The sequence below is a fragment of the Lentisalinibacter sediminis genome (assembly GCF_040706615.1).
Lineage (GTDB): Bacteria > Pseudomonadota > Gammaproteobacteria > Steroidobacterales > Woeseiaceae > Lentisalinibacter > Lentisalinibacter sediminis.
Window position 1 is genome coordinate 1 of record NZ_JAPDRF010000006.1, and the last position, 115343, is coordinate 115343.

96 protein-coding genes (1 of these 96 running past the window's edge) are annotated in these 115343 nt (G+C 64.4%); 37 read left to right on the top strand and 59 right to left on the bottom strand.

Annotated elements, in window-relative coordinates; all coding sequences use genetic code 11:
- Positions 1-141: 141 nt before the first annotated feature.
- The 5 genes from ACJMKX_RS14050 to ACJMKX_RS14070 form a co-directional block, all read right to left on the bottom strand.
- The gene (locus ACJMKX_RS14050; RefSeq protein ID WP_405226667.1) at positions 142-351 is read right to left on the bottom strand and encodes a dodecin; all 210 of its coding nucleotides are present in this window, start codon (positions 349-351) and stop codon (positions 142-144) included.
- Positions 352-397: 46 nt separating this feature from the next.
- Positions 398-2827 (bottom strand): aminotransferase class III-fold pyridoxal phosphate-dependent enzyme, encoded by a 2430-nt coding sequence (locus ACJMKX_RS14055; protein WP_405226670.1) that lies wholly within the window; start codon positions 2825-2827, stop codon positions 398-400.
- 7 nt (positions 2828-2834) lie between these two features.
- Entirely contained in the window at positions 2835-4238 is a 1404-nt protein-coding gene (locus ACJMKX_RS14060; protein WP_405226673.1) for a M20/M25/M40 family metallo-hydrolase, read from the bottom strand.
- A gap of 85 nt (positions 4239-4323) precedes the next feature.
- Positions 4324-4779: a DUF1499 domain-containing protein gene (locus ACJMKX_RS14065; RefSeq protein ID WP_405226676.1), complete on the bottom strand. Its 456-nt coding sequence runs from the start codon at positions 4777-4779 to the stop codon at positions 4324-4326.
- A gap of 122 nt (positions 4780-4901) precedes the next feature.
- Positions 4902-5507 carry a PIN domain-containing protein gene (locus ACJMKX_RS14070; RefSeq protein WP_405226679.1) on the bottom strand — a complete coding sequence of 202 codons (606 nt, stop codon included), beginning with the start codon at positions 5505-5507 and terminating at the stop codon, positions 4902-4904.
- Positions 5508-5619: 112 nt separating this feature from the next.
- Between ACJMKX_RS14070 and ACJMKX_RS14075 the strand changes: the two genes are divergently transcribed.
- Positions 5620-6936 (top strand): MFS transporter, encoded by a 1317-nt coding sequence (locus tag ACJMKX_RS14075; RefSeq protein ID WP_405226681.1) that lies wholly within the window; start codon positions 5620-5622, stop codon positions 6934-6936.
- A 74-nt stretch (positions 6937-7010) separates the two neighbouring features.
- Here the strand turns inward: ACJMKX_RS14075 and ACJMKX_RS14080 are convergent, their stop codons facing one another.
- The gene (locus tag ACJMKX_RS14080) at positions 7011-7958 is read right to left on the bottom strand and encodes a metallophosphoesterase (protein WP_405226684.1); all 948 of its coding nucleotides are present in this window, start codon (positions 7956-7958) and stop codon (positions 7011-7013) included.
- 279 nt (positions 7959-8237) lie between these two features.
- Entirely contained in the window at positions 8238-8696 is a 459-nt protein-coding gene (locus ACJMKX_RS14085) for a YaiI/YqxD family protein (protein ID WP_405226687.1), read from the bottom strand.
- Positions 8697-8734: 38 nt separating this feature from the next.
- Between ACJMKX_RS14085 and ACJMKX_RS14090 the strand changes: the two genes are divergently transcribed.
- Positions 8735-9952, top strand: a complete 1218-nt coding sequence (locus ACJMKX_RS14090) for an MFS transporter (protein ID WP_405226689.1) — start codon at positions 8735-8737, stop codon at positions 9950-9952.
- 35 nt (positions 9953-9987) lie between these two features.
- Here the strand turns inward: ACJMKX_RS14090 and ACJMKX_RS14095 are convergent, their stop codons facing one another.
- The gene (locus ACJMKX_RS14095) at positions 9988-11217 is read right to left on the bottom strand and encodes an MFS transporter (protein WP_405226692.1); all 1230 of its coding nucleotides are present in this window, start codon (positions 11215-11217) and stop codon (positions 9988-9990) included.
- A gap of 63 nt (positions 11218-11280) precedes the next feature.
- Positions 11281-13692, bottom strand: a complete 2412-nt coding sequence (locus ACJMKX_RS14100) for a TonB-dependent receptor (protein ID WP_405226696.1) — start codon at positions 13690-13692, stop codon at positions 11281-11283.
- A 250-nt stretch (positions 13693-13942) separates the two neighbouring features.
- Here ACJMKX_RS14100 and ACJMKX_RS14105 point away from each other — a divergent pair, with 250 nt between their 5' ends.
- Positions 13943-15040, top strand: coding sequence for a hypothetical protein (locus ACJMKX_RS14105; protein ID WP_405226699.1), 1098 nt, complete (start codon positions 13943-13945; stop codon positions 15038-15040).
- 269 nt (positions 15041-15309) lie between these two features.
- Complete coding sequence (locus ACJMKX_RS14110; RefSeq protein WP_405226702.1) at positions 15310-16551, top strand: DEAD/DEAH box helicase; 1242 nt, start codon at positions 15310-15312, stop codon at positions 16549-16551.
- 30 nt (positions 16552-16581) lie between these two features.
- On the opposite strand, the gene ACJMKX_RS14115 is transcribed toward ACJMKX_RS14110, so the two are convergent.
- The 3 genes from ACJMKX_RS14115 to ACJMKX_RS14125 form a co-directional block, all read right to left on the bottom strand.
- Complete coding sequence (locus ACJMKX_RS14115; RefSeq protein ID WP_405226705.1) at positions 16582-17550, bottom strand: hypothetical protein; 969 nt, start codon at positions 17548-17550, stop codon at positions 16582-16584.
- Between the two features lie 14 nt (positions 17551-17564).
- Positions 17565-18038, bottom strand: coding sequence for a hypothetical protein (locus ACJMKX_RS14120; protein ID WP_405226708.1), 474 nt, complete (start codon positions 18036-18038; stop codon positions 17565-17567).
- Between the two features lie 121 nt (positions 18039-18159).
- The gene (locus ACJMKX_RS14125) at positions 18160-20334 is read right to left on the bottom strand and encodes a tetratricopeptide repeat protein (RefSeq protein WP_405226711.1); all 2175 of its coding nucleotides are present in this window, start codon (positions 20332-20334) and stop codon (positions 18160-18162) included.
- A 217-nt stretch (positions 20335-20551) separates the two neighbouring features.
- Here ACJMKX_RS14125 and ACJMKX_RS14130 point away from each other — a divergent pair, with 217 nt between their 5' ends.
- From ACJMKX_RS14130 to ureG, 10 genes are all read left to right on the top strand, one after another.
- Positions 20552-21229, top strand: a complete 678-nt coding sequence (locus tag ACJMKX_RS14130; RefSeq protein ID WP_405226713.1) for a hypothetical protein — start codon at positions 20552-20554, stop codon at positions 21227-21229.
- Positions 21230-21328: 99 nt separating this feature from the next.
- A complete protein-coding gene (locus ACJMKX_RS14135) occupies positions 21329-22645 on the top strand; it encodes a cytochrome-c peroxidase (protein WP_405226716.1) in 1317 nt (438 codons plus the stop codon).
- A 95-nt stretch (positions 22646-22740) separates the two neighbouring features.
- Positions 22741-24618, top strand: coding sequence for a DNA helicase RecQ (gene recQ / locus ACJMKX_RS14140; protein WP_405226719.1), 1878 nt, complete (start codon positions 22741-22743; stop codon positions 24616-24618).
- Positions 24615-25484, top strand: a complete 870-nt coding sequence (locus ACJMKX_RS14145; RefSeq protein WP_405226722.1) for an urease accessory protein UreD — start codon at positions 24615-24617, stop codon at positions 25482-25484. The genes recQ and ACJMKX_RS14145 overlap by 4 nt, the downstream gene beginning before the upstream one ends.
- Before the next feature lie 14 nt (positions 25485-25498).
- The gene (locus tag ACJMKX_RS14150; RefSeq protein WP_405226725.1) at positions 25499-25801 is read left to right on the top strand and encodes an urease subunit gamma; all 303 of its coding nucleotides are present in this window, start codon (positions 25499-25501) and stop codon (positions 25799-25801) included.
- Between the two features lie 20 nt (positions 25802-25821).
- Positions 25822-26127, top strand: coding sequence for an urease subunit beta (locus tag ACJMKX_RS14155; protein ID WP_405226728.1), 306 nt, complete (start codon positions 25822-25824; stop codon positions 26125-26127).
- Positions 26124-27836, top strand: coding sequence for an urease subunit alpha (gene ureC, locus ACJMKX_RS14160; RefSeq protein WP_405227222.1), 1713 nt, complete (start codon positions 26124-26126; stop codon positions 27834-27836). Before ACJMKX_RS14155 ends, ureC begins: the two co-directional genes overlap by 4 nt.
- 14 nt (positions 27837-27850) lie before the next feature.
- Positions 27851-28294 (top strand): urease accessory protein UreE, encoded by a 444-nt coding sequence (locus ACJMKX_RS14165; protein ID WP_405226731.1) that lies wholly within the window; start codon positions 27851-27853, stop codon positions 28292-28294.
- Positions 28287-28970, top strand: a complete 684-nt coding sequence (locus tag ACJMKX_RS14170; RefSeq protein ID WP_405226734.1) for an urease accessory protein UreF — start codon at positions 28287-28289, stop codon at positions 28968-28970. The genes ACJMKX_RS14165 and ACJMKX_RS14170 overlap by 8 nt, the downstream gene beginning before the upstream one ends.
- A gap of 11 nt (positions 28971-28981) precedes the next feature.
- Positions 28982-29599 (top strand): urease accessory protein UreG, encoded by a 618-nt coding sequence (ureG, locus tag ACJMKX_RS14175; RefSeq protein ID WP_405226737.1) that lies wholly within the window; start codon positions 28982-28984, stop codon positions 29597-29599.
- Positions 29600-29601: 2 nt separating this feature from the next.
- On the opposite strand, the gene ACJMKX_RS14180 is transcribed toward ureG, so the two are convergent.
- Together ACJMKX_RS14180 and ACJMKX_RS14185 are read right to left on the bottom strand one after the other, a co-directional pair.
- A complete protein-coding gene (locus ACJMKX_RS14180; protein WP_405226739.1) occupies positions 29602-30267 on the bottom strand; it encodes a hypothetical protein in 666 nt (221 codons plus the stop codon).
- Between the two features lie 96 nt (positions 30268-30363).
- The gene (locus ACJMKX_RS14185; RefSeq protein WP_405226742.1) at positions 30364-30528 is read right to left on the bottom strand and encodes a hypothetical protein; all 165 of its coding nucleotides are present in this window, start codon (positions 30526-30528) and stop codon (positions 30364-30366) included.
- A gap of 118 nt (positions 30529-30646) precedes the next feature.
- Between ACJMKX_RS14185 and ACJMKX_RS14190 the strand changes: the two genes are divergently transcribed.
- On the top strand, positions 30647-31486 hold the full coding sequence (locus ACJMKX_RS14190) for a CmcJ/NvfI family oxidoreductase (RefSeq protein ID WP_405226745.1): 840 nt from the start codon (positions 30647-30649) through the stop codon (positions 31484-31486).
- Positions 31487-31589: 103 nt separating this feature from the next.
- On the opposite strand, the gene ACJMKX_RS14195 is transcribed toward ACJMKX_RS14190, so the two are convergent.
- From ACJMKX_RS14195 to ACJMKX_RS14215, 5 genes are all read right to left on the bottom strand, one after another.
- Positions 31590-32414 carry an alpha/beta hydrolase gene (locus ACJMKX_RS14195; RefSeq protein WP_405226748.1) on the bottom strand — a complete coding sequence of 275 codons (825 nt, stop codon included), beginning with the start codon at positions 32412-32414 and terminating at the stop codon, positions 31590-31592.
- Positions 32408-32797, bottom strand: a complete 390-nt coding sequence (locus tag ACJMKX_RS14200) for a type II toxin-antitoxin system death-on-curing family toxin (protein WP_405226751.1) — start codon at positions 32795-32797, stop codon at positions 32408-32410. Before ACJMKX_RS14200 ends, ACJMKX_RS14195 begins: the two co-directional genes overlap by 7 nt.
- A complete protein-coding gene (locus ACJMKX_RS14205) occupies positions 32787-32999 on the bottom strand; it encodes a hypothetical protein (protein WP_405226754.1) in 213 nt (70 codons plus the stop codon). Before ACJMKX_RS14205 ends, ACJMKX_RS14200 begins: the two co-directional genes overlap by 11 nt.
- 99 nt (positions 33000-33098) lie before the next feature.
- On the bottom strand, positions 33099-33920 hold the full coding sequence (locus tag ACJMKX_RS14210; RefSeq protein WP_405226757.1) for a VOC family protein: 822 nt from the start codon (positions 33918-33920) through the stop codon (positions 33099-33101).
- A 413-nt stretch (positions 33921-34333) separates the two neighbouring features.
- Positions 34334-36718 (bottom strand): DUF305 domain-containing protein, encoded by a 2385-nt coding sequence (locus ACJMKX_RS14215; protein ID WP_405227225.1) that lies wholly within the window; start codon positions 36716-36718, stop codon positions 34334-34336.
- Positions 36719-36912: 194 nt separating this feature from the next.
- On the opposite strand from ACJMKX_RS14215, the gene ACJMKX_RS14220 reads away from it, so the two are divergent.
- The gene (locus tag ACJMKX_RS14220) at positions 36913-37383 is read left to right on the top strand and encodes a (2Fe-2S)-binding protein (protein WP_405226760.1); all 471 of its coding nucleotides are present in this window, start codon (positions 36913-36915) and stop codon (positions 37381-37383) included.
- Between the two features lie 2 nt (positions 37384-37385).
- A complete protein-coding gene (locus ACJMKX_RS14225) occupies positions 37386-39605 on the top strand; it encodes a xanthine dehydrogenase family protein molybdopterin-binding subunit (protein ID WP_405226763.1) in 2220 nt (739 codons plus the stop codon).
- 5 nt (positions 39606-39610) lie between these two features.
- On the opposite strand, the gene ACJMKX_RS14230 is transcribed toward ACJMKX_RS14225, so the two are convergent.
- Complete coding sequence (locus ACJMKX_RS14230) at positions 39611-39826, bottom strand: BrnA antitoxin family protein (RefSeq protein WP_405226766.1); 216 nt, start codon at positions 39824-39826, stop codon at positions 39611-39613.
- Between the two features lie 123 nt (positions 39827-39949).
- Positions 39950-41485, bottom strand: a complete 1536-nt coding sequence (locus tag ACJMKX_RS14235; RefSeq protein ID WP_405226769.1) for an HNH endonuclease signature motif containing protein — start codon at positions 41483-41485, stop codon at positions 39950-39952.
- A 140-nt stretch (positions 41486-41625) separates the two neighbouring features.
- Here ACJMKX_RS14235 and ACJMKX_RS14240 point away from each other — a divergent pair, with 140 nt between their 5' ends.
- Positions 41626-42471 (top strand): arylamine N-acetyltransferase family protein, encoded by an 846-nt coding sequence (locus ACJMKX_RS14240; RefSeq protein WP_405226772.1) that lies wholly within the window; start codon positions 41626-41628, stop codon positions 42469-42471.
- 192 nt (positions 42472-42663) lie between these two features.
- Positions 42664-43902, top strand: a complete 1239-nt coding sequence (locus ACJMKX_RS14245; protein WP_405226775.1) for a Fic family protein — start codon at positions 42664-42666, stop codon at positions 43900-43902.
- A 16-nt stretch (positions 43903-43918) separates the two neighbouring features.
- On the opposite strand, the gene ACJMKX_RS14250 is transcribed toward ACJMKX_RS14245, so the two are convergent.
- Both ACJMKX_RS14250 and ACJMKX_RS14255 read right to left on the bottom strand, forming a co-directional pair.
- Entirely contained in the window at positions 43919-45262 is a 1344-nt protein-coding gene (locus ACJMKX_RS14250; protein ID WP_405226778.1) for a type II toxin-antitoxin system HipA family toxin, read from the bottom strand.
- Positions 45262-45513: a helix-turn-helix domain-containing protein gene (locus ACJMKX_RS14255; RefSeq protein WP_405226780.1), complete on the bottom strand. Its 252-nt coding sequence runs from the start codon at positions 45511-45513 to the stop codon at positions 45262-45264. Before ACJMKX_RS14255 ends, ACJMKX_RS14250 begins: the two co-directional genes overlap by 1 nt.
- A 208-nt stretch (positions 45514-45721) precedes the next feature.
- Between ACJMKX_RS14255 and ACJMKX_RS14260 the strand changes: the two genes are divergently transcribed.
- Complete coding sequence (locus ACJMKX_RS14260; RefSeq protein ID WP_405226783.1) at positions 45722-46204, top strand: mobile mystery protein A; 483 nt, start codon at positions 45722-45724, stop codon at positions 46202-46204.
- Here ACJMKX_RS14260 and ACJMKX_RS14265 read toward each other — a convergent pair.
- Together ACJMKX_RS14265 and ACJMKX_RS14270 are read right to left on the bottom strand one after the other, a co-directional pair.
- On the bottom strand, positions 46201-46503 hold the full coding sequence (locus ACJMKX_RS14265; protein WP_405226786.1) for a type II toxin-antitoxin system RelE/ParE family toxin: 303 nt from the start codon (positions 46501-46503) through the stop codon (positions 46201-46203). The genes ACJMKX_RS14260 and ACJMKX_RS14265 overlap by 4 nt on opposite strands.
- A complete protein-coding gene (locus ACJMKX_RS14270; protein WP_405226789.1) occupies positions 46500-46721 on the bottom strand; it encodes an addiction module protein in 222 nt (73 codons plus the stop codon). The genes ACJMKX_RS14265 and ACJMKX_RS14270 overlap by 4 nt, the downstream gene beginning before the upstream one ends.
- Before the next feature lie 179 nt (positions 46722-46900).
- Here ACJMKX_RS14270 and ACJMKX_RS14275 point away from each other — a divergent pair, with 179 nt between their 5' ends.
- From ACJMKX_RS14275 to ACJMKX_RS14290, 4 genes are all read left to right on the top strand, one after another.
- Positions 46901-47719, top strand: a complete 819-nt coding sequence (locus tag ACJMKX_RS14275; protein ID WP_405226792.1) for a penicillin-binding transpeptidase domain-containing protein — start codon at positions 46901-46903, stop codon at positions 47717-47719.
- Between the two features lie 99 nt (positions 47720-47818).
- Positions 47819-48586 (top strand): nuclease-related domain-containing protein, encoded by a 768-nt coding sequence (locus ACJMKX_RS14280; RefSeq protein WP_405226794.1) that lies wholly within the window; start codon positions 47819-47821, stop codon positions 48584-48586.
- A 112-nt stretch (positions 48587-48698) separates the two neighbouring features.
- Positions 48699-49259, top strand: a complete 561-nt coding sequence (locus ACJMKX_RS14285; protein WP_405226797.1) for a hypothetical protein — start codon at positions 48699-48701, stop codon at positions 49257-49259.
- A gap of 71 nt (positions 49260-49330) precedes the next feature.
- Entirely contained in the window at positions 49331-49537 is a 207-nt protein-coding gene (locus ACJMKX_RS14290) for a hypothetical protein (RefSeq protein ID WP_405226800.1), read from the top strand.
- On the opposite strand, the gene ACJMKX_RS14295 is transcribed toward ACJMKX_RS14290, so the two are convergent.
- Both ACJMKX_RS14295 and ACJMKX_RS14300 read right to left on the bottom strand, forming a co-directional pair.
- A complete protein-coding gene (locus ACJMKX_RS14295; RefSeq protein WP_405226803.1) occupies positions 49527-50387 on the bottom strand; it encodes a nucleotidyl transferase AbiEii/AbiGii toxin family protein in 861 nt (286 codons plus the stop codon). The genes ACJMKX_RS14290 and ACJMKX_RS14295 overlap by 11 nt on opposite strands.
- On the bottom strand, positions 50380-50994 hold the full coding sequence (locus tag ACJMKX_RS14300) for a type IV toxin-antitoxin system AbiEi family antitoxin domain-containing protein (protein ID WP_405226805.1): 615 nt from the start codon (positions 50992-50994) through the stop codon (positions 50380-50382). The genes ACJMKX_RS14295 and ACJMKX_RS14300 overlap by 8 nt, the downstream gene beginning before the upstream one ends.
- 215 nt (positions 50995-51209) lie before the next feature.
- Here ACJMKX_RS14300 and ACJMKX_RS14305 point away from each other — a divergent pair, with 215 nt between their 5' ends.
- Positions 51210-54485, top strand: coding sequence for an SNF2-related protein (locus ACJMKX_RS14305; protein WP_405226808.1), 3276 nt, complete (start codon positions 51210-51212; stop codon positions 54483-54485).
- Between the two features lie 50 nt (positions 54486-54535).
- Here the strand turns inward: ACJMKX_RS14305 and ACJMKX_RS14310 are convergent, their stop codons facing one another.
- From ACJMKX_RS14310 to ACJMKX_RS14345, 8 genes are all read right to left on the bottom strand, one after another.
- On the bottom strand, positions 54536-55609 hold the full coding sequence (locus tag ACJMKX_RS14310) for a hypothetical protein (RefSeq protein ID WP_405226811.1): 1074 nt from the start codon (positions 55607-55609) through the stop codon (positions 54536-54538).
- A gap of 131 nt (positions 55610-55740) precedes the next feature.
- On the bottom strand, positions 55741-56610 hold the full coding sequence (locus ACJMKX_RS14315) for a nucleotidyl transferase AbiEii/AbiGii toxin family protein (protein WP_405226814.1): 870 nt from the start codon (positions 56608-56610) through the stop codon (positions 55741-55743).
- Positions 56610-57434 (bottom strand): type IV toxin-antitoxin system AbiEi family antitoxin domain-containing protein, encoded by an 825-nt coding sequence (locus ACJMKX_RS14320; RefSeq protein WP_405226817.1) that lies wholly within the window; start codon positions 57432-57434, stop codon positions 56610-56612. Before ACJMKX_RS14320 ends, ACJMKX_RS14315 begins: the two co-directional genes overlap by 1 nt.
- Positions 57435-57733: 299 nt before the next feature.
- The gene (locus ACJMKX_RS14325) at positions 57734-59887 is read right to left on the bottom strand and encodes a TonB-dependent receptor (protein ID WP_405226820.1); all 2154 of its coding nucleotides are present in this window, start codon (positions 59885-59887) and stop codon (positions 57734-57736) included.
- 34 nt (positions 59888-59921) lie between these two features.
- Positions 59922-60689 (bottom strand): aspartate/glutamate racemase family protein, encoded by a 768-nt coding sequence (locus tag ACJMKX_RS14330; protein ID WP_405226822.1) that lies wholly within the window; start codon positions 60687-60689, stop codon positions 59922-59924.
- A gap of 25 nt (positions 60690-60714) precedes the next feature.
- Positions 60715-61806: a DUF917 domain-containing protein gene (locus tag ACJMKX_RS14335; RefSeq protein ID WP_405226824.1), complete on the bottom strand. Its 1092-nt coding sequence runs from the start codon at positions 61804-61806 to the stop codon at positions 60715-60717.
- Between the two features lie 5 nt (positions 61807-61811).
- Entirely contained in the window at positions 61812-63380 is a 1569-nt protein-coding gene (locus tag ACJMKX_RS14340) for a hydantoinase/oxoprolinase N-terminal domain-containing protein (protein WP_405227228.1), read from the bottom strand.
- A gap of 125 nt (positions 63381-63505) precedes the next feature.
- A complete protein-coding gene (locus ACJMKX_RS14345) occupies positions 63506-66190 on the bottom strand; it encodes a helix-turn-helix transcriptional regulator (protein ID WP_405226827.1) in 2685 nt (894 codons plus the stop codon).
- A 291-nt stretch (positions 66191-66481) separates the two neighbouring features.
- On the opposite strand from ACJMKX_RS14345, the gene ACJMKX_RS14350 reads away from it, so the two are divergent.
- The gene (locus ACJMKX_RS14350; protein ID WP_405226830.1) at positions 66482-67249 is read left to right on the top strand and encodes a nuclease-related domain-containing protein; all 768 of its coding nucleotides are present in this window, start codon (positions 66482-66484) and stop codon (positions 67247-67249) included.
- Positions 67250-67441: 192 nt separating this feature from the next.
- On the top strand, positions 67442-67654 hold the full coding sequence (locus ACJMKX_RS14355) for a hypothetical protein (RefSeq protein WP_405226832.1): 213 nt from the start codon (positions 67442-67444) through the stop codon (positions 67652-67654).
- Positions 67655-67671: 17 nt separating this feature from the next.
- Here the strand turns inward: ACJMKX_RS14355 and ACJMKX_RS14360 are convergent, their stop codons facing one another.
- From ACJMKX_RS14360 to ACJMKX_RS14375, 4 genes are read right to left on the bottom strand one after another with little or no spacing between them, the layout of a single operon-like run.
- Entirely contained in the window at positions 67672-68451 is a 780-nt protein-coding gene (locus ACJMKX_RS14360) for a DUF6946 family protein (protein ID WP_405226835.1), read from the bottom strand.
- 5 nt (positions 68452-68456) lie between these two features.
- On the bottom strand, positions 68457-69476 hold the full coding sequence (locus tag ACJMKX_RS14365; protein ID WP_405226838.1) for a hypothetical protein: 1020 nt from the start codon (positions 69474-69476) through the stop codon (positions 68457-68459).
- A 35-nt stretch (positions 69477-69511) separates the two neighbouring features.
- Complete coding sequence (locus tag ACJMKX_RS14370; RefSeq protein ID WP_405227231.1) at positions 69512-70828, bottom strand: McrC family protein; 1317 nt, start codon at positions 70826-70828, stop codon at positions 69512-69514.
- Between the two features lie 4 nt (positions 70829-70832).
- On the bottom strand, positions 70833-73688 hold the full coding sequence (locus ACJMKX_RS14375; protein ID WP_405226841.1) for an AAA family ATPase: 2856 nt from the start codon (positions 73686-73688) through the stop codon (positions 70833-70835).
- Between the two features lie 109 nt (positions 73689-73797).
- Between ACJMKX_RS14375 and ACJMKX_RS14380 the strand changes: the two genes are divergently transcribed.
- Positions 73798-74703 (top strand): HNH endonuclease, encoded by a 906-nt coding sequence (locus tag ACJMKX_RS14380; protein ID WP_405226844.1) that lies wholly within the window; start codon positions 73798-73800, stop codon positions 74701-74703.
- A 311-nt stretch (positions 74704-75014) separates the two neighbouring features.
- Entirely contained in the window at positions 75015-76742 is a 1728-nt protein-coding gene (locus ACJMKX_RS14385) for a retron Ec67 family RNA-directed DNA polymerase/endonuclease (protein ID WP_405226846.1), read from the top strand.
- A 153-nt stretch (positions 76743-76895) separates the two neighbouring features.
- Here the strand turns inward: ACJMKX_RS14385 and ACJMKX_RS14390 are convergent, their stop codons facing one another.
- The 6 genes from ACJMKX_RS14390 to ACJMKX_RS14415 form a co-directional block, all read right to left on the bottom strand.
- On the bottom strand, positions 76896-80117 hold the full coding sequence (locus ACJMKX_RS14390) for a type I restriction endonuclease subunit R (RefSeq protein WP_405226849.1): 3222 nt from the start codon (positions 80115-80117) through the stop codon (positions 76896-76898).
- Positions 80114-81433, bottom strand: a complete 1320-nt coding sequence (locus tag ACJMKX_RS14395) for a restriction endonuclease subunit S (protein ID WP_405226852.1) — start codon at positions 81431-81433, stop codon at positions 80114-80116. Before ACJMKX_RS14395 ends, ACJMKX_RS14390 begins: the two co-directional genes overlap by 4 nt.
- Positions 81430-83172, bottom strand: a complete 1743-nt coding sequence (locus tag ACJMKX_RS14400; protein ID WP_405226855.1) for a type I restriction-modification system subunit M — start codon at positions 83170-83172, stop codon at positions 81430-81432. The genes ACJMKX_RS14395 and ACJMKX_RS14400 overlap by 4 nt, the downstream gene beginning before the upstream one ends.
- A 387-nt stretch (positions 83173-83559) precedes the next feature.
- The gene (locus ACJMKX_RS14405) at positions 83560-84162 is read right to left on the bottom strand and encodes a 2'-5' RNA ligase family protein (protein ID WP_405226858.1); all 603 of its coding nucleotides are present in this window, start codon (positions 84160-84162) and stop codon (positions 83560-83562) included.
- Complete coding sequence (locus ACJMKX_RS14410) at positions 84159-85151, bottom strand: hypothetical protein (RefSeq protein ID WP_405226861.1); 993 nt, start codon at positions 85149-85151, stop codon at positions 84159-84161. The genes ACJMKX_RS14405 and ACJMKX_RS14410 overlap by 4 nt, the downstream gene beginning before the upstream one ends.
- Before the next feature lie 218 nt (positions 85152-85369).
- Complete coding sequence (locus ACJMKX_RS14415; protein WP_405226863.1) at positions 85370-86911, bottom strand: FAD-dependent oxidoreductase; 1542 nt, start codon at positions 86909-86911, stop codon at positions 85370-85372.
- Positions 86912-87128: 217 nt separating this feature from the next.
- On the opposite strand from ACJMKX_RS14415, the gene ACJMKX_RS14420 reads away from it, so the two are divergent.
- Positions 87129-87419 carry a BrnT family toxin gene (locus ACJMKX_RS14420; protein ID WP_405226866.1) on the top strand — a complete coding sequence of 97 codons (291 nt, stop codon included), beginning with the start codon at positions 87129-87131 and terminating at the stop codon, positions 87417-87419.
- Positions 87420-87710: 291 nt separating this feature from the next.
- Here ACJMKX_RS14420 and ACJMKX_RS14425 read toward each other — a convergent pair whose 3' ends face one another.
- Complete coding sequence (locus ACJMKX_RS14425) at positions 87711-87923, bottom strand: type II toxin-antitoxin system HicB family antitoxin (protein ID WP_405226869.1); 213 nt, start codon at positions 87921-87923, stop codon at positions 87711-87713.
- Positions 87924-87930: 7 nt separating this feature from the next.
- Positions 87931-88119 (bottom strand): type II toxin-antitoxin system HicA family toxin, encoded by a 189-nt coding sequence (locus ACJMKX_RS14430; protein ID WP_405226871.1) that lies wholly within the window; start codon positions 88117-88119, stop codon positions 87931-87933.
- Positions 88120-88305: 186 nt separating this feature from the next.
- Between ACJMKX_RS14430 and ACJMKX_RS14435 the strand changes: the two genes are divergently transcribed.
- On the top strand, positions 88306-89595 hold the full coding sequence (locus ACJMKX_RS14435; RefSeq protein WP_405226874.1) for a pectin acetylesterase-family hydrolase: 1290 nt from the start codon (positions 88306-88308) through the stop codon (positions 89593-89595).
- A 405-nt stretch (positions 89596-90000) separates the two neighbouring features.
- Here the strand turns inward: ACJMKX_RS14435 and ACJMKX_RS14440 are convergent, their stop codons facing one another.
- Together ACJMKX_RS14440 and ACJMKX_RS14445 are read right to left on the bottom strand one after the other, a co-directional pair.
- Positions 90001-90240, bottom strand: coding sequence for an addiction module protein (locus ACJMKX_RS14440; RefSeq protein WP_405226879.1), 240 nt, complete (start codon positions 90238-90240; stop codon positions 90001-90003).
- 103 nt (positions 90241-90343) lie between these two features.
- Positions 90344-91495, bottom strand: coding sequence for a Fic family protein (locus ACJMKX_RS14445; protein ID WP_405226881.1), 1152 nt, complete (start codon positions 91493-91495; stop codon positions 90344-90346).
- Positions 91496-91664: 169 nt separating this feature from the next.
- Here ACJMKX_RS14445 and ACJMKX_RS14450 point away from each other — a divergent pair, with 169 nt between their 5' ends.
- Positions 91665-91931: a hypothetical protein gene (locus ACJMKX_RS14450; protein WP_405226884.1), complete on the top strand. Its 267-nt coding sequence runs from the start codon at positions 91665-91667 to the stop codon at positions 91929-91931.
- Positions 91924-92460 (top strand): GNAT family N-acetyltransferase, encoded by a 537-nt coding sequence (locus ACJMKX_RS14455; RefSeq protein ID WP_405226887.1) that lies wholly within the window; start codon positions 91924-91926, stop codon positions 92458-92460. The genes ACJMKX_RS14450 and ACJMKX_RS14455 overlap by 8 nt, the downstream gene beginning before the upstream one ends.
- Before the next feature lie 36 nt (positions 92461-92496).
- Here ACJMKX_RS14455 and ACJMKX_RS14460 read toward each other — a convergent pair whose 3' ends face one another.
- A complete protein-coding gene (locus ACJMKX_RS14460; protein ID WP_405226890.1) occupies positions 92497-94683 on the bottom strand; it encodes a PQQ-dependent dehydrogenase, methanol/ethanol family in 2187 nt (728 codons plus the stop codon).
- A gap of 153 nt (positions 94684-94836) precedes the next feature.
- Between ACJMKX_RS14460 and ACJMKX_RS14465 the strand changes: the two genes are divergently transcribed.
- The 3 genes from ACJMKX_RS14465 (at position 94837) to ACJMKX_RS14475 (ending at position 103815) form a co-directional block, all read left to right on the top strand.
- Complete coding sequence (locus ACJMKX_RS14465) at positions 94837-100680, top strand: RHS repeat-associated core domain-containing protein (protein ID WP_405226893.1); 5844 nt, start codon at positions 94837-94839, stop codon at positions 100678-100680.
- A 110-nt stretch (positions 100681-100790) separates the two neighbouring features.
- Complete coding sequence (locus ACJMKX_RS14470) at positions 100791-101363, top strand: ECF-type sigma factor (protein ID WP_405226896.1); 573 nt, start codon at positions 100791-100793, stop codon at positions 101361-101363.
- Positions 101356-103815, top strand: coding sequence for a tetratricopeptide repeat protein (locus tag ACJMKX_RS14475; protein WP_405226899.1), 2460 nt, complete (start codon positions 101356-101358; stop codon positions 103813-103815). The genes ACJMKX_RS14470 and ACJMKX_RS14475 overlap by 8 nt, the downstream gene beginning before the upstream one ends.
- A 28-nt stretch (positions 103816-103843) precedes the next feature.
- Here the strand turns inward: ACJMKX_RS14475 and ACJMKX_RS14480 are convergent, their stop codons facing one another.
- Positions 103844-105340: a hypothetical protein gene (locus tag ACJMKX_RS14480; RefSeq protein ID WP_405226901.1), complete on the bottom strand. Its 1497-nt coding sequence runs from the start codon at positions 105338-105340 to the stop codon at positions 103844-103846.
- 229 nt (positions 105341-105569) lie between these two features.
- Here ACJMKX_RS14480 and ACJMKX_RS14485 point away from each other — a divergent pair, with 229 nt between their 5' ends.
- Entirely contained in the window at positions 105570-106295 is a 726-nt protein-coding gene (locus tag ACJMKX_RS14485; RefSeq protein ID WP_405226903.1) for a hypothetical protein, read from the top strand.
- Positions 106296-106340: 45 nt separating this feature from the next.
- Here the strand turns inward: ACJMKX_RS14485 and ACJMKX_RS14490 are convergent, their stop codons facing one another.
- From ACJMKX_RS14490 to ACJMKX_RS14525, 8 genes are all read right to left on the bottom strand, one after another.
- Complete coding sequence (locus tag ACJMKX_RS14490; RefSeq protein WP_405226906.1) at positions 106341-108002, bottom strand: carbohydrate binding domain-containing protein; 1662 nt, start codon at positions 108000-108002, stop codon at positions 106341-106343.
- 91 nt (positions 108003-108093) lie between these two features.
- On the bottom strand, positions 108094-109938 hold the full coding sequence (locus tag ACJMKX_RS14495; protein WP_405226909.1) for a glycoside hydrolase family 3 protein: 1845 nt from the start codon (positions 109936-109938) through the stop codon (positions 108094-108096).
- Between the two features lie 78 nt (positions 109939-110016).
- The gene (locus ACJMKX_RS14500) at positions 110017-112677 is read right to left on the bottom strand and encodes an AAA family ATPase (protein WP_405226912.1); all 2661 of its coding nucleotides are present in this window, start codon (positions 112675-112677) and stop codon (positions 110017-110019) included.
- 196 nt (positions 112678-112873) lie between these two features.
- Complete coding sequence (locus ACJMKX_RS14505) at positions 112874-113143, bottom strand: type II toxin-antitoxin system VapB family antitoxin (RefSeq protein ID WP_405226915.1); 270 nt, start codon at positions 113141-113143, stop codon at positions 112874-112876.
- A 238-nt stretch (positions 113144-113381) separates the two neighbouring features.
- Positions 113382-113657 (bottom strand): antitoxin, encoded by a 276-nt coding sequence (locus ACJMKX_RS14510; protein WP_405226918.1) that lies wholly within the window; start codon positions 113655-113657, stop codon positions 113382-113384.
- Positions 113658-113930, bottom strand: a complete 273-nt coding sequence (locus ACJMKX_RS14515) for a BrnT family toxin (RefSeq protein WP_405226920.1) — start codon at positions 113928-113930, stop codon at positions 113658-113660.
- 133 nt (positions 113931-114063) lie between these two features.
- Positions 114064-114942: a DMT family transporter gene (locus ACJMKX_RS14520; protein WP_405226923.1), complete on the bottom strand. Its 879-nt coding sequence runs from the start codon at positions 114940-114942 to the stop codon at positions 114064-114066.
- A gap of 93 nt (positions 114943-115035) precedes the next feature.
- Positions 115036-115343, bottom strand: partial view of a type II toxin-antitoxin system PemK/MazF family toxin gene (locus ACJMKX_RS14525; protein ID WP_405226925.1) — the 3' portion only. Its footprint extends 43 nt past the window's final position; only the last 308 of its 351 coding nucleotides appear in the window; the start codon falls outside the window, past its right edge; the stop codon is at positions 115036-115038.

Below are 115343 nucleotides of genomic sequence, written 5' to 3' on the forward strand. Positions count from 1 at the left end.
CTTGCTCATCACGACCCGACTATCCACCCGGCCGGGCCAATCTATCGTCTCGAACGCCCGATCTCCGCAATCACAGCAACCGACGAATCCGAAACGGGGTTAATAGAGGTTCCTTAAAGCCCCTCCTACAGCACACCGCATTCAATCCTCGATCCGGAAACCGATCTTCACGGTCACCTGCCAGTATTTGACCGCATCGCCTTCGATGTAGCCGCGGGTCTCGGTGACCTGGAACCAGTCCATATGTTTCACGGACTCGCCGGCCTTTTTGATCGCCTTGGCGATGGCGTCGTCGGTGCCGACCGTCGATGAACCGGTGACGTCGATCTGCTTGTAGACATGGTCTTCCATGCAGAAACCTCCTGTTTCTTCAACGAACTCGCGACCAGTGTACCGGCTATCCGGCCGCCGTCTCGACCCGGATCCCGACGAGCACCCTGTCCATCACCTCGACGAGGCGGTCCGCGTGCTGCCGGGAGAAGACCAGCGGCGGGCGTATTTTCAGCACGTTGTCGGCGATGCCGGTGCGGCCGACCAGCACGCCCTCGCGGCGCATGCCGTTCATGACGGCGCGAGCGACTGCCGGCGCCGGCTCCCGCGTCTCCCGGTCGCGCACCAGCTCCACACCGGCGAACAGCCCCGCCCCGCGCACGTCGCCGATGGCCTCGTGCCGCGACTGCAGCCCGCGCAGCGCCTCACGCAGATAGTCGCCGGTCACCCGGGCATTCTCCTGCAGCGCCTCGTGCTCGATCACGTGCAGTACCGCGAGCCCTGCCGCACACGACACCGGGTTGCCGCCGAAGGTATTGAAGTACTCGGAGTCGCGGGCGAAGCGGCCGGCGATCTCGGGCGTGGTGATCACCGCCGCCAGCGGATGACCATTCCCCATGGGTTTACCCAGCGTCACGATATCCGGCACCACGCCCTGCAGCTCGAAGCCCCAGAAGTGATCGCCGGTGCGGGCGAAGCCGGCCTGCACCTCGTCGGCCACGCAGATGCCGCCCGCAGCGCGCACCCTTTGCCAGGCATCCGCAAGATAGCCCGCCGGCGCCGCGTAGATGCCGTCGCTTGACCAGATCGTGTCGACGAAGAATGCGGCCGGCCGGTGACCCCGGTCGGCCAGTGAGGCGATCGCCTCGTCCAGGGTGGCGGCGTAACGCGCGGACGCAGCCTCGCCGCGGAACGGCCCGTTGTAGACGTCCGGCGCCGGCACCGTCACCACCCAGTCGGGCGTGCGGCGGTCCGGCAGCTCTTCCGGCGAGAACGCCGCCACCGCCGTGGTGTTGCCGTGGTAGGCATTGCGGCTGACGATCGCGCCGTCCCCGCCGGTGACCGCCCGCGCCATCTGCCAGGCCAGATCGTTGGCCTCGCTGCCGGTGCAGACGAAGAAGCAGACCGAGAGCTGCCCGGGCAGTCGCGCCGCGAGACGCTCGGCGTAATCCAGGATGTGCTCGTGCAGGTAGCGGGTATTGGTGTTCAGCGTGCGTGACTGTCGCGCGATCGCCTCCGTCACCACCGGATGGCAATGGCCGACGCAGGCGACGTTGTTGTAGGCATCGAGATGCGCGCGGCCCGATGCATCGTACAGCCAGACGCCTTCGCCGCGGACGATGTGCAACGGCTCGTCGTAGGTGAGCGAGAGCCCGGGGCCGAGCAGTGCGCGGCGTCGCTCGCGCAGGGCGGCATCGCTGCCGTCACTGCCGTCGTGACTGCCGGCGTCATTGCCATTGTTATTGCCGCCGTTACTGACACCGCGCAGCTCGCCGGCAGCTGCCAGCCCGAGTTCGTGCCGCAGTACCCGCATCGCTTCCCGTTCGTCGATGGCCTCCAGCCGCTCCATCGTGCGCAGGGAGGCCTCGTGGCCGCCGAGGATATAGTCGACGTTGTCCGGGTGCTCCCCCGCCCGCCAGGCGCAGATCGCGACCGAGGCCGCGAGCCGCAGCTGCACGAGATGGAACAGGATGTCGACCTCGGGCGGCTCCAGCGGCCTCACCGCGTGGAAGGCGGCGGCGATCTCGGCGAGGACGGCGAGCTCGTCTTCGTGGCCGATGACCTGGTAGGCCGCAAGCACGGCGAGATCGTTCACCAGCGGGGCGTGCACCATGTCGCCGAAATCGATGATCCCGCTCACTCGTTCGGGATCCTCGACGCTCACCAGCACGTTGTCCGGATTGAAGTCGTTGTGGATCACCTGGGCGCGCAGAGCCGCCAGCGTCTCCTCGCCCCGCGCCGCATGCCGGGCGAAGACCCGCTCCGCCAGCTCGCGGCCGCGGCGCTCGCCAATGTGTACGGCGAGTTCGCGCACCGCCTGGGTCTGACTGACGTCCCACAGCAGGGGATGGCGCGCGGCGGGATGGAAGAAGCCCTGCAGGGCACGGCCGAGCGCCGCCAGCGTGGCACCGAGATGTCGCCTCAGTGCGGGCGTGGAAGAGACATCGCCCACCGGCACGCCGGGCAGATAACTCACCAGGCGCACCAGACTGCGTCCGCCGGGCAGTTCCACCGCCTGCAGCAATTCGCCGTCCGGTCCCGGCTCGATGCGCGGCACCGGCAGCTCCGGCGCGGTACGAGAGATGTGGTCCAGCGCCCGCGCCTGGAAGTCGAGCACGGCCGGCGACTCCGCTGCATTGGAGATCTTCAGCACGAACTCGCGGCCGTCTTCCGCCGTGTAGCGGAAATTCCGATCCCGTTCGCTGTCGAGCGGTGCGGCGCTGCCCGGCAGGGCGTAGCGCTCGCGCACCAGATCCGCAGCCTGCTCCGGTGTCAGGTCCGGAGCCGGCGTGGTCATCAACCGCAGCGGGTCCGTGGTCACCGGGTCCGTGGTCACAAGGCAGTCACTCGGCGGCGCCGATCTCCATGACGATCTCCCACAGGAAGCGCACCATCTCCTGCAGGGATTCCTCGGAGACGCGTTCGTTGTCGCTGTGGGCGCCGTAGCGGCTGTTGATCTCGGCCAGGGTGCGGGCCGGGCCGATGCCGTAGGCCTGCACGCCCTTCGCGCGCAGCTGGGACATATCGGTGGCGCCGGTCGCCATCACCGGCAGCGTAGTCGATCCCGGATAGAGCCGCTGGGCCACGCCCTCGATCACCTGGAACATCTCGTTGTCGATGCCGGAGGGCGGCGCCTCCGGGCGGTAGATCTCCTCGGGCACGATCTCGATCGCCGGGTTGTCGATGAGCGCAGCCAGTTTGCCGTAGAAGCCGTCCACGTCCTCGCCGGGCAGCATGCGGATGTCGAGCATGGCCTCCGCCTCGGACGGGATCACGTTGCGGCGGAAGCCGCCGTCGACGATGGTCGGCACGACCGACGTCCGCAGTGCCGAGTAGTGGTAGGGGTCGTTCTGCCGGAACCAGGCGTCGATCTCGGCCTGGTACTCCGGGTTCTCGACGTTGGCGTAGCGCCAGGAGGTCTCGCCGTCGGTCAGCTCCGCCATGCGGCGGAAATACGCACGCGTGGTCTCGTTCAGCCGGATCGGCGTCTCCCAGTTGCCGGCCTTCGCCACCGCCTCGGCCAGCATGGTGATGGCGTTGTCCACGCGCGGCCTCGAGCCGTGACCGGCCGTGCCGCGCGCGATGAGCTTCGCCCGCCGTGGCATCTTCTCGGTGGTCTGGATGCCCACCACCTTCACCTGCCCGTCCTCCAGCCGATTGGTGCCACCCTCGGCGATGGCGTACTCCGCCGAGATCTTGTCCCAGTGGTTCTCGATCATGTAGGTGATGCCCCACTGCGGCGTGCCCTCCTCGCCGGCCTCGGCCAGGAAGATGATGTCCCGATCCATCTCGACGCCGAGGCGATTCAGCAGCAGGATGACCATCAGCCCGGCCGTGACGTTGTCCTTGTCGTCGAGCGTGCCGCGGCCCCAGATGTAGCCGTCCTTGCGCAAACCACTGAACGGCGGCTGCGCCCACTTCTCCGGCTGCACGCCCACCACGTCCGTGTGGCCCATGATGAGGATCGGCGCTTTCGTACCGTTACCCTTGTAGCGGGTCACGAGGTTGGCGCGGTCGGGATCGAGCGCGTACGTCTCGTACTCGATACCCTCGGCCTCCAGCACCTCGCCAAGGTACTCCGCCACCTCGGTCTCGTTGCCGGGCGGATTGACCGACTCGATCTGCACCATATCCACCAGGTAGCCGATGGATTCCTCGCCGACGGCGTCCCAGTCGACGAAGTAGCCGCTCTGGGCGGCGGCGGTGAGGGGCAGGAGTGCGAGGAAGCAGGTGAGGCGTTTCAACATGACGGACTCTTTGTGATGCAATGGATGGGCATGCAGGAGGGCCTTCAGGCCCGATTCCTTACCCCAATCGGGCCTGAAGGCCCTCCTACGTGGAGTTCAGGGCTTGACGTACGGCTTCCAGCCGCTTTCGGTTCTTGCCGAGATCCGAGTAGCCGAGCCGCGACGACGAGCGCATGGCGATCACTCCCTCCTCCGGCCGCAGGTGGAAGATGACGTCGTCGACGAAGCGCAGGATCTTCGTGCGGGCCTCGGCGCGCAGATAGTTCTCGCGCTGCTCCACGATGGTGTAAGAGGAGTCGCTCTCCACGTAGCCGATCAGCCGCTGCCAGGCGGCCTGCGCATCGCCGTCGATCTTCAGCGCCTCGATATAATGTGTGCCGTCGGAGGGGTCGGCATCGCTGGAGACGCAGTTCGGCGTGGACGGGCACGGCGGCAGCCGGCCTTCGTCGGTGAGATCGAGTTCGGATCCGGTCATGGTGGCGCAGCCTGTCAGCAGGAGGATGGCGCCGGCGAGAGCCGGCAGGTGCAGCGTCTTGTTCATGGCGGCATGATAGCCCAGGCGCGCATCGCTGTAGGAGGGGCTTCAGCCCCGATTCCTTGACCAATCGGGCCTGAGGGCGTTCGGGCCTGCAAGCGTTCGGGCCTGAAGGCCCTCCTACATGGTTAACGTCGCGTAATCGGTCTTGCGTAATGCACCGTCTCCCCTTCGAAGCGCACGCAGCCCTGCTCCACCAGCGCGTCCACCAGCGCCTGCACCTCGGCGAAGTCGAGTTCGCGGCCGAAATGGGAATGGACCAGGCGCATGAGGGTGCGGCGCCGGCGGGGCCGCGCCAGGCCGCGGGAATGGAGGTTGCGGATCACCTCCGCCACGCGCTCCTCCCGGGAACTCGCCGTCGCGGCTCCGAGGAACGGCAGCTCTGCCAGGCTCCGCTCCCTTCGCACGGACATGCCCTCCGCTCGCAGTTGCGCTATGAAGGCATCGAAGCCTTCGTCGGGCGAGACAACGTGCAGCTCTGAGTCCGGGTGCCGTTCGGCGAGGCGGCCGAGATAGCAGGCGATGTGGAGTTCGAGCGCGCGACGCCCGTCCCCGGAGACCGGCACGTAGGTCGCCCGCTCACCCAGGACCTGGACGGAAGAAACCAGGTCGAACGGCAGACTCGCCTCCGGATCGCCGACGAAGAGATAGACCCGCACGGGCTGCCCGTGCAGCGGCGCCAGATCGTCCGGCTGCACGTTCTCGTAATCGATGAGGATGCAGTGTTGCCCCATTCCGCCCCCTCGAGGCCGCCCTGCGAAGGAGCTTAGCATCGCAGCGGCTTTCCGGCATTTCCCGGCCGCAAAAAGACGCTAAACTGCCCGCGTGTCCAGGCGGGGAAACCTCTTGTCGAAGAAGAATATGCTCGATACCCGGAGGGGTCGCCTGACCACCTTCGGCATTCTCTACATCTGCGAGGGCATCCCGCTCGGGTTTGCCGCCGTGGCCATCGCCACCTACATGCGCCGGGCCGGCGTGGACGTGGCCCAGGTCGGCGCCTTCGTTGCCTCATTCTACCTGCCCTGGGCGTTCAAGTGGGCCTGGGCACCCGTGGTGGACCTGGTCACGCTGAACCGCTTCGGCGGGCGCAAGGCGTGGATCGTGCTGTGCCAGGTGCTGATGATCGTCACGCTGTATTTCGTCGCACAGCTCGACTACACGCAGCACTTCGACCTGCTCATCACCATGGTAATCGTGCACAACGTGTTTGCCGCCACCTGCGACGTGGCCATCGATTCGCTGGCGGTGAGCAGCCTGCGCGAGGACGAACGCGCCCAGGGCAACGGCTTCATGTTCGCCGGCGCCTACATCGGTCAGGGTCTCGGCGGTGGCGGCGCCATGTTCGTCGCCGGCCTGTATGGCTTCGACGTCTCCTTTCTCTATGTCGCCCTGCTGCTCTGCCTGGTGCTCACCTTCGTGGTCTTCTTCGTCCGGGATCCGGCGGCCGGCGCAGCCGTGGCCGCACGGTTACACGGCGTGTGGCAGGCGTTCCGCGATTCTGTCGGCGGATTCGCGCGGGAGCTCGGCATCGGTCTGTTCCGCTCCGGCAAGGGTCCGCTGATCGGCGTGATCTTCGCGCTGACGCCGATCGGCGCCATGGCCCTCTCCGGCGCGGTGGCCACCGCGCTGCAGGTCGACCTCGGCATGAGCGACAGCCAGATCGGGACGCTGAACATCTACGCCATGATCACCTCGGGCGCCGGCTGCGTGGCCGGCGGCTGGCTCGCCGACCGGCTGGGCAAACGCAAGATGCTGGCGCTGTTCTATGCCCTGACCACGCTGCCCACGCTCTGGCTCGCCGTGGCGCTCGGCGGCGGCACGGGCGTCGAAGGCGTCACCATCAACCAGTACTTCGCCGTCGCCATCGCGTTCTATCTCTGCATGGGTCTGCACTACGGCGTGGGCGCGGCCATCTTCATGGGGCTCACCAACCCGGCGGTGGCCGCCACCCAGTTCACGGGCTTCATGGCGCTGCAGAATCTGACCATCTCCTACTCCAACGCCTGGCAGGGCGTCGCCGTGGATGCGTGGGGTTACAGCGCGATGTTCTACCTGGACGCGGCGCTGGTCGCGGTGCCGATCCTGCTGATCCCGTTCCTCACCGACCGGCAGCCGCAGGAGGCGCCACCATCGCCGGCAAGGCCACTCCCGGAGGCCAGCTGATAATGTAGGAGGGCCTTCAGCCCCGATTCATCAATAATCGGGCCTGAAGGCCCTCCTGCATGCCCACCGAGGCATCAGCGCGGGACGGACACGAACCGCTCGCGGCTGAGCTCCACGTCCCCGTCGTCCCAGCGGTAGGCCACCAGCTTGCCGCCTTCCTTCGCCACGCTGTAGTCGAGGCAGGCGATGTTTGGTGCCAGCGGTGCGGGCTCGCCTTCCAGCCAGTAGTGGCCCACGAAGCAGGGCGGGTCGTCGTGGGAGTACTCGACGAGGTGATCGCCCTCGATGGGGTCGTCCGGGATATGGGTCTCGACGGATTCCGGCCCGAAGTGCGCCTCCCGGTACGTCGTGGCGTGCGAATCCCACCAGCGCACGCGGATGCGGTGGCGGTGATTGCCGCCCTTGTCACGCACGGACTTGCCGTCCGGCAGGTCGACCTCCTTGCCCTTCAGCAGCGAATCGATGGCCTCGTGCTGCCAGGTGCCGGGCTCGTGGCCGGCGACCAGCAGGTCGTCGGTGAGATGCTGCCCGTCCACCTCCGCGCGCACCTCGGACAGGAGATGCGGGTCCCAGCAGGCGTGGATCACGCGGAGCGCGCCAAGGTCCAGCCACAGGGGCAGCGTGCGGAACCAGCCGAGCGTCGCGCGCATCTCGTCCTCGCGGCCCTCGTAGGCCCTGATGAAGGCGTCATGCTGGTCCCGGTTCTTCTTCGACCAGGGCCTGAGCGGCTCGCCGGTGTCCGGATGGGGCGTGTGGAAACCCAGCGCGTTGAACTCGTGATTGCCCATGACCGCCAGGGCCGCGCCCGCCTCGACCATGGGCCGGGCTGTCTCGATGACCTCCCGCTGATGCGGCCCGCGGTCGATGAAGTCGCCGAGGAAGATGACCTCGCGGCTCTCGTGCCGCCAGACGCCGCGGTGCTCACGGTAGCCGAGCTCCACGAGCAGGCGCACCAACGGGTCGGCGTATCCGTGGATATCGCCGATGAGGTCGTAGCCCCGGGGCGTATGGCGCTTCGTCATGATTACAGTGTAGCGGCCCTGACGCCCGGAAATCTCTCCGGCGCCCGATCGCGGCGCTGACCCCTTCCCGGCTTTGAATTCGCCGCGCGTTGGCGCAATACTCAGGCGCTGGCCTTCGTGCCGGGCGACATCGGCGAGATGATGGACGGGGCAACGGAATTCATGGGCATCGGCACCCTCGAGAGCGAGGTGGTGAAGAGCGGTGGCCCACAACTACGCCACCTATAGGGAATACGAAGAAAGTCTGCGATCCTTCATCGCTCGCTGAACGGATTCCCCTCAGCCGGTTCTCCCATGCTCCGTCAGCCAGCGATCCAGATGATTGGCGAACGCCTGCTTGTCGCGCTGGCTGAAGGCGGCCGGGCCGCCGCCCATCTCCACGCCGCTGGAGCGCATGGTGTCCAGGAAGTCGCGCATGTTCAGCCGCGCGCGGATGTTCTCGGTGGTGTGCAGCTCGCCGCGGGGGCTGAGGGCCTGGGCACCCTTCGCGATGACCTCCGCCGCCAGCGGGATGTCGCTGGTGATCACCAGGTCGCCGGCGTCGGCACGCTTCACGATCTCGTCGTCGGCGACGTCGAAGCCGTGGGATACCTGCAGGGCATTGACGTTAGCCAGCTTCGGCGTCGCCACCGGCTGGTTCGCCACCAGCGTCACCTCGACACCGGTGCGCTTCGCAGCGCGGAACAGGATTTCCCGCACCACCACGGGACAGGCATCGGCGTCTACCCAGATCTTCATCCCGCCATTATGCCCGCAGGGAGTATCATCGCGCTTCCATGCTCGCGTTCCTGAAACAGAACTTCCGCTGGATCGCGGGCGGTTTCCTGCTCACCTACTTCTCCAGCTTCGGTCAGACCTTTTTCATCTCGGCTTCCATCTCCGAGTGGCGGGCCGCCTTCGGTCTCAGCCATGGCGAGATCGGGCGGCTGTACATGCTGGCGACGCTGGGGAGTGCGCTGTGCCTGCCGTGGGTCGGACGCCTGGTCGACGTTCTGCCAGAACGGCGGGTCATCCTGATCGTCGTGCCGGTGCTCGCCTCCGCCACCCTCATCGCCGCCTACGCGCCGTCGGTGGCCGTGCTCGTGCTCGCCATCTTCCTGCTGCGCCTGTTCGGCCAGGGCATGATGACCCACACCGCGCTGACGGCGACCGGGCGCTCGTTCGCCGCCCAGCGCGGCCGCGCCGTCTCACTGGTCGTGCTCGGCCATCAGGGCGGCGAGGCCACCCTGCCGCTGGCCTTCGCGGCCCTCGCCATCGCCTTCGGCTACCAGGCGGGCTGGGTGGCCGGCGCCATCGTCCTGCTCGCCGTCGGCATGCCCTTGGCCTGGTGGGCCTACCGCGTGCCGAGGACTCCGCAGCACGAGCCTGCCGGCGCCGAGGGCGGCCCGTTCCCCGTCCGCCACTGGACACGGCGCGAGGTGCTGGCGGATCCCCTGTTCTGGGTACTGCTCACCGGCGTCCTGGGCCCGCCGTTCATCGGAACCACGATCTTCTATCACCAGGACTACCTCACGGAACTGCGCGGCTGGCCGCCGCAGTTCTACGCGATGTCGCTCTCGGTCGCTGCGATCACCACCGTAGTCTTCGCGCTGATCTGCGGCGCACTCATCGACCGCTTCCGGGCCCCCGCCATCCTGCCGTTCTTCCTGCTGCCGCTGGCGGGCTCCTGCTTCGTGCTCGGCATCGACGGCCCGGCCTGGCTGCTGTTCGTCGTCATGCTTCTGCTCGGCATGGCCTACGGGCTGTCCTCCACCCTGTTCGGATCGCTGTGGCCCGAGGTCTACGGCACCCTGCACCTCGGCGCCATCCGTTCGGTCACCGTCTCGGTGATGGTCTTCGCCACCGCCGCCGGACCGGGCGTCACCGCCACCCTCATCGACCGGGGTATCACCGTGCCGGAACAGATGATCTGGATCGGGTTCTATTGCCTCGCGGCGGCCGGCGCGATGACGCTGGCCACGGCAACGCTGCGACGACGCCAACCGCAGGGGTAGGAGGGCCTTCAGGCCCGACCGTCCCGTCCCTGGTCTCAGGCCGTCGCCAGCCCGGAGCGATCCTCGTCCTGCGCCCGACTCAGCCAGGCGAGAGCCACGGTCATCAGCAGTCCGGCCAGCGCGGCACCGGCGAGCACGGCGAAGTAGGAGCGGTAACCGGTGGATGCACCGAAGCTGTCGACGAACCAGCCCGCCAGCGGATAGGCGAAGACATCGGGGGTATAGCCCACCATCGAGACCAGACCCACGGCCGTCCCGGTGACCACCACCGGCACGCGACTCTCTTCCAGCAGCGCGTAGTAGATGCCGCGCAGTGCGAACACGGCGATGGCCACGGCCGCCACCTGTATCCAGAGCAGCCACAGCCAGTCGGCCTCCCCCGGCATCGTGGCGAGCGCGAGGTAGCCACCGCCAGCAATGAGGAATGCGAGACCCACGGCACGGGTGGGCCTTATCCGGTCTGCCAGAAACCCGGCGGCGATCGCCGACAACGGGCGCAGCCACTCGCGGAAGGCGCCCAGCTGTGCGCCGAAGACCTTGTCCTGTGCGAAGGCCTTCTCGCCGAAGGTGGCGAACTCGAAGGTGCCGACATACAACCAGTAGGCGACGAGGATAATCAGGGCCTGCAGCCACACGGCCGGCATCGCCATGACCAGCTTCAGCTGACCGGCCGGCAGCCGGTCGTTACCGGTACCGGTGAGTGATCCGTGGGCGCTGTCCGCCGGTACGAAGGCCAGCACGAAGAAGCCCGCGACCACCGATGCCGTCGAATACAGCACAATGACCGCAATCAGTCCGTCGGCGACCAGTGCATAACGGGAGAACACCCACGCGGCCAGCGACAGCATGACGGCGCCGACCAGACCGCGGCCGCCGTCGAGGATGCCGAAGGTCTTGCCCTGGTCGTCGCGCCCGCCCCAGAGCCGTGCGGCCTTTATGAGCGCCGCCCAGAAGGTCAGGATGGAGGTTACGCCCCAGAAGGCGTGCAGCGCGAGCAACATCGGATACGGGGGGATGGTGGCCATGTAATAGCCGCCCAGCCCGGTCGCAAACAGGGACACGGAGAGCAGCGTCCGGGTGGCGACCCGGTCCGACAGCCAACCGCCGGCGAAGTAGGCCCCGAACGCCAGAGCGCCGAACATGGCATTCATCACGCCCAGCTGCGTGAAGGTCACATCGAAGACCTCCGCCATGCTGGTCTGGAAGCTCTTCCGCATGTAGGGCAGCAGGTAGATACTGTCCCCGGCCAGGATCAGGCTGGCCATGTAGAGCCATTTCCGACGGCCGCCCGCTGCCATCAGGATCGACCCGCGATCCCGGCGGGCCTGCTAGTCGCCCGCAAAGTTGTAGGTAAACTGGACGCCCGCATTCCTCGGCCGGCCGACCGTCAACTGCGCCGGCCGCTGCCGGTCGGTATCCGCCCCCATCACGATCCGCTCGTCGGTGAGGTTGCGGACGAAGACGCCGAACTCCCAGTTGTCCCGCATCATCCCGGTGTAGAGATTCAGCACCGTGCTGCTGGGCAACTCGATGCGCTCCAGCTGCTCGGTACCCAACTCGTTGAACTGACTGCTCACATAGGAGACGTCGCCGCGCAGATACCAGTCGAGGCCCCTGAGAGCGTTCGCGATCTCGTAACGGAAACCGGCATTGACCGCCCATTCGGGCGCGAACGGTGCCTCGTCGCCGTCCGACGCGATGGGTGGTGCCGACGGGTCGAGATCGCCGTCCACCTCGGACTGGTTGTAGGCGGCAGCGAATGAAAGCCCGAGCCGGTCCGTCGGCTGGGAGACGATCTCGAGCTCCACCCCGCGGCTGACGATATCGACGATGCTGAATTCAACGATCCAGCCGCAGGCGAGGAAGGTCTGCGTCCGGGCATCCTCCCAGTCCATCTGGTAGACGCTGATATTGGCGGTGGTCGTGCCGCCGAACAGGGTGGTCTTCGCGCCCGCCTCGTAATTCCACAGCGAATCGCCGTCGATCGTGGTCGGCACGCCGTCGAAGCCGAGATCGGCGAGTTCGTCGGCACAGAAGACCGGATTGATGAACTGCTGCACGCTGCCGACGCGGAAGCCCTTGGCGGCCTTGGCATACAGCGTCATGTCGTCGGAGGGTCGGTAGGCGAGTTCCACCATCGGGTTGAAGCCGGACTCGGAGGTCTTCTCGTCCAGGCGGTCATTGCTGAACTCTACCCAGCCCTGCCAGCGGATGAACGCCTCCTGCTCGTAGTCGAAGAAACGGCCGCCGGCGGTCAGCTCGTAATCGCCGAACTCGTAGCTGGCCTCGGCGAATGCGGCGAACTGGGTCGTGTCGACGTCGAAGGTGCCGTCGAAATAGGCATTCTCCAGCGGCGAACCGAAGGTGCTGCCGAGGGCGAAGCCGTCGAGTCCGGCGGGCGATGCGATCCAGGCATCCAGGCCGTCCAGGTCGTTGACCTGGTCGAGCTGACGGGAATCGTCCTCGAAGTAGAGGCCGGCCACAAAGTTGAAGGGCCCGGAGAATCGGCTGTTGACGCGCAGCTCCTGGGTGAACTTCTCGTTCCGGGTCTTGTTCTCCAGATCCACCTGCTCGAGGAAGATGGCACCGTCCAGTGTCACCGGGTCGTAGTCGCCCAGCGCGAAAACCGGCTGCCCGGCGGCGCCGAGAGCATTGGCGAGGCCGAGAAGGTTCCTCGTGCGCCGCGTATCGTCCAGCGTGTTGTCCATCTCCCGGTCGAAATACGAGGTGATGGAGGTGAACGAGTAGCGGTCCACCTCCAGGTCGAGCTGCAGCGAGGCCAGCACGAACTCGTCCTCGAACTCGTTGTCCACGAACTTCACGTTCTGGCGCTCGTCCGTGATGATGAGCTGATCGAGGCTCTCGCCCGGCAATGCCAGGTCGTAACCGAAGCCGGTCGTGGTCTCCGCAGGATCGTTGCGGCGCTGCTCCTGGGGCCGGCCGTCGGCGTCCAGGTTCTGGTACATCACCATGGCCTTCGCACTCAGCGAATTCGTGACGTCCCAGAGCCCCGTCAGGCGGCCGCCGAGGATGTTCTCGTCGTTGTAGTCCTCTTCGCCCGTGTAGATATTGTCGATATAGCCGCCATTCGAGACGTTGTAGGCGACGCCGCGCAGCGCAAAGCGGTCATTCACGGGCAGGTTCAGAATCCCGTGTCCGCTGTAGCTGCCGCTGCCGTCCTCGGTGCCGAAACCCGTGACGCTGGCGGTGGCCCGCAGTTCGTCCATCACCGGGTCGTTCGGTATCAGCCGGATCGCGCCCGACATCGAACTCGCGCCGAACAGCGTGCCCTGAGGACCGCGCAGTACCTCGACACGATTCAGGTCGAACAGCGCAGAATCCGGGTTGAAGCCGGAGGTACTGATGGGCGTCTCGTCGAAATACAGAGACACCGTCGAGGGAATATTCGGGTTGGCGTGGTTCAGACGCGCCGCCGAGATCCCGCGCATGGACAGCTGTGCCTGGCCGGTTCCGGAGCTGTTCGCCGAGAGACCGGGCACCTCGCGCATGTAATCGGCAAAGCCGATCGAGACCGTCTCGGCGAGGGCATCGCCGTCGAGCACCTGGATGCTGCCGCCGATGTCCTGGATGGATTCCGTCCCGCGTTTCCTGGCAGTGACGACGATCTCCTCCATGACGACGTCCGCGCCCTGCGCATGAGTGGTGGTGGCGATACCGCAGTTGAGAGAGGCGAGGGACAAGAGGAGACACGCCCCTCTTCGGTGCAGCTTAAGCGTCATTTTTTCTTCCTTGGAGACCCCGGCCGCTGCCGGATCAGGCACTCATGATACGCAAAGCCGTCACGCATATCCCTTAAGGGCGGTCGAGATAGCGGTTTCGGCGGTAATCGATTCGGACATCTTCTGGACAAGACATCATCACTCGACCGGTGAACGCGTGGACCGCCAGTCACCCCGGATGGGGGGCCGATTTGACACGCAGCCCCGGCCGGCGGATAAAGGACGCTCACCCGCCGGACAGGTGATCGCCTTGAACGGTATCTCGGCGCGGCATCGCAGGGCTCCGGGGCCTGCGCCACTCGCAGCGGCAGCATTGCTGCTGGCGACGATGCTCGGGTCCGGCACCGCAGCCCACGCCGAATCGATCCAGCCCGGCTTCTTCTACCATGACCCCTCGGGAATCCGGCTGACCGCGGCCCGCTCGGGCGCCTCCTGTATCGAAGACGGGAATCCGACCGGCGTCTGTGAAAAGGCGCACCGGATCCTGATCACGGGTGAGGAGACCTGCGACTACCCGCCGGACAAGCGCTATCCGTGCACGTGGTTCGGCTATGAGTTCGATTTTCAGGGTGCCACGCCCGGCACGAGCATCGAATGCACGGTCAGTCGCAGCGATCCTCGCGGCCGGCGCACCACCGACGAATACAGCCATCGTCTGGACAAAGCCAGCGGTCACATCTTCAAGGCGGGCTTCCGCACCTATGCGCCGGTCGAGGAACGGGTGATTCTTGCGGAGGTGCACCAGTGCGCTTATCAGGGCGAACTCGTCTCGACCGTCGAATTCCTGATCTACTACGAGCCGGGCACCGGCATCGCCGCCGGCGATGCACCCGGAGATGCCGACCCGTACTTCCCCGAAACCCCGAATGCCTGCTCCGATCCCTACCTCACGGAGCGCACGGCCGAGGGCCTGCTGAATGCCCCGTCCGTGCGCAAGCATGCAGCCTCCGAGCACATCCCGGCTTTCTGGAGCCAGTGCCTGTACGGGGCCACCGGCGGCGGGCGCGGCAGCGTGGGCTTCGTGTTCAAGTTCATGCTGTCGGACATGTTCGACGTCGACAAGCTCGACCGCCGGCAGATCATCTTCCATGCCACCTTCGCACAGGGCAATGCGCCGCTGAAGGAGGTACGCGAGGATCTCGGCGATCTCGCCTTCGTCTTCGAGCAAGGCAACCGCACCACGCTGTTCGTGATCACCGGCATCAAGGGTCCGAAGGACGGCGCCAACCGTTCCACCGAGTTCACGGCGAACTACCATATCGAGCATCCCGATATCGGCCACGAAGACCGCCTGGCCGCGCTGGTCGAGCAGGCGAAGCGGCACCTGCGGGAGTGGGGGGTGGAGTGATTGTCGGGGTCCGGCCGGGCGGGTCGGGGCTGACGGCGGAATCGGCCTGAGGGCGGAGTCGGGCCTGAAGGCCCTCCTACATGATTGATTTAGCGCTTTCTTTTCGCGCAGCTTCTGTTACAGTGCGTCCAGCCTGGCGCACATCGGTCTGCGCCAATCACTCCGCAGCGCACCCCGCGCTCCCGGAGCCACACCCAAAGAATCCAGTCTGGGCCGAACCGTGCACGACTCCGTCGCGCTGCGGGTCAGACGAATCGGAGTAACTATCCATGCTTTTTTCTGAACTCGGCCTTTCGGCCGAATTGCTGAGTGCTGTCGAAAAACAGGGCTACAGCGAGGCGACCCCCATCCAGCGCGAGGCCATACCGCCCATCCTCGCTGGCCAGGACATCCTGGCGAGCGCCCAGACGGGCACCGGCAAGACCGCCGGTTTCACGCTGCCGCTGCTGCAGCGGCTCATGGCATCGCGGCCCGACGGCAAGCGCCGCATCCGTGCCCTGATACTCGTGCCCACCCGGGAACTCGCCGCCCAGGTCAGCGAGAGCGTCAGAAACTATGGCTGCCACCTGCCCACGCGCTCGCTGCAGATCTTCGGCGGCGTCAGCATCCGCCCCCAGATCAAGCGCCTGCGGGACGGCGTGGACATCGTCGTCGCCACGCCCGGCCGGCTGCTCGATCACGTACAGCAGCGCACCATCGACCTCTCGGCCGTCGAGATCCTCGTCCTCGACGAGGCGGACCGCATGCTCGACATGGGATTCATCCGCGACATCCGCAAGATCCTGAAGCTGCTGCCGACGCAGCGGCAGAACCTGCTGTTCTCCGCCACCTTCTCTCCGGAGATCCGCAGTCTCGCCGCGGACTTCCTGAGCTCGCCGGTGGAGATCGCCGTGGCGCCGCGCAATACGACGGCGGACCGGGTCATCCAGCTCGTGCACCCCGTGGACAAGGCGCGCAAACGCGAGCTGCTGTCTCACCGCATCGGCGCGGAGAACTGGCGCCAGGTGCTGGTGTTCACCCGCACCAAACACGGCGCCGACCGGCTGTCGAAGCAGCTGTCGGCCGACGGCCTGGACGCGGCTGCCATCCACGGCAACAAGTCCCAGAATGCGCGCACCAGGGCGCTCGCAGACTTCAAGTCCGGCAGGATCCGGGTGCTGGTGGCCACCGACATCGCGGCCCGCGGCCTCGACATCGACAGCCTGCCCCACGTGGTGAATTACGAGCTGCCCCACGTGCCGGAGGATTACGTGCACCGCATCGGCCGCACGGCCCGCGCCGGCCTGGACGGCCACGCCGTCTCACTCGTCTGCGTGGACGAGGACAGGCTGCTGCGCGACATCGAGCGGCTGCTGAACGTGCGCATCGACAAGGAAGTGATCCCGGGCTACGAGCCGGATCCGCGTATCCGCCCCGAGCCGCTGCAAACGGCGCGCAAGCCGCGACCGCAGCCGCGGCGCAACGGGCCGCGTCGGCAGAACAATCAGTCGCGGGGACGCAAGCGGGCCTAGTAAAGCGCGGGGGCTGATACGCTCCTGCGTCTACTCCCCGGCGAACCCAACCGTAACGGCGAAAGTCACGGCGTAGTCGATCTCGTTGCTCTGGTCCGCGTCCACCGTCCGGAATGTCTGTCCCGCGATCTGGAGCCTCGGCGAGACGACGTAGTCGATGCCGATCCCGACGTTGGTGAAGCTGTGCGCGAGCACGCGGTCGTGCTGCCACCACAGTTCCGTGTCGAAGTCGCTCGGGTCCTGGTAAGTCGGACTGTCGGTGAAGTCACCGGGCAGCCTGAGTCCGTGCGGCGAGTCCTTGCGGACGACGAAGACCCGTCCGAGCAATCGCTGGCCGAAGAAATACCCTGCCGAGCCCGACAGCAGCCAGTGATCGACGTTCACGCCGAGCGGCTCTTCACTGAACACGTGGGCAACGCTGCCGCCGAAGTACCAGTCCGAGAAGTAGGGCTGGTACTCGAGCTGTGCTCCTGCGGTGACTTGCCAGAGGTTCTTGCCGATGATCGCCTTGCCGTAGAAAGGATACTCGTGGGTGGGGACACCGTAGGAGAGGAACGGCGACACGATGGCCGGCCCGATAGCGAACCGGTACTCGACGCCGAGTGTGAAGTCCTGGAAACCGCCGTGGAAGTCGCCGTCGTCCACGAGGGAGCGGTCGGGCGGATCGAAGGTCACGAATTCCGTGAAATCGTGCGGTCTCGTCCCCTGATGGCGTTTGCGAATGTAGGGCACGCTCGCGAACACCGACCAGCGCTCGTTCAGGGCGTAGTCGAGCGAGAACAGCAGTGCGTGGGTATCGGTCTCTCCGACGTCGCCACCGGAGACGAAAAAGGGAGAGTCGTCGTAGAAGTCGCCGGTGCGGATGTACTGGTACTCGACGCGGAAGCTCGCGTCACCATGCTCCTGCTCGCCGGCGCACGCCAGGCCGGCAAGGAGCAGCGCCGCCAGCATGCCGCCCAGAGGCAGCGCGGCGCGTCTTCCGGCACTGTCGGGCAGCATGGGACCGTGCCGGGTTAGCCCCGGTTCCGCTTCACGACCCGATGGATCGCCTTCAGGAAGTCTCTCGTGTCGTCGCGGTCGGCGATCATTACCTTCTCGTAGCCGCTACTCGCACGCGCCGCCTCGTCTTTCGTCATCGCGACGGGGAGAAAGGTCGTACGTGAGAAGGTCGTGCCGATTTCGACGGCTCTGTGCTCGCTGAGCGGCGCGATGACGACGTCGTACTCGTAGGCCTGGAGCTCGGTATCCAGCGCAATCGCGTCGTCGATGAACCGAACCTCGTGACCGGATGCCGCGAGTTGCTCTGCGAGTTGCCGGGCCTGCGGTTGGTTGCCGTAGATGAGGACGCTGCCCGGCAGTGGCGCAGTATAACCACGATAAGCGACACCTTTACCCACCCGGTGCAGGCTGTCGCCGCAGGCCGAAACCGGAGGCGAGGCCACGATGGCGAATAAAGTGATCAGCACCGTCGACAGGATGACTTTCATCGGTATCCCTCCCCGCAGCGGGATCTTCGTCCGATCAGATATAGCAGAGCGATCGGCGGGGGGCAATTCCGGGCGACGGTAACTCATTGAATTATGGTCGGTAGCGTTGAGAAACCATCACTCAGAGTTCAACTCCCAGCTCGTCGAGGGCATGGTTCACCCGCCGGCGTGCGGCAGCCAGTCGCGCATCCACCTCGCCGAGCACGGCCTGGTAGCGCGGTTCGTCCCGGTAGCGCCTGAAACAGGGCGAGTCGCGCAGGAGATAGAGCCAGGGCAAATTCGTGCTCCCGGCGACCCTCTCCAGCCGTTCCAGTGCCTCGGCCTCACGATCGAGTATCGTGAGCATGCACGCCTGGTAGAGATGACCCCACCAGATGTCGCTGTCGAGGTGTGCCTCGCCCAGCCACCAGTTTGCGATCTCGCGTGCCCGATTGACGCGCCCCGTCTCGTACAAAGCCTGGGCGAGCGTCACCCAGGCCTCGATATCGATGAACTGTCGGGGTGGACGCGAAATCGGACTCTCCAGTCCGAGGCTGTCGAATATCCGCAGGGCATCCGTCGCCCGGCCGGTCGCGGTGTAGGCAAAAGCCAGCAGATATCGGAGATAGACATCGTCCGGTTCGTCGATCATGAGGAACTCGGCCTCGTCGATGAACTCCTCGTAACGACGCATCTTCACGAGCAGGCCGATACTCGGCTCCGGCTCCAGTCGGAGCGCGGTCTCATGGTCCCCGATATCCACGAACACTTCGGCGAGCGCCGCCGTATGCAGACCGTCGTCGGGCTCCTTGTCCCGCGCTCGCAATATCCACACGACACTCTCTTCCGGCTGGCCCAGCAGGTCGTACAACCGGGCTATCACGCGAAAGGACCCGGCGCTGTCGAACAGCTCCCGGATGCGTTCGATGAGGTCTTCGGTCTCCGACGTGCGGGAAACCACGGCAAGGAAGAAACCCAGGTCCGCGTAACGTGACAGGTTCAGCGGATCGAGCTGCAGTGCCCGACGCAGGAAATGCAACGGCTCCGCGCTGTCGATGCGAATCCAGTGCCAGTAGGCATAGGAGCTCAGTGCATCGACGTTGTTCGGGTTCAGTTCGATCGCACGCTTCCAGGCCGCGCCGGCGCCCGGCATGTTGCGGGCCCAGTAATAACGTCCGAGGGTCTCCTGTACCTCCGAGCGGTTCGGCGCAAGCGCCAGTGCGCGGAACACCGAGGGTTCGGCGCCGTCGATATCCCCGCCGTAGAGCCGGGCGCGCGCGAGACGACTGTGGGCGATGGCCGAGTCCGGATCCGCTTCCACCGCCTGCCGGTACAGCTCGATCGCCTGCTGCAGCCGGTAACGATCGACCTCCGGCGACTCCCGCACCTCGCGCTCGTAGTGCCGCGCCAGCAACAGCAGCTCGCTGACCGATACGTCGCGCTCCGGCGGGGAAATCGATGCAGGCTGCAGATCGGGCACCATGACCTGTGCCACCGCGTGGGAGATGACCTGCTGCGCCATGGCGAGCTCCTGCAGGTCCAGGTCGTAGCGCTCCGACCAGACCTGTGTCGCATCCGAGGTATCCACCAGCTGGACCGCGATCCGCAAGCGGCCACTGCTGCGTCTGACGCTCCCCTCGAGCACGTAGGCGACGCCGAGCGAATCGCGCACCATACGGATGTCCGCAGACCGCTCGGCCATGGCAAAAGAGGACGTCCGCGCGATGACGCGAATATCCGGATAACGGGCCAGCGCATTCAGGATGTCTTCCGACAGGCCCTCTCCGAGATAGCCTTGATCGCCGGCGGCACTGCGATCGACGAACGGCAGCACGGCGATGGAGTTCTCCATCAACTCCGCCTCGCGACCGCCCTCATTGGTCAGCCACCAATAGAACAGTGGCCCGGCAAGTACCACGGCCAATGCCAACAACCCGGCCCGTCGGCCGGATGATCGGGCAGCGGCGGCGTCCCGATCTACGACCTCGTCCTGCTCCGCCAGCTTCGCAGTGAAGCGGTAGCCGCGGCGGGGTGCGGTGCGAACAATCCTGCGATCGGCGTCGCCCAGCGCCTTGCGGATGTCGATCACGCACTGAGCGAGGGAGTCGTCGGTGACCGCCCGCTCTCCCCAGACCTGCTCGTAGAGTTCCCGCTTCGTGACCACGCGATGCCGGTTCGCGACCAACAGGACCAGCACCTCGAACGATTGCGGACGCAGCGGGATCACTCCCGATTCATCGGACAGCTCGCCCCGCTCCGTATCCAGCGTATAGCGGCCGAAGCGGTACACGCCCTGCGCCAGTTCGGTCTTCGGCATCGCACCCCCCGTCTGGTCCCCATCCTAACCGCTCCGTCCGCCGCGGCGGGAGCGGTCTGACCGCCAGGCGCACCGGCTCCACCGTGCGCGATCCATAATCTGACATTTTGTCCGGAACTCGACCTATTTTCGTGAAATTTAGTGGATCTTTCGTGATTACCGGCCGCGCGACGACTAGCTTTCCATAGTTCGTAGCAACGCGAATGGAGGATTCGTCATGACTCGGAATTCACTGTCCATACTCACCCTTGCAGCGGTCCTGACGCTCGGTTTCGGCCAGGTCGCCAGCGCCGATGCCGGGCGGTCGTCTTCGCCCGTGTTCTGGATGTGGGAGTTCCCGCCGGCCGCGACGGCCGTGGGAACGAGTTCACTCTTGCGTACACGGAACGGTCTGAACGCCCGATTCCAGACCACGGGGCTGCCCGCCGGCCATGCGGTCACCCTCTGGATCATGTTCTTCAACAATCCGCGCGCCTGCCGGCCGGCCGGTGCGCCGTGCGCGGCGAACCCCGACAACATCAATCCATCCACCGGCTTTGATTTCCACTACGTGGGCGGCCATATCGTGAATGCCAACAAGACCACCATCGCCGGTCATCTGTCTGTGGGTGAGCTGAGCACCTCCGGCTGGGCGGAACTCGCCGGGACCGGTGCGCTGACGCCGCTGCCGACGCCGCTTACGAACCCACTGGGCGCCGAGGTCATACTCGCCATCCACAGCCATGGTCCGGCCGCAACCGGTCAGCTGCTGAAGGAGCAGACCAGTTCCTACCTCGGTGGCTGCATCCTGCCCTTCCTGGGCGATCCCATGTCGGGCTTCGCGCTCGGTCCCGGCGACGTCCCGGCCATTTCCGGCGAATGCTCGACGATTCAGCAGTCGCTGCACCTGCCCTGAGGGAGGCAATCTGAGCGCCACGTCAGCCACCCCTGCGGAAGGACAAGGACGTCCTGCCGAGCGCTGGCTCCCCGGAGGCCGCGACAAGGAGGCCAGGCAATGTCTCATCGAAAAGCCATCAGTTCAGTCGTCATCCCGCTGCTCCTGCTGGTCCCCCACTGGGCCGGCGCACTCGAGTTCGTCGATCAGCGTCACCCCGACCCGGCAAAAGTCGAACTCGGCCGCCAGCTGTTCTTCGACAAGATCCTTAGCGGCAACCGCAACATCTCCTGCGCGACCTGCCACCACCCTCTGGCCGACACCGGTGACGGGCTGTCGCTGCCGATCGGCGAAGGCGGCACAGGTCTCGGCGTAACCCGCAATGCAGGCCTCGGCGCGGATGCTGTGCACGAGCGCGTGCCGCGGAACGCCCCGCCGGTCTTCGCGCTCGGCAGCACGGCCGTGACGAGGATATTCCACGACGGGCGCATCGAGGTGAATGCCGACTTCCCGAGCGGCTTTTTCACGCCGGCGGGCTTCGATCTGCCGCCGACACTCGATAACATCCTTGCCGCCCAGGCCATGTTCCCGGTGACCAGCGCCGACGAGATGGCAGGCCAGCCCGGGGAGAATGCGATCGCCGATCTCGCCGCGACCGGAGACCTGCGCGGCATCTGGCGACGGCTCGCAGGACGCCTGGCGGACGTCCCCGGTTACGCCCGGCAGTTCGGCAATGTCTACGGTATCGCCCCCGCCGAAATCACGTTCGCCCATGCGGCGAACGCTATCGCGGCGTTCGAGATCGACGCCTGGCGTGCCGACGATACCGCCTACGACCGTTACCTCGCCGGCAACAGCCAGGCGCTGAACAAAGCGCAGAGGCGCGGCATGAAACTGTTCTTCGGCAAGGCCGGCTGCTCGGGGTGCCACAGTGGGGAACTCTTCAGCGACATGGGATTCCATGCCATCGCCATGCCGCAGATCGGTCCAGGCAAGGGCGACGGCCCGGGCGGTTACGAGGACTGGGGCCGCTACCGGGTGACGGGACGGATGGAGGACAAGTTTCGCTTTCGCACTCCGCCACTGCGCAACGTGGCGCTGACGGCACCCTATGGTCACGCCGGCGCCTACGACACGCTGGAGGCCGTAATACGCCACCATCTCGATCCGCTGACATCCCTCGATGCTTACGACTGCCGGTCGGAGCCGACGCTGCCGGAGCGGCCGGACCTCTCGGCGACCGACTGTCTCGCGCTGGAGGATCCGGCGGCGCGGCGTGCCATCGCCGGCGCCAACGAACTACAGCCGATATCACTGGACGGTCAGGATGTGGCCGAGCTCGCCGCCTTCCTGCACGCTCTGACCGACGCCGGCTCCCTGGATCTGCGCCGCGACGCTCCGATGCGAGTGCCGAGCGGTCTGCCGCTCGCCGAATAACCGGACCGTAGGAGGGCCTTCAGGCCCGATTCTCTGATGTATCGGGGCTAAACCCCTTCTACAATTCTGCTGGCGCTGTGCGATCATTCTCGCCCATGTCCAACCTCGCCCTGCAGACACTCCGCGACGTCTTCGGCTACCAGCAATTCCGCGGCGATCAGGCCGCGGTCATCGAGGCGGCGCTGGCCGGCCGCGATGCACTGGTGCTCATGCCCACCGGCGGCGGCAAGTCGCTCTGCTATCAGATCCCGGCGCTGGTGCGCGGCGGCGTCGGCCTCGTCGTCTCGCCGCTGATCGCGCTCATGCAGGACCAGGTGCGGGCGCTGCACGAGCTCGGCATCGAGGCGGCGTTCCTGAACTCGAGCCTGAGCCGGGAGGAGCAGAGCGACGTCATCGCCCGCCTGAAAGCCGGCGAGATCCAGCTGCTCTACGTCGCGCCCGAGCGTCTGGTGCAGTCCCACACCCGGGCGCTGCTCGCCGAAGTGCCGCTGTCGGTCATCGCCATCGACGAGGCCCATTGCGTCTCCCAGTGGGGCCATGACTTCCGCTCCGACTACCTGGCGCTGGATACCCTCGGCGAACTCTTCCCGGGCGTGCCGCGGCTGGCGCTCACCGCCACGGCCACGCCGATCGTGCGCGAGGAGATCGTCGAGCGCCTCGCACTGAACGAGCCCGCCATCTTCGTCAGCCCGTTCGACCGCCCGAACATCCGCTACCTGGTGCAGCCGAAGTCGGACACCCGCCGCCAGCTCACCCAGTTCCTGCAGGGCCACGCCGGCGAGGCAGGCATCGTCTACTGCCTGTCGCGGAAGAAGACGGAGAGCATTGCGGAGGCGCTGCAGCGCGAGGGCCACAACGCCCTGCCCTACCATGCCGGCCTGTCCGCCGAGATGCGCGCGGACCACCAGCACCGCTTCCTTACCGAGGAGTCCGTGATCGTCGTAGCGACCATCGCCTTCGGCATGGGCATCGACCGGCCGGACGTGCGCTTCGTCGCGCACCTCGATCTGCCGAAGAGCATCGAGTCCTACTACCAGGAGACCGGCCGTGCCGGGCGCGACGGCGAGCCGGCCGACGCCTGGATGATCTACGGCCTGCAGGACGTCGTGCGCCTGCGTCAGATGGTGGACGACTCGGAGGCGGACGAGGAGCGCAAGCGCCACGACCGGCAGAAGCTGGACGCGCTGCTCGGCTGGTGCGAGGTCACCGAGTGCCGGCGCCGGCCGCTGCTGGCCTACTTCGGCGACGAGCTGACGGAAGACTGCGGCAACTGCGACAACTGCCTGAACCCGCCGGCCACCTGGGACGGCACCGAGGCGGCGCAGAAGCTGCTCTCCGCCGTCTACCGCACCGGCCAGCGCTTCGGCGCCGCCCACGTGGTGGACGTGCTGCTCGGCAAGACCACCGACAAAACCACCCAGCATCGCCACGACCGGCTCTCCGTCTACGGCATCGGCACGGAGCTGGCCGGCCCTGCCTGGCGCTCGGTGGTGCGCCAGCTCATCGTGCAGGGCTACCTGAAATCCGACCAGAGCCGCTACGGCGCGCTGGTGCTCACCGACCGGAGCCGGCCGCTGCTGCGCGGCGAGATCGAGCTCCGGCTGCGCGAGGACCGTAAGCTCAAGACGGAGAAGAAGCCGCGCCGGGATGCCGCCGCCGACCTGGCACCGGCGGACCAGTCGCTGTTCGAGGCGCTCAGGAAGCGCCGCAAGGCACTGGCGGATCAGCTCGACCTGCCGCCCTACGTCATCTTCCATGACGCCACGCTGCAGCAGATGGCCGAACACCGGCCGAAATCGGAAGCCGAACTGCTCAGCATCAACGGCGTGGGCGAGGCGAAGCTGGAGCGCTACGGCGAGGCATTCCTGGAGATCATTGCCGCGGAAGGGGCGGCGGAAGGAGCCGCGGACAAGGGGTCGGACGAGACTGCGGACCCGGCTGCCCGCATCTCCGCGGGCGCCGGGACGCGGTGACCGCCGACGCCGCTTCCACGCTGCAGCGCTCCTCCGGCGCCGCGCGGGTCTCGTTCAGATGCCGTGCCTCCGGCACCTGTCTCGACGAGCTCTACCAGCAGGGATGCTCGAAAGTCCGCTTCCCCAGCAAGCACGACGGCAGCCCCGAAGCCGTGCTGCTGAACACCGCGGGCGGTCTCGCCGACGGCGACGTCCTGAACACCGACATCCACTGGCGCGACGGCGCGCGGGCGACGGTGACCAGCCAGGCGGCGGAGCGCGTCTATCGCGCGGCGGGCGAAGGCTCGGCCCGGGTGACGACCCGGCTCCGCGTCGAGGCGCAGGCGGTCGCCTGCTGGCTGCCCCAGGAGACGATTGTTTTCGACGGCGCCCGGCTCGCCCGTTCGCTCGAGATCGAGTTGGCGCCGGATGCCCGCCTGCTGGCGCTCGAGAGCACCGTGTTCGGCCGCCGCGCCATGGGCGAGACCGTGAGCCGCGGCCGGGTCTCGGACCGCTGGCGCGTGCGGATCGGCGGCCGCCTGGCCTTCGCCGATCATTTCCTGCTGGATGACACGCTCACCGGCCCCATCGACGCGAGTCTCGGCCAGGGGCCGGTGGCCAATGGCGCGCACTGTCTCGCGACGCTGGTGGCGGTCGCGCCGGACTGTGACCGCATCGTTCCGGCGGCCCGGGAAACGCAGTTCGAGTCGTCATCCGAATCACCGGTGAAAAAACGTGCCGATGTCGGCGCAACGCTCCTCGACGGGCTCGCGGTCCTCCGCGTCGTGGCCGCGGACGGCGCCGCGATGCGCGCCGTCCTCACCCGCCTCGTCACGCTGGCCGGCGAGACCTCTGGTATAACATTGCCACGCGTGTGGCACTGCTGAGCACAGGGACCGGTATGCATCTCACCCCCAGGGAAAAAGACAAGCTGCTGATATCGCTGGCCGCGATGGTCGCGCGCAACCGCCTGGAACGGGGCGTGAAGCTGAATCACCCGGAGGCCGTCGCCCTCATCTCCGACTTCGTCGTCGAGGGAGCCCGGGAGGGCAAGTCCGTGGCCATGCTGATGGCCGAAGGCGCGAAGGTGCTGACCCGCGAGCAGGTCATGGAGGGCATCCCGGAGATGATCCACGACGTGCAGGTGGAGGCCACCTTCCCGGACGGCACGAAGCTGGTCACGGTCCACGAACCCATCCGCTAACCCCGAGCAAGGAGGCCACAATGATCCCCGGCGAAGTCTTCCCCGCCGACGGCGAGATCGAGATCAACGCGGGCGCCGAGACGGTCACCGTCACCGTGGCCAACACCGGCGACCGGCCCATCCAGGTGGGCTCGCACTATCACTTTTTCGAGACCAACGGCGCGCTCGACTTCGACCGCGAGGCGGCCCGCGGCCGGCGCCTCGACATCGCCGCCGGCACGGCGGTGCGCTTCGAGCCGGGCCAGAGCCGGGACGTCACCCTGGTGCCGATCGCAGGCGACCGCAGGGTCTACGGCTTCAACCAGAAGATCATGGGAGACCTCTGATGGCGAGCATCCCGCGCGCAGCCTACGCCGCCATGTACGGCCCCACCACCGGCGACCGGGTGCACCTGGCCGACACCGACCTGATCGTGGAGGTGGAATCCGACCGCACCGTCTACGGCGAGGAGGTGAAGTTCGGCGGCGGCAAGGTCATCCGCGACGGCATGGGCCAGTCCCAGCACGGCCGCGCCGACGGCGCCGTCGACACCGTGATTACCAACGCGCTGATCGTCGACGTCACCGGCATCTACAAGGCCGACGTGGGGCTCCGCGACGGGCGCATCGCGAAGATCGGCAAGGCCGGCAACCCGGACACCCAGCCCGGCGTCGACATCGTGGTGGGCCCGACCACCGAGGCCATCGCGGGCGAGGGCAAGATCCTGACCGCCGGCGCCTTCGACGCCCACATCCATTTCATCTGCCCGCAGCAGATCGAGGAGGCGCTCACGTCCGGCGTCACCACGATGCTGGGCGGCGGCACCGGCCCGGCCACCGGCACCAATGCCACCACCTGCACGCCGGGCGCCTGGCACATCGGCCGCATGCTGCAGGCCGCCGACGCCTTCCCCATGAACCTCGCCTTCGCCGGCAAGGGCAACGCCTCGCTGCCCGCCGCGCTGGAGGAGCAGGTGCTCGGCGGCGCCTGCGCGCTGAAGCTGCACGAGGACTGGGGCACCACGCCCGCGGCCATCGACTGCTGCCTGTCCGTGGCCGACGACTACGACGTGCAGGTCATGATCCACACCGACACGCTGAACGAGAGCGGCTTCGTGGAGGACACGATAGCGGCGTTCAAGGGCCGCACCATCCACGCCTTCCACACCGAGGGCGCCGGCGGCGGTCATGCGCCGGACATCATCCGGGTGTGCGGCCAGCCGAACGTGCTGCCCTCCTCCACCAACCCCACGCGGCCCTACACGGTGAACACCATCGACGAGCACCTGGACATGCTCATGGTGTGCCATCACCTCGACCCGTCCATCCCGGAGGACATCGCCTTCGCCGAGAGCCGCATCCGCCGCGAGACCATCGCCGCCGAGGACATCCTGCATGACCTGGGCGCGTTCTCCATCATCGCCTCGGACAGCCAGGCCATGGGCCGGGTGGGCGAGGTGCTGATCCGCACCTGGCAGACCGCCGACAAGATGAAGAAGCAGCGCGGCCGCCTGCCCGGGGAGCGGGGCGACAACGACAACCTGCGCGTGCGCCGCTACATCGCCAAGTTCACCATCAACCCGGCCATCGCCCATGGCATCGGCGACTACGTGGGCTCCGTGGAGGAAGGCAAGCTCGCCGACCTGGTGCTGTGGTCGCCCGCCTTCTTCGGCGTGAAGCCCGACCTGGTCATCAAGATGGGCAGCATTGCCGCCGCGCCCATGGGCGACCCGAACGCCTCCATCCCCACGCCCCAGCCGGTGCACTACCGGCCCATGTTCGCGAGCTACGGCCGCGCCATGCACGAGAGCGCGGTGACCTTCGTCTCCCAGGCCGCCCAGGACGCCGGCATCCGCGAGACTCTGGGGCTGGCGAAGCAGACGCTGGCGGTGCGCAACACCCGCGGCGGGATAAGCAAGAAGGACATGCGGCTGAACGACTACTGCCCGGCCATCGAGGTGGACCCGGAGACCTACGAGGTGCGTGCCGACGGCGAGCTGCTCACCTGCGAACCGGCCACGGAACTGCCGATGGCCCAGCGCTACTTCCTGTACTGACCCCGGTGCCGGCAATGACCCTGCCGCGGGCACAACGCGTCATCGCCGATCCGCCGGCGGACGCCGACGTGGTGGAGCTCGACTACGACGCCCGCCACCGCCGCCGCATCGCCATGCGCACCGAATCCGGGCGGGAGTTCCTGCTGGACCTGCCAAAGGCGGTCGCATTGGCGGACGGCGACGGCCTCGCGCTCAGCGACGGCACGTCGGTGCGGGTGCGCGCGAAACCCGAACGGGTCATCGACGTCCGAGCGGCATCGCCCGAGCAGCTGCTGCGCATCGCCTGGCACCTGGGCAACCGGCACCTGCCAACGCAGATCCTGGGCGAGACAATCCGCATCCGCTACGACCACGTCATCCTGGACATGCTCGCGGGCCTGGGCGCCGACACCCGCACGACGGAGGCGCCGTTCCACCCCGAGGGCGGCGCCTATGCGGGTCATTCGCATCATGACTGACGCCCTCTTCCGCCTGATGTCCTGGCTCTCGCCCGCCTACCCGGTGGGCGCGTACGCGTTCTCCCACGGCCTCGAATACGCCGTCGACGCCGGCCTGGTGCGGGATCGGGACGACTCCCGCGACTGGATCGGCACCGTCATGTCGGTGGGCAACGGCTACGCGGACCTCGTGTTCGTCGGCGCCGCCTGGGACATCGACGCCGGCCGGCCGGCCGCGCTAAGCGAACTGCGCGAACTCAACGACCTGGCACTCGCCTTCCAGGGCACCGCCGAACTGCGCCTGGAGAGCACGGCCCAGGGACGCGCGTTCGCCAGCGTCACGGCGGACGCCTGGCCCTGCGCGGCCACCACCGCGCTGGCGCAACTGCCCCGGGACGAAATCGTCCACGCCATCGCCGTGGGCGCGGTCGCGCGGAGCCACGGCATCGGCCGGACGGAGACCGTCACCGCCTACGCCCATGCCTACGCCGCGAACCTGGTCTCGGCCGCCGTGCGCCTGATTCCGCTGGGCCAGACCGACGGCCAGCGCGTCACCGCCGAGCTGATGCCCGTCTGTCTCGCGGCAGTCGAACGGGCCGCGGCCACGCCGGTGGACGACGTCTCCTCGTCGACGCCAATGGTCGACGTCGCCTCCATGAAACACGAAGTCCAGTACACGAGGTTATTCCGGTCATGAGCGATAGGATCATGAGCAATAGCGGACCACTGCGCGTAGGCATCGGCGGGCCGGTGGGCTCGGGCAAGACGGCGCTCACCGAGGCGCTCTGCCGCAGCATGGCCGGCGACTATTCCGTGGCCGTCGTCACCAACGACATCTACACCCGCGAAGACGCCGAATTCCTGACCCGGGCCGAGGTGCTGCCGGCCGAGCGCATCATGGGCGTGGAGACCGGCGGCTGCCCGCACACCGCCATCCGCGAGGACGCCTCCATGAACCTGGCGGCCGTCGCCGACATGAGCCGGCGCTTCACGGATCTCGACCTCGTCATCATCGAATCCGGCGGCGACAACCTGGCCGCGACCTTCTCGCCGGAACTCGCGGATATCACCATCTACGTGATCGACGTCTCCGCCGGCGACAAGATCCCGCGCAAGGGCGGCCCGGGCATCACCCGCTCGGACCTCCTGGTCATCAACAAGATCGATCTCGCCCCGCTGGTGGGCGCCGACCTCGACGTCATGGACCGCGACGCCCGCCGCATGCGCGGCGAGCGGCCGTTCCTGTTCACCAACATGAAGGACGGCACCAACGTGGCCGAGGTGCGCGCGTTCATCGAGCGGGCGGGGGGACTGCGCACCCCCTGAACCTACGGCGTGGCGCTCCCGGAGGCCTTCGCCTCTTCGTCACCATCCACCGCATACAGGGTCAGGTCGTCGAAGTAGACGCCCTGCGTCCTGTCCGAGCCGGAATAATCGACGTAGAGCGTGAAGGCCTGCACCGTGGCCGTGCCCGCAGGCGCGGTCACGACACCGGTATCCAGGAAGATCCACTCGCCCACGGCTGACTGGTTGTTGATCTGGTTCGACGCCTTCGCCTTCGTGTCGGCGTCGGCCGTCTCGACCGTTCCCAGGTCTTCGCCCCCGGCGTCGAAGAAAGACAGCTGGAGGATGCCGAAAGCCGGCGTCCCGATCAGCGGCCTGGCTGTCAGGCCGTATCCGGTCAGGCGCCACTGGGAGCCGGGATCGGCCGGGAACTCCTGGAAGGCACCGGAAGCGTTGCCGAGGAAGAACGGGTTATACGGCACGGTCCGGCTGAAGCCGCCGTTGAACAGCGACTGACTGCCGCTGCGTGCGTGGTTCTTCGAGAACATGCTGATCTCGAACAGGTCCCAGCCGCCCTCGTCCGCCGGCAGCTTGCGTTCGAAGCTCGCGTCTTTCAGAAGGCCGCCGTCATCGGGCTGCGCCGCGGCAGGGACGCAGACCAGCAGGGCGGTCACAAGCACGAGGCAGACGGCGTTGTTGACGTTGTTCATGTAAGACTCCCGCAGCTGCGCCTACGATAAGCCTTTTCGGGTCTCGACGTCGATTGTGGAATGTGCCGTCGCCCACCCGGCCGCGCAAGAAAGCGCTCAGGACTCGTCAGCGTCCTCCGGTTCGGACTCGACCGCGTAATCGCCCGCGTGCTGTCGCAGTTCGTGTACGATCCCGGTCACGCCGGAGGTCGACATCTGCCGGTTGAGCGTATCGTCGAGGTCGTATTCGTCGAGCGGGCTGGTATCTTCGTGGTCTTTCACGGCTCGGCCCTCCCATTGCGGTTCGAACCATGAGATTTGTACGGCAGAAGCTGCGCTCACGCCAAGAACTGCATCACAACCCGAGCGAACCCACAGACCCGGACCAGGGAGAGACACGATGATGAAAGCCGCCGGCAGCCTGGGCGCAGACCCGATCACCGCCCGGCTGAAGTTCCTGGCCGATCTCGACGGGCCGCTCGCCTACGTGCCCTCGAAGGGCGGCGGCGACAGCACCGAACACCTCGGCAACTTCACCACCCGGGAGGTCGCCGTCCACGACGGCCGGTCGCATCTGCCCGACACCCGTCTCGACGCCGAGGGCTTCACCCTGGTCACCCGGCCGACGGCCGTTTCCGATTTCCATGACGACGAGCAGATCGAGGCGGTGCATCACGAAGAGGTCAGGGCCCTGGTGACCCGGCTAACCGGCGCGAAGCGGGTCGAGATCTTCGACGACACCCGGCGTGCGTCGTCGCTCGAGCGCCAGCGCGAGCACAAGATCCGCGACCCGGCGGCCATCGTGCACAACGACTACACCGCGCGCTCCGGGGTGAAGCGGCTGCGCGACCACTTCGCCGACGCGCCGGAGGAAGCCGAACGCCTGCTCGCGCGGCGCTTCGCCATCATCAACGTCTGGCGCTCGACCGCCGGACCCGTGCTGAATCATCCGCTGGTGATGGCCGATGCGACCACCGTCCGGGAGGAAGACCTCGTCGCCGTGGAGCGGCGCGGCGAGGACCGCATCGGCGAACTGCAGGTGGCGCTGCATCACCCGGAGCAGCGCTGGTACCACTACCCGCGCATGCAGCCGGACGAGGCGCTGGTCTTCAAGACCTTCGACTCAGCGACCGACGGGCGCACCCGGTTCACGCTGCATTCCTCGTTCGACGATCCGGGCGCGCCCGCCGACGCGCCGCCGCGGGAGAGTATCGAGTCGCGGTGTCTGGTGTTCTTCTGAGCTCGATCGCGCGTAGGAGGGGCTGGTAGGAGGGGCTGGTAGGAGGGGCTGGTAGGAGGGGCTTTAGCCCCGATTCAATACAAAATCGGGCCTGAAGGCCCTCCTACATGGGGGGTAGCGCGGTCGCCAGGAACTCCCGCAACCCGTCCAGGTAGCGCTCTTCGCTCAGCACGTGGGCGCCGTTGTGGGGGCCGGACAGTTCCAGGAACCGGCGCGGCTCGCCGGCCGACTCGTAGATGGCGCGGCCGTGGTGGAAGGGCACGATGTCGTCTTCCCGGCTGTGGATCACCAGCACCGGACAATCGGCTGCGGCTACGTATTCCGCTGTCGGGTAGCGGAAGCGGCTCAGCCAGCGCACCGGCAGGAACCAGTAGAGCTCGCCGGCCAGTGCCGGCAGCGACGAGAAGCTCGACTCCACGATGAGCGCGCCCGCCTCCCGGTTCGCCGCGAGCCAGGCACCCACCGCGCCGCCTACCGAACGCCCGAACACCACCATGCGCGACGGCGCCACGCCGCGCTCCTCCGTGAGGTACTGCCAGGCCGCCTCCGCGTCCCGGTACGTGCCCCGCTCCGACGGGCTGCCCTCGCTCTGCCCGTAACCCCGGTAGTCGATGATCAGCACGTCCAGCCCGAGCCCGTGGAACTGGCTGATGGACTCCAGCCGGTGGGAGATGTTGCCGGCGTTGCCGTGGAAGAAAAGGAGCGTGCCGCGGGCGCTGTCGGCCGCCGGGACGAACCAGCCGTGCAGCTTCACGCCGTCGTCAGCGGTGAGTTGCACGTCCTCGTACGCGAGCCCGATATCCGCCGGCGTGGCATCGAGTTCGCGTCCCGGCAGATTGGGCAGGTAGAGCAGACGTCCCTGCATGGCGTAGACCAGGCCGACGAAGAGGAGGTAGAAGCCGAGGAGGATGGAGAGAAGTTTCAGCATCGAACGAGGTGTTGGCGCATCCACGGCAGCAGGCGCGCGAAATCACATTCGCCCTGTTCGAGCAGCCCGATGAGAAATCCGTGGGCGCTGTCCGCTTCCACCCGGAGCTTCCAGCCGTTCAGGCGCAGGAAGACGTCGGTGGCGAAGAAGGCCACGCGCTTGTTGCCGTCCACGAAGGGATGGTTCATCAGCAGCGACTCGAACAGCGCCGTCGCCATCTCCGCCAGGTCGTCGTAGTAACCGGTGCGCGGGCGAAACAGGGCACTCTCGAGCAGGCCCTGATCGCGCACGCCCGGCGGGCCGCCGAATTCGCGGATCAGGGACTCGTGGACCGCCAGCACCTCATCGGCCGTGAGGAACAGGACCCGGCTGCTAGCGGGCAAGAAGCTCCCCGAGCCGGCGGTTCTCGTCGATGGAATCGTCGAGGTGTTTCAGTACGTCGGGACGCACCCGCCGGCGCTGCAGGTACTCGCTGATGGCCTCGGTCAGCAGGCCGGAGACACTCTGGTGCGACTCATCTGCCATAGCGCGGAGTTCCGCCCAGACTTTCTCGTCGACCTTGGAACTGACTTTGATGGCTGCCATGAAAAGAATGCTAGCCTGACGTGTCATGACTCGTCAAGACACGTAGGAGGGGCTTTAGCCCCGATTCATGATCGGGCCTGAAGGCCCTCCTTCGCCCGATCAGACCTTTTGTTCGCAGGCGATGAACTGCGCGCCCGCCGGATCCGCCAGCACGGCGTAGCTGAAACCACCGAAGCCCTTCGGGCCGGCGACCACCCTGCCGCCGTTCGCCTCGGCCGCCGCGATGGCCTTCTCCAGCGAGGGCACCGTGAAGTACAGCAGCCACACCGGCGGCAGATCGGCGTTGCCACCGCGGGCGTGGCAGACGCCGCCGGCCACCTCGCCTTCCGCGTCCAGCATGTTGTAGTCGTCGTAGCCGCCCATGTCGACGGGCTGCGAGGTCCAGCCGAGCACGGCCTCGTAGAACGGCCGGGCGCCGGCGGCGTCGGGGATGGCCAGATCCCGCCACGCTTCGCGGCCGGCCACGGGGCCGAGCTTCGTGTACCGGCCCGTGAATACCGTCATCGGCTCGCCGCCGGGCGGCGTCACCGTCATGACGTTCGTCATGGTCTTGCCGTCGCCGAAGTCCTCGGTGATGGTGTGGCGGGCACCGTCGTCGTCGCTGCGGCTGACTTCCAGTACCGGCCCGTTGAACCGGCCGCGGAAGATCTGCGGTTCACCCTCGGACGGCACCCAGGTCATCACGGCCTCGCCGTCGGCCGTGAGACGAATCACGGTATGGCAGCGCATGGTGGTCTCGCCGTCGCGGCTCTGCGTGTAGCTGCCCGCGAGTGCCGTATCGCCGAGAGTCCTTTCGTTGTTCAGCTTGCCGGTGAACGCCATCGGCTCCGCCGATGGGTCCACCACTATCTCCTCCTCACCCTGCCAGCGCCCGTCGGCCAGCCCCAGCAGGAACGCCACCGGATCATTCTTCTCGTTCATCGGTACTCTCTCCCTCGCCAGGCAACACGATGTCCGTATTCTCCGCCGCGGACGCGGCCGCTGCTTGACAGATATTAAGCGGCGGCGGTCACGGGCAACACACAGTCCATGTCCCAGTAGCGCATCCCGTGCCGGCGCGGATCATTGTAGTAGACCTCCATCGCGGGACCATTGCCCTGGCGCCAGGCGCTGGCCGGCGAAGATCTGGTGGAGCCGCACGGGGGAGACGTTGGCGTCCACGGCGGCGGATTCCAGAGTCAGCCTCGTGGCCGGGGCGGCGCGGACCTGCCGGCGGACGGACTCGACGATCTGCAGGTAGCGCATCGATACGGTTGCTGGTCGGCGTCGGGGTCTGCGTATGATAGCGCGACGACGAGGGTCGGGGACGGGGGCGGTCGGGCCTGAAGGCCCTCCTACAGTGTTGTCAGGCGGTCTACGATGCCCTGGAGTGTGTCTTTCAGCGCCATCTCGCGCGGGCCGTCGCCCAGGTCCCGGCCCGGGACGGCCAGCCGCCGTGCCAGGGGCGCGTCGCGCTCGCCTGCGTCCAATCGCGCCGCCGCGACATCCAGCAGTTTGGCCAGCTCGCCGGCGATCTCCGTCGACACCGATCCCTCCCGCAGCAGCTGATCCAGGTACGCCTGCGCCACCACCGGGTGATCCGGCCAGGTCACGCGGAACTGCTGCTGGGGGTTGAACGCCTCGCCCTGATCGGCCAGCGCCGCAGCGGCGATCTCCGCCGCGCTGAGGGATTCGCTGGGCTTCAGCGCGAACACGTCCAGGCCGCGCACGATCTCCGTGCCGTAGATGCGCCCGTCGTACCAGTAGGCGGACCAGTAGCCGCCGGTGATGAGCTCTTCCGCATCGATGGGCCCGCGGTCGAAGTAGGCGATCTCCAGCGGGTTGGCCGTATCGGTGAAGTCGATCACCGAGATGCCGCCCTGGTACCAGGCCTGCACGAAGAGGTCGCGGCCCGGCACCGGGATGATGGAGCCGTTGTGAGCGACGCAGTTCTCCATCTCGTCCTGGGGTGCCGGCATCTTGAAGTAGCCGCGGAAGACGAGCTCGCCATCGACGATGTCGTACAGGGCGTCCGCGCCCCAGGTCAGCGGGTCCTGGGCCCGGCAGCGGGCACGGGTCCCGCCGCCCCACTCGTCGGTGAAGATCACCTTGGTGCCGTCGTTGTTGAACGTGGCCGAATGCCAGTAGGCGAAGCCCTTGTCCGCCACCGCGTCGATGCGCTGCGGGTCGCGCGGATCCGTGATGTCGAACAGGATGCCGTTACCGGAGCAGGCGCCCGCGGCGATGTTCTTCGCCGGGAACACGGTGATGTCGTGGCACTCGTCGGTGGGCTTCGTCTCCTGGGTGCGCTCACCGTCCTCCGCGTAGTCCTCGTCGTCGTGGCGGCCGCCGCGCCACAGCCCGGCCACCGCGCCGGATTCCGGGTCTGCGAACACCGCCGGGCTGTCGACGATGCGCGCCTGCGCGGGATCGTCCACGGGAATCTCGATCACGTCGATGCGGAACAGCGCCGTGCGCTCGTCGCCGGGCAGCTCGTCGATGCAGCCGGGCAACTCCTCTTCCTCGCGCACCGTGGAGGTGCCGGAGTTGTAGACGACGATCTTCCCATCCTCATCAGGCCCGCTCACCACCGAGTGCGTGTGCGAGCCGCGGCAGGTCTGCACCGCGCCCACCTGCAGCGGGCGCTCGAGGTCGGAGATGTCGAAGATGCGAATGCCGCGGAAGCGCTCCGGGCTCGCGTCGTCCGACACGCCGCCGAGGCCGCAGTCCAGCCGCCCGCGGGTCTCCTCCACCGACATGATGAGCAGATCGCCGACGATGGACACGTCGCCCTGACCGCCGGGACACACGACCGAGCTCATCAGCGCAGGCACGCCGCCCTCGCCGAGCCGGTACACGTTGAAGCCGTGATAGCTGCCGGCCACCAGCACGTCGCCGGCGAAGGCCATGTCCGTGTTGGAGAAGGAGAGCATCGGGTAGCGCTTCTCCTCGTCTTCATCGATGGGGTCTTCGTCGATGGGGTCTTCTTCGGCCGCTTCCTCGTCCTCGTCCTTCGGCGCCGCCACGCCCCGCTCGCCCGGGTTCGCCGGGTCGAAGAAGCCGGGCGGCCGCGGCAGCGCGGCGATCAACTCCAGGTTCAGGATGGCCTCGCCGGCATCGTCCAGCCCGGCCGCGAGCCCGGCGCGCGGATCCGTGGAGAGCCCGGTCAGCAGCGCGTTCATGCGCTGGATCTCGGCGGCCTGGTCGTTGGTCACGTCGGCGGTGAACTCGAACAGCACCGGATCGTAGGCCGAGCCCGACTCCTCGAGGAGCTCCTCGACCATGGCAATAGCGCCCTCGTGGTGGGTGATCATCAGCGTGAGGAAGAGACGGTCGAACGCCACGCCCTCGGACGCGGCCAGCTCCGCCATCTGCTCCGGCGTCGCCATGCCCGCCATCTCGTGGTGCATGTGCATGGCGTGATGCGCGGTCGGGTCCGGCACCCGCTCGCCGCGCTCGCGCAGCCACTCCTGCATGAACGCGATCTCGTCGCTCTGGGTGGCCTCGATGCGCCCGGCCACGTCGATCAGCTCCCGGTTGTTGGTGCGGCCCTCCACCAGCGCCGCCATCTCCAGCGCCTGGTGATGATGCGGGATCATGTCCTGCATGAAGCGCACGTCGGCGGGCGAGTAACTCGTATCCGCGATCTCCACGGCCTCTTCCGCCGTGAGTTCGCGCGCGGGCTCGCCGGGGGCGCCGGGCTGGATGATGGGGGCGGCAGCTGCCGCGGACAGGAACATGACGGTCGCGACCGCACCGAACGCGACCCGGTGCAGCGATGCAATAGTAAGGGGCAAGACTTCTCTCCTCTCGAGCTCCGGCCCAGTAAACCCAATCCCCCGCCGTGTGGTCAATCGTTCGACGCTGACCGAACGGCCAGTTACGTGGGCTATACTCCGTCGATACCTGAACGGCCACACCACCGGAGCGCCCCATGCCATTCACCCTGACCGTGAACGGTGAGTCCCGCACCGTCGACGTCCCCGAAGACAAGCCCCTGCTGTGGGTGCTGCGGGAAGACCTCGGACTCACCGGCACCAAATACGGCTGCGGCATCGCCCGCTGCGGCGCCTGCACCGTGAGCGTGGATGGCGAGGCCACGCGCTCCTGCCGGCTGCCGGTATCGAGCGTGGGCGAGAGCTCCGTCGTCACGATCGAGGGTCTGGAGGGCCTGGATTCCCCGGCAGGGCTCGCCGTGCGCAGCGCCTGGCGCGAACTCGACGTGGTGCAGTGCGGCTACTGCCAGTCCGGGCAGATCATGTCGGCCACCGCCCTGCTGAGCGAGAACCCGGACCCCGACGACCGGGACATCGACCGCGCCATGCGCGGCAACCTCTGCCGCTGCGGCACCTACCAGCGCATCCGGGCGGCCATCCGCCAGGCTGCCGACGAGATGAAGGGCTGATCATGTTCGGACGCTTCGACAGACTTCCCCGTCCCGCCCTCGACCGCCGCACCTTCCTCAAGGTGGTCGGCCTCTCGGGCGCGGGTTTCATGATCGGCTGTGGTCGCGGCGAGGAGGCGGGCCCGGGCAGCGCCACCGGGTCCGGCGCGGGCACCGCCGGTTCAGCTGCAGGCACCGCCGCCGCCACCGAAGAGATCGCGACCGGGCCGTTCATCCGCATCGGCACCGATAACACGGTGGCGGTGATCGTCAAACACCTCGACAAGGGCCAGGGCGTCACCACCGGCCTGCCCACCATCGTGGCCGAGGAACTCGACGCCGCCTGGTCGCAGATGCAGGCCGAGTTCGCGCCGGCGAACGTGGAGCTCTACAACAACCTCGCCTTCGGGCCCATGCAGGGCACGGGCGGATCCACCTCGGTGGCCAACTCGTGGATGCAGCTGCGCAAGGCGGCCGCGGGCGCGAAGGCCATGCTGGTGGGCGCCGCCGCGGCGCGTTGGGATGTGCCGGCAGGCGAGATCACGGTGAAGGGAGGCGTGCTCACCCACGAGGCCTCCGGCCGCAGCGCCACCTTCGGCGAACTCGCCGTCGCCGCCGCCGACATCACGCCGCCGGAAGACCCGCCGCTGAAGGATCCGGCCGACTTCACCCTTATCGGCACGAAGGTGCCGCGGCTGGACTCGGCCGCCAAGACCGACGGCAGCCTCGAGTTCACCATGGACCTCACGCGCCCGGGCATGCTCGTCGCGCTGGTCGCCCATCCGCCCCGCTTCGGCGCGAAGGTGAAATCCTTCGACGCCACCGAGGCCAAAGCGGTGGCCGGCGTCACCGACGTGGTCGAGATCCCGCGCGGCGTCGCCGTGGTGGCGGAGAGCTACTGGTCCGCGCTGAAGGGCCGCGAGGCGCTCACCGTCGAGTGGGACGAATCGGCTGCCGAGAAGCGCGGCTCCGAGGAGCTCTTCGCCGAGTACGAGGCGAAGGCTGGCGAAGACGGCCTGGTCGCCCGCAACGACGGCGACGCGCCGGCCGCGCTGGCCTCGGCCGAGACCGTCATCCGCCGCGAATACCGCCTGCCGTTTCTGGCCCACGCCACCATGGAGCCGATGGACTGCGTGGTCGAGCTCGCCGACGGCGGCTGCCGCATCTGGACCGGCTCCCAGATCCAGACCCTCGACCAGAACATCGCGGCCGGCATCCTCGGACTGCAGCCGGAGCAAGTGGAGATCAACACCCTCTTCGCCGGCGGCAGCTTCGGCCGCCGCGCCGTGCCGGACTCCGACTACGTGGCCGACGCCGTCTCCGTGGCCAAGGCCATCGACGGACGTGCACCGGTCAAGCTCATCTGGACCCGCGAGGACGACATGCGCGCCGGCCGCTACCGGCCCATGAGCTACCACGTGCTGGAAGGCGCGCTGGATGCCGACGGGAAGCCGGCGGCCTGGCGGCATCAGGCCGTCATCCAGTCCTTCATGCGTGGCACCCTGTTCGACGGCATGATCCAGGACGGCCTCGACCCCTCCGCCGTGGAGGGCTCTCGTGACCTGCCCTACACCATCCCCAACCTGCGGGTGGACTGGCATCCGTTCGACAATGGCGTGCCCACGCTCTGGTGGCGCTCCGTCGGCCACACCCAGAACGCCTTCGTCACCGAAGTCTTCATCGACGAACTCGCCGCCGCGGCCGGACGCGACCCGGTCGATCTCCGCCGCGAACTGCTCACCGAACACCCGCGCCACCTCGGCGTCCTCGAACTCGCCGCCGAAAAGGCCGGCTGGGGCGAAGACCTCGGCCCGAACCGCGGCCGCGGCGTCGCGGTGCATAAATCCTTCGGCACCTACGTGGCGGAGGTCGCCGACGTCACCATCAAAGACGACGGCAGCTTCAGCGTCGACCGTGTCGTCTGCGCCGTCGACTGCGGTATCGCCATCAACCCGGACGTCATCCGGGCGCAGATGGAAGGCGGTATCGCCTACGCACTGTCAGCCGCGCTGCGCGAAGAGATCACCCTCGAGGACGGCAAAGTGCAGCAGGACAACTTCGACAACTACCGCCCGCTGCGCATCGACGAGATGCCGCAGGTGGAGGTGCACATCGTCCAGTCCGGCGAGGCGCCGACCGGCGTCGGTGAGCCCGGCGTGCCGCCGCTGGCGCCGGCGGTGGCGAATGCGGTGTTCGCGGCGACGGGTGAGAGGACGTATCGGTTGCCGTTCGTGAGGAGCTAAGCCGGCTAGCGCCAGTCCATCTCGAGCTTCCGGCCCTGCTCCATGCAGTCGCGGAGGTAGAGATTGATGAGGCTCTGATAGGGGATTCCGGTCTCCTCGGACATCGCCTTGAAATAGTCGATGACGTCTTCGCCGAGTCGGATCGTGACCTGGCGTTTCAACTTGGCCGCGTAAGGGTTCTTGCGCGACTTCATCTTTGAAAAGTCGTATTCCGGTTTCATCGAAGGTGACACCATGTTTGGGCGCATTCGCTCGCGACTTTGCCCGATTCCATTCGAACGTTAGCATATTGCTTTTGTATGTACGATATATTTACATATCGGTTCGATAAAGACTACTGCGTGTCACGTCGGGACGGCCTCCCGCGGGAACAGATTCCCGACCCCCAGATCCCAGTCCATGCGCTCCCCCTCCCACCGGGTGACGCAGGTCTGCGAGGTGATGCCGAGATCGCGCATCTCGCGTTCGAGCCAGAGGTCGAAGGCGCGGCGTTCGTCCTCGGGGGTGAGGCGGGCGTAGCGGTCCAGGCGTTTTCGGCGGGCGTCACGGAAGACGATCTCGCCTTCTGCGGACTTCTCGCAGGCGAAGCCGCCTTCGTGGACCAGGCGGTGATGGTGGCGGCATAGCAGGACGAGGTTGTCGAGGCTGGTCTCGCCGCCGTCGGACCAGTGGTGGATGTGGTGGCCGTCGAGGTATGCGGTGCGGGTGCAGCCGGGGAAGCGGCAGCCCTTGTCGCGGATGCGCAGCGCGCGTCGGATGGCCGGCGGGATGGAGCGGGATTTGCGACCGATGGAGAGGGGTTCGCCGTCGGCGTCCTCGACCAGGCCGAGGACGGAGCAGTCGCAGGCCAGGCGTCGGGATGTTTCAGCGGAAACGTGGTGGGCGTTTTCGACGTGGGAGACGTCGGGACCGTGATTATCCTGTAGGAGGCCCTTCAGGGCCGATTCCGACACGTGGACGACCACCTGGTAGCGGTCTGCCGCCGATGAATCGGTGGCACCGTTGGCGAGGTACGCCTCGGCGAGCTCGGCGAGGGCGTCGGCGCGGCGTTGGCCGTAGGTGTAGCGGGTGGGTTCGGGGTCGGGGACTGGTGTTTCAGCGGAAACGTCTGTCGCGGCTGAAGCCGCTCCCACAGAAGCCGCTCCCGCAGTCGGGCCTGAAGGCCCTCCTACAATCGGGGATGAATCCCCTCCCACATTGAATTGGCGGTCCATGGCCTGGTCCAGGGCCTTCATTACCAAGGCGCCGACCTCGGCCGGTAGTCTCGCTTTCAGTACGAGGGCGCCGTCGTCATCGTAGTAGTGATCGACGGTGCGCATCTCGTATTGGAAGTTGGCGTTTTCGGCGTCCTGGAGGCGTTTGGCGCGGCGGTATTTCGCGACGATACCTTCCACGTGGTAGGCGGTGCCGTGGTGGGCGATGTTGAGGAGGTAGTCCTCGTTTTCGGCGTCCGCCACTCGGGTCATGGCGCGGACCGTCGAGTACGAGACCTCGCCCTTGCGGAAGGCCTCGGAGATCTTCGGGAGGTCGGCGAGCGCGCGGGCCACGCGGACCTTCTCCCGCGCGGCGTTCATGCCGATGCCGCATTGCCAGTTCAGCCAGTGGGCGGTGGAGCAGAGGCCGGGCAGCTCCCAGTAGCCCTTCTCGTCGAACTCGCGGATCAGCTCCAGCAGCCGGTAGGTCTTCGCGTAGATGTTGCCGCACAGAGCGGTGATCTCGGCGCCGAGTTTCTCGCCGGCGGCGTAGCGGGCGCGGCCCTGAAGGTCGCCGTCGGTTCCGGGGTCGGCCCGGGTGTCGCGGCTGAAGCCGCTCCCACTTTCGTCGTTCCTCGCGCCGCGATCGTCGTCGAAATCACCGGCAATTGCCGCCTCCTGCAACATAGCGGCCCCTCCCTGGGCTGCTGACCGTTACTGTAATTATATCCAGCTGGCAGCGCCCAGCCCTTCCGTTTTCTAGCCGAATCGTGCAGAAATGCGCCTTGCTGCACCCGCAGAAACCGGCGAAGTCACGGAATCCCGTCATGCACCTCCAGCCCTACCTCGACCGCATCGGCTACCCGGGCCCCGTGACCCCGACCCTCGCCACCTTGCGAGCCCTCCTCCGCCACCACGCCCTCGCCGTCCCGTTCGAGAACCTCGACGTCCAGCTCGGCCGCCGCCTCACCCTCGACCCGGGCGCCGCCTTCGACAAGATCGTCCACAACAAACGCGGCGGCTGGTGCTACGAGCAGAACGGCCTCTTCGGCGCGGTGCTCGCGACGATCGGCTTCGGCGTCACCCGCATCGCCGGCGCGGTCATGCGCGAGGGCCGCGAAGACATCTCCGCCGCCAACCACCTCGCCCTGCTCATCGAGACCGAAGACGCCCCCGGCCGCCGCTTCCTCGCCGACGTGGGCTTCGGCGGCAGCCTCCTCGAGCCCATCGAACTGGCCGAGACCACCCATTCCCAGCCGCCGTTCCACCTCGGCCTCCGCCGCCTGGCACACGGCCACTGGCAATTCCACGAGGACGCCGGCGAGGGCGAATTCACGTTCGACTTCGAGTCCGTCCCCGGCGACGAAGACGCACTCGCCCGCCGCTGCGACTACCTGCAGAGCGACCCGACCTCCGGCTTCGTCAGGAGCCTCGTGGCCCAGATCCGCCTGCCCGACGCCCACCGCACGCTGCGCGGCCGCGTGCTCAGCGAGATCGGCCCGCGCGGCAGCGAGGAGCGGTTGATCGACAGCGCGGACGACCTGCTGCACACCCTCGCGAGGCAGTTCCACCTGGACGTGCCCGAGGTCCGCGACCTGTGGCCGCGCATCGTCGAGCGGCACGAGGAATTCATGCGGGGGCAGGCCGCCGATGATCAGCGGCCGAACGACTAGGGCAGAGGCCGCACCACCGCGAAGCCGGCCATGTACTTCGCGACGGGGGCATGGTTCTCCCGATCGATCGTGGGGAATTCCTGATTCAGGAGATCCGCGCGGCTCGAGAGTTGGTTGCCGCCCTGTAATCCGCCAAAATACCCGCCAGTTTTGGAGCTGCTAATATTTTAAAGCACTGTTAATATTGCGTTTATGAGTGACAAAAAAGCCGACATAGATTCCGCCAAAGCGGCGGCCGGTAAAGACGACCGAGGCGAAAACACGGACCTCATGGAGCCTCTGGTGCTCTCCGCCGGGTCGCGGCATCGGCCCGGGCTGAATGACCTCGCGATGGAGCTTGCGGCCGCGTCCGCCGGCTTCCGGCGCAGCCTGCCGGACGGGGTGATGACCGCACTCGCCGATCTGGTCCGTGCAATGAACTGCTACTACAGCAATCTCATCGAGGGCCACGATACCCACCCGGTCGACATCGAGCGGGCCCTCAGGCAGGACTACAGCGAAGATCCGTACAAGCGCAACCTCCAGCTGGAGGCCGAGGCCCACGTTACGGTGCAGCAATGGATCGACCAGGGGGGACTCGAAGGCCCTGCCACCACGAAGCAAGCCATCTGCCAAATTCACCGCCGGTTCTGCGAGCTGCTGCCCGACGAACTGCTGGTCGTCGCTCATCCGGAAACCGGCGAACCGCTGCGCGTCATTCCCGGGAAACTCCGGGAGCATGACGTCGAGGTCGGGCGGCATATCCCCGTCAGCCCCGGCGCGCTGCCGCGCTTCATGCACCGTTTCGAAGAGGTCTACAGTCACCTCGGCACCGCAGAGACCCTCCTGGCGGCCGCCGCGGCACATCACCGCCTCGCCTGGATCCACCCCTTCCCGGATGGCAACGGCCGCGTCATGCGCCTGATGTCCTACGCCACGCTGCTCCGTACCCTGGACACGGGAGGCGCATGGTCGATCGCGCGTGGTCTGGCGCGCAATGTCGATGACTACAAGCGGCACCTGGCCAACTGCGACAACACGCGGCGCAACGATCTCGACGGCAGAGGCGACCTCAGCGAAGAAGCGCTGGCGGAGTTCACGGAGTTCTTCCTCACCACCTGCCTCGATCAGGTGCGATTCATGGAAGACCTGGTACAGCCGGAGAAGCTGCATACCCGGATGAGACTCTGGGTGCGGGAGGAAGTGGAACTCGGCACGCTGCACGAAAAGGCAGGCCCGCTGCTGGAAGCCATCCTCTATTGTGGAGAACTTCCCCGCGGTGAAGTCCCGGAGCGTATCGGCACGAGCGAACGCACGGCCAATCGCGTCGTCGCCGGTCTCACCAGGCATGGTGTCATCACTTCGCAGTCGCCCAGGTCGCCGCTACGTGTGGCTTTCCCCGCCAGGTTGGCATCCCGCTGGATGCCGGGATTGTTCCCGGAACAGCGGTAGCGCTGTAGGAGCGGCTTCAGCCGCGATCAACCGTCGGGCCTGAAGGCCCTCCCACGTTGGGATCGGGCCTGAAGGCCCTCCTACGCAGGGCGGCGGTTGTTATTGAGGCGAACAACTCGGGCGGGAAATCGGCGGGCAGGGTGTTGGCCACCTCTTCCACCGCCGCAGGCAGTTTCTCCGCCAGCTCATCGAAGACGCCTTCCACGGCCCCGACCGGCATACCCGCCGCCGTCGCCGTCTCGATAAAGTGCTTCGGCGTGATCCGATCCAGTCGGTAGTGGCGGTTCTTGCCCACCGCCATCGACAGCTCCATCTGCCCGTGACTCAGCTGTCCGCGGTCGGCGAGCGGCTGCGTGGACATCACGTCGTACAGCGGCGTCAGCCGGAAGCCACCCGACGGGAAGAGAAACACGCTGAAATTCTTGGCGTGGCCGTCGGTGGCCGCCAGCAGCCAGAAAGCGATCTGCGCCTGCATGAACAGACGGCGGTCCTCCTCGGGCTGGTCGCTCGACTTCAGCAATTCCAGGATATCCGTGATACCCGGTCCGCCCCGGTTCTCGTACTTGCGAAAAGCCGGAACGGAAAGCGCCTGACAGAGATCCTCCTGCGGCCTGCGCAGCAGGCGGCCGTCCCGGGTCCAGAGGCGGTCGAAGCGCTCGACGACCAGCGCCCTCACTCCCGCGAAGTCGACGATCTCCGTATGCGCGACCGGCAGGCCCATCGCCTCGAGCAGACGCAGGCAGAGATGCTCGTTCTTGACGCTGCGGGTCAGGTCACGGCCCTGATGCAACCCGATCTGCGGCTTCAGGATGTGCGTGGTGGGCGAGGCGCCGAGCGGCACATGCCAGCGATTCCGCCAGTAGAACAGCGCAGTCTTCTCCTGCACGCCGGGGATCGAGATGCGGAACGCCTCGTCGTCGCCCAACCCCAGCGGCGCGACGGAGAGATTCCTCAGCCGGTCCGCGATCTCCTCATCGCTGATGGGCTCGGCCTCGACGGCACCGGCCTTCGGCGGCTCCTGCCCCTCCGGCAGAAACTGCAATGCACCGACGCAATCCCGGCCGATCGCGGCCAGCAGACTGTAGGCGTCGGTACCCTCGGCGCCGGTCCGCGCCGCCACCGCAGCCCGCACGTCACCGTTGTCCGGCAGCAGATTGTCGAACACCGCGACGACCGGATCGCCGACGTACGGATCCTCCCGCAACGGCAATGACAGGGAGACCGGGAAGGCGTGCTGCCAGTCGAGCCACTCCCCGGCGTAGTGGAAATCGATGGCCCCGGAAGGCGCCCGGCGAAGCTGCCCCACCGGACGGCCGTTCAACCAGACGCCGAGGGGAATGCGAGTGCGCTTCCGCGGCATCAGAAGAGATCTTCGAGACGCTCGGCCGACGCCCGGCCCCGTTCGTCGATGGTCAGTTCCAGCCCCAGCGCCGCGAGCACTTCGAGCAGGGTGCTGAGCCGCACGTCGCCCTCGCCGCGTTCCAGGTCGGAGATGGTGGCCTGTCGCAGGCCCGTCTTCGCGCCAAGGTCCGCCTGGGTCAGACGTGACTGGCGGCGGGCGCGGCGGATGGCGGCGCCGATTTGTGAGGTGTTGCGGGCGGATTGGGGCATGGCGAGGACTCTGCGTTCAATGCCATACGGTTTAGCGTATTAATAAATATTATACGTTAAAACGAATAAAACTATTCTATACGCTATATCGTATGATTTAGGCTCCTGTAGCTCTCCTGAAACCGCACGAAAAGTACTATCGATCACTTAAGTAATAATTTTTATATTATATTTTATGCTCTAGATCATAACCTTTGGATTATCGAAAATGGGCCCGCAAGAACGAGCCAGAGCGCGCAAGAACCTCGACAGAAAGCTGGATTCCATCAGGAATTCAGCCATTTCCGAACGCCCCGAACGCGGCTGGATCAAGGCCATCCGCGAATCCCTCGGCATGACCACCGCACAGTTCGGGCGGCGCATGGGCGTGAGCCAGCCCCGCGCCGTCAATGTCGAGCAGGCGGAACTCACCGGCAAGATCACGATGGAATCGCTGGAGCGGGCGGCCGAGGCACTGAACTGCCGTCTGGTCTACGCCCTCATCCCTCACGAATCTCTCGAAGCCCAGGTGGAAAAGCGTGCCCGCGAGCTGGCGGAACGGCACTTGGGCGCCGTCTCCCACAGCATGGCGCTCGAGGACCAGCGTGCACGGGACGAGGACACGCGCGAGCAGATCGAACGGCTGATCGACAAGTTGCTAAATCGCCGGGGCTCCGATCTCTGGCGCGAGAGCGGACCGGTCGCAGACTAACGGGCGAGCAGCCTCGTCATCCACCGCCGGGGTGCTCGTCTACCATGCATGCACGCTAGGACGACCGTACCCACCGAACTGGATCGGTAATAGATCCCGTACGGGAATCTACGCAGTAGCACTCGACGCAAGCCGCGATAAACGCGGGGAAAGCCTTCAGGATGGTCCTGTATCAGCTCGAGCGCTTCGCTAACCGCCGAAAGGAACTCCGAGCCGCAGCCAGTCCTCTTCTCTTCATACCAAAGGGCAGCCTGCTCTATATCCGCCGCGGCTTCCGGCCGCAGCTCCAACGGTCTCACTCGAGCCGGCCCTGTATCCTTTCGCGAACGGTTTCCCAGGAAATTCCCGCCGCCTCGTCCGCCTCCATTCTGGCGAGCCGACGATCCAGCTCTTTCTTTTGTTCTTCAGAGACAGGAATCGCTTCCGGATTCGCGCAGAGGCTTTCCCAGAGCTCCTCGATGAGCTCGAGGCGCTCGTCCGTATCCAGCTTTTCGATGTCGATGAGCGGTGTTCCCATGTAGCGCAGTATATCTGAACTGCGAGATCACGAAGGAAAGACAAACTTTGGCAATCTGTTAAGAAAGACCAGAGAACGCAGCATAATCGCGCACTCAGGCGCTCTGGTGCGGGGACCTCCATCGGGGCTAAAGCCCCTCCTACGCTAGACTGCTGACGCACCTCCAGCCGGTAACCCCCATGCCCACACACCACCCAATCACCCTCCTCACCCTGGCCCTCACCCTCCTCGCCACCCCGGCCGCCGCCGACTGGCCCTCCTACGCCGACCGCGACGACGTCTGTCTCGTCGTCCACGAACTCGAGAGCGGCAGTGAATACGTGAGCAATCCCGACCGCTGCAACGAGCCGCGCCGGCCCTATTCCACGTTCAAGATCCCCAGCGCCCTGCTCGGCCTGGAGACCGGCCTGCTCGCGGACGCGGACTCCGTCATGCGCTACAACGCGGCGCGTTATCCGGCCCAGGAAGGGTGGCCCGCCGGCTGGGACCGGGATCAGCCGCTGCGCCGGGCCATCAACATGAGCGCTGTCCCCCTCTTCCGCCAGCTCGCGACGGACATCGGCCCGGCACGCATGCAGGCTTTCCTCAGCGACATCGACTACGGCAATGCCGACATCGGCGGCGAGGCCGATGCCTTCTGGCTCACCGGGGATCTGCGGATCAGTGCGGTGGAGCAGGTGGGGTTTCTGACGCGGCTCGCAAGCGGGCGCCTGGGCGTGTCGGCGGAGTCGGTTGCGGCGATCAGGGATGCGTTGGGGCGGGAGGTTGCGCCGGGGGTTGTGCTCTATACGAAGACCGGGAGTGGGCGAATCGAGGACGAGGGGGCGAAAGGTTTCCTCGGGTGGCAGGTCGGGTGGGCGGAAAGCGACGGCGCGATCAGTGTCTTCGCATTCTGGACCGAGGCCGAGAGTTATCAGGCAATGCGGCAGAAACGTCAGGAATTCGTCGCGTTGCTGAAGAAGCAGCTAGCAGCAGGCAGGGGCGGCTTCAGCGAATAGCAGACTGAACTGCCTGCCCAATTATGAGACAGGGATTACAGCAGTAAATCGACGCTTTGCTACTCTCAAAGGCCCCTCTGCTGCCAGAACCCCTTTGAGTTGGACTTACTCACCCTAGCCCTCATCGTATTTGTTCTGTTAGCCGCAATCCGGGCTTACCTTCGGTCGCCTACGACTATTGGTGCCCGCGGTGAACGTCGAGTCAACAAGGTCCTCCGCCGCAAGCTGCCGTCCGGAGAATACGCATTCTGTCACGACGTCACACTCCCCACGGCTTTCGGGCCGACCCAGATCGATCACCTTGTCGTATCCAGATACGGCATCTTCGTTATCGAAACCAAAAATTACTCAGGGTGGATTTTCGGCGACGCCAAATCACCGCGATGGACCCAGGTCATCTATCGCCGCAAGCACCGCTTCCAGAATCCCCTGCGGCAAAATTTCAAGCATACGAAAGCGGTCGAGTCATTCCTGTCACTCCGCCCGCGATGCGTCCACTCGGTCGTCGTATTTGTCGGCAACTCCAAGTTCAAGACTGACCTGCCCAGTAACGTCGTTCACCTATCAGCACTGTGCTCCTATATCCGGTCCCATCGAGACTTACTACTAAGCACAAGCCGCGTCAGAGAGATCGCGAAAATTTTGACCGAGCACAAAGAAGGCCGAACCGTTCGGCGGGAACCTACGCTAACCGTCACCCCGGATGAGCCGCTTTGCCCGATGTGCGGCCAGCGTATGATCTTGCGGAAGGCTCGGAAAGGGAAAAGCGAGGGAAGCGAATTCTGGGGCTGCTCACGATTTCCTCGATGCCGGGGTATCAGGCAGATCTCTTCTTCGAACAACCCGTCGAGCCCGGTCGATTCGTAACGGCGTAAGGGCCTTCGACGGATCGTTGCGCATGATCTTCCTTGAAACGCAACGGCGAACTGTTGACTGCCGCCACGCGTTACAATCCACCCACACTATAGGGAAAAGCACAATGAACAAGGATCGCATCGTAGAGTCCTACCGCGGCTACGAGATCGTAGCCGCGAAGCAGGCGGGCAATTGCAAAGGTGTCGTTTGGAAAGGGAGGGAGCAGATCCATGCCTGCGCCGGAGTGAGCCTCGAGGAGATAATCCGCGACATGAAGGACCTTGTCGATCAACAACACGATGAGCGCTTCAAGGCTCGCACGAAGCCTCCGGAACATGAGGAATACATCGAGGCCTTCCGGAAGATCCTGAGCCGTCTGTCCGACAGTCATTTAGCCATGCTGAAGGCGCACTTTTATGCACCGGACCAGACGATGACCGCTACCCAGTTGGCAAAGGCCGCGGGCTACGCCGGTTACAGCTCAGCCAATCTTCAGTACGGAACGGTGGGCAAGATGCTGAACGATATGTTACCCATCGAGCTACACACACGGTCAGATGGAACTCCCGTATTCACCTCTGCTCTGGCGACGGCCGGAGATCGAAGCGGTGAGGATGCCCACTGGACGTGGAAGCTGCGACCGGAGGTCGCTTTTGCGATAGAGCAGCTCGGCCTGGCGACGTAACGACAGACATCAGTGGGACGATCGGGGGGCGTTATTGTCGACGAAGCAATCCATGTGGTTTTCGGCATCTTGTGCACAAGATCCCCAGCGCCCTCCTGGGCCTGGAGACCGGCCTGCTCGTGGATGCGGACTCCGTCATGCGCTACAACGCGGCGCGCTACCCGGCCCAGGACGGGTGGCCCGCCGGCTGGGACCGGGATCAGCCGCTGCGCCGGGCCATCAACATGCGCGCTGTCCCCCTCTTCCGCCAGCTCGCGGCGGAACTAGCTACGATTTGAGTAGCTCACACGCCGGGGCCAGCCTGGTCCAGATAAGATCTATCGCATGCTCGAGAGACAATCCTTCAACGCCGATCGAAGCGGCATAGGCAGCCCACTGCTGCGCTTTCCGGGGCTCTGTTAAGAACTGATCTGAAAGGCCGGCCGGCACGGTTGCCGGAATCTCCGTCTCCCTGCGGGAGAATGTCGCGGCAATGGCATCCGCCAACTCCTTCGCATCGATCGACTGAGAATTCAGGATAGCCCACAGATCGTAATAGTCCTTCATGCGACTGTTGACGAGCCCCAGCGTGACGATCGCGTGGAACTTCTCGGCAACGACACTGGCGGGCGGATAAGCCCGAACGCTGACCGCAGGCATATCCAGCAGCGTTGGATACTCTATCGTGAGATGCGGTGCGACGGTGACATCGCCGAATCCGACATCCACCACTATCGGGATTCGTGTCTTTCCGAGGTTGGCGATTGTCCTGAGGCGGATACCGCCATATTGCTGCTGCTCGCGGATTGCGCGGGCAGTGAGCCTGTCGATGTCGTAAACCAGCCCATCGTCTACCTGCTGGCTCATTACCTCCGAGAATACAGAGATCAGGCGCTCCTCCGACGCCTCCCCGAAACCGAGAAAATCGGCATCGCGGGTCACCCGGTTTTGATCTCCGGTCCAGAACGTCACCAGCATGCCGCCCTTCAGCACGAATGAATCCCGGTGCTCGGAGAGGGACAAGCGGTACATCAGACGTTCGAGCCCGTAGGTGACAAGCACTACATCGAATACCCGGCCTTTCTCACGAGCGAGGTTCAGCAGCCGCTGTCTCACAGAAGCAGGCGAATTGTTCACGCTGTTAGCCATTCGCGGTTATCGCTTCCAGGTACGGCTGCATCTGTTTCCAGGCGCCGCAGTCCCTGGCCGCCTGTGCGATCTCGGCCGGCGTCGCTTTGCGCTCTTCTACCGCGTTGCGGAGGCACTCTATGGCCACGGACCGCTCGACAAACCGTCGACTTCGAAAGGCATCCGCCAGTGACTTGGGAATCGAATAGACCGGCACGTCGACTCCCGATATGACGTGCCTCTCGATGCCGTACTCGAGGTACGGAGAGCGAAAACGGACGATGCGAAGCGGCGGATACTCAACAGACGGTTCCCAGTCCCTGGCACCTATGGCCATCCAGACCTTGCGCGGCATCTGGTCGGTCAGTTGATGGAAGGCCAGTGCCGAGATCATGCAGATCACGCCTCTGGGCACGCGCTTTGACGCCTCCGCCAGCGTGGATTCCAGATCCAGCTCGCTATCGGGTAGCTGGTAGAGCCCTCTCGCCGCACGAACGACCGTGCCAGCCCGGACAGCACGGGCAATCGTGGAGGCAGCAATCCCCTCCTCCCGCAGGTCGCGGGCACGCATCAGCGGCTGCTCCTGAAGGAGTTGAATCAGGCGATCTTGTTGGGTTGGAATAGCCATCGAGAGTGTTACAAAAAATCGGACACATTCACGATTTGTCCGAGGTTTTGTAACACATTTGAACGAGGCTCACCAGCTGTTCGGTTCAGCCGGTGCGTCGCTAGATCGACTACGGCAATGCCAACATCGGCGGCGACGCCGATGCCTTCTGGCTCACCGGGGAGCTATAGACACCTGATGGCACAATAGCCCCCAGTACCAACAGTGATTCGCCCTTGCCCAACAAAAAACCCCAAACCGCCGACCTCTTCGCGACACCGGCATCGAGCGCCCTCGCTGGCGACTGGCCGCCCGCGGCCCGCTTCCCCCTCAACCATGACGCCGCACGTGTAGCCGACACCGTCCTGCGCGACCTCGCCGAGTCCCGCCGGCCACTCATCGTCACTGGCTACTCCACCCTGGACCGCATCATCGACTTCGTCGCCACCGCCGACCGATGCGAGGAGATCCGGGTTCTGTTCGGCACCGAGCCCTTCGAGTCCCGCCGGGATTCCTTCACCCTGGCCGACCGCGAGCTGCCGGAAGAGATACGCGACTACTGGCTCGAGCGCGGCATCTCGGTGCGCCTGAGCGCGAAGCTCCTGCTCACCATCGAGCGCCTGCGCACGGGCGCCGTCCGCGCCCGCCACCTGTCCCGCGGCGGCTGGCGCCTGCATGCCAAGATCTATGTCGGCGACTCCGCCGCGGCGCTCGGTTCCAGCAACTTCAGTGATTCCGGCCTCCGTCACCAGCTGGAGGCGAACGTGCGCTTCGAGTGCCGCGACGACACCCGCGACCGCGGCGCCCGGGAAGAGAACCGGCGCTACCAGGAGACCGTCGACATCGCAGAGCAATACTGGGCGCTGGGCCGAGACTACAACGACGAACTCATCGCGCTCCTTGAGCAACTGCTGCGCCTGGTCACCTGGCAGGAGGCCCTGGCCCGCGCCGCCGCGGAGCTGCTGGAGGCCGAATGGGCGCAGCGCTATCTCCGCGGCGAGTACCTGCCGGGTGACGCCTCCCTCTGGCCGTCCCAGCGCAGCGGTATTGCGCAGGCCCTCTACATCCTGAAGGAGCGGGGCAGCGTGCTGATCGCCGATGCCACCGGCTCCGGCAAGACCCGTACCGGCGTGCACCTGATCGGCGCCAAGATGCACGAGATCATCGCCTCCAATCGGCTTCGCCGCGGCAAAGTGCTGCTGATCTGTCCGCCGGCGGTCATGGAGGAATGGCAGGACGAGAGCGCCCGGGCCAGCGTGCACCTGGACGTCTTCTCCCACGGCAAGCTGAGCCGTGCGAGCAACGATCCGAGCGATACCCTGCTCACCAATCTCCGCCGCGCGCAGATGCTGTGCGTGGACGAGGGCCACAACTTCCTCAACTTCACGTCCAACCGCACTCAGCAGCTGCTGCGCAACATGGCCGACCACGTGGCGCTCTTCACCGCCACGCCCATCAACCGCAGCGCCGTGGACCTCCTGCGCATCGCCGACATGCTGGGCGCAGACAACCTGGACGATTCCACCGTCGAGGCCTTCGGCCGCATGCTCGGCGCGCGCTCGCTCTCACGCACGCTCTCGGAGGAGGAGATTGCCGAGCTCCGCCGCGAGATCGCGAAATTCACGGTGCGCCGCACGAAGCGCATGCTGAACCAGCTGATCGCCAAGCAGCCGGAGGCCTACACCGACGCCCGCGGCCGCCCTTGCCGCTTTCCCAAACACCGCGCCAGCACCTACCCGCTGAACGAATCGCCGGAGGACCGGGACAAGGCCCAGCGCATCCGCGAACTCACCGACAATCTCAAAGGCGTGCTCTGGTTCCGCCGAGACATCAAACTGCCGGCGCCCTTGAAGCGCCGGGGGATGACCGAGGAGCGCTTCCTCGCCGGCCGGCTGCGCGGTGCCAACAAGCTCGCCCAGTACAGTGTGATGAGCGCACTGCGCTCCTCGCGCGCCGCGCTGTTCGAGCATCTCCTCGGCACCGACGCGGCGGCAGCCCGCGCGAACCTCGAAGGCTTCACCAAGAACACGCGCACCGGGGACGTCATCGGCCGGGTCGAAGATGCGGCGGGCCACCCGCCGCGCTCCCGGCTCTCGATTCCCCTGCCGGACTGGCTCGCCGATAAGAAAGCCCACCGCAGGGCCTGCGAGGAAGAGATCGCCATCTACCGGGAGATTGCCGCCATCGCCGAGACCATCTCGGCAAAGCGCGAACATGCGAAGGTCCAGCGACTCGCCGAACTCTCGAACCGTTTCGAGTACATCCTCGCCTTCGACAGCCGGCCCATCACGTTGGCCGTGATCCGCATGCTGCTGGAGAACCTGGAACCCGGCCCGCGCATCCTGGTGGCCACGGGCGACACCCAGTCGGACCGCAGCGCGCTGCTGCGTGCATTCTCGCCCAAGAGCGACGACCCAAGGCCGACCATCGGCCTGTGCTCAGACAGCATTGCAGAGGGCGTGAACCTGCAGCGCGCACAGGCGCTCGTGCACCTGGACATGCCGAGCGTCGTCCGCATCGCCGAGCAACGGGCCGGGCGCATCGACCGCCTGGACAGCCCCCACGACGCCATCCATGCCTGGTGGCCGGAAGACGCCGCGGAATTCGCGCTGCGGGCAGACGAACGCTTTATCGAACGCTACGACACGGTCGACAACCTCCTCGGCTCCAACATGCCGCTGCCGGAATCCATCCGCGGGCGCTCCGGCACATTCACGGCCCGGCAGGCCATCCGCGAATTCGAGACACGGGCCGGCAGCTGGGACGGCATCGACGACGCGTTCTCCCCCGTCCGGTCCCTGATCTCGGGAGACACGGCGCTGATCCCCGACACGCTGTACGACGAGTACACGGCCGTATCCGCTCGAGTCCTTTCGCGGGTCAGTCTGGTCAGCACGGACGAACCCTGGGCGTTCTTCTGTACAAGGGATGCCACCGGCGTGCCGCGATGGATCCTGCTGCCGGGGCGCGACGAGGAGCCCGTCACCGATCTCTTCCATATCGCCGAACGGCTGCGAGAGCGATTGGGCGCGGACACTCGGGACCTCTCCGATATCCCGCCCCGCGCCGAAGCCCTGCTCCAGCACTTCCTCGAGCGTCTCGCGATGGCCGAGCGCAGCCTGCTATCCCGTCGCAAGAAACGCGCGCTGGAGGAGATGCACCACGTGCTCGCCGCCTACCGCGAATCGGCCGCCTCCCGGAGCGCCCAGCGCGAGGTCGACACCCTGACCGCCCTCCTCCGGCTCCTCGAAGAACCCACCGCCGGCGACCAGCCGGACTGGGAGGAACTCTCCGCCCGCTGGCTGGATCTGATTCGGCCCGTCTGGTATCAGAAATTGCAGGAGCGGGGGCGGCGCAAGCCTCTCCTGCTAAGGGATATTCGCAAGGATCTGATTGCGGCTGAGGCGACGCTGCTGCCTCGCGTTGTGGAGGAATTCTCTCGTGCTTTTCCGGCGCAGCGGCCGGCGGATGAGCGGATTGTGGCGTGCGTGGTTGGGGTGGATGCGCCTTAGGCACGGACGGCAATCGGCACGTCCGGCCGGCAAACGCATCGTATATCCAGTTATGGACACCCCTCTGCAATGCACCGTATCACCGTATCGTCTTCTTCGTACTTTGTATGTGCGGTAACCGGATTGACGAACACGAACGGAATTCCCATGCGTGCCACATGAAGCGTGGCGTTAATGCACTGCGATTCCTGCTCACCGCAAGCGTTCTTGCCCAGTGCAAAACTCAGGATGTCGTTCCGGTCGGAAAACGCCACGATCTCCGCATCGAGCGGTAACCCACCCATCGCTCTCACGGACGCCCCTATGCGCGTCGCCGTCGTATCTTCAGCTGGCCCCGCAAGCTGCAACAGCGCGTCCTGGTTCGCCAGAAGATAGGCACCCCGCAGCGCAGAACGGAACGCTGTCGCTGCGCGAGCCGCGGTGAGTCGCTGGCTGGCTGTCATTCCGGCAAGAGCATGCGGACCCGTGGTTTCCCCAATGAGACTTCTGAACACGATATTGCTGCCCAGACTGTGGCTGATAACGTAGACATCCACATCTGCGAAATCTGCGTTACCGTCCCGCAGAGAGCGCGGGCAGGCCGCGCCCGTCCGCAGCTCTTCCGGTCCGTAGCGCGAGGGGCTGACACCCGGCGCCTCCAGCATCATCTGGCAAACGGTCGCGCGGACAGCATCCCTTACGCGAGGCCCAAACTCCCCGAGGTAGGCCACGGCGTCACCGAACCCGTTGATCAATATCGATTCCTCGATCAGGCAATTGATGCATGTCCGGTGGCCGGCCATGACGTCCTGTTCCCGGTCGATGAGATCTTTTTGCCGACCTTCCAATTCCCCCGTGTAATAGATTTCGTACACGCGCAGGGGAGCAACTCCGTCCGCCTCAATTACATCGCTCCGGCATTCCTCTCCCAGTCCGGCCGTTGCGAAATCGAAGGTGTGCAACCGTATGCCCTTCGGGTAGGTGTCGGGATCGTCCTCTTTGCAGCTTCGGTCCAATTGGTCCAGTTGGCCTTCTGGCAGGCATGCCCCCAGTCGCTCCGCTATGCGGGTGACCGCACCCGGTTTGCCGGCGCCTGAACCGATATCGCGCCGTACGCTATAACCGGGGCATCGCTCGCTGCCCATCCCGTGAATCATCAGCAACCGGACCTGTCGGTCCTGATGGAGCTGATTGATGCCCCTCACGCTGGGGGGATTTCCGCGCACGTCTTCAAGATCGAGTCCTGAAGTGAAAGAGACACACCCCTAACGTGAATCTAATGGCGGTCCCCGATTAAAATCCCGAACCGCTCCGCGAATTCCGGGGTTCTCGCCCACGAGCTTCCCGGAACCAACGCGATCAACTCAGTGAAAACACGGGTAAAGGCGTTCCTCATTTCATAATCCGTGAGGCGCTCTGCCGCATCGGCGGAAAGCAAGGGACGAATATCCGAGATCAAACCGGCGCGATCCATCTTACTCCACATTCGCTGCTCGGCCTGGGCACGGGTGATGGTTTGCTCGTTCCGGTCAAGATACTTACCGAATAATTCGACGATACGAGCGGTGTTCAGATTTTGAAGTACAGATAGTGCATGAGCCACGTCCAGAAGATCGCGCCCTTTATCTCGCTGGAGCAGCGCGCGGAGCTTGGTGGCAAGCATCTCTTCCGGCGTAAAGGTCGGAATCTGAGCGCAACCTGAGAACCAGGGATTGTCCACGGCCAGGGCAATCTCGTAAGGTCGGTCGAAGGTTTCAGTTTCGCGAGTATTGATTTCGATCTTGAGCCGGAGGGCCGAACCGCCATGTTCCGGGTCGATGCGATAGACAAGCTTGGGCGCAATCGCACTTTGCTCGAAATTTGCGTCACCGAGCCAGCTTAGGGTATCCCGCATGCGGTCGAGGATCGGTCCTATCGGACCGTGTGTGGTTCTCACCAGGTCGATATCTTCGGAGTATCGTAACGGCTGCGGGAAATGGAGCTTGTTGAGGGCGGTGCCACCGCGAAACCGCATTTCGCCGCGCAGAACCTCATCATTGAACAGATCAATGAGGGCGCGGCTGATAACCAGATCCTGCTCGATTTGAGCGAGCTCGGCCCAGGGTGCGAAGCTGGCCCAGGCCGTAATATGCATGGCCGGGATCATCAATCGATCTCCGGCACTCGGCTCACGGTGACATGCCAGCGTTCATTACGCTCAGCGAAGGCTCGCTGTGCCGCGCGGTCTCTTGCGCCGATCGGTTCGAGTGCGGTCCATGGGAGCGGTCCAGTCTCGTTCAGGATGGCGTGAAGCGGTTCTGCCTGATCAGCAAGACCGAGGTCATCGAGCATATAACCAAGGCGCTGCACCACGGTGCGCTCGAAGGCACCAGCAAGGCTTGCCAGCTTGTCCGGAATGATCTGCGGGCCGAGATCACTGAGGACGGTCGCAATATTGTCCAGGCCGGCAGTGGCGTGCCGGTAGCGGAGCAGATCGAGCATCGTCAGCTCGGGGCTAGAGACCTTAATAAACCCAGCCTCGGTCTTGTACTCCTGCAGTCCGCCGGCAATCTCACCCATGTCTTTTCGGTAATAGAAAACAATGAGCGACCGCCCTGCCCTGATATTCGGTAAGCGCTTATCGGTAATCACCTGGTACTGCATGACCGCCTGATGGGTCGCACCATGGTGCTCTGCTGCTTTCAGCAAGCCGACATAGTAAGGGCAGCCTTCATGGCGCATTAGGCTGTCGATATAGAAAGAAGGAGGCGGCGCCCCAAGCGCGAGGTACTGCGGCGGTACGATCACGTAGAAGCCGCGCCGCGGCATGATGAGATTGCCCCTGTTCTGCTGCCGCTTTGCCGCGTCAATAAAGGCGCGCCGGCTTATGCCGAGATCTTCCTGGGCTCGCTCAGGCGTGAGCACAAGCCGGCCCTTTGAAAGCAGACGGTCAAGATAGGATGAAAAGGAATAGGAGCGTTCAGACATCATGTATAAATATCCGCTATAAATGCGTATATTTCAACATGATTCTATATTTTGGTCGTTATCATGTAGGAAAACCCCCTAAAAACGCGGGTTTTCCTACATGATACTCGGCGTATCACTCGAACACAAAGGACGCTGCACGATGCCCACAGCTGCCAAGCGACACCCAGAATTACCCATCAACACGACACCCTCCGAAATCGATCGGTAGTAGATCCCGTACGGGCTTGCCGAGGGCTGGTGACCCGCTGGTTCTTCGGCCGGGATCAGCCGGCGGCCATCCGGATGAGCGCGGTTGCGCGCTACTGCCAGTTGAACGTAGCCCCAACCCCATACGTCCGCGGCATCCCGTAGTTCGACCCGAATCCCACGCTGGAGAACAGCACCTGCGTGCGATAGGTCTCGTCGAAGAGATTCTCCGCCCACAGGAACGCATTCCAGGTCCGGTCCGCATTGGAGATGCCGATACGGGCATCCGCCAGCCAGTAGCTGTCCTCGATGGCCTCGGCCGGTGCGCGGATGATGTCGAAGGTCACCTCGTCCTGGTAGACCGCAGCCAGCATGACATCGGCGACGAGATCCGGCGTCAGGTTCCACTCATAGCGCACGAGCGCGTTGAAGCTCAGCTCGGGTGAATTGGGCAGTTCGCTCCCTTCCGCCACGCCGGCCACCTGCGAACGCGTGATCTCGGTATCGAGGAGCCCCAGCCCCAGCCGGACATCCAGCCCCACCGCCGGGCGCCACCACAGCTCGGCCTCGGCGCCGGTGACCTCGGCATCACCCACGTTCGTGATCCCGAACAGCGTACCCACGGGCGAGTCGAAGAGACCTCCGTAGAACTGAAGGTCCTCGTAATCATAGAAGAACACCGCCGTATTGAACTGCATCGTGCCGTCCAGGAGAAGGGACTTCGTGCCTATCTCGTAGGCATACATGGTCTCCTCTTCGAACGCGGTCAGATCGGCCGGGTTGAACGTCAGCTGCCCCTGGAAACCGCCGGACTTGAAGCCCTTGCTGATGCTCGCATAGACCAGCGTGTTCTCGAATCCGGAGTAGTCGACGCCCAGCTTCCCGGACAGGTCATCCACATCGTAGTCGTTGGAGACGGGAGGAAAGACCTGGATCTCGGCCCCGCCGGCGAGCAGGTAGGTGAAGGCATCACTGAACTCCTTCTCCTCGTTCGTATAGCGCAGGCCGGCTGTGAGCTTCCAGTCCTCCTGCCACTGCCATTCCGAGTGGACGAACAGGGCCTGCGAGTCCGTCTCCTGGCGGTACTCGTTGCCGATCGCATCGACCCCCGCCAGGCCCAGGAGCGGCAGCAGGTCGGATGCGTCGAACCGGTCGCGCGTCTCCACGTCGTCGTTACCGTAGAACGCGCCCCCGATCAGCACCCAGTCGCCGCTGGCGTACGTGGCGCGCAGTTCCTGCGAGAACTGCTCGACTTCATTCAGGAAGACACCATCCAGCTGGATGAGACTCGACGCGTCGCGATCCTCGATGTGCAGCCGCTGCAGTTTCTCGAAGCCGGTCACGGAGGTGAGCGTCAGCGCGTCGGACAGCGCCCAGTCGATGGTCAGCGCGCCGCCCAGGGCATCGAGGTCCATCTCCGACTCGTTGGACGCGGCCGAGGTGAAGGGATCCGTAATATCGTCATCCGCGGGGGTGAAGGGGTTGTCGACCTTGGTCAGCCAGACGTCCGACTGATCCTCGCCGCCGTGCGCATTGAACAGGACGGTGATCTCGTCGTTCGGCTGCCACTGGAGCAGCCCGCGCCAGGAAGTGCGGTCGATCTCGCCGACGTCCTCGCCGGTCAGCCGGTTGGTCTGGTGGCCCTCGCCCCGCTGGTAGGTCTGTGCGGCGAAACGCCCGTTCAGACCGGGGACGATCTGGCCGCCGATGGCGCCCTCCGCGCCGACAAAGTCGTAATTGCCGACGTCCAGCGTCGCGGTCGCGTTGAAGTCCTCCGTCGGCTTCCGGCTGATGAAGTTCACGGCACCGGCCGTGGTGTTGCGTCCGTACAGCGTCCCCTGCGGCCCTTTCAGCACCTCGATCCGCTCCAGGTCGAACAACTGGAACGTCAGCATGGCGGGCGACACGAGGTACACCTCGTCCACATAGATGCCGGCGGCCGGGTTGTTGTTGACCGCATAGTCATTGAGACCGACGCCGCGTATCACGACGTTCGGGATGCTGTTCGCGAGGGTCTCGTTGATCTTCACGTTAGGCGTCTGGGCGGCCACGTCTTCCGGTTTGAAGAAGCGCAGCTCACGGATCTCGTCGGAGCTGAACACGCTGACGGCCAGGCCGACATCGTTGAAGCTCTGCTCGCGCTTCTGCGCGGTCACGATGATCTCTTCCAGCGCCGGCGTGGCATCACCGGCCTGCGTGTGCCCCTGGTTGGGCAGCAGCAAGGCACAGGTCAGAGTGCCGATGGCGGTCCAATGGATTGTCTTCATTTTGCTAACTCCAGGGGATAGTGAGATCAATGTGTCAGCCTTTGTCCGTCATGAATCCCGGCATGTCGTAGCCGTCGATTTGCTTCACGGAAGGCGGCGGATAGGCGAGCTTGCTGTGGCTGAGTCCGGTCTTCACCAACGCGTCGGCCATATGCACCGCGAGCGGGATGGGGTCGATGACCGGGACGTCGTGACCGGCCTCCTGCAAGGCCGCACTCATGGCGTCAGCACAGCCGAGGAAGCCGGTGCAGCCGAGGATCATGTAGTCCGCATGGTCCGCCTCGATGGCGGCGATCGCCTTCCCGGTGAGCGCCTTGTTCAGCGCCTCCATGCTGTGGCTGATGTCGAGGACCGGGATGTCGACGGCCTGGAAGGAGGCGTAGTTGTGTGTCAGGCCATAGGTCGCGACCAGATTGTCGATCAGAGGCCGCAGCCGCTCGAGCACGGTGATGAACGCGAAGCGGTGGCCCAGCGTGCTGGCCACATGCATCGCGGTCTGGCAGGGACCGAGCACCGGGATGGACACCACCTCGCGGCAGGCGTGCAGCCCGGGGTCGCCCATGCAGTCGATGATGATGGCGTTGGCGCCCTCGCGCTCGGCGTCGATGGCCTTGCGGATCGTACCGGGCAGACTGAGCGCCTCGTCGAACTCGGATTCGATGGACGAGGGGCCCTGGTCGATCAGGCTGTGGCGGATCTCGAGGTCGTCGCGCAGGAACGGCTCGACCTCCTCCAGCGTCCGGATGCCGCGTGTCACGATCGGCGTGATCAGCTGAATGATGGTCTTCTTTGGTCCGGTCATGATCTTCCTCCAGGGGTGCTCCCGGTCAGTCCGGAATCTCTTCCAGCGGCACGAAGTCCTCTTCGATTCCGAAGCAGCGCGGGCCGAATACGGCCAGCGACTCCGGCCGCCGCATGATCGGCGCAGCGCTCGTGGCGATGACTTTCACGCGCTGTCCGTATTTCAGGTTCTCTACGGTGATGGGTGTCGCCGTCTCCCGGTCCACCAGGCAGATCAGATCGGGGACGATGGCGCGTGTCCTGCCGTCCTCTCGGGCGACGAGATGCTCGTTCTGGAAGGTGACTTCCATCTTCCGGCCCGAGCCGTCCAGCGCGTTCAGATGGCAGTGACCGACAGAGAACCCGGCCTTCGTCTCGCGCTGGATGTCCGCCACCTTGCCGTCGAACAGCACCTTGCAGTGATTGTAGTAGGGCGTGGTGCGCAGGTATTCCACCAGCGTCTCGACCGGGTCGCCCTCGCGGCGGCCCCGCTCGATGGCCCGGCCGATCTCCATGGCGAGATTCAGCGTGCCGCGCACGGCACTGCGTTTCAGGTCCGCGCCGCTCATCGGGTAGCTCGAGATGATCACGCTGCAGCCGAGGTGGACCGAGGTGATGCGAGCGAGATCTTCCGCGGATTTCGCATCCGCGGTGTCGACGATCACCGAGCTGAGATGATCGTCGGTCACCGACAGGGGCGTGCAGGGCACACCGAAGATGTTGTAGGTAACCATCTGGATCTCGGGGAACGCACGCCCCATGCCGTCGGCATCGATCAGCGGCAGTCCCGCCCGGGCTGCCGCCATCACCGGTATGAGGGAGTTCAGCCCGCCGATCTCGATGCCGACCAGCGCATCGGGTTTGCGGCCCAAACGCTGGGCGAGACGCTCGATCGCGAGATCCACGTCATCGCCGCAGGCGGCCTTCTCGCCGAGTACCGCGGGCACGCCCAGCATGGCGATCGTGAAAACCAGAGCATCGTCATCGATCTCCCCGGCATCGACGATCTTCGGCGCCCCGAATTCCTGGATCGCACTCAGCGCCAGCACGCGGCCGATGTAGGGATCCCCGCCGCCCCCGGTGCCGAGGAAGGCGGCGCCGGTCGAGATGTCGTGCAGGTCCTCGGTCGTGATCTCCATAACGCTCAGCCCTCATCAGCCGTCAGGGAAGCGGCGAGTTCGCCCGCCACCTTGAGGCGAATCCGCACGGCCCCGCCGGGCATGTAGGCCAGCGGGATCTCCTCCTGTTCGATCACCTGCAGCGTGCCCGCATCCGCGCCGGCCGCGACCGCACGCTCGATGGCCTCCTCGCGGGCGGTCTCCAGCGCCTGCTCGCGCCCCACGGCCTCGTAGGCGAAGATGCGGTCCGTCTCGCCGCTCACCTGGGCGATGGAGGCGCCGATGGCATTGGCGACGCCGGCGTGTTCCGGGACGATCATCTCCGAGGTACCCGGAATCTGCTCTGCCACCAGCACCGCACCGCCGCCCACCAGTATCAGGGGGATCGGGTCGCCGCTCGTCTTCATGCGGTCCACGCCTTCGGCGATCATCTGGTGGATACGCCGGCGCGCGGCCTTCACCAGTCCGGGATCGAGATCGGCCACCCGGGAGGCATCGCCGATGTCCGCATCGCCGGCGGCCACGGCGATGTCGGTGGCGCAGAGCGTATCGCCGCCGAACACCTTCGCCTCCTCGCGCAGGCGGTAACCCACGGAGCGCGGCCCGATCCGGATACCGCCGTCCGCATCCCTGGCGACGAGCGAACCGCCGCCGAGACCCACGGCCAGGATATCGGGCATGCGGAAGTTGGTCCGCACGCCGCCGATGTCCACGGTGATGGAGGACTCCCGCGGGAAGCCGTTCGACAGCATCCCGAAGTCCGTCGTGGTACCGCCGATGTCGGCGACCAGGGCATCCTTCAGACCCGACAGGTAGGCCGCACCGCGCATGCTGTTCGTCGGGCCGGAGGCGAACGTGAGCACCGGGTACTTCTCCACGAAGTCCGCGCTCATGAGCGTGCCGTCATTCTGGCTGACGAAGAACGGCGCCTCGATGCGCAGCTGCTCGAGTGCGGAACGGAAGGAGGCAAGCACCGAGGCCGAGAGGTCGGCAAGGCTTGCGTTCATGATCGCCGCGTTCTCGCGCTCCAGGATGCCCATGCGGCCGATACGCGAGGACACGGTCACCTGCGCCTCCGGGAACTCGTTCAGGACGATCTCCTCGGCACGCTGCTCCATGTCCGCATTCACCGGCGAGAAGAGGCCGGTCAACGCCACCGTCTTCAGGCCCTTCCGGCGGATGTCTCTGGCCGCCTCCGCCACCGCCTGCTCGTCCAGGGGATCGGCGATGCGTCCGTCGAACTGGTAGCCGCCGCGGATCAGGTAGTGGGCGGAGCCGACCACCGCGGCGATGTCCTCCGGCCAGTCGGTCAGCGGCGGCAGGCCGCGGGTCGAGGGCATGGCAATCCGGATCACGCCGACGGGCAGCAGGTCGTTCCGCTGGACGAAGGCGTTGGTGAAATGGGTGGTGCCGATCATGACGCCCGAGATGCGCCCGGCATCGATGTCCGCGGCCTTCTGCACTTCGCGGATGGCCGCGATGATGCCGTCGCTCACGTTGGCCGAGGTGGGAGCCTTATGGGTCGACAGCACGGTCCGGCCGTCCATGACGACAGCATCGGTATTGGTACCACCCACATCCACGCCGATACGGATCACTGATGCGTACTCCCCGCCTTACCCCGCTGACTTCAGAACCTTGCATCGGGCCTTCCGGCCGCAGAACACCTGCCCCGGGTAGGGTGGGGTATCAGATCGGGTAGGTCAGGCCTCCGACCGCGTTAGAGGAGGCGGCGCCGGATGGTGGCGGAAACGGCATCTTTCCGGGAGTTCACGCCCAGTTTGCCGAAGATGTTCTTCATATGGAACTTGACCGTGTTGATGGAGAGGTCCATCGCATCGGCGATCTCCCGGTTCGAGCGGCCCTGAATCAGGAAGCGCAGCACCTCCTGCTCGCGGGGACTCAGGGCGGATTCCACCTCGCCGGGGTGGCGGGCCGCGCTCCGCATCTCGGTGGCCAGCTCGGTCAGGAAAACGTCGCGGAGCCGGTTGCCGCGGCGCCGCTCCGAGGCGGCGGCCAGCTCGGCGATCACGTCCGCCAGCACGTCGCTCTCGTCGAGGAAGGGCCGTTTCAGCCCCTCGAACAGGGCCGGCGCGAGCGCGGCCTCGAAGGCGGCATGGGCTTCTTCCTGGCGTCCCAGCTTCCACAGCGCCGCGGCCAGCAACAGCGACAGCGTGATCAGCGAACGGTGATGCCGCCGGCGGCGCGCCCGGTCGGCCTCGGGTGCGAGCAGACGCGCTGCGCGATCGTACTCTCCGGCGGCCAGCAGAGCGCGTCCCGCCTGCCAGATGTGCAGGTGATGCACGACCGGGTCGGTCGCCCCGTTGTGATCCTGCACGGCACCGGCGTTACCGCCGTCGCCCGGCGCCAACTCACCGTACCCCGCCTGCAGCAGGTCGATGGCCAGAGCGAGCCGCGTGATGCCGCGATTGACGGCGGTCGACTTCGCCCGGCGCACGATGTTCTGCTGGGCGGCGGCATCGCGTCTCGCCCGCGCGATCTTCAGCGCCGTCGAATACGCCGCCAGGTACACGTCGAACCAGGCATCGAACCGCTCGATGTGCGCGAGCGCCTCCTCCACCAGCTGACCTGCGGCATAGAGATTGTTCTTCTCGTATTCCACTTCCGCCAGGAACGCCCGGCCGATGGCCGCAGAGTCATGCCCGGAGCCGAAATTCTCCACCGCCAGCTCGTAGCCCTCCCGGTACAGCGCCTCGGCATCCCTGAGGCGCGCCTGGGCCATGCAGGCACAGCCCTCGTGGAAATAGATGAACACCTCGCCCCACTGCGAGCCCATCCGGCGGAAGTGCATGATCGCCTGGTCGCCGGCCGCCATCGCCTCATCCAGCCGTCCGGTCCGCCCGTACAGCGCACACAGCAGGTTGTAGCAGACCGCCTTCATCACGTGGTTATCGTTGGCCAGCGTCTCGCCCAGCCGCTCGAGCTTGCGCACCTCGCTCTCGCCGATGTCGCGGTCGCCATAGCGCGCGAGCAGACTCTCCATCAGCCGCCCCTCGCACTCGAGCTGCCGATCGGTGGATGGGTCGTCCAGGTACCGGGCCGCGAACTCGCTGAACTCCCGTTCCGCCGCGGCGACCTCGCCGATGCGGGCAGTCAGGAACATCCTCGCCAGCCAGACCCTGGGATAGCGCTGAGTCACCTCCGCCGGGATCTTCGACATCGCATGCTCGACGATGCCCACGTGGCCGAGCAGCGCGTAGTGCCAGCCGCCCAGCGACTCCAGCAGGCCCGCGATGCGCTCCGAATCGCCGCTGCCGAGTGCGTGCTGCACGGCCTCCTGGGTATGGCCGTGCTCGCCGAACCAGCCGGCCGCCATGCCGTGCAGCTCACGGAGCTGCGCCTCGGACTGACGGCGCAGGCGCTCCTGCAGGAACTCCGAGAAGAGGCGGTGGTAGCGATACCACGCGCGGTCACGATCCAGCGCATGCACGAACTGATCGCGACGCTCGAGGCGCTCCAGGATCTGCCAGGAATCGTGGCGCCCGCAGAGCAAATCGCCGAGCTCGCCGTTCACGCGCTCCAGGATCGAGGTGCGCAGCAGGAAGCGCTGCTCCTCCGCGCCGAGGTTGTTCAACACCTGCTCCAGGAAATAGTCCACTAGATCGGAGCTGCGGCCGGAGACCTCCCGCAGCGTGTCCTCCATCGTCGCGCCCTCGGCCAGCCACAGCCGCACGGTCTGCAAGGCGACGGGCCAGCCCTCGGTGCGTTCGAAGAGCTCTTCGGCCCAACCCTCCGTGTCGTCCGGTTTCACCAGAGATCCGAGGAAGGTCTCGATCTCGGCAACCGAGAACCGGAGGTCCGCCTGATCGACCTCGACCAGCGCTTCGCGCATACGCAGATCGGCGAGCGACAGCTTCTCCGGATACTCCCGCGCGCTGATCACCAGGTGGATGTCTTCGGGCAGATCGGTCAGCAGCATGTGGACCAGGTCCCGGATCTCCGGGGCATCCGCGCGATGGAAGTCGTCGAGGATGATGACATGGGGTCCGCGGCACCGACCGAGCGCCGTCACCACGGCCGCCCGCACCGCCACCGACGGGGAGTTGGAGAAACCCTGCCGCGAATCCGGGAACTCGAATCCGGCGGAAAACCCGGCGGCCCGGCAGGCTTCCGTCAGATAGGTGAGAAACTGGAAGGGATCCTGGTCGTACTCGTCCAGCGAGTACCAGGCGACGGGTATCGAACGGGACAACAGCGACTCCCGCCACTCCGCCAGCAGGGCGCTCTTGCCGCAGCCAGCCGGTGCGTGGACGAGGCCGGCGCGCGCCGTGAGAATCTCGTCCAGCCGCGAAAGCAGGCCGTCGCGCCCCACCGGCTGGCGCAACCGGACCGATGGTGCCAGTTTGGATGCGATGACCCAGTCGGCTACGGGGGGTTCGTTCATAGATTGGAGGGCCTGGGAATCGTCTTCCGGGTGAGCATACCGAAGCGGCCGTGGATTGGTGAGGGGATCGGGCTAACCCCCATGTAGGAGCGGCTTCAGCCGCGACAGATCGGTCTGATCCGGAGCCATCGAGCGACACCTGCCGACATGAGATTGATAAGCAAAATCTACAGAGATCTTCCTATACAGATGCCTACCTACCTGATCCCCCGATTATGAGACAGGGGTTACGGCAGAATTTCGATGCTTTGCTAATCTCAGGCGTCCCTTCGTCGTAAGAACCCCATTGAGTTGGAATTACTCACCCTAGCCTTCGTCGCATTTGTTCTTCTCGGCATAATCCGGGCTTTCCTTCGATCGCCTACTACCATTGGTGGGCGCGGAGAACGCCGAGTCAACAGAATACTCCAGCGCCAACTGCCATCTGGCGAATACGCGTTTCGTCACGATATTACTCTCCCCACGGCTCTTGGACCGACCCAGATAGATCACATTGTCATATCGCGATACGGCATATTCGTGATCGAAACCAAGAATTACTCTGGGTGGATCTTTGGCGACGCCAAGTCCGCGTACTGGATGCAAGTCATCTATCGCAGTAAGAATCGCTTTCAGAATCCTCTACGGCAAAATTTCAAGCACACGAAAGCGGTTGAATCATTCCTGTCACTCAGCCCGCAATGCGTCTACTCGGTTGTCGCGTTCGTCGGTAAAGCCGAGTTCAAGACCGATCTGCCAGGAAACGTCGTTCACCTATCGGAACTGTGCTCCTTTATCCGGTCCCATAGAGAGATACTACTGAGCACGAGCCGCGTAAGAGAAATTGCGATCATGCTGACCGATCACCAAGAAGGTCGAGCCATTCGGCGGGAACCTGGGCTAGCTGCCGGGCCAGATAAGCCGCTCTGCCCCAGGTGCGGTCAACGGATGGTCTTGCGGAAGGCTCAGAAAGGAAAAAGCGCGGGGACCGAGTTTTGGGGCTGCCCTCGATTCCCTCAATGCCGGGGCATCAGGAAGATTCTTAGTTCCGACAATCCAACAATCACAGTCAAGCAGTAATTTTCGTCATGCCTCCTCAACGCTGGGCACAAGGAGAACCGCATTTAGACTGATCTGATTGACTTCGTTTTGACCGTATATTCATCCGATTCGGTGCACGAATGGTCAATCGGGGCTAAAGTTCTCCTACATACCGAGGAGGCGTGGCCCGCCGGCTGGGACTGGGATCAGCCGCTGCGTCGGGCCATCAACATGAGTGCCGTCCCCCTCTTCCGCCAGGTCGCGGCGGACATCGGCGGCGAGGTCGATGCCATCGGGCTCTCCGGGGATCTGCGAACCAGTGCGGTGGAGCGAGGTGACGCAATCAGCGTCTTTGCCTTCTGGACGGAGGCAGGGGCTTATCAGGCTACGAGAAAGGCACGGCAGGTATTCGTCGAGACGCTTGCTGACGCTAACAGTCGCTGAAGTGAAGAGTACTACCGCTAATTGGCACGGACATTTCTCGATAGCTTACCCAAGTACAATTCAACGTTGGCCGAGACTAATGGCGTTCCTGGGAGGCGGATGGGTCCGACGATCTCGCCTGAAGCAAGGCTTGAATACTCGCCATCCGAAAGGCGAGCGAGGAATCGATTCAGGTCTTTCGCGTTTCGCTCGTGCTTCTTGTCTAGTGTCTTGTCCGTAACGAATTCCTGGATCAGCAACAAACTTCTCGTGTACCCATATCCTTCAGCCTCACAAAGCGCGGCGGCGCTTGCTGTAAGCAACTGATACCTCACGTCTTTGAGCGCAATCTGACCACGTTTCCGCTTCTTGAATAGGGCTATCGCCAATTGTTGAATTCGTGCTATTCCATTAGACGCAGCGTTCGCCGCGTATCTTTCCAATGCACTTCCCAGAGCATCAGACACCTTCTCTCCAAACGTCTCATCCGCCTTTGCTTCTACCGCTATCAGGAACTTTCCGTGCGAATCCTCAACGTGCGCAGCGAGGTCGCTATTGCGAGGCTCACCGCGAAAACTATCAAATCGGAGCTTTGCCTCTGGCTCCGCTTTCCAGTGCAGTACAGGTCCGAAGGCCTGGTGATCTCGGAGCAAGATCTCGAGATCAGAAGGGAGATACTCTCCCCCACCCTCTAACCAAGCCCGAGCGGATTCTTTGGCGCTCCTACCGTCCACCCATTGCTGCGCGCTTTTCGGCGGCGCCAAGCGCTTCCAATCTTCCAGCGATTCGATCAGTTCTTCGTTCTTATAAATGACCAACTAGGTTACTCCGATCGGCTGTCGCGCATGACCAACCGCTGGACGCAGGCGAGTAGGAGTCTGACCCCATCCAGATGGGCATCGACGTAGCGATCGAACTCGCGTTCAATACCCTCTTCAATTCGCTCGTTTGAATAGGGGTGGGTAATCGGGAGATTTCCGTGAGCAAAAGCATTACGAAGACTGTAGATTGCTTTTGGATAATCCTTCAACTTCTCTTTCTGTTTGTTGTTCGCGCCTAGAAGTTCACTGATCGCTGAATTCAGCTGGGCTTGGGCTTTGCCAAAGCTTGTCGGGAACAGTGCCTCGAGGCCTGCGCAAATCCAGACGGCCGAATCGGGACTGCTATCCATCTGCGCGATTCTGAGTAATGACAACAAAAGCCTCTCTATATCGGAATCAGCGATCTGAACCACGCGTCTTTCCAACGGTGCGAGCCAGTCAAAACAAAAATCCAAGGGGATTCGTTGAATGTCTGGCCATTGTCCGTCTAAAGAGCTTGTCCACGCATAGTCATAATCATACGCCGATAGATCAATCTCCACGTCTGGTAGCTCGGCATCCATAGAAACGCGCACGCCTCCGAAATCCGCACTGCCGGGCGCGGAGATATTCATCGCAAGAAACACGTTGCACAGATGATAGGAGACGAAGAACCGCGGGTACTGCCACGCAGCCCTTTCGCTGGGAATCTCTCCTGCGATGGACACTTTTGCGGTGATGGACAAGTGCTTTAATGGACGCTTCTTCGTCTTGCTAGACAGCTCCAAGAGCCTCCGTGCGACCAGGGACCAGTCCAACTCAATTGCTATTTTCGCGCGGCCGTGTGTATACACCTGCTCTGATGCGAGGCGCGGCAGATCGCGCCATGCGCTCTGATGCATCTCACGCATGAACTCATCATGTCCTTCGACCTCTCTTTCGACCGAGGGGAACAAGATCTCGACTGTCCAGTCGGTATCACGCATACCTGTAACGCCAATGGGCCAGCTCCATACCCCGTCGCTTGCGGACTCCAGTTCCAATATCACGTTGCATCAGACGCGCTATCGAACAGCACTCAGGCCCCCGCAACTTCGGACATCAGCGCTCCTTGCCTTAGCAGACTCCCCCTTGGCACGAGAAGACTTTCCGTGTCCAACTTATAAGGCAGAACATGTAGCACCTCGTTGCCCTCTCGATACCAGAATGGTGCCAGAGGTTCGGTGAAGCTCTCGCAAGCTGGGTAAATCAGCATGACCTCCTGGAACTCCTGATTTTGCAGATATTTCTGCGCGTACCCGAACAACTGATACACATCCGCCTGGGATATCCCGTACCTCTCGCCGCGATTGGCCTGATCTATAAGCTTCCACTTCGTATCAGCGATGACTCGCATGTGGCCTCGACTCAACACGAGATCTGGTCGCAAGCGGAACATCCGACGCTCGCGATGTTCCTCGATGAGTGCCTTGCCATGCACCTGGGATGCTACTCGCCAATCACGGAACTGTTGCGGAATCTTCGAGGTGACGTAAGCCTCGAATACTGCTTCCATCGGAAACAGCATCGAAACCACCCGATTCTCGCCGCGTCGCGTCAGTGGGTTCAGGCTATCGAGAATTAGTCGGCACAGCGGCATCGCCGGCGCGTAATGCTGAGCTAACCTGTCACGCCGTAGCCGTTGAAAGTCGGAATTTCGATCAGAAGTCCCGGGTACGCGATCAAACCAAAAGAGTAGCTCACGGCAACGTTGCTGATTCGTTGAGTCCTTCGTAAGGCGATCGACAATGAGCAGGGCGCCTTTGATTAGTCGGTTTATTGGTCGATCGATATCAAACTCATCAAAGCTGCAATAGACCCTGCTCGAATTGTATGAATTACGTCGAATGTGCTCGGTGAGGTTAAGCTTACCCCTGAGGAACACCAGATTATCTTCCTCGCTGACATAGTCTCGAGCGATACCCTTCCGAGCAATAGTGGTTACCTGTTCGAGATAACAACGCATGAGCAACTCGAACAGCGGCATGTTGTGTGCATCGAGGTCGGCTGCGTTGCCCTCGAAGAAAGGAGACTCCGCTAATTCGATCAGCATCTTCACCAACAATCGCCTGGCTGCAGTCGATTCCATACGCTTGGAAACCTTCGGCAGCACCTCTATCTGAGCGCCGTCGGTCAGGCGGATCACCCCCACATAGTTCTGGACGCGTAGCTGCTCCTGCCCCCTTGGTCTCAGATAAGTGAGTATTGGCGTGTAATCAGGTACATCCGGCTCGTCGGTCTCAAGGATGCTGAGGACGGCATCGAAGTGCTTTTTGCTGAGCCGGAGATTACCGTCGGGGAGGGACTCGTCCGAGTCTGCGCGGAAAATTCTCCCGTACTCAGAGACGGTTAGCATCAATTTACCGGCCGTCCCCTAAGGTCTCATAGATCTTGCGGTAAGCCTTCGGATTAGAGAGGGCGGCTTCGTTCAGGGCGTAGACCACCTTTGAATGATTACTGCCGCTGGCGAAGAGGTTGTCTGCAACTCTCTTCTCCAGGACGAACTGCGCGTCCGCGTCGTCGATCTGATCATCCCCGAGGACAGCGCGGACCTTGCTCCAATCCTCGAAAAAATACTCCTGCAGAAGCGGTATCACTTTCCGCTTAAACGCTTCCTGTAAAGACGCCCTATTGAGGAAGTATGCATGCCCAATCATGTGCTCACGATCAAAAAGCGCCTCAATTCGTCGGTTCATTGCCATCAGCATCTGTCCCAGATCGATTGTCTCGCCCGACAATACGACCGGCTCTAATAGGTCTGGATTAGGCATTAACTCCTTGAAATCGAAACGCCGGCGCAGCGCTGTATCGATATGCGCAAGCGAGCGATCCGCCGTATTCATCGTTCCAATTACATCTAAGTTCGCTGGGACACTGAACATATCCCCAGAGTACGGCAGCGTTACGGTCAGTTCATTAAGGGCGCCGGAGCGTTTGTCTTCCTCAAGCAGTGTTATGAGTTCGCCCAGAATCTTCGAGATATTGCCGCGATTGATCTCGTCGATGAACAGAGCGTACCGATTCTCTGGATCCCGACGGGCCCGTTCGCAGATCCGCCGAAACACGCCCAACTCAAGGGTATAGCCGACCTCCGCGGTCTCTGCCTCATCGTTACCCAAGACCGGCCGTATACCCTCTACAAATTCCTCATAACTATAGGACTGATGGAAGGTGACGAAAGCATACCGTTCGATCGACTTCTGACTAGCCTCGGGTCCAGCCTCAAATTTCTCAATGGCACCAAGCACATGCTCACCCGACTCAGCCCACTCCGGCACAAGACTCCAACGGCTCGACTTATCTTTATCAAACCACGCTGGCTCATGCCGCTTAGCAACGTTGACGTACTCACACTCGGCTACGGTATGCGCCTGTAGGTTTCCCCAGATCGTCGCGTTGACGCCGGACTCACGTCCCTGCACCCGTGCCTTCGACTTGATGAACTTGTGGCGCACAAGCTCGGATACCTTTACAGGCCCGCCCCCCATATCGTGGAGCGCCGCCGCAATCACTTCGTACCAAGTTAACTGACCGATGGTTTCGTCCATCCAGTCGTCAGGCGTCACCTCCGAGGCCGCATCCGTGTACTTCGGAAAATACTGCTCCTTGAGCATGTAAGTCTTCCCAGTGCCAGGAGGCCCGTACAAGATGAGATTCATTGCCTCTCCCACAACAGGCTCATCGGCGCCACCCTCAAGCTTCGCATCACTGACCGTCAACTTCCTCAAAAGAAACCAGCAGAATGTATTAAAAAACGCGAAGTCCGAATCGTCGACACCGTGCTCGACAAGAAAATCGTGTATCTCGTGATTGACATCGAACCAGTCGGAGCTGGACCGCGGCTCCAACCCGAACTGCTCGGCGAGCGCCTCGCGGAGATCGAGGATATCTTGTCTCTTGACGATCGTCGCAAGAGATTCCGGAGCAACTGCCGAAAATACGCGTCGGGTCACCAGTCGAGGAACGCGCGCAATCTCTCCGGCATCCTTCCGTTCCTGAAATTCATTGATAATGTTCGAGAACGTGTTTGGTGTGGGACTTCTGAGTATCTCCTTCGTCATGCGCGGAAGTGCATCGCCGAGTGCTTCTTTGGCTGACCGCGCCAGCACTCCCTGTCCAGCGTTCGCGACTCCGTTCTTCATCTCGAACCAGAGCCGGTCAATCAACTCGTCATCGACGATCCCCGTTTCCTTGGCCTTTTGAGCCGCCGCGACGATTTCCCGATAATGCGATACCCAATCAGGCCGAGGATTCTCCTCCTTATACGCCGCGAACATCTGCGCCAAGGTCTGACCCGTCGCGCGCTCCTGCCACATCTTATGGACTCCTTCGGCAAATTCCCGTTTGATAGATATCCCCGATGATTGGGGAGACCAATTCTGCTCTGGGAATTCCCTGTTGAGATCTGATATGGGGACCGATGCCTCTGTCAGATCGTCTCGGACTTCCTCAAATTCGACCATGACATAGCGGAGATCATGATCTTTCTGTTGGTGCCAGTGCGGCGCCATGAAAGGCGTTGAGCATGCTCGGGCTTTCGCTACGAGCCCTCGCGAGTTCCCGGTTCCCAGCCGTATGAAATAGACCGGATCACCCGGTAGAACTGCTGTCGAGTTGCAGGCCCAGTACGTTCGGTCTCCCTGTGAGAACCCGAGACGACCATCTTCTTGTCCCGCTCCACCTTCTTTTTGTCTCGCTGGATTCCACGTCAGCAAATATGCAGGTCTGACCTTATCGAAATACTCTCGGCATAACCTAGCTGCACCATGCTGTGCGCCCTCGTCTTGCATCCGTGACTCGGTGAAGAGCCCGGGAACTAGATGCTGGTAGTTTGTGCGTGCCTCGACAGTAACGTCGGCCGGCTTGAATCCCTCTACGGTCAAGCGGAACTCGTTTCCCATGATGTCCGCCTCTACTACCGCGGCCTCTCCGCACACGTGACTGGTGCGTCCCCGACTGAGGATGAGTAATCGCGTGTCCGCGGTGAGCTTTCGGATTACGATGTTCTCATACCAGCGCCGATGCTGTGGGTGGTCATCTAGGTCGAAGGAGAATACCTGGCGCGACGAGTCTCCGATTTCGGTGGGGTCTACGCGAAGAGTCCAGATCGGGACGATCTTTTCGTCATAGGGAATTGCTGTATTTGCCACCGACTTCTCCGTTGGTAGAAATGCTGAGTCCCAGTACACCTTTAATCTCTCGGGATTATGCTTCATAAAGCGCTAATCCTCGAACGAGTGGCTGATAGCCCCCTAGAGCGCCGCTTTCACCGGCCGCTAAGCAATTGCTAACATTTCTGCTCAGGAGATCGATAGGTGAGACGCCATGGAAGATCCACGGAGCGCCGGCTGCCGTACTGCCGCTTTCAAGTGGCTGCAAACCCACTGGGAAGGCACCGGTGACACGATCCCACGGGAAGCGTTAAGGCACGGCTTCACTTTCGAGGGGGAGAGGGTCCAGCTAATCGGCCCGCAGGGAATCTTCAAGCCAAGGCAGATTGCTCACTATCCGCTGTCGATAACAACGACTACCAAGAGCCCCTACAGCGACTCCTTCGAGCCAGGCACTGACTTTCTACTCTATAGCTACCGTGGTAGAGACCCCGAGTTTCACGAGAATCGGCGCCTACGGAACGCGATGCACGATCGAATCCCGCTCATCTACTTCTTCTCAACGATCCCCGGTCGATATTTAGCGATCTGGCCCGTATATGTAGTCGGGGACAACCCGAGCCGCTTGCAATTCACTGTTGCGGCTGATGAACCGGCGCAGCTCAAGTACGAGAGAGACGATAGCGACGAACATACTCGCCGTAGCTACACCACCCGGCTGGTTCGCCAACGAATGCACCAGCGATCGTTTCGGGACAGGGTCTTACAGGCCTATCAGGAGCGATGCTCCATCTGCCGCCTGCACCACTCTAAGCTCCTAGATGCTGCCCATATCATTGGGGATACGAAGGAGACCGGAGAGCCCGTGGTGCGCAACGGGCTATCGCTCTGCAAGATCCACCATGCGGCATTCGACAATCTGTATTTTGGCATACGACCGGATTACGAAATCGTGGTGCAACCCGAGATCATGGAAGAGGAAGATGGTCCGATGCTCAAACATGGACTGCAGGAGATACACGGATCGCGCATTTTCGTACCGTCTAGATCTCGCGACCGGCCAGATCCTGAGAGACTACGAGTGAGATTCAACACATTCGCTGAGGCTGCAAACCTCTGAGTAATAAGTTGCTCCGAAAATAGAAGATCGTGCTGCGCCCGTTTCCGTGGTTGGAGCCTCTCAAGTCCCGACTATCACGCCCACTGATTGCGTTCGCTGTAGTTCCACAACTCGGCAAGCCACCCCTTTCCAAGTTTCTTGACCATGATAGACTCACGCTGGGCTCGCAGACAGACCTTGTGCCATGGTTCGTGGCACGTGAAATAAATGTCGGGGACTATGCTTCCGACGATAGCCTTACATAGCACGATCTGTTATGTGGACTTTGCATCGCGTAAGAGTGTCTGCGAGCCCATTCCAACATGTCACACTTGACCGCATTACAATCTGCTAAGTCCCTTTCCGATCTTGCGCCGTTGCTTGGCTTTGAACCCAAAGCCATTTCCTACATCCTCTACAAGACGCCTGACGCGTCGAAGTACAGCACGTTCGAAATCTCCAAACGCTACGGGGGAACGCGGACGATCAACGCGCCCAATGAACGCCTAAAATTATTGCAGAAGCGTACATCCGAGCTTCTCCAAAATTGCGAAGCCGAGATCAAGAGTCAAGCGGACTGGCGTGACCAGTTCACACATGGGTTTAAGCGGAAGCGTTCCATCATCACGAATGCCAAATTGCATCGTGGCCGCCGGTACGTATTTAACCTTGATCTACACGATTTTTTTGGAACGATAAATTTTGGTCGTGTGCGAGGATTCTTCATCAAAGACAAAGGATTCTCCCTAAACCCAGCTGTTGCGACCGTTATCGCGCAGATTGCGTGCCACAATAACTGCTTACCGCAAGGTAGCCCGTGCTCGCCCGTCATTTCCAATCTGATCGGTCACATTTTGGACGTTCATCTCGTTAGTCTTGCGTCACGTCAAGGCTGCACTTATTCCCGCTATGCAGATGATCTAACGTTCTCCACCAATCGTCCAAAATTTCCGGCAAGTATCGCCGTACCTATCGCGAGCCATGTTTGGGCAGCCGGCCCTGAGCTGAGTCGTCAGATCCATCGATGCGGGTTTGAGATCAATGATCGAAAGACACGCATGCAGTACCGTAATTCGAGACAGGAAGTCACGGGTCTGGTGGTTAACAAGAAGCTAAACGTTCGCAGAGAGTATCGTCATAACGTTCGAGCGATGGTGCACCATCTGTTCACCACAGGTAGTTTCGATATCGTGTACAAGTGGACCAAGTCGGACGGTACCAAGGGCGAGAATCGAACGCCAGGAACGCTGAATCAACTCCACGGAATGCTGGGATTTATCGACAGCATCGATGTTTACAATCGGCGTCTTGCGCTCAAGACCGAAAAGACGATGCTGAGTAAGGAGCTGATGTATCGACAGTTCCTTCTTTTCAAGGAGTTCTACGCTGCTCAGAAGCCCGTGATCATCTGCGAGGGCCCTACCGATAACGTATACGTCCTGCATGCGATTCGCTCGTTGGCCGCTCGGTTCCCTGGCCTGGCGGAGGTAAGGGCAGACGGCTCGATCAATGTTAAGGTGCGCATTTACAAATATGCTGGAACAAGCACCGGAAGAATTCTCGGGCTAACGGGCGGCGCGTCCCGATTGGCGCACTTAATACACGCCTACCGAAAAGAAAGTAGAAGATTTTCTGCTCCCGGCAAGTTCTACCCGGTGATATTAGTAGTTGACAATGATTCGGGGTCCACGCCTGTTTTCAACGCAGTAAAGGAAGCTACCGGGAAGAAGCCGACTGGATCGGAGGCATTTATACACGTCACAGCAAATATGTATGTGGTTCCAATCCCAGAACCGAGAAGAAAGAAGGGTAAGGGTGACACGAAGATAGAGGACCTTTTTTCAAAAAAGGTACTGGCAGCCAAAGTTGGCGGCAAAAGCTTTCATTCCGCCGGCAAGGGCTTTGATGAATCGAGACACTACGGCAAGACTGTGCTTGCGCATAAGGTCATTAGGCCAAACGCCGAGAAAATTAACTTCAGGGGCTTTCGGAGTCTATTGGCCAACATAAAGCGGTTGATTGACGAACACACCCGAATTCATGGCTCTGCCCCGCCCTAGCCATTCTCGGGGAACGCCCGGCAGTTTGAGTCGAAACCAAACCTGTCCGGCACCTTCAAGCCCTATTCGAATTCTACGCCGTGTAAGAGGGGCGCAGAGTCCTTACGGTGCTTAGCTTTCCGCAGAAAAAGGTTCCAACTCCAATTCCTGAGATCAGACCGATTCAACAAGCGCCTGCAGATCCGTATCGCCACGAGCTAACTTCAACGCCACCATTGCGAACTGGATGAGATTATCCCGATCAGAAAGAAGCCGCTCTGCATCCTCCTTATCGGTGCTATTCATCATTTGGTCGATGACCTGACGACGGATCTCGTCAACCGCATCACCGGCCTGCATGATCTGGTCATCGCTGTTACCCGCATCGATCTGCTTGCGAACCGTATTGTTCCGCCTAAGGCTCTCGCCCATCGCAGCCAGGACGCCGATGCGCTTCAACTGCTGTGCCTCGGTCGCTCCCTCACCAAAGATCCTATTGATCGCCGCGATGATCTCGCTGATCCGTTCGCGCTGCCGGTCGCGACCCTCGCTGATCGTGCCTTTGGCCGGTCGTAGCTCATTGCCTTCCTGCACACCCAGATCCGTATCGACGCCCTCCCGCTTGACGATGCGATAGTGCGTCATCTCCAGCCCGGCTAGGTCAATGTCCCGCATCGGCACGTTCTGGAGCCGTTTCACATATAAGCGGATGAACCGTGCCAGCTTCTCCAGGGACGCATCGCCCAACGGCACTACCTGCGCGATGTACTGGTACAGCCGCACGAATTTGCGCATGCCGTCCCTGAGCTGCATCAACCCGTCGCGTTCCTTCGCATACTCCGATCGCCGCGCCTCGGCCTCCTCTCCCGCCTTCGCATCGCCGCGCGCATCGGCCTGCGCCACCGTCATCTCCCAGCGTACAATCGTGTCATTGAGTTCGTTCAGCTTCTCGTTAAAGCGCCGGACGGCCGGTTCTACGGCGTTCACCAGGCGCGCATTGGCCTTTGACGCATCCAGCGTCCCGGCGAGGATACCGGCAACTGCGTCGACTTCCTGCGTCGTGTACAGCCCCGACTGGTCGAGTCGGTCCTTGAGCTCATAGATGACATCTAAGTCCTGCGGCTCGCTAACCTCGGCCTGCTCGTAATAGGTGCGAAACGCTTTGACGATCTCCGCTGGCTCATTGGCAAAATCGATGACATAGGTCGTGTCCTTCCCCGACTTGGTGCGGTTCAGACGCGACAGCGTCTGCACGGCCTCTACGCCGGATATGCGCTTATCCAGATACATCGCGCAGAGTTTCGGCTGGTCGAAGCCAGTCTGGAACTTGTTGGCAACGATCATCACCTGATAGTCGTCGGTGTCGAACGCCTCGCGCAGATCACCGGAGACATCGTTCAGGGAGGCCTCGGTGAACTCTGAGCCTGACAACGCCGGGTAGTGCTCAGACAACGGCGGCGTGTCGCCGGATACGGTGCCGGAGAACGCGACGAGCGCGTACAGATCAGTGTAACCGTGGTCGCGCACGTAATCGTCGAACGCGTGCTTGTACATCACGGCCTGCGCACGCGAGCTAGAGACAATCATCGCTTTGGCACTGTGATCCAAAAGGTGCGCGACGTTGCGTCGGAAGTGCTCAACGATGAACTCTATCTTCTGCGAGACGTTGGTGGGGTGAAGCGCAGCCCAACGCGCCAACGCCCGCGAGGCCTGCTTCGCGTCAACGCGCTCGTCCTTCTCCACAGCCTCCGAGAGCTTCCGCGCCACACGGTACGGCATGTAGCCGCGCAGTACATCCAGAATGAACTCTTCCTCAATTGCCTGCCGCATGCTGTAGAGATGGAAGCTTCGAGGTTTGCCGTCTGCATCGGGCCGCCCGAACAGCGTCAGCGTCTCGTGCTTGGGTGTGGCCGTGAACGCAAAGTAAGAGACGTTGGGCGGGAACAGACGCTTGTCCTGCAACATCCCCATGACCTCATCAGGAGTCAACGACTTGGCTTCCTCCGGGTCGATCGTCAGCGCCGCCCGAAGCTTGCTCGCGGCCTGTCCGGTCTGCGAGGTATGCGCCTCGTCGATCACGACGGCAAAATTGCGTCCGGCCAGTCCTCCTTCGTTAGCGATGGCCTCTAGAGCGAAAGGGAACGTCTGGATTGTTACCGTAATGATCGGCGTGCCGGCAAGCAGCGCCTCGGCTAGGCGCTCGCTCTTGGCGGTGGCGCCAAAACCTCGCGCCCGCTCGATACCCTCGATCACTCCCTCCTGGTGATCGATCTGCTTGATCGCCTCGCGAAGCTGATCGTCCAGCACGGTCCGGTCCGTGACTACGATCACCGACGAGAACAGGTCCTCGCCGTTCTCCGCCTTCATCCGGATCAACGAATGGCAAAGCCACGCAATCGTCATGGTTTTGCCCGACCCGGCACTGTGCTCCAGCAGGTAGCGCTGCCCAACGCCCTCGTCGCGCACCGCCTGGTCGAGAGCGGTCACGGCTTGCCACTGGTGGTACCGCGGGAAGAACATCGTCTCCTGCCAGTATCGTTTGCCGTTGGCGTCTTCCTTGCGTTCTCGCTGGAACATGAAGAAGCGGTGGATCAGCCGCAGCAGATTGTCGCGCCGGAACGTCTCCTCCCAAAGGTAGGCCACCGGGTAGCGATCGCTGCCGGGCGGCTGCGGCGGATTGCCGGCGCCGCCATGGGCTCCCTGGTTGAACGGCAGGAAGTAGCTGTCGTCGCCCTCGAGCTTCGTGCACATCCATGCCTCGGTGGTTGACACGGCGAAGTGCACCAACGCGCCGCGCTGGAACGCGAGGAGCGGCTCGTCGCCGCCGGTCGGCGACCGCGGAGAGCGGTCCCGCTTGTACTGCGCGATGGCCGACTCGACGTCCTGCGTAAAGTCGCTCTTGACCTCCCATGTTGCCACTGGGATGCCATTGACGAAGAAGACGAGGTCGATCGACCATTCCCGCACCGGGTTGTATTTCAGCTGCCGCACTACGCGCAACCGGTGCGCCCGATACCGCCGCAACACGGCCTCGTTGCGCCCCTCCTCGGGCAGGCTCTGACTCATCTGCAAAGTGCCGGCCCCGGCCATCGAGAAGCCTCGGCGTAGTACCTCAAGCGTCCCGCCGGTCTCGCGGTTACCGAGCTTCTTTGCCAGTTCATCCAGCACGCGCCGCTTGGCCCTATCGCCATGCAACCGCTCAATCCGCGCCCACTGCTCTGGCGCCGTATCGCGAAGCCACCCGACGACATCCTCCGGGTACAGTCCTTGCGCCTTCTCATACTCAGATGGATCGCCTGCCAGCCACCGCTCGCTCTCAGGCAGGGCCTCGGTAAGATACTCGAGGATGTGATCCTCAAAATGTATCTCACGATGGACCGATCCGACTGCGTTCATGCAACGGCCTCGTCGGCTGAACGATTGCGGACGTCGATTTTCCCGGTGACTGCAGCCGAGATCAGTGCATTTCGTCTTTGCTCAAGCAGCGTTATCGACGTCTCACATTCCTCGATTACGCCATCGAACCGCTCCGTAGACTCGCGTAGGAAGTCTAATATCTGCTGCTGCTCTGACTGTGGCGGAAGCGCTAACGGCATTTTCGCTAGTCGGGAGATGTAAATATGCTTTATAGCGGTGCCACCCGCCTCGTAGATCATTCGAGCTTGGTAGATGCCGCCCATCAACAGGTATACGAGAAACCCGCTGCTCACCGTACTCGCTTTGGGCCGTAAAAGCGCGACTGACTGATTTATGCACGCGTCGGAACCATCATGGATAGCAACCCGACCAAGCGTTCCGTCTTTAGTAAGGAGGATGTCTCCTTTCTTGGGTCGACTTTTAGCGGTCAGCAGAGTATCAAAAGCCTCACGCGAGGTTCGCCTGGCGCTTTCGTACTGAACATGTCCCATGGCAATGTCGTTCGCCGTAAGCAGGAATGGCCCGTCATCTTCTGTCGGCATCGGATTCGTGTAGCCATACGAAATCTTGGTCAGGGTCCATCCAACGCGGGTGACGTCCCAATGCGCCGGTACCTCCCCCAACCACTCAACGCCCGACGGCTTCGTCGGCGCATCCGGATTCAGGCCCTTGGTCACCGCGTGACTGATAACGGCCTGGCGTTTTTCCTGCAATATGTCGATTAGATTCTGTTGCTCACTGATGAGGCTTTCGATCTTCGCCAGCTCTCTTTTCAGGAACGTTGCGATGTGCTTCTGCACTTCGAGCGGCGGACACGGTACCCGCAGGGTCTTGATATCGGGAAAGTAAATGGTCAGGTGTGTAGCACCGTACGAAAGTTGATCATACTTCTGGCCCATCGCCTTCACAGCGGCGTGCAGATAGTCCGAATCAACCATACGCGGATTGGGCGTCCAGCACACGAATGCTTGGGTCGTTGCCATCGGCTTCCCAATCACGCAGCTAAACCCAATCGATGCCGTTCGCGACAACATGACCGTCCCTTCGGGATGCACGACTGCCGCACTGTTCTCGAGCCCTAGCTCACTAATCTTTTGCCCCGTTTGCATAAGGGGCTCCAACGACCATGGTCCGTGCTTTCTGATATCGTCAACCGTCACCCAGGGGATGGTGCAATTCTGCCAGTATTCTGCAACCGACCTTGACGGAGTATGGCCGGTCCCGAGGGACGCGACCTCCCGAAGCGGGACTACGGGCCACTTCGTAGTCGTCTTTCCGAACCATAGATTGGTCACACCCCGATCTCCCGGATCATCTCCACGATCTTACCGGTCACCTCCTTCAGCTCCGCGTCGATCTCCGCCAGCGAGCGTGGCGGCTTGAACACGTAGAAGTGCCTGTTGAACGGGATCTCGTAGCCGATCTTCGTCTTGTCGTGATCGATCCAAGCGTCCGGCACGTGCGGCTTCACCTCGCGCTCGAGATATTCGTCCACGTCCTCGTGCAGCGGCACGTCCTCGGTGTCACGCAGCTTCGTGTCCGGCTTCGGCTGGCCCTTCTTCGCGCCCGACGTGTAGCGCTCGATCTCGCCGTCGTCGCCGACCAGTGGCCGCTCGACGGTGATCGTGCGGTAGCCGAACTCGGTGCTGTTGAAGATGCGGCTGACCGGGATCTCGGTACCGTCGTCATCAGTGAGGTGCGCCTCGCGATTGTCGGCAAACAGCCGCGCTACCTCAGCGATTTGATCCTCACTCATCTCGCGACGCTTGCTGCCGAGACTCTTTCGCATCTTCCGCCACAGATGAGTCGCGTTGATGAGTTGCACCTTGCCCTTGCGGTCGTCGGCCTTCCGGTTGGTCAGCAACCAGATGTAGGTGGCAATACCGGTGTTGTAGAACATGTCGGTCGGGAGCGCGACAATAGCCTCCAGCCAGTCGTTCTCCAGGATCCATCGGCGAATCTCGCTCTCGCCGCTGCCCGCGTTGCCGGTGAACAGCGGCGAGCCGTTAAGAACGATGCCAATTCGAGTCGGCGCGTCGGTCTTCATCTTCGAGATCAGGTGCATCAGGAATAGGAGACTACCGTCGGAGACGCGCGGCAGGCCTGGGCCAAAGCGGCCCTTGTCGCCCCGTTTGTGTTCCGCCTGCACTGCGTCGCGCACCTTCTTCCAGTCGACGCCGAATGGCGGGTTAGCGAGGCAGTAGTCAAAACGCTCTGTGTAAAGCTGGTCATCGCTGAGCGTGTTGCCGAGCTTAATGTTCTCGGTGTTGTAGCCCTTGATCATCATGTCGGCGACTGCAATGGCGTGTGTCTTGTCGTTCAGCTCTTGGCCGAACGGCACGACGCTCGCGTCCGAGTTCCACTCATGGATCTGCTCGATGCCTGACGAAAGGAAGCCGCCGGTACCGCAAGCGGGGTCATAAATGCTCCGGATGACGCCATCGCCCCGCAGCGCGTCTGCGTCGTGGGAGAACACCAGCGTCGTCGCCAGGCGCACGACGTCGCGCGGCGTGTAGTGCTCACCGGCCGTATCGTTCGCGCTTTCCGCGAAGAGGCGGATCAGGTGCTCGAACGCTAGCCCCATCTCATGGTTGCTGACGGTGTCCGGGTGTAGGTCAAACCCGGCGAAGTAGTTGCAGATCTGATAGAGCAGCTTGTCGTCGTGGAGCTTCTGCACGATGGACTCGAACCCGAACTGCTCGAAGATCTGCCGCGCGTTCGGCGAGAAACTGGCGACGTAGTCGACGAGGTTCGACAGCGTGTCGGCAACGCCCAGATTGCCCAGGCTGTAGGTGCTGGTGTTGTAGAACTTATGGCCGCTGACGCTTGGCAGCACCTGGGTCGGATCGACATCCATGCTCGCGATCTGTTCGCTCCGCTCGACGACGGCATCGCGGGTGGGCTCCAGCACGCATTCGAGGCGTCGGAGCACGGTAAAAGGCAGGATGATTGTGCCGTATTCGGATTGTCTGAAGTTACCGCGAAGCAGTTCGGCCACGTTCCAAATGTGGCTACCGAGGTTCTTCTGGTCCATTTGGCTCCGGTCGCGAGTTGCCGTCCGTTGGGTGGAGATGTGTCGTGAGTATACTGAAGACTCGCCCGCCGAACGAAGGGCAGACTCGTATTGAAGGGTCAATACGGCGGGACAGACACCTGTGTTTTATCGTGACTAAAGGCGTCTTCACTTGGTCTCTTCCAGCCCATTCGGCGCTAGCGTCATCTGGAACTCCCGCAAGCTACGTGAGGTCCGACTTCGTACGGGCGCAGTCCGAAAAGATCATTGGAGTATCCGTAATTGTCTCTAGCCGCGACTGAACTTGGTTAGACCTCGTTTACGCGGGTGACACGCATAACAGCGAGACCTCATCGAAGGTACGCGCGCAGGGCGTTACAACGCTGTCGTTCCTCACTGCGTTATCCGCTACTGACGCGATTGCGATCGCATATGCGCTGCCATTAGTTTGGCTGCCCGCTGCAATATGTCTGGTCTTACCAAGCGACGATTCGAGAGGCTAAGAAACTGGCGATCTCGTGGGAGTGATTCCAATGGGAATAGATCTGATTGCTTCGACACATAAGGCGAGAGTCGGAATTCATGGCAGACCAACGCCAGCGACTCCTCTCGAAGAAAGTCGTAGATCTTCTGAGCAAGCTGCGGATCGCTGCCTTTGTAAATGGTTATATGAGGATTGAAACCAAACTTTTCGATCGGAAAATCAGGCTTCCACCAAATATCCTTGAGACTATCGCTCTTGACCCGCAAAAACACAACGGACGAACCAGGATTGTGAAATATACCGGCCCCGTGGATAAGAATTGGATGCGCATCTAGTGTGCGTTGTAAGCTCCTGATCTCTTCTCTCGAAATATTCCGGTCGTATGGTCCCCGCACAGTTATGTGTATATCACTACTGGCTTGGCCTTCGCCGAACTCGCGGCGAAGCCCCCACAGCAAAGCGTTAATCTCTGGGTCCAAAAACTCGAGAAAGAGAAATCTTGGTGGCCCTTTTTTTTTGTCGCTCACAAGATCAAGTACTTCTGCTGCTCCTGATCGATACCAGGGTGCGAGAGTGCGCGGTAGAGGAAATTCGACACTCGACGTGCCGCTTTCCGAGAGCTCATAGAAAGCTCTTCATCCGGCAATTCTTGTGTTCCTAGTTTTTCCTTCCACACAAGAAATCGCTCGTAATCATCCAAGAACGCCTCAAATTCCGGCTGCAGACTTTCGTCTTGTAGTTCGTCCAGACCGAACGCCAACCTTTGTAGAGGACTCAGGCGTACAAGGGACTTTACCTGAGCAGCAGTCTTCACTGGCTCGGCCATCATCGGAAGAACAGTGCCGAACACGGTCATCATGCGGCTGAACTTTAAATTGATGTTCTTCTTCCGCCACGGCTTCTCAGGATCATCCCGTATTAGCTCGTAGTTCAGACACAACGTCCGCCAGAATCGGAGCAAATCGTTTAGCAGAAATAACGGCCGAAATGATCGCTTCCCGCGACTATCCCGGAAATAGTGGTCGATAACGCTGTCAATAGCGGATTCATAGATTTCATCATTGCAGACACATCGGCTCTCGAGGATAAGGAGCATTCTTACGGTGAACAGATTCTCGCTATCATCTTTGGGTGCACCGAGCGACTGTAGCATCTGCTGAATCGAGTGAACTTTCAGAAATTCACCGTCATTGCTGAGCGGTCCTGAGCCCAATTCTCTGTTCACGCCAATAACGTGAGCGAGCATCTCTAGCTCATCAAGCCGACTCAGTGCGTGATGTGATTCGTCACTCAAAAGAAAGACGTCGAGATCAGACTTTTCACCCACATCGCCGCGACCGAGGGAACCCGCGCAGAACACCGTGCAGTGTGAACGATTGAAGGGAGCAGCCGAAGATTCAAACCGCGATCGAATCTCGATGAGTCGATCATCAGCTGTTCTCCTCCGCGATCTTAGTGACTTATGTTCCGAGAGAATTCTCGAGAACGGTCCAGCGGCGCCGGCGACTTCGTCCATGACCGTATCTCCTTCAGCACATGATTATGCATACCCAATCCGGAAGGGAACGATATTTGCCCATATGACTTATGGCGTAAACGATAAGCTTCACACTGTTGATGATCGAAATGACGCCAATCTTGGGCGATGAACCGGTACAAGAGGTCCGGATAGACTCGGTGGCTCTCACCATTCTACCGAGCTAGCGATCCGCTTCTGGATCACGGGAGAAGGTCTCAGGCAAGAGGGGTGACAACGAGACATTTGTCTTGGCCTATTGAGACAATCCTCTCCCCCAACAAGCGCCCAAACGTAACCGCCGGCGTCACCAACATGCCGTTCGTATAGGCATTCCCCGACGTAGCCCCGGCCCCGATCACCTCCCCCACGGCATACAGATTCGCCACCGCCTCCCCTGAGCGCTTCACCACCCTGAGATCCGAATCCACCGCCAGTCCCGCGAAGGAGACCACCGTCCACCCCTGCAGCCGCACCGCATAGAACGGCGGCTTCGCAATCGGCAGAGGCCGGTGTTCACGGCCGAGCGGGTCGGGCGTGCCCGCCGCCAGCGCGCGGTTGTAGGTGTCCACGGTTTCGGTCAGCGCCGCGGGCGAGAGCCCGGTGGCTGCGGCGAGTTCGCCCACGGTCTCGCCGCGGAACATCATCGGGTGGTCGCTCGTCGCCTCGCGCATGCGCTCACGGGTCCAGTCGTCGAAGAGCGGCGGTGCCTGCTCGAGTATCTCGTCGTCGAACACGGCCCAGTGGGTCTCGCCGGGCTGGCGTCCCACCGCCACCTCGATGTGATGGATGCTCGGGTGGTCCTCGCGCACGAAGCGCCGGCCATTTGAATTGACCACCACTTCCCAGGGCGGGCGCACGGGCGGGTTCAGGACGGCGTAGGCCGAGAGCGGCGCCGGGAAGTCCGTGCTGGCCAGGACGCCGCCGGCGAGCGGCAGGTAGTGCTCGCCGCCGCGCACGTAGCCGCCGGCGGACTCGCCCAGCGTAATGCCAATACCCTGGGCGTTGTGATGGGCGATGCGGCAGCTGAGCGCCACGCCGTGCAGAGCCTCGAACATCTCCGGGTTGCCGGCGCAGCCGCCGGTGGCCAGCACCACGTTGCGGGCGCGGATGGGCCGGGGCTCGCCTTCCAGCGGTCGGGCGATGACGCCGGTAACCGCGCCGTCCTTGTCCAGCATCAGCTCCTCGACGCTGGTGTTCATGAGCGTGGTCACGCGCCCGCTGCGGATGCGCTCCTCGATGAGCGGCAGCATGGTCTCGTAGATGGACCAGCCGCCCTTCGGGCCCCACTGGTAGCGGGGCGTGCGGAAGTGTTCGTGGCCGGAGCCGGTGACCGGGTGCTCCGGCAGCACCTCGTAGCCGTGCCGGGCGAGCCAGTTGAGCGCCTCGCCCGCGTGCTCGACGAAGCGGCGCGTGAGCGCGGGGTCCGAGGTGCCGTGGTTGATGCGCATGATGTCCTCATAGTGCGCATCCGGCGAATCCTCGATGCCCTTCGCTTCCTGCCAGACGGTGTTCGCGGCGGCCACCTGGCCGGTGGAGCGGTCGAGCGTGCCGCCCAGGATGCCCGCCTTCTCGATGACGAGCACGCGCATGCGTCTGGAGGCGAAGTAGGCCGTGGGCATGCCGGCGGTGCCGCCGCCGACGACGATGAGATCCCAGACCTCGTCGGCCGCGGCGCGGAGGGGGTATGGGAGGAGGGTCAGGCCGAGGGCGGCTGAGGTTGTGGTGAGGAGGGTGCGGCGGGTTATGGGGGTAGGCATGGGCGGGGCTCGTGTGGCGAGGCTCGGGGTAGGTTAGCAGAGGCGGCAGACACGGGTCTCAGGGCCTCTGGGCCGAGAGTTTCTGCAGCAAAAAGCCGATTTTGGTCTGTAGACAGGTGTTGGCGCCTCCCTTAAGCTGACTTAGCGGTGGAAGCACCCGACCCTTTGGGCGGTCATCGTGCGCGCGAGCACCGGTGGATCAACGAGCGGGGGACAGGTGAAGTATCAGTATCGCTTTTCCTGGGACCCGGCAAAGGCGGCCACGAACCGGAAGAAGCACGGTGTGAGCTTCGAGCAGATGACGGCTATGCGAAGAGAGTACGACTTTTCGAAAGGCGAGCGCGGCAAGTTTTTCCGGAAGGACGCCGAGCTGCAGTTGCCAGTGTATCTGGAGGAGGACGTGCTCGAATACCTGCAGGATCGTGCGCGGGAGAAAGGCGTGGAACTGAACGAGTTGGTTAATGCACTGCTCAAGCAGGATATCGCCCTCATCGAATCCGCCAAGTGAGGTCCGGCGGATACGGCCGTTGAGTGCTGCGTGAGCAGGTCTGTGCCAAGCGTCAAAGAAGCCGCGCGAGCCGTCATCGACAATCTGCCGGATGACGCCACGTGGGAGGACCTGATGTACCGGCTCTGTGTCAGGCAGAAGATCGAGGTAGGGCTGACGGCGGCTGATGAGGGGCGGACGCTGCCCCACGATGAGATTATAAGAGGCGAGTCGCAGGGTTTATCGACGAATGACGCTCAACCGGGGTGGTTGCGGCTTCTCGAAAGGCAGATTCGCCCGGTGTACCCAGACTCAGGCAGCCACCTCGACATAGTCGACACGGCTGGACGCAGGAGGGATCGGCAGGTTATCGGCGCGCAGGCCTTCCAGGTGAAACTCGATAGCCTCGCGGATCTGAGACTCGGTTTCCTCAACGGTCGATCCTGTCGCGACGCATCCCGGCAGATCCGGAACGTAGGCGGAGAAATTGCCATCGGCCGCTTCGATCACTATCGCGTATCGCATTGCCAGATCACTCCTTCAGACCTGCCTGCTTCAGAATACTGTTGAGGGTGCCCGGTGCCAAGTCGTCGGAAGGTTTACCGGGAACCGTTACGCGCCCGGCCCGCATTTCATGCTTGAGCTGACGGTGACTGCCGCGACGCGATACTTCGACCCAACCCTCATCTCGCAACATTCTCAGCACTTCTCGCACCTTCATGCTGGGAGGGTGACTGTGCACAGGAGCTGAGAGCTACTAGCGTTTCTGCGCGAAAGCAGCAGAAGCGAGTGGTCGCGACCTTATGTGAAGTCCGCAAAATACTCCTGAGCACGCGCGCCTTTGCTCTATACTCATCCCTCACGAACGCCGCCGAAAAACAACCACTGGCGTTCAGGGGGAATCAAAATGAAAAGAACCATCCATTCGATCCTCGTCCTGTGCCTGGCCATCGCGTCCGGATCGGCGCTGGCAGCGCCGTCCGGCCTCAACGACCAGGCCATGGACGAGCTGCGAGCGGCGGGCGTCGACAAGTATCTCGGGACGGCCCAGTCGATCCCCAGTGAGTACGGCGTCTGGACGAAGCACGATTTCGATCCTCAGTATTCGCCGGACGAGACCTACCCCGGCGGCCTGCGCCCGGACGGCCCGGTCTGCATCGCGGGCACGCCCTACTCCGTGTTTACCCGGCAGGGCGATCCGAAGAAGTTGCTGGTCTTCATGCAGGGAGGCGGGGCCTGCTGGCAGAACTTCCCCCGGTGCAACATCCTGGCGGAGGACCAGTCTCCGCCCGAGCAGGGTCCTTTCCCGGGTGTCTTCGATCCCACCAACCCGGAGAACCCGTTCGCGGATTACTCGGTGGTCTACATGCCGTACTGCGACGGCTCCACCTTCGGCGGCGACAACGACGTGAAGGGCGACGCCGCGTTTCCGTTCGGCCCGAACCGCTATCACCGCGGACTGCGCAACCTGAGCGCGGGCATGGACGTGGCAGGGGCGATGTTCCCGAAAGCGAAGCAGATCACGGTGATGGGCCACAGTGCCGGCGGCGTCGCTGCGGCCGCGTTCGCTCCGTTCCTGGCGCGTTTCACCTTCGGCAACAACGTAAAGCTGACCGTGTACAACGACGCCGGGCCGATCGCCGTCAATCTGGGCACGCCGCCCACCCCCACCACGCCGCCCGATATTACGTGGCTGTCGGTCGCTGCGCGGGCGAATGACTGGCAGTTCCAGCAGTTCTACCCGGCGAGCTGTGTCGCCGAGGGCCTCTGCAACCCCTTCGGTCAGCAGACCGGCATCATCCACTGGCGTCTCGCCAACGACTCGACCATCCGCGAGGCGTTCTACGAGACCGACTCCGACGCCACCAACCGGTTCTTCGCCCAGGGCGACGGCACACGGATGGATCCGGAGGAGTACCGCGAGCTGATCCTGACCGAGCACGGCGCGTTGAACGAGGCCTTCCCGCGACGCTACAAGCGCTTCATCGTGAGCGGCGACGACACCCACGGCGGTATCCAGGTGACGGCGGCCTCTCCGAACTCGCCTGAGCCACAGCCCTTCCTGTTCTACACCCAGGAGGCCAACGGCACGAAGCTGAGCTACTGGGCGGGCGAGTTCATCCGCATCGGACAGCGCCAGTCGAAGTTCGGCTGGAAGGACATCGTGGAGGACTACGAGCCGGTAGAGATTCCGTAAAACCCGACGCCGTAGGAGGGCCTTCAGGCCCGACAGGAGACGAGAGGGCCCCTCAGTGAGGGGCCCGTTCTCTAGCTAAGCGCCTGCCGGATCATCCGGGCAACCGACTGTGCCAATATCCAGGTCGTCGTGAATGATGAGCGATTGCAACGACGATGATCTCAGTAGACTGTTGGATGACTACGATGTCATAGGGGAAGCGACCGAGACCCAGACGCCTCGCCCCCACCTGGCCGGCTCTGCCCGGCATGGTAGTAAGAGGAACGACTTCTTCTTCGAGCAGATCCAACGCGGCCAGAATGGCTTGGGCGAACTCGCCGCCCAGACCGGGCCGGGCATTCTCGTACCATGCGGCGGCCTCCGTCGCCTCTATCGCTGCCTCCTCGAGGACCCGGACACGTGCCACTACGAAGCGCTGAGCCGCTTCTCGAGCCTTCTCCGCAATTCGTCGCGGTCGATGAGTCTGGCTGTGCCCGTATCAATGGCACGTAAACGTTTCAGGATTTCTTTATCCCACGCGGAATCGGCGTCAGCATCCGCGGGCTCGTCGAGACTCCTGACGAGTTCGTACGCAAGCTGCGCCCGCTCCAGCTCGGAGAGAGCGAGCGCCTCTGATCGCAGCTTATCCAGGGTAGCGGTGTCCATTAAGTCCTCCGGCGCATTTGCTTCGCTCTAGATTACCGTTGAACACCATACGCGCCAAACGGAAGCTGTTGCCATGTCACTAATACACCGAACAGATCAGGAATTATTCCAGCAATCGCAGATACCCGTCGTACCGATACAGCCGATCCCGCTTCCGCTCCCCGATCTCCGACAGTATCCCCGCCTCACTCAGCACGTCGATGGCCTTGCCGGCAGTGGGTTTGGTCGTGGAGAGCAGATCCGTCACCAGAGGCATCGTGATGACAGGATGCTCCGGCAGCAGCTCGAAGAGCCGGACGCTGGAGACCGTCGCCTCCGGCATCGCCAGCAGCGTCTGTCGGTCCTCCGTGACCCGGGCGTACAGGGCGCGGGTGGTGCGGGTGACGTCGTCGGCGATCTCGGAGACGCCCGTCAGGAAGAACGCGAGCCAGCCGATCCAGTCGCCCTCGGTCCGAATCGAATCCAGCCGGCGGTAGTACTCTGTCTGGTTCTGCCGGAAGTAGAGGCTGAGATACAACAGCGGCCCGCCCAGCACTTCCCAATGCTCGAGCAGCAGCGCAATCACCATGCGGCCCAGGCGGCCGTTGCCATCGAGGTACGGGTGGATGGTCTCGAACTGCACGTGCACGAGGCCGGCGCGGATGAGCGGCGGGAGATCGTCGTCGGAGTGGATGTAGCGCTCCAGGCCACTCAGCAGATCAGCGACGTGCGTGGGCGGCGGCGGGACGAACGTGGCGTCGCCCGGGCTCGCGCCTCCGATCCAGTTCTGTGACCGGCGGAGTTCACCCGGCTGCTTCGAAGCGCCGCGGACACCATGCATGAGGATGCGGTGGCAGTCGTTCAGCAGCCGCACGGAGATGGGCGTGCCGCGCGGGGAACGGATCTGCTCGAACGCGTGGTTAATCGCCGCGACGTAGTTGGTGACCTCTTCGACGTCCTCGATGCCCGAGGCACCCGGCTGAGCCGTCTGCTCCCACGACAGCACGTCCTGTAGCGTGGCCTGGGTGCCTTCGATCTCGGACGAGAGGAGCGCCTCCCTGCGGACGAAGGCGTAAACGAACCAGTCGAGCGACGGGATCATGGCGCCGGCGAGATCGAGCTGGGCGAGTGCGGCTTCGGCTCGGCGCAGAGGTTCGGTCAGGCCCGGGAGCTCAGCCTTGGTCAGCCGCGGTGGGAGAGCATCGGGCACGAACGCCTGCACCGACTCTCCGGCGACGGTCGTGGTGACATAGTGGCCTGTGTGTCTGGTCGTCATAGTAAAGCATTCTTTACTAGTTTGTCGCCCAAGTAAAGCTTTCTTTACTAGCTCTCGGGTGGGGATTCGGCACCTTTCCAGCCCCAGGGACGGCAATTGCCGATAGTCGATCTTCCTGAGGGCTGATATCTTATCTACAATTTGGTAGAGATTTTTACGAGATACCGAAATGACCACGACCACCCAGATCTCCGCCCACATCTCGAAAGAGACCAAAGCCGAGCTCGAGGCGTATGTGCGTCAGAAAGGGGTGAAAAAGGCCTTTCTGATCGAGGAGGCGCTGCGGCACCATCTCCAGGCGTTACGGGAAATCCCGGAGGACCTGATGATTCCTTCCCGACTGGTACTGACGCCCGAGTCGATGGAGCGGGTTGCCGAGCAGATCGAGCGGGATGAAGAGCCTACGGAAGCGCTGAAATCGCTGTTCCGTGACTGACCGGAAACCGGAGGTTCGCGTCCGGCAGTTACGAACTGACGATAACCGAACCGGTTTCGACAGCGGCAATATCGAGCTCGACCGCTTCTTCCGGCGCTACGCCGGTCAGAACCAGTTTCGTCACCATGTCGGCAGCACCTACGTTGCGGTGCACGGCAATGCGATTGCCGGTTTCATGACCGTCTCCATGGCGGAGCTGACTTCGGAGAAGCTCACGAAGAAGCTCCGACGACGGCTACCCGGCTATCCGATGCCGGTGCTCCGTCTGGCGCGGCTGGCCGTGGACCGGCGCTGGCAGGGGCACGGTGTCGGCAGATTGCTGCTTCGTTCAGTGCTCGAGCTGGCTCTCGAGATGCGCGACCGCGTGGGATGCACCGGGGTTGTCGTGGACGCGAAGGCGGATGCCGTCGGGTTCTATGCCTCTCTCGGCTTCGGAGAGCTCGACCTCGCGAGTGGCGGCGTCGGCGACCGACCCCCGCCCGAGGTGATGTTTCTGCCGATCGCGAGGGTCGCAGCGGGTCGCGGCTGATCGCGGCTGATCGCGGCTGAAGCCGCCTACGTGCTGCTACAGGGCCAGGTCTGCCTGTTGGCGGACGTAGTGGCGGAGCGACTCCAGCTCTGTGTCGGTCAGGTCCGCGAAGGCCGGCATGCCGTTGGCGGCCAGTGCGCCGCCGCGGACGATGCGCTCGAAGGCTTCGGCATCCAGCACCGCCGCGGAGGCGCGCAGGTCCGGCGCCTGGCCGCCGGAGATGGCGCCGCCGCCGTGGCAGTACCAGCAGTAGCCTTCGATCTTGTAGCGCTCGAAGAGGATCTTGCCCGCCTCGGCGAGTTCGGCATCCACCTCGAAGTCGGCCTGGATGGGCTTCGGCACCAGGGGTGGCGGCTGGGGCGGCAGCGTTGCCGTGCCGTCGAGGGAGAACGTGATCAGCCGGCGCGTCTGCGCGCGGTAGGCCCAGCCGAGGTCCGCGGCATCCTGGCCCCCGAGACCGGCGAAGCCGCCGCCGAAGCCGACCAGCAGTGAGAGGTACTGCCTGCCGTCGATGGCATAGGTGATGGCTGGCGCCGAGATGCCGAGGCCGGCGTCGAAGGTCCAGAGGGCATCGCCGGTGCGGGCGTCGTAGGCGACGAACTTACCGTTCGAGCGGCCCTGGAAGACGAGGTTGCCGGCGGTGGTGAGCGTGCCGGCGTTCCAGAAGTTGTCCTGGGGGATCTCCCAGACGGCCTTCTGCGCCACCGGGTCCCAGGCCTGCAGCGAGGCCGGATAGTCACGCGGCTGGTCTTCCGGGTAGGTGATGTTGGCGCCGACGCCGCCCTTCAGCGGTTCCGCCTGGAAGTTCTTGCGGTCGATGCCGACGTCGTCGAAGCCGAGCTTCATGTGCAGCGTGGGGAGATAGACGAGGCCGGTGCCCGGGTTGTACGACATCGCATGCCAGCTGTGCGCGCCCCAGGGGCCTGGCATGACGTCGAAGCGGTCGTCCTCGTAGCGCGCGCCTTCCACTTCCACCGGGCGGCCGGTCTCGAGGTCGACGTGGGTGGCCCAGTTCACGTCGGCGAAGGGCTCGGCGGAGACCAGTTTGCCGGTGGCGCGGTCGATGACGTAGAAGAAGCCGTTCTTCGGCGCGTGCATCAGCGCCTTCACATCCTTGCCGCCGATCTTCAGGTCAGCCAGCACGATGTCCATGTTGGAGTTGTAGTCCCAGGTCTCGCCCGGCACGGTCTGGTAGTGCCAGCGGTACTCGCCGGTGTCCGGGTCGAGCGCGACAACGGAGCAGAGGAACAGGTTGTCGCCGCCGCCGGGGCTGCGGATATTGCGGTTCCAGGGCGAGCCATTGCCGGTGCCGATATAGACGGCGTCGAACTCCGGGTCGTAGGTAAAGCCGTGCCAGGCGTTGCCGCCGCCGCCGTGTTTCCACCACTCGCCGGTCCAGGTCTCGGCCGCCATCTCCATGGCCGCGTTCTCGAAGCCGTCCGCCGGGTTGCCGGGCACGATCCAGAACTTCCAGGCCTCCTCGCCGGTCTCGGCGTCGTAGGCGGTCACGAAGCCGCGGGTCGGCCCCACCTCCGTGCCGCCGTTGCCGATCAGCACCTTGCCCTTGAAGGCCTTCGGGGTGCCGCTGATGTAGAGGGCCGCGTCCTCCGGGAAGGTGCGCACCGACCAGACCTGCTCGCCGGTCTTCGCGTCGATGGCGATCAGCCGTCCGTCCCAGGTGGCGGCGTAGACCTTGTCGCCGTAGAAAGCGAGGCCCCGGGCCGCGCTCATGCCGGGCTGGCGCTTCTCCGCGAGGACCTTGCCGACCTCCGGGTCGAACTCCCACAGCAGTTTGCCGGTGACCGCATTCACGGCACGCACCACGTTCAGGGTGCCGGTGAAATACATCACGCCGTCGACCACCAGCGGCGTGGCAACCAGGCCGACGTCCCGGGGCAGGTCCAGATACCAGTCCACCTTCAGGTCGGCGACGTTGGTGACGTCGACGTCGCTGAGGGGGCTGTAGCGGCGCTCGTAGTGGGTGCCGCCGTAGGCCAGCCACTCGGCCGTGCGGGACTCGTCGGCGAGTGCGGCGTCGGTGATGGCGAGTCCGGCGGGTGGCGTGGCGGCCGGAGTGACAGCGGCCGGGGTGGTTTCAGCGGCCGGCGTGTCTGCCGATTCCGGCGGCGGCGCCTGCTTCGAGCACGCGGCGGCCAGGAGGGCCGTCGTAAGCATAGCCGGCAGCATGGCGAGCCGGGACGAGGTTCTGATTCCTGTTGTCATCGCTGCTCCCCCGAGCTTTAGCAATTGGACAGGATTATGCGTCAGGGTCCGGTGAAAAGCCATTGCCGGGACGGCGCGTACCGCCGCCCTGGCGCAAATCGCGCCCGTTTCTCGCATTGGTCAGTGAAGCCTCACGTGATCGGGAGAACTGCGATGAAGACGGGGATTAGCCGCAAGAACGAAAATTCCAATCCGGCCGGGTCCATGCTGCAGACGGGCTCCGGGAGCATCGCCCGCCTTGCCCTGCTGATGATGATGCTGGCTGGCCAGCCGGCGCTGGCCGAAACCTACAGCTACGACGAAGTCGGCCGCCTGGCGACCGTGACCTTCGACGATGGTTCGAGTATCGGCTACGAGTACGACAAGGCCGGGAACATCACGCAGATCGCCCGTGCACCGGGTGCCTTGCCGCCGGACGGCGAGATCGATACGCCCGACGACGACGTCACGATCGACGCCGGCCAGAGCGTCGATTTCACGGCGACCGTCTCGGATCCCGACAACGCGCTGCCGCTGGTCATCCGCTGGGACTTCGACGGTGCGGCACCGGACTCCGACGAAGAAGACCCCGGCCCTGTGACTTTCGCCGATGTGGGCACCTACACGGTGGAGCTCAACGTGACCGACGCGACCGGCCTTTCCGATCCCACGCCGGCCACACGCGTGATCACGGTCCAGGCCGTGGACGACGACGGTGGCGATGACGGCGGCGATGACGGCGGCGACACCGGGAACGGTGACGACAGCGGTGACGACGGCGGTGGCGGCTCCCTGGGACTGCTGGAGCTGGCCCTTGCGCTGGCCATCGTGTTGCTGCACCGGCTGTTCGTGAGCGGGAGCCGCCTGACCACCCACTCCGGCCGACGGTCTGCGGCCCCTGTCATCGGCCGAGGCCGCGGCGCCTTGCTGCCGGCACTGCTGCTCGCCCTCATTCTGCCGGGCGTGGTCCTCGGGCAGTCGCAGTGGATCCAGCTCGACCCGGGAACGGAGGCAAACCTCAACGACGTCTGGGGCACCTCGCCGGACAACGTCTTCGTGGTCGGCGCAGGCGGCATCATCCTGCGCTTCGACGGCACTGACTGGACGGCGATGGACTCCGGCACGACCGCCGATCTGAATGCGGTCTACGGCCGCGGTCCGGACGAAATCTACGCGGTGGGTGCCGGGCAGACCTTCCTGCGCTTCGACGGAACGTCGTGGGCGCCGTTCGCGGGTCCGGCCGATGCAACGACGGCTTTCGTGGACGTCTGGAGCGCGGGTGCCGGTGAGCCCCTCTGGGTACTCAGCGCCCGGCGTGCCTGGTACTGGGATGGTGCGGTATGGACCGTCCAGAGCTTCAGAGACAACCTGAATGCATCGCTGACGCCCAACGCCGAAATGCGCGGCATCGGCGGCACCGCGTCATCGCGCATCGTGGTGTCGCGCCCGGCTGGCGGGACGGATCAGGTAGACGGCGGGCTGTTCGCCAATTTCCGCCAGATATCGGAATACGACACCCGGGGCGTCTACGCCGCGAGCGACAGCGACATTTTCGCGGTCGGCCGTAATTCCTACCGCTTCCAGGGCGACGACGTCCGCAATGCCGGTCAGTGGCGGCCGATATCGGTCATGCGCGAGGCCTTCGACGCCTGGGGCAGCTCGGCTTCGAACGTGTATGCGGTCGGCATCGGCGACCTCACGACCGGCGGCCAGATTTCCCATTACGACGGCAACGGCACGAACACCTGGACGAAGGTGTTCGAGATGGGCCTGTTCCGCCTCAACAGCATCTGGGGCGCGAGCGAGGCCGATATCTTCGTGGTCGGCAACGGCGGCGTGGTCCTGCGATATGCAGAGGCGGAAGCGCCGCAGACGGCTGCCAATTTCCCCAACTCGGGCTGGGTCGGTGATTTCGTCAATGCTCATACGGGCGAGCTCGTGCTCGAACAGATCGATTTCGCGTTCAATGCCTGCGTCCCGTTCGAGTTCGCCCGCTACTATGCATCGGGCCTGACGCCGGAGGGTCAGGCGGGCGGGAGCCTGGGGCCGAACTGGGCCCACAGCTTCGAGTGGAAGATACTGCACGACGCCGATACGGCGACGGTCACGACCTGGCGGGGACGCACCCTGGAGTTTGCCCGCGGCGCCGCCGGCTGGGACAGCACCGACCCGTCCGATAGCGGCTACACGTTGCTGGAGGACGCCACCTCCGGTGACCTGATCCTCGTCGACGACGAGGCGCAGCGCCTGTATGTCTTCGACGCGAACCGGGACCGGTTGACGAGAATCGAGGACCGCTTCGGCAACAGACTCACCATCGAATACTCCATAGCGACCGGCAAGCCGGTCTTCGTGAGCGATGGCAAGGGCCTCGCCATAGAACTCATCTACGGCCTCGAGGAACTCGCCTCGATACGCACGGGCGTCGAAGGTGCCTACCGTGAGGTGGTCTTCGAGTACACGGACGGGCAGCTGACATCCGTCACGGATCCGGAACAGGCACGCACGGACTTCCTCTACGAATCCCCGGTCGGCGATCGCCTCATCACGGCGGTGCGCCTGCCCGAGGGCAATGTCCCCTATACGTGGACCTACGGCGCCGACGTGCGCGTCGCGAGCGAGACCGACGCCTTTACCAACGCCTCCACGATCGCCTACCAGAGCGGCACGACGCCCACGGCGATGCAGGCACCGGACGGCAGCGACATCCGGCTGCAACATGACGATGAAGGCCGGCTGGTCGCACTGACGAACGGCGAGGGCGAGACCACGGCCATGGCCTACGACGGCGCCGGCCGCGTCACCAGCGTCACGGCACCCACCGGCGTGGTCACCACGCTCGAATACGACCCGGCCACCGGCAGGATCGTGCGGCATGGCAAGAGTGGTCAGAACGAGACCGTGTTCTCCCATGCCGAAGTGGCCAGCGTCCTCGGCCACCCGTTCTACGACGTTACCCGCATCGAACAGGCGAACGGCGATGCCCTGACGATAGAGCACGATTCCGCGGGACTGCGTTCCGCCATCGTCGATCAGAATCAGCAACGCTGGACCTACGGCTACGATGCCGCCGGCAGCCTGATATCGGCCGGCCTGCCCGGCGGCGCCGGCTTCACCATCGAGCGTGACGAACGGTGCAACGCAGAGACCATCACGGACTCGGCCGGCAACGCGACCCGCTACACCTACGATCGCTACAACCGCAACGTCGCGGTCATCCATCCCGATGCGACGCGGCGGCTCATCGCCTATGACGATGCCGGGCGGATCGTCTCGCTCACGAACGAGCGCGACAAGACCGTCTCCAGGACCTTCGACGGCAACGGCAACATCGTGGCGATCTCCGTGCCGACCATGCCGGATATCACCTATGTCTATGACGACATGGATCGCGTTACGGAGATGCGCAGCCCGAAGGGCGATGTCACCGGGTTCGTCTATGACGAACTCGGTCGGCTGGAGGAGATCTCCGGACCGCTGGGCCGGCGCAACACGTTCGGCTACGACAGGGCCGACCGGCCGGTCTCGCTGTCTTTGGGCGGCAGGACACCCTTCGAACTCCGCTACACGGCGGAGGGTCTGCCCGACGCTTTCGTGGCTCCCGGCATACTGACGCTGGACGCCGAATCGACCGGGGCCCGCCCCGGGCGCACGGACCGCTACTCGGACGGCGCTACCGCACTGACCAAGATCTACGACGATCGCGGCCGGTTCATCGGCTTCGACGATCAGCCCGGCGATGAGCTGCTGCGGATCGAGTACGACGAGCGCGGCAACGTGACGGCTTTCCGGAGCTATGGCGGTGCCATCAGCACCGGGATCGCCTATGACGCGCTGAACCGGCCGATCCGTTTCCGCGACGCCAACGGCAACGACTGGCTCAGGGACTTCGACGGGGCCGGCCGCCTGACGGACATCGAGGATCCACTGGGCCGCCGGACACAGCTCGGATACGACGATCGCAGCTGGGTAAGCAGCGTCCAGTTCCCGGACGGACTGGGTTCAGTAACGATCACCCGCAACCCGTCCGGATTCGAGACCGAGCGAGCCTACAGCGACGGCACGCTGCTCGAGTACGAGTACGACGATCTCGGACAACCGATCTCGGCCAGCGGCGTCGCCCTCGGCTACGACGACAACGGCAACGTGGCGAACAGCAACGGCATCGTGGTGGCACATGACGCCGACGATCGCCTGGAGAGCGTGGAGCTGGCTCCCGGCAAGACCGTTACGTACCGCTACGACGACCGCGGCATGCTGACCTCGGTGGAGGACTGGATGGGCGAGGCCGTGACCTTCGCGAACGACGAGGCGGGACTGCTCAACGGCATCTCCCGCGCCAACGGCGTGAACACCGCGCTCGACTACGACGTGGCGGGCCGCCTCGACACCATCGAGGAGCCGGGGATCGCGCTGATCGATCTCAGCTACGACGCACGGGGACGCCTCACCGAGGCCACCCGCAACGTGCCGCGGCCGGCAGGGCTCGTCGATGCCCGAACGGCGACGTACCGCTACGATGCGGCCAGCCAGACCGAGCAGTTCTCCCATGACGCGCTCGGTCGGCGAACCGCCGATGACCGCCGCAGCTACGACTGGAATCTCGCCTCCCGGATGACCGGGTACACGGCCCAGGGGGCGAGCGTGGAGTTCGAGTACGATGCCATGGGCTACAGGACGCAGCGTTCGGACGCGGCGGGTACGCGTGAGTTCGTGTGGAACTACGCGCTGGGACTGCCCTCGGTCTCGGTTGAGCGGAGGGACGGTGCGGACAGCCGGTACTACGTGCACACGCCGTCCGGCGACCTCCTCTACAGCCTGGAGCCGGACGGAGAGCGGCGCTTCTATCACTACGACGAACGCGGCAATACGCTCTATGTCACCGGCGACTCCGGCAATGTGCTGGCCTCCTATGCCTACACGCCCTACGGTGAAGTGATCGCCGAGCAGGGCGGCATCGACAACGCGTTCACTTTCATGGGCAAGCGCGGCGTCATGCGCGAGGCCGACAGCGATCTGTACTACGTACGAGCGCGCTACTACGACGCGAGGACGGGTCGATTCCTGTCCCGGGATGCCGAGCGCTCCTTCTCACCGAAGCGCGGCAACCCGTATCAGTACGCGCGGGGCAATCCCCTGATGTTCACCGACCCGACGGGACTCGACGAAGAAGAGGGCTGGTTCTCGTCCATGGTACGAAGAGGAGGCAACTGGCTCGGTAAACAGGTCGACAACGTCGTGAACGCCGGGCTGGGCGGGGCGACTCTGGCCGGACGGAAATGGGACGCCATGGCGGACGCCGTCCGTGCGGATATCGGCGGCGCCTGGCAGAGCGTCTCTTCGAGGCTCGAGGAGTTCGTCGGCATCCGCGCCGACATCCGCAATAGCACCGGCAGACCCGGCGTTTTCGGCGCCGGGAAGAACATCCGGCTGAGCGCGGAGCAGAATCGGATATTGCGCTCGGTGGCACGGTCCGCGAGGACCCGGGCAGAGGCGAGCGCAAGTGCTGCAAGGAAGCTGCTGAAGACAAAGGCATTCAACATCAATATCTTCGGCGCCCTGGTATCGGGGCTGATGGAGTCGTCGCAGCAGTACACGACGACCACCGCCGGGCAGGTCGCCGGCAAGGGCCTGATCGGCGCCTCGAATGCAGCCATCGGGCATTCCGGCGGCCCGTTTGCGACCTTCGTCGGCGTCTCGTCCCTGATGGATGCGGGAACGGAGTTTTATTACTCCCAGCGCTACGGCTCTGGAATGGAAGGCATCCGCGTCGGGGCCCACGAAGTGCTGTTCCAGCCCGTGCGCTTGTTCGTCGCGGCCGCAGAGGACTTTGCCACGAAGCCCACCAGCAACGGGGATTCGGCGCTGTACAAGCTGTCACAGACGATGAAGAGCGCACAGGACGACAATCTGGGCGCTTTCACACACTATCTCTACGATAAAGGCGAAGACCTCGAGGAGTACTTCGGCATCTCCGACTACCTCGTGGGTCTGTTCGCAGAGGAAGACGAGGAATAGACCGCATGCGCTTCGCCACCCGCCGGAGCGGCACCGCGCCGATGCCGCTCCGGCGTTTCTTGCGGCGAGCCCGGCGGGAGGCAACAATTGGCCGACAAGGAGGCCGGCTGTTGCAGAACAATCCCGTCACCCAGTTGATAGAGGCAGCCGCACGCGGCGAGGCCGGTGCTTCCGACGAGCTCTTGCCGCTGGTCTACGACGAACTCCGCAAGCTCGCCCATGCCCGCATGAACCGTGAGCGGCCCGGCGCGACCCTGCAGCCGACGGCGCTCGTCCACGAGGCCTATCTGCGGCTCGTCGGCAGCGACACCGAGTGGGACAACCGACGGCACTTCTTCGCGGCGGCGGCGGAGACGATGCGCCGGATTCTGATCGAGCGCGCACGGCGTTACGCCGCCGCGAAACATGGCGGTGAACTGCGGCGCACCGAATTCGACGGTTTGCAGTTCCCCGACGACGTCGACGTCGAGCGCCTGGTCGCGTGGGACCAGTTGCTGGAGCAACTGGCAGCGCAGGACCCGGTGATGGCCGATGTCGTCAAACTGCGCTCCTTCGCCGGCTTCACCATTGCGGAGACCGCGCAGGCACTGGACCTCTCACCCCGCACCGTCAACCGCCACTGGACCGGGGCGCAGGCCTGGCTGCGGCTGCGCCTCGTTCAGACGGAGCACGCGGGTGAGTGACAGGCGCTGGGAACGGCTCTGGGAGCTGTTCCACGAGGCCCTGGAGTTGCCGGAAGGCGAGCGCGAGCGGTTTCTGGACGCGGCCACAGGCGACGATGCGGAACTGCGCGCGGAACTCGCAGCACTGATCGGCGCACACGAGGACGGCAGCCTGGACGAGGGGATCGGCCGCGGCATCGAAGCCCTGCGCCGGCTCGATCCGGACGCGATGATCGGACGCGATATCGGCCCCTACCGCCTCACCGCCGTCATCGGCCAGGGCGGCATGGGGGTGGTCTACGCCGCGGAGCAGTCCGAGCCGATCCGCCGCACCGTGGCACTGAAGCTCATCAAACTCGGGATGGATTCCCGCGAGGTCATCGGTCGGTTCGACGCCGAGCGACAGGCCCTCGCGATGATGAACAATCCCAACATCGCCCGGGTCTTCGATGCCGGCGCGACGGACTCCGGCCGCCCGTACTTCGTCATGGAACGGATCGACGGCGTGCCGATCACCGAGTACTGCGACACACGGCGATTGAGCACGGCCGAACGCCTGACCCTGTTCCTCGCCGTCTGTGGCGGCGTCCAGCATGCACACCAGAAAGGCGTTATCCACCGCGACCTGAAGCCCACGAACGTGCTGATTACCGAGGAGGACGGCGCACCCGTCCCCAAGATAATCGACTTCGGCATCGCCAAGGCCACGGCGCAGAGGGCGGCCGAGAGGACGATGTTCACCCGCGCCGGTGTCTTCATCGGGACACCGGAGTACATGAGCCCGGAGCAGGCCGGTCTGTCGATTCAGGACGTGGACACACGGACCGACGTCTACTCGCTGGGCATCCTGTTGTACGAACTCCTGGTGGGGTCCCTGCCGCTCGATCCCACGGAATTGCGGGCCGCGGGATACGACGAGATCTGCCGTCGTATCCGCGAGGAGGAACCGTCCCGGCCCAGCATGAAACTGGGCACGCTGCAGGGCGGGGCCGACGACCTGGCGCGGAACCGTGGCACCGACAGTGCCGCGCTCGTGCGCTCGCTGCGCGGGGATCTCGACTGGATAACGATGCGGGCGCTGGAGAAAGACCCCGAACGTCGCTACGGGTCGCCATCGGAGCTCGCGGCCGACCTGCACCGGTACATCAACCATGAGCCGGTCGAGGCGGGCCCGCCTTCGGCCGCGTACCGCATCAGGAAATTCGCGCGGCGGCACACGTTGACGGTGGTGGCCGGGAGCCTGATCACCCTCTCGCTGCTGCTGGGCATCGGCGCCGCAACACTCGGCCTCCTGCGGGCACAGGAGGCCGAGCGGATCGCCAATGCCGAGGCCCGCACCTCCGAGGAGGTGACAGAATTCCTGACCGGGCTCTTCCGCGTGGCGGCACCCGGCGCCGCCGACGCCGATTCCGTCACGGCCCGCGAGATTCTCGACCGCGGTGTCGCGCGTATCCGCAACGATCTCACCGCCGAGCCGGTCGTGCAGAGCCGGCTGATGCAGGAGATGGGTTCCGTCTACGCCCAGCTCGGCCTGCTGGAGGAGGCCGAGCGTCTTTATCGGGAGGCGCTGAAGATCCACACCGAACGAGGTGCCGACGCCGAACACGCGGAGACCATTGCCGGGCTGGCCAACGTACGCTACCTGCAGGGCGAGTACCTGAATGCAATCGACCTCTACCGCGACGCGATCGTGCTGGCGGAGACCTCGGATGAGGAGGTGGAGGTGCTCTGGCTCGCAACGACCTACGGCAACCTCGGTTCCGTGTACGACACGTTGTCCCGCAACGACGAGGCTCTCGCAGCGCTGCGGACGGCCCGTGACATGCTGGCATCGTCCGGCAACGCGGACAGCCGCGAGTACGGCCGCATCATGCGCAACGTCGGCATATCGCACTGGCGCGCCGGCGACACCGAAGCCGCTCGTGAGGCCTATGCGGCTGCCCTCGCCGTCTACGACCAGGTCCTGAAGCCTGGCCACCCGGACGTCTCTTACGTCGTCAATTCGCTCGCTATCCTGAACTACAATCTGGGCGACTACGGCACGGCGAAGACCCTGTTCGAACGCGAACTCGCCAACCTGGAGCGGACGCTGGGACCCGAGCACCGCGATACCGCGAGTGTCATGAATAATCTCGGCCTGCTTTTGCTGAAGATGGACCGGCCGGACGCGGCCGGCCCCAGAATCGAGGAATCGCTGCGCATCCGCGAAGCGGTGCTGGGGCCCGAACACGAGGAGGTAGCGACCAGTCTGTGCAACCTGGCGGAACTGCGGCTGATCGAGCAGCGGCCGGATGCCGCGAGGTCGGCCGTCGATCGGTGCCTGGCCATCCGGGAGGAGAAGCTCGGACCGGATCACCCCTACGTTGCCAGCGCGCTGGATATCTACGTCAGTGTTCTGGATAAACTCGGCGAGACGGACCAGGCACGAAACCTCGCGCAGCGAGCGGCCCGGATCCGCGACGCCGCGCAGTGAACCTCATCGCACGCCACGTCGCCTGACCTCAGGGGCAGGCGGGTCCGATACAGCGGCCGTCGGTGAACAGCAGCGTATTGTGGCCCCGGTCGCCGCCGGGCTCCGGTACGCCGGCGGCAACGAGGAATAGCGCGGAGTGCGCGCCGTACATGCCGTCCGGCAGATCGGTGGCGGCGTTGACAATGAACACCTTGCCCATGCGGAAGTTGATGGAGTGGCGGTTGCGGTAGCGCTCCGCGTCGAAGTCCTCGTCCTGCGCGAAGCCGTCGAGCCAATCAGCCAGATCGGCCGGGGTAGCCGGCTCCAGTACGCCGGATTCCTGCAGCTGGGCCAGGCCGAGCTTGCCGGGCAGTATCTGCTCGGCCGGGTCGAGCACCACGTCCTCGATGCGGCGATCGCCCTTCAGGGTGGGCTCTGCGGTGAGCTCGCCGATGCGGAAGTAGGTGCCGCCGTGCACCGTGTGCATGCGCGAGACCGGTTCGGCGAAGATCTCGAACAGCCGGTCCTGCACCTCGTCGTACTCGTAGCCCTCGTCCTCGTGCGCGAAGAACGACCGGCAGGCGTTGCGCGCATTCGGGTCGAGCTCCCTCAAGGGCACGCCGGGCTCGAGACCGATGACCCGCTGCAGGCCCCTGCCGCTGGCGATGACGCCGGCAATCTCCGCGTCCGGCGTCGAGAGCACCTTCCAGACCGTCGGTTCACCCGACATCAGCACGAGCACGACCGGGACATCGGTGCGGCCCACCGCGACGGCCTGTTCGCCGGCGCTGTCGTCAGTCGGATCGATGGCGACGCCTTCGAGGTCACGGTCGCCGCGCCGCACGCCGACGGCCTGCAGCTCGATCGCGTCCGGCAGCGCCCCGAGGCCGCAGGGATGATTCGCGTCCCGCGTCGGCGGCTCGACGTGGGCGTACAGCAGGTCGTTCGCCGGATACGCGCCGGCCAGCCGGCCCGCCAGCGTCTCCTTGAAGCCGTGATCGAAGCCCTGCTCGGGGCCGGCGATCAGCACCAGGCCGCCGTCGTCGAGGAAGAGGAAATAGCTCAGCACGTCCTGGCCGTGCCGGGTGTCGCGGTGCTCGTAGGCGGCCACCTGGCGGCTGCCGGCCTCGATGAACACCTCGGCCATCTTGCGGTTGCCGCCTTCGGTGCCCAGCACGAAGCGCTGCAGGTCGCGGTAGGTGCTCTCCTCGGATTGCCGGTCGTTCGAACGGATGGCGAGCACGATGGTGTGCTCGCCAGGACTGAACTTGATGGATTTTCCGCCTTCGAAGATCGACTGCGGATCGGCGTCCGCCGGGATCAGCGCAACGACGCTGGCCCCCTGGACGCCGAAGAACCCGATCTGCATGCCGAAGGCCCCCTGGTAGCCCGGCGGCACCGAAATGCCGAAATCCTCGCCGAGCTGCGTCTCGATCTCGGCGGCATCCGCCGTGATGGTGCTCGAGTTGATGAGGCCCATCAGCTTCCCGATACCGAACGGGATGCCGAGCATCAGCAACAGGATGATGACGAGAATCTTGCGCATGGTACTGCCCTGCCCGGCCGAAAGCTGCGACTGTCGAAATCCTAAGGCGATGCCGTACGAGCCGCGCATGCGCGGCACCAGCCTGTGACGATCTTCACCATCGGGCAGCAGATACCGTGATCTCCTTCACAGTCGGATTGCGCTATCTCCGCCCGCAACACCCGTTGACGGACACTCGAGCGGACATCAGCAGGCACGGCGGTCCCGACGACTCCGGCACACCAGAACCATGAAGTGGATCCTGAACATCACGCTCGCCGTGGAGGTGCTCGTCGCGCTCTTCTGGACGATCGCGATGTGGACCGAGACGGGCTCCAGCGGCATCGCCGTGCTCGGCTGGTTCGCGGTCGTCATCGTGGTCTTCGTCGTCGCGTTCCTGCTCGCCGCGCTCATCGCATGGCGGCGCCCGGCGCTGCGGCGGCGGGCGACGATGGCGATGGTGCTGCCGTTCATCGGCGGCTTCGCGCCCTGGCTGCTGCGGGTCCTGTCGGGTGGGCCGGCGGACCCGGGGTTCGTCTGGCGCGTCGCGGCTATCGTGACGGCGGGCATCGTTGTAGTCGCGTTGCTAATACCGCGGGCTACAGCGCGACGACTGCCGGGCGCGCTCTTCCGCAGCCGCGGCTTCAACGCCGCGGTGGCGGGCGCGCTCGTCGTCGGGTGGGGACTGCTGCTGCTCGTCGGCGGCTGGGTGCTGACCGAGGCGGGTCAGGCAGCGCTGTACCGGACGGACCGCGGCAGCACGGGCATGGCTGCCGCCTACCTCGTGCTGGGCGTCTCGGCCTACCTGCTGCTGCTCGGTGCCGCCTCGCTGCTGACGGCAGCCTGGGGCTGGCTCGGCCTCGCGGGCGGGGTCGAGGGCGCACGGCGGCGCCTGCATGTCGCGCAGCTCGCGGCTGCCGTACCCGGGATACTCGCCGCCGCGGCGGCCTGGGCCTGGCTGATCAGCCAGCGCTGAGTGTGACCGGGGCGGGCTGAGCGCCGGATTCCGCCTGGCGGCGGATCACCGCACCGGCACCTTCTCCACCTGCCGCAGCGCGAGTTCGTAGTCGCGCTGCAGCCGCGGATTGTCCGGGTCGTTCTCCATCGCCATGCGGTAGTAGCGCAGCGCCGCCTCCCAGTCGCCACGGTCGATGGAGGTCACCGCGAAGCCCCACAGCGCGAGCGCGTTGTCCGGGTCCAGCAGCCAGGCCTGGTTGAAGCGGCGGATCGCCATCACCTTGTCGCCGGAGTAGAAGACGTACCAGGCGTTCTTCGCCGCCACTTCGGCGGCGTCCTCGCGGGAGCGGCCGCCCTCCGTCATCATGCGGATGTACTCCTCGTCGGCGCGCTTCTGCTCGGGCGTCTTCTCGGCGAGACCGTACATCGGCCGCTCGTTGATGGGCCAGGCGTCGGCCCCGGGCGCGGAGCGGGTGCCCGGTACCGTGCGCACCAGCGCGAAGTCGTCCACGTACCAGGTCGCCGGCCCGTCCGTGGCCGTGGCGCCGATGGCCCAGCCGTGGACCGCGTCGAGACCCAGCCCGTCGTTCGGGGCATGGGGGCCGCTGTCCTTGCGCATGAACGCCCCGAAAGGGATCTCGATCGTGCGCCATCCCTCGAAGTCGTCTGCCAGATCGTAGACGTAGCGCTCGGCGGTATCCCCGGGCAGGTGCGGATTGCGGTTGTCGATCACGTCCACGAAGAACCCTGCGCCACTGCCGCGGCCATACAGCCGGAAGCTGATGCCGTCGCAGGCGCGCCAGTCGTAGGGGACCCAGAAGGTCGCCTCGTGGCCCTCGTAGAAGAAGAAGTGTGCGAACGCGGCCCAGTTCTGCACGTCGAAGTCGAGCCGCAGCACCCGGTTGTCCGCAGCAGCATCCGGGAGCGGCGGATACTCCGCCGTGGTCGAGAACGCGACCGTGCTGACGCCGTCGGTGAAGGTGACGAAGCCGACCGGGATGCCCTCGTGGTCCGCCGTGGTCGCGACCGGGGTCTCGAAGTCATCGAAGACCACCGTCTCGTGCTCCGCTGCGGCGAAGGCGGCCAGGCGGCTCGCCTTGCCCCGCTCCCGCTCGATGTTGGCCAGCAGCGCCTGGACGGCGATGGCCGTGGCCCTCGACTCCATGGCCAGTCTCGCCTCCTCGGACTCGTCCTTCGTCTGCAGCCCGGCCTCCCGGAAGATGCGATGGTACGAGTTCAGCAGGAACGACATCGCGTTGTTGCCGTCCTGGTCCAGCACATAGCACTCGATGCCGAATATCCACTCGTCGCTCACCGGCAGCAGGAACTCCAGCACCAGGTGATATTGAGCCTGCGGCTGCCGCCCGCTGACGGCCTCGGCGACCTTCGTCATGTCGGTCTGGAAGATGTCCCACTGTGAGGTGCCGAACAGCGGCCCCAGGTCGATGCGGCGCCCGCCGCGCACCGCGTTGATGCCGGCGGCGTTCAGCTGCTCGATGATCCCGGCCTGGGAGCGGAACGAGGCGGCCGTCCTCGTCTCACGGCGGACCAGGGTCGGGTGGACGGCAATGGTTGCGGTGTCCAGGGATTCGACGAAGGTAGCTGCTCGAGAGGCATACGGCCGGTAGCCGCCCTCGTCGAGCATCTGCTGAACCTCGTCGGCCGGCGCCCAGCTGCTCACGAATGCGAGACCCACCGCAGCACAGATGCCCGGAATCAGTCTCATGCAGCGGCCGACGGCCATGACGGAATCAGAATGTGGCTTCGTTAGCTACCACTGTCCTCCGATTCGCGGCCGATCCAATACGGGAAAACCGTTAGCGGGCCGGCCTCCTACCCGTCATTCCGAAGCCATAAGGGAACAGCGGATCGTACTCCTCGTCCCCGACGTTGATCGGGATCTGCGCGGCCTCCCGTGGCCAGGAAAAGCCGAGTCGGCCGGTGAAGTCATAGTCGCCGAACAGCACCTGGGCAACCCCCTCGCCTTCCGAGCCCGGCAGCCAGGCGGCGACGAAGGCGGCCGAGCGCTCGAGCTCCTCGTTCACCAGCAGCGGTCGACCCGAGATGAGTACCGTGACCACCTTCGTGCCCTGCTCGTGGTAGGCGCGGATGAGTTCGCGCTGCTCTTCGGTCAGCACCAGCTCCTCCGCCTTGCGGTCGCCCACGCCCTCGGCATAGGGCTCCTCGCCGACCACCACGATGGCGATGTCGGCGTCGTCGCGCACGCCGGCGGGGCCGGCGTCGATCACGTGCTCGGCGCCGATCACGTTCCTGATGCCGTCGAGGATGCTGGTGGCACCCTCCACCGGCCGGGCCGCGTTGCCATAGAGATCCTCGTGGGCGCCCTGCCACTTCTTGGTCCAGCCGCCGCTCTGGTAGGCGACGTTGTCGGCGTGGCTGCCGGCGACGATGACGGTGCGGTCTTTGGAGAGCGGCAGGATGCCGTCCTCGTTCTTCAGCAGCACCAGGGATTCGCGCACCGCCTGGCGGGCCACGTCGCGGTGCGCGGCAGAGCCCACGGTGTCGGCGCAGGCGTCGGAGCTGTACGGCCGCTCGAACAGGCCGAGGCGGAGCTTCATACGCAGGATGCGGGTGACTGCATCGTCGATGCGGGACATCGGCACCTCGCCGGCCTCCACCAGCCGCACGATCTCGGGGATGCCCTCCTTCCACGACTGCACCAGCATGAACATGTCGATGCCGGCCGTGAGCGACTCCTCCATGGTCAGGCCGCCGAGGCGCACGCCCTCCCAATCCGTGAGCACCACGCCGTCGAAGCCGAGCTCCTCCTTCAGCAGATCCGTCAGCAGCGCCTCCGAGCCGTGGATCTTCTCGCCGTTCAGGGAGCTGAACGACGCCATGACAGAGACCGCGCCGCTCTCGATGGCGTCGACGTAACCCGGCAGGTGGACGGTGCGCAGCTCCTCTTCCGTGATGACCGCATTGCCGCGGTCGACGCCGCCCTCGGTGGCGCCCTCGGCGACGAAGTGCTTGGCGGTGGCGCCCACGCGCTGCTCGTCGGTGAGGTCGTCGCCCTGATAGCCCTCGATGAGGGGGCGCGCGAACAGCACCTGCAGCTCCGCGGTCTCGCCGAAGGCCTCATAGGTGCGGCCCCAGCGGATGTCCCGCGCAACAGCAATGGTGGGCGCGAAGGTCCAGCGGATGCCGGTGGCGGCGAGCTCCCGGGCGGTGACCCGTGCCAGGCGCCGGGCCAGATCCGGGTTGCGGGTGGCGCCGATGCCGATGTTGTGGGGCAGGATGGTGGCGGGGCCGTCGAAATACGCGTGCCCGTGCACGGCGTCGATGCCCGCCACGATGGGGATGCCGGTGCGGGTGGCGAGCGCGGCACGCTGGTAGGCATCGAACATCTCGCGCCAGGCCGCCGCAGTGCCCAGGTTGCCCTCCGGCACGGTGCTGATGATGGAGCCGAGGCCGTATTCGCCTACCTCCTCAGGCGTCGCGGTGGAGACGTCGGCCTGCACCATCTGCCCGGCCTTCTCGGTCAGCGTCATGGCGGCGACAACGGCGGGGATGTCGGCTTCGGAGCGGAGAACGGGGATGCGGGCATCGGGCGCGGGGCGATCCAGCTGGCGGTTGCAGCCGGCCAGCACGGCGAGGGCGGAGAGGGTCACGATGAGTCTCAGTTGCTGCGGGTTTCTCATGGCATGCGGTCCGCTGATCGCGGGGACTGTCGGCTCGCCGGATAGTGTAGACGACCGACTGCCCAATCGGTCGGCAAGTCAACCGCCTCCCGCCATGGGAACGACCTCCGCGCTGCCCACGTGGGTGAAGCGCCCCGGCGTGCAGGTGAGGATGATGATCTGGCAGTCCCTGCCGGCCGCAGCGATGGCGGCGCCCATGGTCTCCAGGCGGGACGGATCCGAGAAGCCGAGGGCATCGTCGATGATCAGCGGCACGCCGCCCTGCTCGGCGACGATGCGGGCGGCGGCGAGGCGGGCGAGGATGCCGAGCTGCTCCTGCGCCCCGACACTCAGCGCTTCGAATGGCAGCGTCTGCTCATCCCGGGTGACGGCCTCCAGTTTCCAGTCGTCGCCGACCGCCACCTCGAAGCTCTGGCCGAAGACGATGCGGCCGAGCTTTTCGATGGCCTCTTTCAGCGGCCGGACATACGCCTGACGGGCGGCGTCGCGGTGCCGGTTGAGCGTGGTCCAGAGGCGCTCGGCGGCGGCCGCGCGACGGCGGGTGGTTGCCAGTTCGTCGGCGGTGTCCGTCACCCGGCGGTCGGCGGTCTCCAGTGCGTCGTAGCGGCCGTCGGCCTGGGCGCGTTCGAGGCGGTCGTGAAGGACGGCGAGTTGCTGCTCGGTCTGGGTGAGGTCGCGCTCGGCCCGGGTGAGGGCGTCTCTGGCGTTGGTGTAGAGGGTCTCGACGGAGTTGGGGTCGAGCTGGTCGAGGCGACGGCGGATGCCGGCGGTGTCGGCTTCGAGTTGCTCGGCGGCGGCGGCGGCTTCGCGGACTTTTTCTTCGAGGGTGTCGTCCGGCGTCTCGGCACTGGCAGCCTGCAGTCGTTGCTGCCTGTCTCTCAGCGTGGCCTCGCGCCCGATGAGGGACTCCTTCGCCTCGCGCAGGGCGGCATCGGCCTCGGCGTGTTCGGCGCGCAGCTCCGCTTCCCGTTGCTGGGCGGCCTCGTATTCCGACTCGGCGTCCGTCAGCGCGTGTTCGGCGGCGGCAAGGGCTTCGCGGGCTGCGGCGGCATCTGGCGGGAGGTCGACATGCCCGTCCCTCTGTTCCAGGAAGGCCTCGCAGCGTTCGCGGAGTGAGCGAACGGACTCCGTAATCTCCTCGGCGGTCTCCTCGCTCTTCTCCCCGGCCCCGCCGAAGGACAGGATCTCGGCGGCCCGGGAACGCAGGCGCTGGCGCTCCGCCTCTGCGCTGCGGCGGGTCTCGTTCTGCTCGATGGCCTCGGCGAGGTCCTTCACCCGGTAACGCTCGAGGACACTCGCGAGCGCCGTCCCGGCTTCGCTGAGATCGCTCTCCAGCTCGGCGGCGGTACGCGGCGGCGCGATGCGCACGGAGGCGAGACCGGGGAAGCGGATCTCCAGGCCGGAAGCGACGTAGCGCTTCTCGGCCTCGCCCTTCACCAGGGAGAGGTCTTCGTCCTCGATGGTGAAGTCCAGCGACTCCTCTGCCGTGACCGTGACCGCGGTGGCGGCGAGGTCGCGCTTGCTCTTCGCCTTGTCGAGCTCGTGGCTGGCAGCGCGGATGGCCTCCAGGCCGGCGTCGTCGATGGCGATGTCGTTCAGGGTCTTCGAGGTCTGTTTCAGTTGTTCGGCGACGGCACGGTGGTCTTTCAGGCGCTGCTCGTTCTTCGCGAGGCGGTCGCGGTCTTCCAGGTAGCCGAGGTCCCGGCGGGCAGCCTCGACCTGTACGCGGGCGGCATTGCGGCGTTTGCGTTTGTCCTCGGCCACCAGGCGCGCGGAGTCGACCTTGTTCGCCAGCTCCGTAGCACGTTCGGCCAGCGGTTGCTGCTTCTCTTTCTCCGCCGCCAGGGCCTTTTCGTCGGTCGCTATGGTGTCGGCGAGTGCCTTACGCTCTTCGAGCGCGCGGGTAACGGCGACCTGCTGGTCGGTGGCGTTAGCCAGGCGGGCTTCGGCCAGCTCGAGCTCCTGCCGGAGTTTCGTCACGCTCTGCCAGGACGCTTCGTGCTTGCGAAGTTTGGCCTCGAGGGCGGGGATGGCCTCGCGGCGGCGACGGACGTCGGCCTGCAGGCGCTCGTGGGCCTCGGTGTCTCGTTCCACCTCCGCGAGTGCGGCGGCGGCGGCGTCGCGGGCGGCGACGGCGGCATCAAAGTCCTGCTCCAGCTGCTGGAAACGCGGTTTGCCGGTCCTGGGGGTGTAGTAACGCTCGTACTCCGCCCGGGCGGCGTCGTACAGGTCCATGTCCTCCACGCCGGTGGTGGCGTGGCCGGCCGCCTCATCCAGGGCATTGGAGAGACCCTCGGAGTCTTTCAGGTCAGCCGGCGCCAGGCTCGCGCCCTGCTTCGTGAGCAGCGCCTGCCACAGGGCGAGGTCCACGGTCTCGTTCAGGATGGCCTCGGCCCGCTCGTGGGCCTCGCGGCCGGTGAGCTGTTCGCGGCGGGGCGCCGTGACGTCCAGCGTGGTCTGGGGGGACTTGTTGTAGGTCTTCGAGTAGACGAAGCGATAGTCGCCGGTCTCGATCTCGGCGGTCACCGTACTGCCGACGTCCCGGCCCACCGGCATCACCGCCCTGATGGCCTGCTTCTTCGAGGAGTCGAGTTCCCGGACGAGCGTGAGCAGCGCCTCCACCAGCGTGGACTTGCCGGCCTCGTTGGGGCCTTCGACGATGGTTACGCCGTCGGCGAAGCGCACGTCGCAGGACTCGATGCCGCGCCAGTTCTCGAGGGCGAGGCGGAGGAGGCGCATCAGGGACGGGCGGCATGCGGGGACATGAGGAGGGAGTTTAGCAACTGCCGGGTAGGAGGGGATTTATCCCCGACTCGATATCGCGCCTGAAGGCGGACCGGGAGTCGCGCCTGAAGGCGCTCCTACGTCGGTTGCCAGACCGTCAGGGGCATGACGGCTGCGATGGATGCGAAATCGCGATCCGTAGTCGGCATCGTCAGTTTGTGCCGGATGCACAGTTGCGCCAGCAGCGCATCGATGGTTCCGGCCTGATCGACCCAGAAGGTCCATGCCGCGAGCGCTCCGCCTTGTAGTCGTAGTCTTCATCCCACTCCAGCGACCCGAACAGCCCGGCAACTTCCTTCTGTTCGCGGCGGGCAATGAATTCCTCCAGTGCTTTCGTAACCGCAGCCTTCTTGGTGCGCTCGCCGCTGAGCTCCAGCGCGCGCTCGATCAGGTCCGGGTCGATAGCAAGATTCGTAGCCATTTGTGTATACCTCTACACATTACTGTACACAGACGGCGTCAGCCGGACAGGACCAGCGTAGCGTGTGCCGCCGGCCAGGCGGCGGCCTCCATACCTTGCCAATGGCAGCGGATACGGCCGGCCGGGGCGTGGGAGGACCGGCACTTTGCGATCGAAGCGCCGGATCCGGTCGAGGCAATCCGCTGTCGCATGGAGCAGATGGGGCCATACTGACGTTTCCGCTGAAACGTCGGTCGCTTCAATTCTCCCTTTCGACCAGTCGTCCCTCCGCATACTTGTGCAGGATGCTGGCCATGAGGGTCTGGTAGGGAATCCCCTCCTCTATCGCGCGTTTCTGGATCGCCTCCACGTCGCGACTGCTCAGACGGATGTTGACCCGGCGGTCCTTCCGCAACGTCTCCTGCGCGTACTCCCGATACCGTGCAGCCGCCTTCCGGCCGCCGCGCACAGGCAGAAGCTCGCCGGATTCGTATGCGTCGAGGATTTCCTTCTCTTCTTTCGTCAGTCGTGACATCTAATCGTCCAAGTACTTTCTGGTTGCCTTGCGGCTCGGGATTATCGTCTTCAGGAACACCTCGTCGTCATCCTCGACGAAGGGCACCAGATACGCGTAATCGTCGATCGCAATCACGAACACCCGCTGCCCTGCGTATCGGTCCTGATTCGGATGTTCGAGGACATCGAGGACGTCACCGTTCGCAATATGGAACAGGGCTGCCTCGAACGACACCCCCCGAACCAGCTGTAGTTGCAGGTTCTTCTCGGGATTCCAGTCGAACCGTTTCACTGACGGATACTAATACAATGTGTGCCTATTGTCATCGCTCTTTATGACTGACGGCCGGCTACCGCTGATCGGAGTCTCTGTTGCAGCATCCCACGAAAGAACGACTGATCGGGCAATCGCCGATTCTCGTTGATCAGCGGACCTTCGAGCGCTGCAGAAGCACGATGGCGACCCCGCCCAGAGTCGCCGCCGACGCAATCACGAGCCGAGGCGTGACGGCCTCCGCGAGCAGCATCACACCGCCGATGGCGGCGATCACAGGCACCGACAGCTGCACCGTCGCCGCCTGGGTGCCGGTCAGCCCCTTGAGCGCCGCGTACCAGATCACGTAGCCGAGACCCGACGCGACCGCGCCGGAGGCGACGGCCAGCAGGAAGCCAGCCGCCGTGCCGTGCCAGCGGCCGACGAACGCGAGACTCACGAGCAGTACCAGCGGCAGGCAGTAGAGGAAGTTGTTGGCGGTGGCCGACAGCGGGTCGCCGCTGCCGCGGCCGAGCAGCGAGTACATGCCCCAGGCGATGCCGGCGATGGTCATCAGCACCGCGCCATCAGCCGCCGGCGCGGTCACGCCGGGCGAAACCAGCCAGACGAGACCGCCGATCGCGAGCGCGAGTCCTGCCCAGGAGACCGGCGGGAAATACTCCCCAGCGCGCAGCGCCGCGGCGAACATGGTCACCTGCACGGCGCCGAACAGAATAAGCGCACCGGTGGCCGCACCCAGCGTCACGTACGCGAACGAGAAGCACACCATGTAGCCGAACAGCATCACGGCGGCCCGCCAGCTGCCCGGCGCCCGCCCCTGCCTCCGCCACCGCGGCGCGACGATGAGCGCGAGCATCACCGCCCCCGATGCGACCCGGACGGACGCGAAGCTGGCAGCATCGATCAGCCCCTGTCCCAGCGCCATGCGGCACAGGATGGAGTTGGCCGCGAAGGCGATCATCGCCACGGCGGTCAGCGCGACCGTGGTCAGGGCGCCGGGTGACGGCGGGCCGGAGGGCGAATCTCTCATCGTTCCCCGAGCCTAGCAGGGTAGGAAGGTAGGAGGGCCTTCAGGCCCGATCGGGAAATGGGCCGGGGGCTAAAGTCGGGGCTAAAGCCCCTCCTACACGTCCAGGCCGAGGACGATCGACCAATAGATCTCCAGCTGCGCCAGCTCGGCACCACTGAGTTCGGCGAGCCTCTCGCCCTGGAAGCGCCGGTTGTCGAGGGTGCGCACCTGGTCGACCATGACGTCGGAGTCTTCCCGCAGTCTGTCACGACGCGCAATGCGGAACCGGAGCGGGGCGGCATCATCGATCAGGCGGGTGGTCAGGGGCAGTACGATGGTGCTCGGGTGATCGGCTTCATTCAACAGATCACTCTGCATGACGAGACACGGGCGGATCTTGCCCGGCTCGCTGCCTTTCGAGG

Coding starts and splice junctions, on each gene's coding strand:
- ACJMKX_RS14260 (WP_405226783.1), top strand. CDS start 45,722: ATGGGCCCGCAAGAACGAGCCAGAGCGCGCAAGAACCTCGACAGAAAG.
- ACJMKX_RS14210 (WP_405226757.1), bottom strand. CDS start 33,920: ATGAACGAGAAGAATGATCCGGTGGCGTTCCTGCTGGGGCTGGCCGAC.
- ACJMKX_RS14370 (WP_405227231.1), bottom strand. CDS start 70,828: ATGCTAACCGTCTCTGAGTACGGGAGAATTTTCCGCGCAGACTCGGAC.
- ACJMKX_RS14520 (WP_405226923.1), bottom strand. CDS start 114,942: ATGAGAGATTCGCCCTCCGGCCCGCCGTCACCCGGCGCCCTGACCACG.
- ACJMKX_RS14355 (WP_405226832.1), top strand. CDS start 67,442: ATGAGTGCCGTCCCCCTCTTCCGCCAGGTCGCGGCGGACATCGGCGGC.
- ACJMKX_RS14100 (WP_405226696.1), bottom strand. CDS start 13,692: ATGACGCTTAAGCTGCACCGAAGAGGGGCGTGTCTCCTCTTGTCCCTC.
- ACJMKX_RS14170 (WP_405226734.1), top strand. CDS start 28,287: ATGACTGACGCCCTCTTCCGCCTGATGTCCTGGCTCTCGCCCGCCTAC.
- ACJMKX_RS14485 (WP_405226903.1), top strand. CDS start 105,570: ATGAAGTGGATCCTGAACATCACGCTCGCCGTGGAGGTGCTCGTCGCG.
- ACJMKX_RS14115 (WP_405226705.1), bottom strand. CDS start 17,550: ATGCTGCCCGACAGTGCCGGAAGACGCGCCGCGCTGCCTCTGGGCGGC.
- ACJMKX_RS14285 (WP_405226797.1), top strand. CDS start 48,699: ATGAACAAGGATCGCATCGTAGAGTCCTACCGCGGCTACGAGATCGTA.
- ACJMKX_RS14410 (WP_405226861.1), bottom strand. CDS start 85,151: ATGGACGAAGTCGCCGGCGCCGCTGGACCGTTCTCGAGAATTCTCTCG.
- ACJMKX_RS14380 (WP_405226844.1), top strand. CDS start 73,798: ATGGAAGATCCACGGAGCGCCGGCTGCCGTACTGCCGCTTTCAAGTGG.
- ACJMKX_RS14375 (WP_405226841.1), bottom strand. CDS start 73,688: ATGAAGCATAATCCCGAGAGATTAAAGGTGTACTGGGACTCAGCATTT.
- recQ (WP_405226719.1), top strand. CDS start 22,741: ATGTCCAACCTCGCCCTGCAGACACTCCGCGACGTCTTCGGCTACCAG.
- ACJMKX_RS14270 (WP_405226789.1), bottom strand. CDS start 46,721: ATGGGAACACCGCTCATCGACATCGAAAAGCTGGATACGGACGAGCGC.
- ACJMKX_RS14220 (WP_405226760.1), top strand. CDS start 36,913: ATGCCATTCACCCTGACCGTGAACGGTGAGTCCCGCACCGTCGACGTC.
- ACJMKX_RS14195 (WP_405226748.1), bottom strand. CDS start 32,414: ATGCTGAAACTTCTCTCCATCCTCCTCGGCTTCTACCTCCTCTTCGTC.
- ACJMKX_RS14275 (WP_405226792.1), top strand. CDS start 46,901: ATGCCCACACACCACCCAATCACCCTCCTCACCCTGGCCCTCACCCTC.
- ACJMKX_RS14440 (WP_405226879.1), bottom strand. CDS start 90,240: ATGGACACCGCTACCCTGGATAAGCTGCGATCAGAGGCGCTCGCTCTC.
- ACJMKX_RS14070 (WP_405226679.1), bottom strand. CDS start 5,507: ATGGGGCAACACTGCATCCTCATCGATTACGAGAACGTGCAGCCGGAC.
- ACJMKX_RS14095 (WP_405226692.1), bottom strand. CDS start 11,217: ATGGCCAGCCTGATCCTGGCCGGGGACAGTATCTACCTGCTGCCCTAC.
- ACJMKX_RS14165 (WP_405226731.1), top strand. CDS start 27,851: ATGACCCTGCCGCGGGCACAACGCGTCATCGCCGATCCGCCGGCGGAC.
- ACJMKX_RS14120 (WP_405226708.1), bottom strand. CDS start 18,038: ATGAAAGTCATCCTGTCGACGGTGCTGATCACTTTATTCGCCATCGTG.
- ACJMKX_RS14295 (WP_405226803.1), bottom strand. CDS start 50,387: ATGGCTAACAGCGTGAACAATTCGCCTGCTTCTGTGAGACAGCGGCTG.
- ACJMKX_RS14425 (WP_405226869.1), bottom strand. CDS start 87,923: ATGCGATACGCGATAGTGATCGAAGCGGCCGATGGCAATTTCTCCGCC.
- ACJMKX_RS14430 (WP_405226871.1), bottom strand. CDS start 88,119: ATGAAGGTGCGAGAAGTGCTGAGAATGTTGCGAGATGAGGGTTGGGTC.
- ACJMKX_RS14155 (WP_405226728.1), top strand. CDS start 25,822: ATGATCCCCGGCGAAGTCTTCCCCGCCGACGGCGAGATCGAGATCAAC.
- ACJMKX_RS14085 (WP_405226687.1), bottom strand. CDS start 8,696: ATGAAGATCTGGGTAGACGCCGATGCCTGTCCCGTGGTGGTGCGGGAA.
- ACJMKX_RS14505 (WP_405226915.1), bottom strand. CDS start 113,143: ATGGCTACGAATCTTGCTATCGACCCGGACCTGATCGAGCGCGCGCTG.
- ACJMKX_RS14435 (WP_405226874.1), top strand. CDS start 88,306: ATGAAAAGAACCATCCATTCGATCCTCGTCCTGTGCCTGGCCATCGCG.
- ACJMKX_RS14230 (WP_405226766.1), bottom strand. CDS start 39,826: ATGAAACCGGAATACGACTTTTCAAAGATGAAGTCGCGCAAGAACCCT.
- ACJMKX_RS14090 (WP_405226689.1), top strand. CDS start 8,735: ATGCTCGCGTTCCTGAAACAGAACTTCCGCTGGATCGCGGGCGGTTTC.
- ACJMKX_RS14125 (WP_405226711.1), bottom strand. CDS start 20,334: ATGCCGAAGACCGAACTGGCGCAGGGCGTGTACCGCTTCGGCCGCTAT.
- ureG (WP_405226737.1), top strand. CDS start 28,982: ATGAGCAATAGCGGACCACTGCGCGTAGGCATCGGCGGGCCGGTGGGC.
- ACJMKX_RS14130 (WP_405226713.1), top strand. CDS start 20,552: ATGACTCGGAATTCACTGTCCATACTCACCCTTGCAGCGGTCCTGACG.
- ACJMKX_RS14390 (WP_405226849.1), bottom strand. CDS start 80,117: ATGAACGCAGTCGGATCGGTCCATCGTGAGATACATTTTGAGGATCAC.
- ACJMKX_RS14320 (WP_405226817.1), bottom strand. CDS start 57,434: ATGATGTCTGAACGCTCCTATTCCTTTTCATCCTATCTTGACCGTCTG.
- ACJMKX_RS14205 (WP_405226754.1), bottom strand. CDS start 32,999: ATGGCAGCCATCAAAGTCAGTTCCAAGGTCGACGAGAAAGTCTGGGCG.
- ACJMKX_RS14110 (WP_405226702.1), top strand. CDS start 15,310: ATGCTTTTTTCTGAACTCGGCCTTTCGGCCGAATTGCTGAGTGCTGTC.
- ACJMKX_RS14080 (WP_405226684.1), bottom strand. CDS start 7,958: ATGACGAAGCGCCATACGCCCCGGGGCTACGACCTCATCGGCGATATC.
- ACJMKX_RS14400 (WP_405226855.1), bottom strand. CDS start 83,172: ATGGACCAGAAGAACCTCGGTAGCCACATTTGGAACGTGGCCGAACTG.
- ACJMKX_RS14190 (WP_405226745.1), top strand. CDS start 30,647: ATGATGAAAGCCGCCGGCAGCCTGGGCGCAGACCCGATCACCGCCCGG.
- ACJMKX_RS14465 (WP_405226893.1), top strand. CDS start 94,837: ATGAAGACGGGGATTAGCCGCAAGAACGAAAATTCCAATCCGGCCGGG.
- ACJMKX_RS14150 (WP_405226725.1), top strand. CDS start 25,499: ATGCATCTCACCCCCAGGGAAAAAGACAAGCTGCTGATATCGCTGGCC.
- ACJMKX_RS14315 (WP_405226814.1), bottom strand. CDS start 56,610: ATGATCCCGGCCATGCATATTACGGCCTGGGCCAGCTTCGCACCCTGG.
- ACJMKX_RS14415 (WP_405226863.1), bottom strand. CDS start 86,911: ATGCCTACCCCCATAACCCGCCGCACCCTCCTCACCACAACCTCAGCC.
- ACJMKX_RS14325 (WP_405226820.1), bottom strand. CDS start 59,887: ATGAAGACAATCCATTGGACCGCCATCGGCACTCTGACCTGTGCCTTG.
- ACJMKX_RS14235 (WP_405226769.1), bottom strand. CDS start 41,485: ATGTTGCAGGAGGCGGCAATTGCCGGTGATTTCGACGACGATCGCGGC.
- ACJMKX_RS14310 (WP_405226811.1), bottom strand. CDS start 55,609: ATGGGCAGCGAGCGATGCCCCGGTTATAGCGTACGGCGCGATATCGGT.
- ACJMKX_RS14490 (WP_405226906.1), bottom strand. CDS start 108,002: ATGAGACTGATTCCGGGCATCTGTGCTGCGGTGGGTCTCGCATTCGTG.
- ACJMKX_RS14050 (WP_405226667.1), bottom strand. CDS start 351: ATGGAAGACCATGTCTACAAGCAGATCGACGTCACCGGTTCATCGACG.
- ACJMKX_RS14225 (WP_405226763.1), top strand. CDS start 37,386: ATGTTCGGACGCTTCGACAGACTTCCCCGTCCCGCCCTCGACCGCCGC.
- ACJMKX_RS14495 (WP_405226909.1), bottom strand. CDS start 109,938: ATGAGAAACCCGCAGCAACTGAGACTCATCGTGACCCTCTCCGCCCTC.
- ACJMKX_RS14240 (WP_405226772.1), top strand. CDS start 41,626: ATGCACCTCCAGCCCTACCTCGACCGCATCGGCTACCCGGGCCCCGTG.
- ACJMKX_RS14250 (WP_405226778.1), bottom strand. CDS start 45,262: ATGCCGCGGAAGCGCACTCGCATTCCCCTCGGCGTCTGGTTGAACGGC.
- ACJMKX_RS14500 (WP_405226912.1), bottom strand. CDS start 112,677: ATGCGCCTCCTCCGCCTCGCCCTCGAGAACTGGCGCGGCATCGAGTCC.
- ACJMKX_RS14460 (WP_405226890.1), bottom strand. CDS start 94,683: ATGACAACAGGAATCAGAACCTCGTCCCGGCTCGCCATGCTGCCGGCT.
- ACJMKX_RS14180 (WP_405226739.1), bottom strand. CDS start 30,267: ATGAACAACGTCAACAACGCCGTCTGCCTCGTGCTTGTGACCGCCCTG.
- ACJMKX_RS14345 (WP_405226827.1), bottom strand. CDS start 66,190: ATGAACGAACCCCCCGTAGCCGACTGGGTCATCGCATCCAAACTGGCA.
- ACJMKX_RS14060 (WP_405226673.1), bottom strand. CDS start 4,238: ATGTTGAAACGCCTCACCTGCTTCCTCGCACTCCTGCCCCTCACCGCC.
- ACJMKX_RS14450 (WP_405226884.1), top strand. CDS start 91,665: ATGACCACGACCACCCAGATCTCCGCCCACATCTCGAAAGAGACCAAA.
- ACJMKX_RS14300 (WP_405226805.1), bottom strand. CDS start 50,994: ATGGCTATTCCAACCCAACAAGATCGCCTGATTCAACTCCTTCAGGAG.
- ACJMKX_RS14480 (WP_405226901.1), bottom strand. CDS start 105,340: ATGCGCAAGATTCTCGTCATCATCCTGTTGCTGATGCTCGGCATCCCG.
- ACJMKX_RS14245 (WP_405226775.1), top strand. CDS start 42,664: ATGAGTGACAAAAAAGCCGACATAGATTCCGCCAAAGCGGCGGCCGGT.
- ACJMKX_RS14335 (WP_405226824.1), bottom strand. CDS start 61,806: ATGGAGATCACGACCGAGGACCTGCACGACATCTCGACCGGCGCCGCC.
- ACJMKX_RS14510 (WP_405226918.1), bottom strand. CDS start 113,657: ATGTCACGACTGACGAAAGAAGAGAAGGAAATCCTCGACGCATACGAA.
- ACJMKX_RS14445 (WP_405226881.1), bottom strand. CDS start 91,495: ATGACGACCAGACACACAGGCCACTATGTCACCACGACCGTCGCCGGA.
- ACJMKX_RS14135 (WP_405226716.1), top strand. CDS start 21,329: ATGTCTCATCGAAAAGCCATCAGTTCAGTCGTCATCCCGCTGCTCCTG.
- ACJMKX_RS14065 (WP_405226676.1), bottom strand. CDS start 4,779: ATGAACAAGACGCTGCACCTGCCGGCTCTCGCCGGCGCCATCCTCCTG.
- ACJMKX_RS14215 (WP_405227225.1), bottom strand. CDS start 36,718: ATGTTCCTGTCCGCGGCAGCTGCCGCCCCCATCATCCAGCCCGGCGCC.
- ACJMKX_RS14255 (WP_405226780.1), bottom strand. CDS start 45,513: ATGCCCCAATCCGCCCGCAACACCTCACAAATCGGCGCCGCCATCCGC.
- ACJMKX_RS14330 (WP_405226822.1), bottom strand. CDS start 60,689: ATGACCGGACCAAAGAAGACCATCATTCAGCTGATCACGCCGATCGTG.